Source organism: Lysinibacillus mangiferihumi, from assembly GCF_003049665.1.
Lineage (GTDB): Bacteria > Bacillota > Bacilli > Bacillales_A > Planococcaceae > Lysinibacillus > Lysinibacillus mangiferihumi.
Genome location: NZ_PYWM01000012.1, coordinates 1 through 115343, shown reverse-complemented (window position 1 = coordinate 115343; position 115343 = coordinate 1). Strand labels below are relative to the sequence as shown.

The 115343-nt window shown below is 37.6% G+C and carries 116 protein-coding genes, 3 pseudogenes and 1 other annotated feature (1 of these 120 running past the window's edge); of the genes and pseudogenes, 33 read left to right on the top strand and 86 right to left on the bottom strand.

Annotated features, from left to right (window positions below; all coding sequences use genetic code 11):
- Positions 1-387 carry the final stretch of an AraC family transcriptional regulator gene (locus C9J37_RS13120; protein WP_107895688.1) on the top strand. Its footprint begins 792 nt before the window's first position, so the window shows 387 of its 1179 coding nt (coding positions 793-1179); the start codon falls outside the window, past its left edge; it ends in the stop codon at positions 385-387.
- 182 nt (positions 388-569) lie between these two features.
- On the opposite strand, the gene ileS is transcribed toward C9J37_RS13120, so the two are convergent.
- The 31 genes from ileS to C9J37_RS12965 form a co-directional block, all read right to left on the bottom strand.
- Positions 570-3338 carry an isoleucine--tRNA ligase gene (ileS, locus tag C9J37_RS13115; protein ID WP_107895687.1) on the bottom strand — a complete coding sequence of 923 codons (2769 nt, stop codon included), beginning with the start codon at positions 3336-3338 and terminating at the stop codon, positions 570-572.
- Positions 3339-3517: 179 nt separating this feature from the next.
- Positions 3518-3739: a binding site (T-box leader), on the bottom strand.
- Between the two features lie 111 nt (positions 3740-3850).
- Positions 3851-4375, bottom strand: coding sequence for a DivIVA domain-containing protein (locus C9J37_RS13110; protein ID WP_024362126.1), 525 nt, complete (start codon positions 4373-4375; stop codon positions 3851-3853).
- Positions 4376-4470: 95 nt separating this feature from the next.
- Complete coding sequence (locus tag C9J37_RS13105; protein ID WP_107895686.1) at positions 4471-5259, bottom strand: YlmH family RNA-binding protein; 789 nt, start codon at positions 5257-5259, stop codon at positions 4471-4473.
- Between the two features lie 115 nt (positions 5260-5374).
- Entirely contained in the window at positions 5375-5653 is a 279-nt protein-coding gene (locus tag C9J37_RS13100; RefSeq protein ID WP_024362128.1) for a YggT family protein, read from the bottom strand.
- Between the two features lie 20 nt (positions 5654-5673).
- On the bottom strand, positions 5674-6168 hold the full coding sequence (locus C9J37_RS13095; protein ID WP_024362129.1) for a cell division protein SepF: 495 nt from the start codon (positions 6166-6168) through the stop codon (positions 5674-5676).
- On the bottom strand, positions 6152-6856 hold the full coding sequence (locus C9J37_RS13090) for a YggS family pyridoxal phosphate-dependent enzyme (protein WP_107895704.1): 705 nt from the start codon (positions 6854-6856) through the stop codon (positions 6152-6154). Before C9J37_RS13090 ends, C9J37_RS13095 begins: the two co-directional genes overlap by 17 nt.
- Positions 6857-7028: 172 nt before the next feature.
- Positions 7029-7265 (bottom strand): YlmC/YmxH family sporulation protein, encoded by a 237-nt coding sequence (locus C9J37_RS13085; RefSeq protein WP_024362131.1) that lies wholly within the window; start codon positions 7263-7265, stop codon positions 7029-7031.
- Positions 7266-7462: 197 nt separating this feature from the next.
- Positions 7463-8236, bottom strand: a complete 774-nt coding sequence (gene sigG / locus C9J37_RS13080) for an RNA polymerase sporulation sigma factor SigG (RefSeq protein ID WP_024362132.1) — start codon at positions 8234-8236, stop codon at positions 7463-7465.
- A gap of 114 nt (positions 8237-8350) precedes the next feature.
- Complete coding sequence (gene sigE / locus C9J37_RS13075) at positions 8351-9058, bottom strand: RNA polymerase sporulation sigma factor SigE (RefSeq protein ID WP_024362133.1); 708 nt, start codon at positions 9056-9058, stop codon at positions 8351-8353.
- Positions 9059-9071: 13 nt separating this feature from the next.
- Positions 9072-9905 carry a sigma-E processing peptidase SpoIIGA gene (locus tag C9J37_RS13070; RefSeq protein ID WP_107895685.1) on the bottom strand — a complete coding sequence of 278 codons (834 nt, stop codon included), beginning with the start codon at positions 9903-9905 and terminating at the stop codon, positions 9072-9074.
- 201 nt (positions 9906-10106) lie between these two features.
- A complete protein-coding gene (gene ftsZ / locus C9J37_RS13065) occupies positions 10107-11264 on the bottom strand; it encodes a cell division protein FtsZ (RefSeq protein ID WP_107895684.1) in 1158 nt (385 codons plus the stop codon).
- A gap of 53 nt (positions 11265-11317) precedes the next feature.
- Positions 11318-12601, bottom strand: coding sequence for a cell division protein FtsA (gene ftsA / locus C9J37_RS13060; RefSeq protein WP_024362136.1), 1284 nt, complete (start codon positions 12599-12601; stop codon positions 11318-11320).
- 94 nt (positions 12602-12695) lie between these two features.
- Positions 12696-13067 (bottom strand): small basic family protein, encoded by a 372-nt coding sequence (locus tag C9J37_RS13055; protein WP_069510250.1) that lies wholly within the window; start codon positions 13065-13067, stop codon positions 12696-12698.
- Between the two features lie 7 nt (positions 13068-13074).
- On the bottom strand, positions 13075-13794 hold the full coding sequence (locus C9J37_RS13050) for a DUF881 domain-containing protein (RefSeq protein WP_107895683.1): 720 nt from the start codon (positions 13792-13794) through the stop codon (positions 13075-13077).
- A gap of 150 nt (positions 13795-13944) precedes the next feature.
- Positions 13945-14673: a DUF881 domain-containing protein gene (locus C9J37_RS13045; protein WP_107895682.1), complete on the bottom strand. Its 729-nt coding sequence runs from the start codon at positions 14671-14673 to the stop codon at positions 13945-13947.
- Entirely contained in the window at positions 14651-15484 is an 834-nt protein-coding gene (locus tag C9J37_RS13040; RefSeq protein ID WP_107895681.1) for a cell division protein FtsQ/DivIB, read from the bottom strand. The genes C9J37_RS13045 and C9J37_RS13040 overlap by 23 nt, the downstream gene beginning before the upstream one ends.
- Before the next feature lie 21 nt (positions 15485-15505).
- The gene (gene ftsW, locus C9J37_RS13035; protein ID WP_107895680.1) at positions 15506-16585 is read right to left on the bottom strand and encodes a putative lipid II flippase FtsW; all 1080 of its coding nucleotides are present in this window, start codon (positions 16583-16585) and stop codon (positions 15506-15508) included.
- A gap of 40 nt (positions 16586-16625) precedes the next feature.
- On the bottom strand, positions 16626-17975 hold the full coding sequence (gene murD / locus C9J37_RS13030) for a UDP-N-acetylmuramoyl-L-alanine--D-glutamate ligase (RefSeq protein ID WP_107895679.1): 1350 nt from the start codon (positions 17973-17975) through the stop codon (positions 16626-16628).
- The gene (gene mraY, locus C9J37_RS13025; protein ID WP_024362143.1) at positions 17975-18946 is read right to left on the bottom strand and encodes a phospho-N-acetylmuramoyl-pentapeptide-transferase; all 972 of its coding nucleotides are present in this window, start codon (positions 18944-18946) and stop codon (positions 17975-17977) included. The genes murD and mraY overlap by 1 nt, the downstream gene beginning before the upstream one ends.
- Positions 18947-19071: 125 nt before the next feature.
- Entirely contained in the window at positions 19072-20988 is a 1917-nt protein-coding gene (locus tag C9J37_RS13020) for a stage V sporulation protein D (RefSeq protein WP_107895678.1), read from the bottom strand.
- A 58-nt stretch (positions 20989-21046) separates the two neighbouring features.
- A complete protein-coding gene (locus tag C9J37_RS13015) occupies positions 21047-23263 on the bottom strand; it encodes a penicillin-binding protein (protein ID WP_107895677.1) in 2217 nt (738 codons plus the stop codon).
- On the bottom strand, positions 23260-23628 hold the full coding sequence (gene ftsL, locus C9J37_RS13010) for a cell division protein FtsL (protein WP_069510267.1): 369 nt from the start codon (positions 23626-23628) through the stop codon (positions 23260-23262). The genes C9J37_RS13015 and ftsL overlap by 4 nt, the downstream gene beginning before the upstream one ends.
- Positions 23629-24579 carry a 16S rRNA (cytosine(1402)-N(4))-methyltransferase RsmH gene (gene rsmH, locus C9J37_RS13005; RefSeq protein ID WP_103977325.1) on the bottom strand — a complete coding sequence of 317 codons (951 nt, stop codon included), beginning with the start codon at positions 24577-24579 and terminating at the stop codon, positions 23629-23631.
- A 61-nt stretch (positions 24580-24640) separates the two neighbouring features.
- The gene (mraZ, locus tag C9J37_RS13000) at positions 24641-25072 is read right to left on the bottom strand and encodes a division/cell wall cluster transcriptional repressor MraZ (RefSeq protein WP_024362148.1); all 432 of its coding nucleotides are present in this window, start codon (positions 25070-25072) and stop codon (positions 24641-24643) included.
- Positions 25073-25327: 255 nt separating this feature from the next.
- Complete coding sequence (bshC, locus tag C9J37_RS12995) at positions 25328-26944, bottom strand: bacillithiol biosynthesis cysteine-adding enzyme BshC (protein ID WP_107895676.1); 1617 nt, start codon at positions 26942-26944, stop codon at positions 25328-25330.
- A gap of 101 nt (positions 26945-27045) precedes the next feature.
- Complete coding sequence (locus tag C9J37_RS12990) at positions 27046-27441, bottom strand: DUF3397 domain-containing protein (protein WP_107895675.1); 396 nt, start codon at positions 27439-27441, stop codon at positions 27046-27048.
- The gene (locus tag C9J37_RS12985) at positions 27438-28340 is read right to left on the bottom strand and encodes a ketopantoate reductase family protein (protein ID WP_107895674.1); all 903 of its coding nucleotides are present in this window, start codon (positions 28338-28340) and stop codon (positions 27438-27440) included. Before C9J37_RS12985 ends, C9J37_RS12990 begins: the two co-directional genes overlap by 4 nt.
- Positions 28341-28711: 371 nt before the next feature.
- Entirely contained in the window at positions 28712-29089 is a 378-nt protein-coding gene (locus tag C9J37_RS12980; protein WP_024362152.1) for a transcriptional regulator, read from the bottom strand.
- Positions 29090-29199: 110 nt separating this feature from the next.
- The gene (locus C9J37_RS12975; RefSeq protein WP_107895673.1) at positions 29200-29967 is read right to left on the bottom strand and encodes an enoyl-CoA hydratase/isomerase family protein; all 768 of its coding nucleotides are present in this window, start codon (positions 29965-29967) and stop codon (positions 29200-29202) included.
- A gap of 280 nt (positions 29968-30247) precedes the next feature.
- The gene (rpmF, locus tag C9J37_RS12970; protein WP_010858320.1) at positions 30248-30421 is read right to left on the bottom strand and encodes a 50S ribosomal protein L32; all 174 of its coding nucleotides are present in this window, start codon (positions 30419-30421) and stop codon (positions 30248-30250) included.
- Positions 30422-30445: 24 nt separating this feature from the next.
- Positions 30446-30979, bottom strand: coding sequence for a YceD family protein (locus C9J37_RS12965; protein WP_107895672.1), 534 nt, complete (start codon positions 30977-30979; stop codon positions 30446-30448).
- A 257-nt stretch (positions 30980-31236) separates the two neighbouring features.
- On the opposite strand from C9J37_RS12965, the gene C9J37_RS12960 reads away from it, so the two are divergent.
- Positions 31237-32448 (top strand): nucleotidyltransferase, encoded by a 1212-nt coding sequence (locus C9J37_RS12960; protein ID WP_107895671.1) that lies wholly within the window; start codon positions 31237-31239, stop codon positions 32446-32448.
- Positions 32449-32729: 281 nt separating this feature from the next.
- Here C9J37_RS12960 and C9J37_RS12955 read toward each other — a convergent pair whose 3' ends face one another.
- Positions 32730-33776 carry a SepM family pheromone-processing serine protease gene (locus C9J37_RS12955; RefSeq protein WP_107895670.1) on the bottom strand — a complete coding sequence of 349 codons (1047 nt, stop codon included), beginning with the start codon at positions 33774-33776 and terminating at the stop codon, positions 32730-32732.
- 119 nt (positions 33777-33895) lie between these two features.
- Here C9J37_RS12955 and C9J37_RS12950 point away from each other — a divergent pair, with 119 nt between their 5' ends.
- Positions 33896-34795: a hypothetical protein gene (locus tag C9J37_RS12950; RefSeq protein WP_227665412.1), complete on the top strand. Its 900-nt coding sequence runs from the start codon at positions 33896-33898 to the stop codon at positions 34793-34795.
- A 116-nt stretch (positions 34796-34911) separates the two neighbouring features.
- Here C9J37_RS12950 and coaD read toward each other — a convergent pair whose 3' ends face one another.
- From coaD to C9J37_RS12935, 3 genes are all read right to left on the bottom strand, one after another.
- Complete coding sequence (gene coaD, locus C9J37_RS12945) at positions 34912-35454, bottom strand: pantetheine-phosphate adenylyltransferase (RefSeq protein WP_069510287.1); 543 nt, start codon at positions 35452-35454, stop codon at positions 34912-34914.
- On the bottom strand, positions 35402-35968 hold the full coding sequence (rsmD, locus tag C9J37_RS12940) for a 16S rRNA (guanine(966)-N(2))-methyltransferase RsmD (RefSeq protein ID WP_103977329.1): 567 nt from the start codon (positions 35966-35968) through the stop codon (positions 35402-35404). The genes coaD and rsmD overlap by 53 nt, the downstream gene beginning before the upstream one ends.
- 75 nt (positions 35969-36043) lie before the next feature.
- On the bottom strand, positions 36044-37468 hold the full coding sequence (locus C9J37_RS12935; RefSeq protein ID WP_107895669.1) for an RNA polymerase II: 1425 nt from the start codon (positions 37466-37468) through the stop codon (positions 36044-36046).
- 56 nt (positions 37469-37524) lie between these two features.
- Between C9J37_RS12935 and C9J37_RS12930 the strand changes: the two genes are divergently transcribed.
- On the top strand, positions 37525-37914 hold the full coding sequence (locus tag C9J37_RS12930; RefSeq protein WP_024362161.1) for a DUF7147 family protein: 390 nt from the start codon (positions 37525-37527) through the stop codon (positions 37912-37914).
- 2 nt (positions 37915-37916) lie between these two features.
- Here the strand turns inward: C9J37_RS12930 and C9J37_RS12925 are convergent, their stop codons facing one another.
- Positions 37917-38189: a YlbG family protein gene (locus C9J37_RS12925; RefSeq protein WP_024362162.1), complete on the bottom strand. Its 273-nt coding sequence runs from the start codon at positions 38187-38189 to the stop codon at positions 37917-37919.
- Between the two features lie 225 nt (positions 38190-38414).
- Between C9J37_RS12925 and C9J37_RS12920 the strand changes: the two genes are divergently transcribed.
- Complete coding sequence (locus C9J37_RS12920; RefSeq protein WP_107895668.1) at positions 38415-39320, top strand: glycerophosphodiester phosphodiesterase family protein; 906 nt, start codon at positions 38415-38417, stop codon at positions 39318-39320.
- Positions 39321-39377: 57 nt separating this feature from the next.
- Here C9J37_RS12920 and C9J37_RS12915 read toward each other — a convergent pair whose 3' ends face one another.
- Positions 39378-40430, bottom strand: a complete 1053-nt coding sequence (locus tag C9J37_RS12915) for a tartrate dehydrogenase (protein ID WP_107895667.1) — start codon at positions 40428-40430, stop codon at positions 39378-39380.
- 285 nt (positions 40431-40715) lie between these two features.
- Positions 40716-41162: a YlbF/YmcA family competence regulator gene (locus tag C9J37_RS12910; RefSeq protein WP_107895666.1), complete on the bottom strand. Its 447-nt coding sequence runs from the start codon at positions 41160-41162 to the stop codon at positions 40716-40718.
- A gap of 86 nt (positions 41163-41248) precedes the next feature.
- Here C9J37_RS12910 and C9J37_RS12905 point away from each other — a divergent pair, with 86 nt between their 5' ends.
- Complete coding sequence (locus tag C9J37_RS12905) at positions 41249-41752, top strand: PaaI family thioesterase (protein WP_024362166.1); 504 nt, start codon at positions 41249-41251, stop codon at positions 41750-41752.
- Here C9J37_RS12905 and C9J37_RS12900 read toward each other — a convergent pair.
- Both C9J37_RS12900 and C9J37_RS12895 read right to left on the bottom strand, forming a co-directional pair.
- On the bottom strand, positions 41730-43202 hold the full coding sequence (locus tag C9J37_RS12900; RefSeq protein ID WP_024362167.1) for a UDP-N-acetylmuramoyl-L-alanyl-D-glutamate--2,6-diaminopimelate ligase: 1473 nt from the start codon (positions 43200-43202) through the stop codon (positions 41730-41732). The two genes, C9J37_RS12905 and C9J37_RS12900, sit on opposite strands and share 23 nt — an antisense overlap.
- Before the next feature lie 227 nt (positions 43203-43429).
- On the bottom strand, positions 43430-44542 hold the full coding sequence (locus C9J37_RS12895) for a CAP domain-containing protein (protein WP_107895665.1): 1113 nt from the start codon (positions 44540-44542) through the stop codon (positions 43430-43432).
- A gap of 148 nt (positions 44543-44690) precedes the next feature.
- Between C9J37_RS12895 and C9J37_RS12890 the strand changes: the two genes are divergently transcribed.
- Complete coding sequence (locus C9J37_RS12890; protein ID WP_107895664.1) at positions 44691-45092, top strand: YugN family protein; 402 nt, start codon at positions 44691-44693, stop codon at positions 45090-45092.
- A 223-nt stretch (positions 45093-45315) separates the two neighbouring features.
- Positions 45316-46380, top strand: coding sequence for a sporulation integral membrane protein YtvI (gene ytvI / locus C9J37_RS12885; protein WP_107895663.1), 1065 nt, complete (start codon positions 45316-45318; stop codon positions 46378-46380).
- 17 nt (positions 46381-46397) lie between these two features.
- Here the strand turns inward: ytvI and C9J37_RS12880 are convergent, their stop codons facing one another.
- The 7 genes from C9J37_RS12880 to cyoE form a co-directional block, all read right to left on the bottom strand.
- Complete coding sequence (locus tag C9J37_RS12880; RefSeq protein WP_024362171.1) at positions 46398-46859, bottom strand: DUF420 domain-containing protein; 462 nt, start codon at positions 46857-46859, stop codon at positions 46398-46400.
- A 35-nt stretch (positions 46860-46894) separates the two neighbouring features.
- Positions 46895-47821 (bottom strand): cytochrome c oxidase assembly factor CtaG, encoded by a 927-nt coding sequence (gene ctaG, locus C9J37_RS12875; protein ID WP_107895662.1) that lies wholly within the window; start codon positions 47819-47821, stop codon positions 46895-46897.
- Between the two features lie 327 nt (positions 47822-48148).
- Positions 48149-48493, bottom strand: a complete 345-nt coding sequence (locus C9J37_RS12870) for a cytochrome C oxidase subunit IV family protein (protein WP_107895661.1) — start codon at positions 48491-48493, stop codon at positions 48149-48151.
- 1 nt (position 48494) lies between these two features.
- The gene (locus C9J37_RS12865; RefSeq protein WP_107895660.1) at positions 48495-49121 is read right to left on the bottom strand and encodes a cytochrome c oxidase subunit 3; all 627 of its coding nucleotides are present in this window, start codon (positions 49119-49121) and stop codon (positions 48495-48497) included.
- On the bottom strand, positions 49121-51004 hold the full coding sequence (gene ctaD, locus C9J37_RS12860) for a cytochrome c oxidase subunit I (RefSeq protein WP_107895659.1): 1884 nt from the start codon (positions 51002-51004) through the stop codon (positions 49121-49123). Before ctaD ends, C9J37_RS12865 begins: the two co-directional genes overlap by 1 nt.
- 39 nt (positions 51005-51043) lie before the next feature.
- Positions 51044-52132 carry a cytochrome c oxidase subunit II gene (coxB, locus tag C9J37_RS12855; RefSeq protein WP_107895658.1) on the bottom strand — a complete coding sequence of 363 codons (1089 nt, stop codon included), beginning with the start codon at positions 52130-52132 and terminating at the stop codon, positions 51044-51046.
- A 98-nt stretch (positions 52133-52230) separates the two neighbouring features.
- Positions 52231-53148, bottom strand: coding sequence for a heme o synthase (gene cyoE, locus C9J37_RS12850; protein WP_024362177.1), 918 nt, complete (start codon positions 53146-53148; stop codon positions 52231-52233).
- A gap of 336 nt (positions 53149-53484) precedes the next feature.
- Here cyoE and C9J37_RS12845 point away from each other — a divergent pair, with 336 nt between their 5' ends.
- From C9J37_RS12845 to C9J37_RS12835, 3 genes are all read left to right on the top strand, one after another.
- A complete protein-coding gene (locus tag C9J37_RS12845; protein WP_107895657.1) occupies positions 53485-54408 on the top strand; it encodes a COX15/CtaA family protein in 924 nt (307 codons plus the stop codon).
- Between the two features lie 301 nt (positions 54409-54709).
- Positions 54710-55207 (top strand): hypothetical protein, encoded by a 498-nt coding sequence (locus tag C9J37_RS12840; protein WP_107895656.1) that lies wholly within the window; start codon positions 54710-54712, stop codon positions 55205-55207.
- Between the two features lie 17 nt (positions 55208-55224).
- On the top strand, positions 55225-55698 hold the full coding sequence (locus C9J37_RS12835; protein WP_107895655.1) for a hypothetical protein: 474 nt from the start codon (positions 55225-55227) through the stop codon (positions 55696-55698).
- A 114-nt stretch (positions 55699-55812) separates the two neighbouring features.
- Here the strand turns inward: C9J37_RS12835 and pyc are convergent, their stop codons facing one another.
- Genes pyc through C9J37_RS12820 form a run of 3 tightly spaced genes read right to left on the bottom strand, consistent with a single transcriptional unit; the run spans position 55813 to position 60782 of the window.
- Positions 55813-59247 carry a pyruvate carboxylase gene (gene pyc, locus C9J37_RS12830; RefSeq protein ID WP_107895654.1) on the bottom strand — a complete coding sequence of 1145 codons (3435 nt, stop codon included), beginning with the start codon at positions 59245-59247 and terminating at the stop codon, positions 55813-55815.
- Between the two features lie 11 nt (positions 59248-59258).
- Entirely contained in the window at positions 59259-60440 is a 1182-nt protein-coding gene (locus C9J37_RS12825; RefSeq protein ID WP_107895653.1) for an FtsW/RodA/SpoVE family cell cycle protein, read from the bottom strand.
- Positions 60441-60500: 60 nt separating this feature from the next.
- Positions 60501-60782: an Fpa/YlaN family protein gene (locus C9J37_RS12820; protein ID WP_024362181.1), complete on the bottom strand. Its 282-nt coding sequence runs from the start codon at positions 60780-60782 to the stop codon at positions 60501-60503.
- Between the two features lie 182 nt (positions 60783-60964).
- Between C9J37_RS12820 and C9J37_RS12815 the strand changes: the two genes are divergently transcribed.
- Complete coding sequence (locus tag C9J37_RS12815; RefSeq protein ID WP_107895652.1) at positions 60965-61465, top strand: hypothetical protein; 501 nt, start codon at positions 60965-60967, stop codon at positions 61463-61465.
- Positions 61466-61477: 12 nt separating this feature from the next.
- Entirely contained in the window at positions 61478-61681 is a 204-nt protein-coding gene (locus tag C9J37_RS12810; RefSeq protein WP_024362183.1) for a YlaI family protein, read from the top strand.
- Between the two features lie 109 nt (positions 61682-61790).
- Here C9J37_RS12810 and C9J37_RS12805 read toward each other — a convergent pair whose 3' ends face one another.
- From C9J37_RS12805 to typA, 5 genes are all read right to left on the bottom strand, one after another.
- A complete protein-coding gene (locus C9J37_RS12805) occupies positions 61791-62585 on the bottom strand; it encodes an ABC transporter permease (RefSeq protein ID WP_024362184.1) in 795 nt (264 codons plus the stop codon).
- On the bottom strand, positions 62578-63345 hold the full coding sequence (locus C9J37_RS12800) for an ABC transporter ATP-binding protein (RefSeq protein WP_107895651.1): 768 nt from the start codon (positions 63343-63345) through the stop codon (positions 62578-62580). Before C9J37_RS12800 ends, C9J37_RS12805 begins: the two co-directional genes overlap by 8 nt.
- A complete protein-coding gene (locus tag C9J37_RS12795) occupies positions 63346-64338 on the bottom strand; it encodes an ABC transporter substrate-binding protein (RefSeq protein ID WP_107895650.1) in 993 nt (330 codons plus the stop codon).
- Between the two features lie 255 nt (positions 64339-64593).
- Positions 64594-64992 carry a YlaH-like family protein gene (locus C9J37_RS12790; protein ID WP_024362187.1) on the bottom strand — a complete coding sequence of 133 codons (399 nt, stop codon included), beginning with the start codon at positions 64990-64992 and terminating at the stop codon, positions 64594-64596.
- A gap of 31 nt (positions 64993-65023) precedes the next feature.
- Positions 65024-66868: a translational GTPase TypA gene (gene typA, locus C9J37_RS12785; RefSeq protein WP_025218736.1), complete on the bottom strand. Its 1845-nt coding sequence runs from the start codon at positions 66866-66868 to the stop codon at positions 65024-65026.
- A 141-nt stretch (positions 66869-67009) separates the two neighbouring features.
- Between typA and C9J37_RS12780 the strand changes: the two genes are divergently transcribed.
- Positions 67010-67195 (top strand): DUF5325 family protein, encoded by a 186-nt coding sequence (locus C9J37_RS12780; protein WP_024362189.1) that lies wholly within the window; start codon positions 67010-67012, stop codon positions 67193-67195.
- A 323-nt stretch (positions 67196-67518) separates the two neighbouring features.
- On the opposite strand, the gene C9J37_RS12775 is transcribed toward C9J37_RS12780, so the two are convergent.
- Positions 67519-67953: a hypothetical protein gene (locus C9J37_RS12775; protein ID WP_107895649.1), complete on the bottom strand. Its 435-nt coding sequence runs from the start codon at positions 67951-67953 to the stop codon at positions 67519-67521.
- A gap of 130 nt (positions 67954-68083) precedes the next feature.
- Positions 68084-68302: a hypothetical protein gene (locus C9J37_RS12770; protein WP_137067734.1), complete on the bottom strand. Its 219-nt coding sequence runs from the start codon at positions 68300-68302 to the stop codon at positions 68084-68086.
- Positions 68303-68540: 238 nt separating this feature from the next.
- Here C9J37_RS12770 and C9J37_RS12765 point away from each other — a divergent pair.
- The 4 genes and pseudogenes from C9J37_RS12765 to C9J37_RS12755 all read left to right on the top strand — a co-directional run.
- Positions 68541-68861 (top strand): annotated as a pseudogene (locus C9J37_RS12765) (DUF1002 domain-containing protein); the annotation flags it as partial.
- A gap of 255 nt (positions 68862-69116) precedes the next feature.
- Positions 69117-69272 carry a hypothetical protein gene (locus tag C9J37_RS28275; RefSeq protein WP_167397310.1) on the top strand — a complete coding sequence of 52 codons (156 nt, stop codon included), beginning with the start codon at positions 69117-69119 and terminating at the stop codon, positions 69270-69272.
- A complete protein-coding gene (locus C9J37_RS12760; protein ID WP_107895646.1) occupies positions 69266-69814 on the top strand; it encodes a hypothetical protein in 549 nt (182 codons plus the stop codon). Before C9J37_RS28275 ends, C9J37_RS12760 begins: the two co-directional genes overlap by 7 nt.
- 27 nt (positions 69815-69841) lie before the next feature.
- Positions 69842-70036, top strand: a complete 195-nt coding sequence (locus tag C9J37_RS12755) for a hypothetical protein (protein ID WP_107895645.1) — start codon at positions 69842-69844, stop codon at positions 70034-70036.
- A gap of 65 nt (positions 70037-70101) precedes the next feature.
- On the opposite strand, the pseudogene C9J37_RS12750 reads toward C9J37_RS12755, so the two are convergent.
- From C9J37_RS12750 to C9J37_RS12735, 5 genes and pseudogenes are all read right to left on the bottom strand, one after another.
- A pseudogene (locus C9J37_RS12750) lies at positions 70102-70275 on the bottom strand (IS3 family transposase); the annotation flags it as partial.
- The gene (locus C9J37_RS29400; RefSeq protein WP_268808007.1) at positions 70242-70364 is read right to left on the bottom strand and encodes a hypothetical protein; all 123 of its coding nucleotides are present in this window, start codon (positions 70362-70364) and stop codon (positions 70242-70244) included. The gene C9J37_RS29400 and the pseudogene C9J37_RS12750, both read right to left, overlap by 34 nt.
- 74 nt (positions 70365-70438) lie before the next feature.
- Positions 70439-70894 (bottom strand): hypothetical protein, encoded by a 456-nt coding sequence (locus tag C9J37_RS12745; protein WP_235617104.1) that lies wholly within the window; start codon positions 70892-70894, stop codon positions 70439-70441.
- A 322-nt stretch (positions 70895-71216) separates the two neighbouring features.
- A complete protein-coding gene (locus C9J37_RS12740) occupies positions 71217-72410 on the bottom strand; it encodes a M20 metallopeptidase family protein (RefSeq protein WP_107895644.1) in 1194 nt (397 codons plus the stop codon).
- A gap of 12 nt (positions 72411-72422) precedes the next feature.
- A complete protein-coding gene (locus C9J37_RS12735; protein WP_107895643.1) occupies positions 72423-73949 on the bottom strand; it encodes an AbgT family transporter in 1527 nt (508 codons plus the stop codon).
- A gap of 146 nt (positions 73950-74095) precedes the next feature.
- Here C9J37_RS12735 and C9J37_RS12730 point away from each other — a divergent pair, with 146 nt between their 5' ends.
- Complete coding sequence (locus C9J37_RS12730; protein WP_107895642.1) at positions 74096-75394, top strand: hypothetical protein; 1299 nt, start codon at positions 74096-74098, stop codon at positions 75392-75394.
- Positions 75395-75446: 52 nt separating this feature from the next.
- Here C9J37_RS12730 and C9J37_RS12725 read toward each other — a convergent pair whose 3' ends face one another.
- Both C9J37_RS12725 and C9J37_RS12720 read right to left on the bottom strand, forming a co-directional pair.
- Complete coding sequence (locus C9J37_RS12725; protein WP_024362193.1) at positions 75447-76244, bottom strand: inositol monophosphatase family protein; 798 nt, start codon at positions 76242-76244, stop codon at positions 75447-75449.
- Positions 76245-76578: 334 nt separating this feature from the next.
- A complete protein-coding gene (locus C9J37_RS12720) occupies positions 76579-76776 on the bottom strand; it encodes a YkzI domain-containing protein (protein WP_024362194.1) in 198 nt (65 codons plus the stop codon).
- A 123-nt stretch (positions 76777-76899) separates the two neighbouring features.
- Between C9J37_RS12720 and C9J37_RS12715 the strand changes: the two genes are divergently transcribed.
- Positions 76900-77526, top strand: coding sequence for a YktB family protein (locus C9J37_RS12715; RefSeq protein WP_107895641.1), 627 nt, complete (start codon positions 76900-76902; stop codon positions 77524-77526).
- A 511-nt stretch (positions 77527-78037) separates the two neighbouring features.
- Here the strand turns inward: C9J37_RS12715 and C9J37_RS12710 are convergent.
- Together C9J37_RS12710 and C9J37_RS12705 are read right to left on the bottom strand one after the other, a co-directional pair.
- Positions 78038-78325: a UPF0223 family protein gene (locus C9J37_RS12710; protein WP_024362196.1), complete on the bottom strand. Its 288-nt coding sequence runs from the start codon at positions 78323-78325 to the stop codon at positions 78038-78040.
- A 21-nt stretch (positions 78326-78346) separates the two neighbouring features.
- The gene (locus tag C9J37_RS12705) at positions 78347-79306 is read right to left on the bottom strand and encodes an NAD(P)H-dependent flavin oxidoreductase (protein WP_107895640.1); all 960 of its coding nucleotides are present in this window, start codon (positions 79304-79306) and stop codon (positions 78347-78349) included.
- Positions 79307-79452: 146 nt separating this feature from the next.
- On the opposite strand from C9J37_RS12705, the gene C9J37_RS12700 reads away from it, so the two are divergent.
- Both C9J37_RS12700 and C9J37_RS12695 read left to right on the top strand, forming a co-directional pair.
- On the top strand, positions 79453-80922 hold the full coding sequence (locus tag C9J37_RS12700) for an aminotransferase class I/II-fold pyridoxal phosphate-dependent enzyme (protein ID WP_107895639.1): 1470 nt from the start codon (positions 79453-79455) through the stop codon (positions 80920-80922).
- A gap of 256 nt (positions 80923-81178) precedes the next feature.
- Positions 81179-81775, top strand: a complete 597-nt coding sequence (locus C9J37_RS12695) for a class I SAM-dependent methyltransferase (protein ID WP_107895638.1) — start codon at positions 81179-81181, stop codon at positions 81773-81775.
- Positions 81776-81844: 69 nt separating this feature from the next.
- Here the strand turns inward: C9J37_RS12695 and C9J37_RS12690 are convergent, their stop codons facing one another.
- The 7 genes from C9J37_RS12690 to pdhA all read right to left on the bottom strand — a co-directional run bounded on the left by C9J37_RS12690 (position 81845) and on the right by pdhA (position 88988).
- A complete protein-coding gene (locus tag C9J37_RS12690; protein ID WP_107895637.1) occupies positions 81845-82522 on the bottom strand; it encodes an LrgB family protein in 678 nt (225 codons plus the stop codon).
- The gene (locus C9J37_RS12685) at positions 82515-82958 is read right to left on the bottom strand and encodes a CidA/LrgA family protein (RefSeq protein WP_235617103.1); all 444 of its coding nucleotides are present in this window, start codon (positions 82956-82958) and stop codon (positions 82515-82517) included. The genes C9J37_RS12690 and C9J37_RS12685 overlap by 8 nt, the downstream gene beginning before the upstream one ends.
- 217 nt (positions 82959-83175) lie before the next feature.
- The gene (locus C9J37_RS12680) at positions 83176-83958 is read right to left on the bottom strand and encodes an SDR family NAD(P)-dependent oxidoreductase (protein ID WP_107895636.1); all 783 of its coding nucleotides are present in this window, start codon (positions 83956-83958) and stop codon (positions 83176-83178) included.
- Positions 83959-84079: 121 nt separating this feature from the next.
- The gene (lpdA, locus tag C9J37_RS12675) at positions 84080-85495 is read right to left on the bottom strand and encodes a dihydrolipoyl dehydrogenase (protein WP_069510349.1); all 1416 of its coding nucleotides are present in this window, start codon (positions 85493-85495) and stop codon (positions 84080-84082) included.
- 5 nt (positions 85496-85500) lie between these two features.
- Positions 85501-86844, bottom strand: coding sequence for a dihydrolipoamide acetyltransferase family protein (locus C9J37_RS12670; protein ID WP_107895635.1), 1344 nt, complete (start codon positions 86842-86844; stop codon positions 85501-85503).
- A 47-nt stretch (positions 86845-86891) separates the two neighbouring features.
- Positions 86892-87869 carry an alpha-ketoacid dehydrogenase subunit beta gene (locus C9J37_RS12665; RefSeq protein ID WP_024362205.1) on the bottom strand — a complete coding sequence of 326 codons (978 nt, stop codon included), beginning with the start codon at positions 87867-87869 and terminating at the stop codon, positions 86892-86894.
- A 3-nt stretch (positions 87870-87872) separates the two neighbouring features.
- On the bottom strand, positions 87873-88988 hold the full coding sequence (pdhA, locus tag C9J37_RS12660; protein ID WP_069510353.1) for a pyruvate dehydrogenase (acetyl-transferring) E1 component subunit alpha: 1116 nt from the start codon (positions 88986-88988) through the stop codon (positions 87873-87875).
- Positions 88989-89383: 395 nt separating this feature from the next.
- On the opposite strand from pdhA, the gene def reads away from it, so the two are divergent.
- The gene (gene def / locus C9J37_RS12655; RefSeq protein WP_107895634.1) at positions 89384-89941 is read left to right on the top strand and encodes a peptide deformylase; all 558 of its coding nucleotides are present in this window, start codon (positions 89384-89386) and stop codon (positions 89939-89941) included.
- A gap of 379 nt (positions 89942-90320) precedes the next feature.
- Here def and phnX read toward each other — a convergent pair whose 3' ends face one another.
- The 5 genes from phnX to C9J37_RS12630 are packed head-to-tail and all read right to left on the bottom strand — an operon-like array spanning position 90321 to position 95570.
- On the bottom strand, positions 90321-91109 hold the full coding sequence (gene phnX / locus C9J37_RS12650; RefSeq protein WP_107895633.1) for a phosphonoacetaldehyde hydrolase: 789 nt from the start codon (positions 91107-91109) through the stop codon (positions 90321-90323).
- Positions 91099-92199: a 2-aminoethylphosphonate--pyruvate transaminase gene (gene phnW / locus C9J37_RS12645; RefSeq protein WP_107895632.1), complete on the bottom strand. Its 1101-nt coding sequence runs from the start codon at positions 92197-92199 to the stop codon at positions 91099-91101. The genes phnX and phnW overlap by 11 nt, the downstream gene beginning before the upstream one ends.
- A gap of 14 nt (positions 92200-92213) precedes the next feature.
- On the bottom strand, positions 92214-93197 hold the full coding sequence (locus C9J37_RS12640; protein WP_107895631.1) for an extracellular solute-binding protein: 984 nt from the start codon (positions 93195-93197) through the stop codon (positions 92214-92216).
- Positions 93198-93199: 2 nt separating this feature from the next.
- Positions 93200-94825: an ABC transporter permease subunit gene (locus tag C9J37_RS12635; protein WP_107895630.1), complete on the bottom strand. Its 1626-nt coding sequence runs from the start codon at positions 94823-94825 to the stop codon at positions 93200-93202.
- On the bottom strand, positions 94818-95570 hold the full coding sequence (locus C9J37_RS12630) for an ABC transporter ATP-binding protein (protein ID WP_024362211.1): 753 nt from the start codon (positions 95568-95570) through the stop codon (positions 94818-94820). The genes C9J37_RS12635 and C9J37_RS12630 overlap by 8 nt, the downstream gene beginning before the upstream one ends.
- Positions 95571-95717: 147 nt before the next feature.
- Here C9J37_RS12630 and C9J37_RS12625 point away from each other — a divergent pair, with 147 nt between their 5' ends.
- Positions 95718-96476 (top strand): DeoR/GlpR family DNA-binding transcription regulator, encoded by a 759-nt coding sequence (locus C9J37_RS12625; RefSeq protein WP_107895629.1) that lies wholly within the window; start codon positions 95718-95720, stop codon positions 96474-96476.
- Between the two features lie 108 nt (positions 96477-96584).
- Here C9J37_RS12625 and C9J37_RS12620 read toward each other — a convergent pair whose 3' ends face one another.
- On the bottom strand, positions 96585-97355 hold the full coding sequence (locus tag C9J37_RS12620) for a Cof-type HAD-IIB family hydrolase (protein WP_107895628.1): 771 nt from the start codon (positions 97353-97355) through the stop codon (positions 96585-96587).
- A gap of 441 nt (positions 97356-97796) precedes the next feature.
- Here C9J37_RS12620 and C9J37_RS12615 point away from each other — a divergent pair, with 441 nt between their 5' ends.
- Positions 97797-98006 carry a DNA-directed RNA polymerase subunit epsilon gene (locus C9J37_RS12615; RefSeq protein WP_107895627.1) on the top strand — a complete coding sequence of 70 codons (210 nt, stop codon included), beginning with the start codon at positions 97797-97799 and terminating at the stop codon, positions 98004-98006.
- A 5-nt stretch (positions 98007-98011) separates the two neighbouring features.
- Positions 98012-99679 (top strand): ribonuclease J1, encoded by a 1668-nt coding sequence (rnjA, locus tag C9J37_RS12610; RefSeq protein WP_107895626.1) that lies wholly within the window; start codon positions 98012-98014, stop codon positions 99677-99679.
- A 636-nt stretch (positions 99680-100315) separates the two neighbouring features.
- Here the strand turns inward: rnjA and C9J37_RS12600 are convergent.
- The gene (locus tag C9J37_RS12600; RefSeq protein WP_107895624.1) at positions 100316-101149 is read right to left on the bottom strand and encodes a TetR/AcrR family transcriptional regulator; all 834 of its coding nucleotides are present in this window, start codon (positions 101147-101149) and stop codon (positions 100316-100318) included.
- 99 nt (positions 101150-101248) lie between these two features.
- Between C9J37_RS12600 and C9J37_RS12595 the strand changes: the two genes are divergently transcribed.
- Positions 101249-104338 carry an efflux RND transporter permease subunit gene (locus C9J37_RS12595; RefSeq protein WP_107895623.1) on the top strand — a complete coding sequence of 1030 codons (3090 nt, stop codon included), beginning with the start codon at positions 101249-101251 and terminating at the stop codon, positions 104336-104338.
- A 103-nt stretch (positions 104339-104441) separates the two neighbouring features.
- Entirely contained in the window at positions 104442-105128 is a 687-nt protein-coding gene (locus tag C9J37_RS12590) for a DUF4085 family protein (RefSeq protein ID WP_167397309.1), read from the top strand.
- A 124-nt stretch (positions 105129-105252) separates the two neighbouring features.
- On the opposite strand, the gene C9J37_RS12585 is transcribed toward C9J37_RS12590, so the two are convergent.
- The 6 genes from C9J37_RS12585 to C9J37_RS12560 all read right to left on the bottom strand — a co-directional run bounded on the left by C9J37_RS12585 (position 105253) and on the right by C9J37_RS12560 (position 111433).
- Positions 105253-105741, bottom strand: a complete 489-nt coding sequence (locus C9J37_RS12585; RefSeq protein WP_107895621.1) for a GNAT family N-acetyltransferase — start codon at positions 105739-105741, stop codon at positions 105253-105255.
- A 155-nt stretch (positions 105742-105896) separates the two neighbouring features.
- Entirely contained in the window at positions 105897-106451 is a 555-nt protein-coding gene (locus C9J37_RS12580; protein WP_107895620.1) for a GNAT family N-acetyltransferase, read from the bottom strand.
- Between the two features lie 274 nt (positions 106452-106725).
- Entirely contained in the window at positions 106726-109248 is a 2523-nt protein-coding gene (gene mprF / locus C9J37_RS12575) for a bifunctional lysylphosphatidylglycerol flippase/synthetase MprF (protein WP_107895619.1), read from the bottom strand.
- A gap of 107 nt (positions 109249-109355) precedes the next feature.
- Positions 109356-110018 (bottom strand): potassium channel family protein, encoded by a 663-nt coding sequence (locus C9J37_RS12570; RefSeq protein ID WP_024362220.1) that lies wholly within the window; start codon positions 110016-110018, stop codon positions 109356-109358.
- Positions 110019-110198: 180 nt separating this feature from the next.
- The gene (locus C9J37_RS12565; RefSeq protein WP_107895618.1) at positions 110199-110651 is read right to left on the bottom strand and encodes a TlpA family protein disulfide reductase; all 453 of its coding nucleotides are present in this window, start codon (positions 110649-110651) and stop codon (positions 110199-110201) included.
- A gap of 239 nt (positions 110652-110890) precedes the next feature.
- Complete coding sequence (locus C9J37_RS12560; RefSeq protein ID WP_025218725.1) at positions 110891-111433, bottom strand: peroxiredoxin; 543 nt, start codon at positions 111431-111433, stop codon at positions 110891-110893.
- A 404-nt stretch (positions 111434-111837) separates the two neighbouring features.
- Here C9J37_RS12560 and C9J37_RS12555 point away from each other — a divergent pair, with 404 nt between their 5' ends.
- The 5 genes and pseudogenes from C9J37_RS12555 to C9J37_RS12535 form a co-directional block, all read left to right on the top strand.
- A complete protein-coding gene (locus C9J37_RS12555; RefSeq protein WP_024362223.1) occupies positions 111838-112380 on the top strand; it encodes a type II toxin-antitoxin system RelB family anti-toxin in 543 nt (180 codons plus the stop codon).
- 17 nt (positions 112381-112397) lie between these two features.
- Positions 112398-113504 (top strand): ABC transporter ATP-binding protein, encoded by a 1107-nt coding sequence (locus C9J37_RS12550; protein WP_024362224.1) that lies wholly within the window; start codon positions 112398-112400, stop codon positions 113502-113504.
- On the top strand, positions 113494-114303 hold the full coding sequence (locus C9J37_RS12545) for an ABC transporter permease (RefSeq protein WP_024362225.1): 810 nt from the start codon (positions 113494-113496) through the stop codon (positions 114301-114303). Before C9J37_RS12550 ends, C9J37_RS12545 begins: the two co-directional genes overlap by 11 nt.
- Positions 114300-115097: an ABC transporter permease gene (locus tag C9J37_RS12540; protein ID WP_024362226.1), complete on the top strand. Its 798-nt coding sequence runs from the start codon at positions 114300-114302 to the stop codon at positions 115095-115097. The genes C9J37_RS12545 and C9J37_RS12540 overlap by 4 nt, the downstream gene beginning before the upstream one ends.
- Positions 115094-115343 (top strand): annotated as a pseudogene (locus C9J37_RS12535) (spermidine/putrescine ABC transporter substrate-binding protein); the annotation flags it as partial. The gene C9J37_RS12540 and the pseudogene C9J37_RS12535, both read left to right, overlap by 4 nt.

The window sequence follows — 115343 nt, the reverse complement described above, 5'->3', positions numbered from 1 at the left end:
CGTAGAAAGCCACCCGTCGATAATATTCATATACGATTTTATGAAGATTTAACGAAGCATGAACAGCTACAAAAGGCTATTCACTACATTGAGGAGCATTACGATGAACAGCTAGTTATTAGCGATGTAGCGAAATCTATTAATTTTAGTCCTACTCACTTTAGCCGATTATTTAAAAAAGAAACGGGTCGTAATTTTGTCGATTATGTAGCGTATACACGCATTATCAAAACACTCCCCTACTTGCGGAAATTTGACTACACCATTGAAAAAATCGCAGCAAGCTCTGGCTTTAATACACCCAATTATTACAGCCTTACATTTAAAAAATATGTAGGAATATCTCCAACGGATTACCGAAACACAATTGAAATATTGTTTAAATAAAGATTACTTTTGCATGTTTGTATCCTAAAAGCTATTCATCTAGACATCCTCGCTTGCCTCCCATTTATGGTCTACTTTCCACTATGTTCTTAATTTGGATCGGTATGTTCAACATGTTCCACGCATTCAAAAAAATGAGCAGCCGATCTAAAATCATCGAGCTGCTCATTGTTCATTAATTTTTATACATAATATTTTTCAACAACTTCGGCACAACGAGCACACACTGTTGGATGTGCTTCATTTGTTCCAACTGTTGCAGAAATTGACCAGCAACGCTCACATTTTTCGCCTGTTGCTTTTTCAACAACAATGGAAACATGTTCTAACGCTAACGCTTCAGCAGGGGCTGATTCAATTGCTGCTACCTCAAAAGCAGAAACGATAGAAAGTTGCGCAAAATCAATGTTTGCATCATGCAATAATGTTAACACTTCTTGGTTAGCATAAACTGTTATTTTCGCTTCAAGAGACTTACCGATTGTTTTAGCATTACGCGCTTCTTCTAATGCTTTTAGAATATCATCACGCACTTCGATTATCGCTGCCCATTTGCCACGAAGCTCATCAAAGTTTGCTTGCTCATCTACTGATGGGAAATCAGTTAATTGCACTGACACCTCTTCTACAACACCTTGTGCATGTAAGTAAGACCAAACCTCATCCGTTGTATGTGGAATAATTGGTGTCATGACTGTTACTAATGTCATTAATGTATCATACATGACTGTTTGCATTGCACGACGGTCTTTATTGTCATGCCCTTCAATATAAACAACGTCTTTTGCGATGTCTAAGTAGAAAGAAGATAATTCTACAGCAACAAAGTTATTCACCGCATGGTAGACAGCCGCAAAATCATAGCGGTCGTAAGCAGCACGCACCGTTTTTAAGACATCTTGTAAACGCATATAAATATATTGATCCATTTCGCGTAAATCTGCATAGGCTACACGATCTTTTTGTGGATTGAAATCAGCTACATTACCGTGTAAGAAACGGAATGTATTACGGATTTTACGGTACACTTCAGACACTTGTTTTAACATATCCATAGAAATACGCACATCAGCCGTATAATCTACAGATGCTACCCATAGACGTAGAATATCAGCACCATATTGGTCCATTACCTTTTGAGGGATAATAACGTTTCCTAGTGACTTACTCATTTTGCGACCATCGCCATCAAGAACGAAACCATGCGTTAATAAGCCTTTATAAGGCGCATAGCCATTAATCGCCACAGATGTAATTAACGAAGAGTTAAACCATCCACGGTGTTGGTCAGAACCTTCTAAGTAAAGATCTGCTGGATATTTCAGTCCACGTTCGACTAGCACACCTTGGTGAGATGAACCTGAGTCAAACCAAACGTCCATAATATCATTTTCTTTCGTAAACTCACCATTCGGGCTACCTGGATGTGTAAAGCCTTCTGGCAATAATTCTTTCGCTGTCATTTGGAACCAAATATTTGAACCATGTTCACGGAATAATGCAGAAATATGTGCAATTGTTTCTGGTGTAATGATTGGTTCACCATTTTCAGCATAGAAAATTGGAATTGGTACACCCCATGCACGTTGACGAGAAATAACCCAATCGCCACGATCACGGATCATATTATAAAGACGTGTTTCGCCCCATGCGGGTGTGAATGTTGTCGATTTAACCGCTGCTAATAATTCATCACGGAAGGCATCGATAGACGCAAACCATTGTGGTGTAGCACGATAAATAACTGGTTTTTTCGTACGCCAGTCATGTGGATACGAGTGCGTAAAGAAGCTTAATTTTTCTAATGCGCCAACTTCTTCTAATTTGGCAGTAACCATTTTGTTTGCATCATTGTAGAAGACACCTTCAAAACCTGGTGCTTCGTCTGTATAACAACCGCTGTTATCCACTGGACTAAGAATAGGTAAACCATAAGCTTTCCCAATTTGATAGTCATCTTCACCATGTCCTGGAGCTGTATGAACACAACCTGTACCTGCTTCAGCAGAAACATGTTCCCCGACCATAACAAGCGATTCTCGGTCGTAGAATGGATGTTGTGCTACAAGACGGTCTAATGCTTCCCCTTTTACTTCTTGGACAACTTCGTACGTTTCCCATTCAAGCTCTTTTGCAACTGTTTCTAACAATTCTTTCGCGATAATGAATTTTTTATCTGCTACCGCCACAACCACATAGATAAACTCTGGATTTAAAGAAATCCCTAAGTTTGCAGGTAGTGTCCAAGGTGTAGTCGTCCAAATAATAAGTTTCGCATCGGCTGGCACAACACCTTTAGCATCTTTAATGGCAAAGCTGACATAAATAGAAGCTGATTTAACATCTTTATATTCAATTTCCGCTTCCGCTAATGCAGACTCAGATGAAGGCGACCAATATACTGGTTTTAAGCCTTTATAAATATAGCCTTTTTCCGCCATTTTACCGAATACTTCAATTTGGCGCGCTTCAAATTCTGGTTTTAACGTAATATATGGGTTTTCCCAATCGCCACGAATGCCTAGACGGCGGAATTGTGCACGCTGATTGTCAATTTGCTCATAAGCATATTTTTCACAAAGCTCACGGAAATCTGCAATGGACATTTCTTTACGTTTAACACCTTTGTTTGTTAAAGCTTGTTCAATTGGTAAACCATGTGTATCCCAACCTGGAATATAGTTGACATGATAGCCAGTCATGGAGCGATGGCGTGTAATCATATCTTTTATCACTTTATTTAACGCATGGCCAATATGAATATCACCATTTGCATATGGAGGGCCATCATGTAACACATACTCTGGGCGACCAGCTGTACGCTCCATTTGTAATTTATTGATGTCCATCTCATTCCATTTTTCTTGCATTTTTGGTTCATTTGCTGGTAAGTTCCCACGCATAGGAAAATCCGTTTTCGGCATTAATAAGGTTTCTTTATATTCAACCATTTGTAATTCCTCCTTTATTTTTTGCAAACAGAGAACAACTGCTTAGCATCCATGGCATGCAGCTTCTTAAAAGCCTGCAACACAACTTGCGCTAAATATTTAAACGATGCTATTTCGAATGTCCTACGAATGATGCCCCAAAGTCAAAACAGTAACAACAAAAAAGCCTCTCAATCCCTGTAAGGGACGAGAAGCTTGAACTCGCGGTACCACCCTAGTTGTAGTACATAATATACTACCGCTTGAAAGCACGTTAACGTTGTGCGCTCCGAAATAACTTACTAGCCGTTCAGTTATTTAGCTCAGAAGTGATTTTCTTTGTTATTTGCTTGTATGGGCTCCCACTATCCCCAAATCGCTTGTCAACGCCTAACAAATACTGTCTTCGTCTCTGCCTTTATGCATATAAGTGCTTATTTTATTTACTATTACAATAGTATATGGAAATCCACGAATTGCGTCAAGTCATATTCATCACATGATACCTTCACTTTTTTAAGTAAAAGCCTTATTTACATTTCTTCTGACTCTTGCGCTTCCTCAACAGAAGACTGAATTTCTGTTAAATCAATATCATACTGTAATAAATGATCCCAATCATCTGCATTCAGTAAATCTAACTGTGCTTCTACAAGCATTTTAAAACGATTACGGAAAACTTTTGATTGTTTTTTCAACTCATCTATCTCGATTGTTACTTTACGTGCTTTCGTTAAGGCTTCATTGACAATGCGATCAGCATTTTTTTCAGCTTCTTTCACAATAAGCTTTGCTTCTTTTTGCGAATTTCTGCGTACTTCATCAGCCGCCTCTTGGGCAACAACTATAGATTTTTGTAATGTTTCTTCTAAAGAATTAAAATGTCTCGCTTGCTCTAAAGCCATTTCTAATTGCTTATCGACTTCTTTTTTTTCACGCAGTAGTTTTTCATAATCTTTAATGATTTGATCTAAAAATTCATTTACTTCATCTTCAGCATAACCTCTGAAAGATTTTGTAAACTCCTTATTATGTATATCAATAGGTGATAATGGCATACGATCCTTCTCTCCTTTACATGTACATTCGTAATTCTTATTATACAATTGTTCTAACAACTTAGCAGTAAAAATAAATGGAAATTACATGTTTTTTAGCCTTTTTGGGTCAATCGACCGATTTGTAAACGGATTTTATCTTTCTTTGTTCGGCCTTCAGTCATTATTATTTTCACTCGACCACTTCCACGTACTGACAAAATATCACCTTCTTGACATTCAAAAGCAACCGTATCTCGTTCAGTCCAGTTTACTCGCACTTTCTTTCCCGTAATAAGTGCTTGGGCTTTTTGACGAGAAATCTTTAATACCGTTGCAATAATGACATCTAAACGCATTGAAGAAACCGTATGTGACTCCTCCTGCCAATCCTCTTCATTTTCGATAAGCACTTGAAACTCTTTCATCGATTCGACATGTACTTTTACTTTCCCAATGCCCGTTAAATGAAGGCGTACATAATCTGCCACCTCTTCTGCCACCACAAACTGTACTTGCTGTTCATTGACACGAATATCCCCGAATTTGGCACGATCAAGGCCTAAAGATAAAAGGGCACCGAGGACATCAGGATGACGCAATTGCACAAACCTTGCAGGATAGTGAATAGTAAAGACTTTCAACTGGTAATCTTCCTTCTGGGGTTCAAAATACGTTGGGAAAATAAGCACGCGCTGACGCTCTGCCTCATGAAATAGACCATCGCTTGTTGTATGGAGCACATTATTTTGCCCAATAACAGATGCTACAATAAAACGCTGCCTTGGGTCTAAAAAATCTGTAAGTTTTGGGGCATAACGATCTTCCACCTCGCGCTGCCAGCTTACTACCTGCTCAATAAAGGGTTGCTCGTCCTTCCTAAAATGTTGTATTAAATGCTCCATCTATCGTTCACCTCATCTACCTCATCCATTTGTTCATTCATTAGAAACTACTACTTTTTTAAGCCTAGTATTTCCCCTTTACACAAAAAATCCCCACCAACTGTGAGGATTTTGACTAAAACATAAAGAATATTTTTTGAATTACAATAAAAAGCCCGTTTTTAATAAAATTCAACATAAATATTGCTACAATCGGAGAAATATCAATCATACCAATAGTCGGAATAAATTTTCTAAAAATCCCTAAATACGGCTCACATACTTTTTCTAAAAAACGGCCAATTGCTGAACTTTGAGCAGCTGGTACCCAAGACATTAAAACATATGCAACTAGCATAAATGAATACACAGTAAATGCTAAATCCACATAATGCAAAATGATATATAAAGTCATATAAACTACAATCCTCGCTATTAATTATCGTCTAAAATAAAATTTGAAATTTCGCCAGACACTTCTACATTATCTGGTGTGCATAAGAAAATATCTTTGCCTATACGTTGAATGTCTCCACCAAGTGCATAGACTGTACCACTTAAAAAGTCAATGATTCTTATACCTTGTTCTCGATCGATACGTTGTAGATTCACAATCGTTGCACGTTTGTTCTTTAAGTTTTCTGCGATATCTTGTGCCTCTGCATAAACTCTCGGTTCTACTAATACAACTTTCGCACCCTTTGTATTCATAGCTGCTTGTAAACTGACAATATTATTATTGGCAGCTGTACTTTGCGGTACAATTTCATGAATCTGTGCTTTACGTTCCTTAATGACCTTTTTAGGTTTAGCTGCATGAATCGGTTGTTGCTGCACGGGTTGTTGCTGTTGAATAGGAGCTTGCGTGATTTCTTCTTCTAATTCTTCTTCAAGATAAAAGAAGTTTTTAATTTTATTTTTCATGCTCATCCTGTTCCCCTCTTTCATTTCCAACAAGAGCCGTTCCGACTCGAACGAATGTAGCTCCTTCCTCTACCGCTATTTCAAAGTCATTAGACATGCCCATTGATAACTCGGTACAAGGCGCGTGTGCGAATCCTCGTTCGGCTATTTGCTGTTGACATTGTTTTAATTGCTTAAAAACAGAGCGAATGATAGTTTCGTCCTCTGTATTTGGTGCCATTGTCATTAGACCTACAACTTGAATTTTCGTAAAGTTTTGTAAAGATTCAATAAATGTAACTGCGTCATCAATCGTTAAACCATGCTTTGATTGTTCACCTGACACATTAACTTGTACAAAACATTTTACAGGTTTTGTTGCTCTTTTTTCAATCTCTTCAGCTAAACTTAAACGATCTAATGAATGTAAGTAATCAATTTCATTAATAACTTGTTTTACTTTTCGAGTTTGTAATGATCCAATATAATGCCAGTGTACATTTGCTTGAATGGCTTCAATTTTTTGCTTTAAGCCCTCAGGACGATTTTCACCTAAATGTATAAGCCCTGCATCAATTGCTTCTTGTGTTCTTTCAACGGAAACCTCTTTCGTTACAGCAATAATTTGAACGTTAGTTGCTTCACGATTTGAGCGTTGTTGTGCTGCTTTTATTTGACTATTAATTTTGTCTAAATTTGTTAAGATTTTCGTCACTGTTTTTCCCAACTTTACAACTTAGTTTCCTTTATTGTAACAAGCAACTCTTGATTTATCAATGAATAGCCTGACCTATTAAATGCTGATACATTGACGTTGCTTAAACGGCATGAGGGGCTACAGTCTTACTGTTCAAAAAATTGGAGCAAGCCGCACAGATGCTAAGATTCTACGATAATGCCTTTACTAGAATGACATCCTTTCCTACAACAAGAACATCCTTCATATGGACTTTTCTAATCGACTCTTCACCTCTAAAAAAACCTAGATACTTTCTCGGCTCTGCAATCATAAACGCAGTGACATAGCCAGTTTCTTTCGATACCTCTGCATCTACGACAAAGCCTAAAAAACGTCCATTGCCTGCTTCTATTACTTCTTTTTGCTGTAACATTGAGAAACGCATTTGTATCCCTCCTAGTAAATCAATACCACTCATTCCAGTGTCAATTTTAATTTAAGCTAACTTGCTGCTACACAGAGCAACATGCTCACATTATTGTTCTTTATTAGCTTTAATAAAATCTATGACATGTACCATCGTTTTATTTTTATCAATGAAGATAAAATGCGCACCGAAAGTTTCGGGTGCGCATTGTCTACTCACTTATAGTCTTTCTGCATTGTTTCAATGGCATTTTTTTCAAGACGTGAAATTTGCGCTTGGGAAATCCCTAATTCTTTGGCAATTTCAGTTTGTGTCTCACCATAATAAAAACGCTTTGCTACAATCATTTGCTGACGTACATCTAATTTTTGCAAGCTTTCCTTCACCGACACGTAGGCAACCCATTGATCTTCCGATACATCATCATCACGTAATTGGTCCATCATATAAACAGCGTCTCCACCGTCTGCATAAATAGGCTCTTGTAATGATACTGGGTCTTGAATGGCATCTAAAGCGAATAATACATCTTCCTTTTTCATGTCAATCATTTCAGCAATTTCTTCAATCGTTGGTTCTCGCAAATTATCGGTTATCCATTGTTCTTTTGCCTGCATCGCCTTATACGCAATATCTCTAAGAGAACGAGAAACACGTAGTGCATGATGATCACGCAGATGGCGACGAATTTCACCAATGATCATTGGTACAGCATATGTTGAAAATCGCACATTATGCTTTAAATCGAAATGATCAATGGCTTTCATGAGGCCAATACAGCCTACCTGAAATAAATCATCTGCCTGTTCACCCCTATAGGCAAATCGTCCGACAATACTTAGCACTAACCTTAAATTGCACATTACAAGCTCTTCCCGAATCTCGGTTTCTCCTGCTTGTAATCGAATGAAGAGTTCCTTCATTTCTTCGTGCTTTAAAATTGGCAAAGTCGATGTATCTAAGCCGCAAAGATCTACTTTTGTTCGCATATTCGATTCCTCCGGATGTTATTCTCTGACTAAACCGTTACATCAGTTTGTCCGACAGAATCGAGAATATGCAGAAAAAGCGCGACCAATTTTAGGTAGGATAAATTTCCCTATCTAAGATATTGGCTGATTTAAATTTTCTCGTAAATCTTGAATAATTTTCTTTTCTAGCCTAGAAATATATGATTGCGAAATACCTAAATGATCGGCTACTTCTTTTTGTGTCATTTCTATTTTCCCGTTTAAACCGAAACGACATTCCATAATATATCTTTCACGTGCACCTAATAAATTAATGGCATGGAACATATGCTGACGTTCAATTTTCTTTTCAACATTATCTAAAATAATATGTTCCTCTGTGCCTAAAATATCAGACAATAGTAATTCATTTCCGTCAGCATCAGAATTTAGTGGCTCATCTAGTGAAACTTCACCCTTCATGCGACTCGTTTTACGTAAATGCATCAAAATTTCATTTTCAATACAACGTGATGCGTACGTTGCAAGTTTAATATTTTTATCTGTATTGAACGTTTCAATCGCTTTTATTAAGCCAATTGAACCAATACTAATTAAATCTTCAATCGGCGTACCCGTATTATCAAAACGTCTAGCAATATAAACAACAAGACGTAAATTACGTTCAATAAGTGTATCTCTAGCTCGTAAATCTCCGTTCATAAAGGATGCAATGACTGTGACTTCTTCTTCTCGACTTAGTGGCACTGGCAATGAATCATTTCCCCCTATATAGTACGTTTCACGACTCCGAAACTTACCCCATAATTTTTTCAAGCTAGCAAGTAGCCTAAGAAGCAATAGTTCTCCCCCTCTATGAGTTATTTGAAAGCGCTGAAAAATGTAAAATTGCTGCTGTGCTATGTGGAAAATTTTTAGCTTTTTTCGTTAACACGATATATTCATTTGTTTTCACTTGTGATGACTCCCCTTTTATATGCCATTCATCAAAGCGAAAACCTAAAACTACTGTTTGTTGCTGTACAGTATTAACATGAATAAATCGAATAAGACGCTGATAATCTACTGAAAACATTGATACATCGTAAGGATCTGTTTCTTGCCATTGCATTAATGCTTCACGAATTGTCGCTGGTAAATAAGGCCGTAGCGCTGCATATGAAACAAAATGAACAGGTTTTCCCGACAGTGGCTCAATACATTGATTGCCTGTATCTACAAATGCCGAAAGTGGAATTTCTTTGTCAAAAACCTTCAAGGTTGTTTGAAATACAAACTGTCCACTTACTCGCTCTAGCTTAACAAAGCCCCATTGCTTATAAAAAATGATTAAATTACCAACTGCGAGCAATAAGCAAAGTACAATAAAATGCATGACAGAAAGATTCTTTAAATACGGTTGTAATGCTGTTAACAGTCCGCCGATAACAATGGTAGCTGTCAGGACAATCGGCCCTTGCTTTTGAAAGCTTCGAAGCTTAAAGCGAAAGGCTAGACCGATTAGTACAATGAAACTTAGCACAATCGTAAGCAGCGTTTGACCACCAATTACAGCTATTAAACTACTAATTATTGAACTCATTAATAATCTCGTATTCTTTACAAAAACGCCTGTAACTTTTGCTGTAAACGTCAGTATTGCTAGATTATAAAGCGTATTAATGAGCACCAGCCATTCTCCATACATAACAGCCGCCTCCTACTTACAAAGTTAGCATGCCAACGCTACAAATATTGTCAAACAATCGCATGATTTCCTAAAAATGTTTTGACAAAAAACATCGTTTCCTTACACAAAAAGTGCCAGGCACGCAAACAATTCAGAATTGTTTGCGTGCCTGGCACTTAAAAAACTCGTATTTTACATGATGTAAAATACGAGTGTTGATTATCCACGATTTTTACGGTTACGTAAAAATGCAGGTACTTCTAACATATCATCTTGTGCATAATTTTGATGATTTTGACGCGGTTGTTCTTGTTGTACATGTACTTCTTGACGTTGCTCACGAATAGGTGCTTGTTGTTGTGGAGCAGCTTGTCGATTATTATTAATACTCGGACGCGCATTTCCTCGGTGGTGTTGTAATGCCTCTTCTGAGAAGCCTGTTGCAATCACCGTAACAATGATTTCATCTTTTAAATTTTCATTAATAACCGAACCGAAAATCATATTCACTTCTTCATCTGAAGCCGATGCCACAATATCTGCAGCTTCTTGTACTTCAAATAAGCTAAGGTTAGAACCACCTGTAATGTTCATCAGTACACCTTTAGCGCCATCAATAGATGATTCCAGTAATGGACTTGAAATTGCTTTTTTAGCAGCTTCTGCGGCACGATTTTCACCTGTCGCAATACCAATACCCATTAACGCAGAGCCTTTGTTAGACATAATTGTTTTTACGTCCGCAAAGTCTAGGTTGATAAGACCTGGTGTTGCAATTAAATCCGAAATACCTTGTACACCTTGACGTAAAACGTTATCCGCTTCACGGAAAGCTTCCAGCATCGGAGTCGATTTATCGACAATTTGTAAGAGCTTGTCGTTCGGAATGACGATCAAAGTATCTACGGCTTCTTTCATGCCTCCGATACCACCGATTGCCTGTGTTTGTCGTTTGCGTCCTTCAAAAGTAAACGGTCGTGTTACGACACCTACTGTTAGAGCTCCTAAATCGCGGGCAATTTGTGCGATAACTGGTGCAGCACCAGTACCTGTGCCACCGCCCATTCCGGCTGTAACGAATACCATATCCGCTCCGCGTAATACTTCTTCTAATTGTTCACGGCTTTCTTCTGCCGCTTTCTTCCCTACTTCTGGATTAGCTCCTGCTCCTAAACCACGTGTAAGCTTTGTACCGATTTGTAGCTTAATTTCAGCTTTCGATAAATTTAAAGCCTGTGCATCAGTGTTCACAGCGATAAAATCAACGCCTTGTACACCATGCTCTATCATTCGGTTAACAGCGTTGTTACCGCCACCACCCACACCAATGACTTTTATAACTGCAAGTTGATCGACACTTGTATCAAATTCTAACATTCTTTTTTCCTCCCACGGTAACTCGACTCTGTATCATTCATTACGCATTCAAGTTAATCAAAAAATTTATCAAATAATTTTTTTGCTCTACCGATTACGCTTCCTTTTGATTCTGAAGGTGCAGCATATTCTTGCTTTTTAGATGCAGGCGCTTGTGCACCGACAACCGCATATTCAATAGGCTGCGTATTCGTACCTTTTCCGTAAAAATCATCTTCTAAATAGGCGTAACGAATCAGTCCAACTGCCGTCGTAAATGAAGGCTCTCTAACGCCAATATAATCTGGAGTATATATTCTAACACGCGTTTGCAGTATTTGGCGTGCTAATTGAGCAATACCATCTAGCTTTGCAACACCACCTGTTAAAACAACACCGCCTGGCAAATCGCGAACGCCTAAACGTGCTAACTCATCAATTACTAGTTCAAATAGTTCTTCTAATCTTGCACCAATAATTTCAGAAATATAGCGTTGGCTGTACTGGTCCCTAGAATCTGTACCTACAACTGGCACTTCAAACAGTTCATCGTCTGAAGCATCATCGTAAAAGGCATGTCCAAATTGGTGTTTTATTTGCTCCGCTTGATCTGTCGGTGTCTTTAAAACAATTGAAATGTCTTTTGTAATATGATCACCACCTACTGGAATAACCCCAGTATGTGTCAGTAGCCCTTCTTCAAATACTGCAATAGTCGTTGAGCCACCACCCAATTCAATAAATGCTGTTCCTTGGTTTTTCTCATCTTCCGTTAATGCAAAAAAACCAGCAGCAAGTGGTTGTAAATAGATTTCTCTAATGCTTAGTCCTGCTTTCTCTACGCAACGAAGTACATTGTGTAACAACGTTTTAGAGGTCGTAATCATTGTCGCATCCATTTCGAGACGAATACCTATCATACCTCGTGGATCTTTAATTTCATCTAAATTATCTACTATAAACTGTCTAGGAATGATGTTGACTAATTCACGTTCAGGAGGTATTGACATGACTTGTGCAGATTCTACCACTCTGTCTAAATCATCATCTGTAATTTCTCTATTTTCACTATTTACAGCGACAACACCTTTAACTAGTTGTAACATCGTCTGGTTCGCTGGAACGCCTAAAACGACTTCATCGATTTGATAACCAGTCATCCGCTCTGCTTGTTCTACTGCTTTTCGAATAGACTGAACTGTTGCATCAATATCAACAATCGCACCTTTTCGAACACCATTCGATTTTACATTACCGACCCCAATTACATGTAATTGTCCGTCGCTCATTTCACCTATTAATACTTTGATAGAGGAAGATCCTATATCAAGTGATATATACAATTCCTGTTGATTCAATTCGCTGCACCTCCTTGAAAATACTCTTAATTTCATTCTATTGTAAATCTTGCATAATGTCTAAGCAAATCGAGTATTTTGATCAATTTTTCTCTCATTCTATGGAAGTTTTCTTCTTGTTGTGACGTTTTTCATCTAATCGAGTTAGTAAAATACGCCTAATAATTGCTATATTTTGGAACAAACGTACTCCAAAAGCGAAAATGGCTGCTAAATATAAGTCTACACCTAAATTCACACCTAAAAATGCCAATCCCGCCGCAAGAACTATATTAAAAAAGAAACCTGATACAAATACTTTATCGTCATATACATGCTGTAATTGAGCTCGTATACCGCCAAATAACGTGTCTAAAGCAGCCAGCACTGCTATAGACAAATAATTTTCATAAATAGAGGGGATTTGGATATTTGTTAACAAGCCTAGTGCTAGTCCCAACACCAAACCTAGAAATGGTAGCCACATAGTTTATTTATTCTCCTTTTTTGACCTCTGTTAAATAATCATTCGTCAACGGCTGATCGTATGCCGGTATGGTTACCAATTCAGTCGGCTCCTCTATTACTAAATTAAAATTATCTAAATAAAATGAATCGATAAATGTGGAAGCTTGAATGGAATTATACATTTTTTGAGCTGCCTTAAATGTCGTTGTCCCAACATAAATTTCGAATGGTGGCGAAGAAAGTGCTACACTGTTCACCGTTGTTTTCCCATTGATGTCCCTAATGGCTGAGGTATGAACAATACGATTTCCATCAATTGCAACACTAGCAGCATTATATTTATATAATTCATTCAGTAATTGGGTAAGTAAGTCTGGAGAAATCTCTTTTATTTCATACCCCATTGCTACTAATTCTGGGGCTGGCTCCACTCGAAGTATCACCCCAGGACCTGTTATATCCGTAAGACCTGCCTGTTGTTTTAAACGATTTACTGTCTCATTTAAAACACCTTGTAAATTAGTTTTTTCAGATTGCTCATAGCGACCCACTACCTCATTGAGTGAGCGAATATCTGCTAATAATGTGGAATGCCTTTTCTTTTCTTCTGCTAATTCCTCTCGTATGGCCCAAATATCTCGTGTATCTCGCTCAGCTGGTTTTTGAATGGTATTGTATTGTACCGCTATCATCAAACCGATAATAAATAGCACGATCGTTATTCGGGTGTACATATTTTTTTTCAAAATAGCCCCTCCTAGACGCATCGCAAACAATTACTCCTTGATATCATCAAATTTAGACTTTGCATTCCATAAATACAAATAATGATCTAGGACATCCACAGGAGGCTTAACATAACTTTCAGCCTATGTTCATACATAGATTCGCAGTAGTTAACTTTCTATTTTTACATTAGGCATCATTAACTTTTGATTTTCTTCTAAGGACACCACAATGTTGTCATTTAACAACTGATCTACTACACCACCACTTAAGTTCAATGAAGCGCGGAGTGTCCCCGAATCCCCAATAGCCTCGATGACAAATGGAGCTGGGTGTTGCTTGCCGTCAATTGTAATAACAGGCCCATTACATCTAATATAAGAATTCGCCATGACCCGTTGTCCATTAATGGCAATCGCTTGTGCTCCAGAAATTTTTAATTCATTTAGCAACTTAAAAACATGACTTTCGTGGACGATATAATCATTAGGGTTTGCAGATTTAGGATCGTAATCACCATCTTGAAGCGTAATACGTATACCCTTTCCTTCTGAATTTAAATCACCTAATAGTAAGCGTAAATCTTCTGCTTCTTGAACTAATTTCTTAGAATCCTTTTCATTTGATGCAAATTTCTTTTCATAGTGCCGAATCTTTTCTTGTAACATGTTGGCTTCTTCTGTGAGTTCTTTATTGCGCTCTTGTTGTTCAATGAGCTCCTCACGATATGAATCTTCTTGTTCAAATAGCTCTGATTTAATGGCGCTAGTTTGGCGATTGTCCTTCGCTTGGTTGTAAGAATAGCCGATGATAAACCCAGTTGTTATGCAAACGATGAGCAGCTCAAATTGTTTCCTCGTAAAGAAATTCCCTTTGCTATTCTGTTTCTTGTTGTTCATCTTCATTCACTTCCTGATTGGCCACTTTTCCATCAGGGTTGTCCTCCATATCAATGTTCACTTTGTTGTACTCATCATTAAAGGGACGGTAATAAGAGCCGACTTCTATGTCGATAACTCCCTTTTCTAAATCTGCAATTTGCGCAACAATGGATGGATAATAATTTAGCTTTTCAGCTAATGTTGGTATCACTGCACGTACTTCATAGCCGTCATTCATATAAAGCTTGACCGCATTAGGATTGGCCTCATTACTGTTAGTATTGACTTGTGAGATTAAGGCTAAAACTTCAGGTTTTAAACGGGCTAATTGCTCTACAAGTTTGTTAATTGTTTTTTCCCCCGTTATGCCAATAAAAACGGGCGCATCAATCGGGATATTGTCGCCAGCTTGCTCAAATTTTTTACCATTCTCTAATAATGGATAATAGGTTCCATCACCCGCTAGATACGCAACTTTTTTCCATTCCTTAATATCAATCGTTACGCCTCTCAGCCATTTACGCTTCACTTGTACCTCTTGTACCCATTTGTCCTTTAGTATAGCCTGTTCTACATCTTTAACCGTAAAACCCCACATCGACTTTCCTGGTGCAAGTGTACTAGCATTTAAGTAATATTGTTCGTCAGCTAGTTTAGCACCGTTCACCGTAATGTTTTTAATATCACTGTAAGGAGATTGAAAATAAAGGAGTACAGCTAGCACCAAAAAGAAAAGTAATATTAGGACTATGAATTTACGATTTGTACGCTTTTTTCGTCGCAGTTTTAGCGTAGGTATGCGATCTTCTATATCAATTACTTTCTCCATAAAAGTACTCCTCCTTTATATTTATTTCGCTAATTGATAAATAATACCTATTATTAACCACATTGTTACTAAAGATGTTCCACCATAGCTAATAAAAGGTAATGTGACACCGGTTACAGGAACCAAACCGATAACTACTGCAATATTTAAAAATGCCTGCACCGTTAACATTGTCACAAGTCCAATAATGGCGTAATAGGATGTTCTTGATTTAGCCTGTACTGCAAATTTATAACCAGCGTATATTGTCAACACAAACAGCGCTAAAATAACAAGTCCACCTACTAAACCGATTTCTTCTAAAATAATCGCATAAATAAAATCATTTTGTGGTTCAGGTAAATACAAGAACTTTTGTCTACTTTGGCCAAAGCCATGTCCAAAAATCCCTGCTGGACCAATTGCCATTAACGATTGTACAGCTTGGAATCCACTGACTAAAGGGTCGGCCCATGGATCAAGAAACGCTTCAATTCGTTTAAGTCGATACGGTGCTGTTGCAATCAATCCTACTAATCCAGCAATTCCCGCTACCATAATCATTGCATAAAGTTTTAACGGATAACCTGCCACAAATAACAGTAAAAAAACAGAGACAACGAGTATAAAAACAGAGCCAAAATCGGGCTGAAGCATAATCAGTGCAACCGGTATTATTACTATTACGGCATGACGCCAATTTACTACTGGTGTTCCGGTTTTATGTTGCGCCAATATATGACTCATGTAAACAAGAACGGTAATTTTCGTTAGTTCAGCAGGTTGTATGGTTAATGGTCCAACACCAATCCAACTTTGTGAACCATTTCGCTCAAGACCAATCCCTGGTATAAGAACAAGGACAAGTAAAACCAACGAAAATAGATAAGCCATCTTCCAAAAGGATTGCTCTTTCAAGATTTCTAATCGAATCGTGATGAAAAACACGACAATGCCTACCCCAAAATACAAACTTTGTTTCATATAAAACGGCATTTTTCCACTATAATGAACGGCACTCCAATAGGTACCTGCAGAATAGACGAAAATAATGCCGATTACTGATAGCATCAAAGTTGTGACGAGCAATAAATAGCTTTCTTTCCCTCTCAGTAATGCCATCCTTCCACGTCAAGTATATTCTAAAATAGTTACAGGCTCGTTACAGCTTCATTACAGCATCAATAAAAACATCCCCACGGATTTCAAAGCTGTCATATTGATCCCAACTTGCACAGGCAGGTGATAATAAAATAACATCTCCTTCTGCAGACATTGGTGCGGCATAATGAACTGCATCCTCTACATTTTGAGCAATGACCGTTTGTGAAACACCACAAGACTTAGCAAATTCTACAAAGCGTAAGCCCGTTTCACCGAACGCTACTACACCTTTGACATGCCCCATGCAAGGTCGTAACTCTTCAAAAGAATGTCCACGGTCTAAACCACCCGCTAGCAAAATAACGGGTGCTTGGAATGCATCTAGCGCACTTTTCGTTGCTAGGCAATTAGTTGCTTTAGAATCATTATAAATTTTCCGACCATTCCACTCACGGACAAATTGGGTACGGTGACGGACACCTCCAAATTTAGCTAAAACCTCTTCCATTTTAGCTTTTTCGCAGCCGATCAATATACATGCTGCTACTGCCGCTAAAATATTTTCTAAATTATGTTTACCTGGCAATGCAATACTCGCTCTGTCCATAAACGGTTCACCTTGCCAATAGATTGTTGTATCATCGGCACTAATCCCTTGCTCGGTACGTCCTTTCGAAGAAAACGGCACTTTCTGTGCATTGGATTTTGCAGCATAGCCCACAACAATCGGCTGATCCGCATTGAAAATGAAATAATCTGTTTCATCTTGATTGCGTGTTACGCCAAATTTTGCTTCAGCATAGTTATCAAACGTACCGTGATAATCAAGGTGTGCATCATAAAGATTTGTTAATATAGAAATTTTTGGTTTAAATGTTTTAGTACCCATCAGTTGGAATGATGAAAGCTCTGTCACAATGACATTATCTTCTTGTGCTTCTTTTGCTACACCACAAGCTACGGTGCCAATATTACCTGCGATTAATGGCTTCTTCGCACCATTTTCCAGCATTTCGAATATTAATGTCGTCGTTGTCGTTTTACCATTAGAACCAGTAATACCAACAAATGGTGCATCACTAATTAAATAAGCAAGCTCTATTTCTGTCCATACAGGAATTTCACGTTTTATCGCATCTGCTACGATGTTATTGCTATACGGGATACCTGGATTTTTAACGACTATTTCAAAGCCTTCATCAAGTAAATCCTCGGGATGACGACCACAAATAACGGTAATGCCTTTTTGCAATAGACCTTGTGCATCAGGGCTTTCATCAAACGGCTTAGAATCATTGACTGTCACAAAGGCGCCAAGCTCATGTAAAATCTCCGCTGCTGCAACACCACTTTTAGCTAGGCCTAAAACAAGGACTTTTTTATGTTGTAAATCTGTATACTCTCTCATTAGAACGCCTCCGATAAGACTGCAATCAATGCTACTGCTAAAGCAGTTGACCAAAAGACAAGTACAACTTTCCATTCTGACCAACCTGATAATTCAAAATGATGGTGGATAGGGCTCATTTTAAAAATACGTTTTTTGCGAATTTTAAAGCTACCCACCTGCAAAATTACAGATAGTGTTTCAATAACAAACACTAATCCAACTAATACAAGTAAAAACTCTTCTTTAACTAAGACAGATACCATCGCTAATGCACCACCGAGTGCAAGTGAACCGGTATCTCCCATAAATACCTTTGCAGGGTTTGCATTGAATAGTAAAAACCCTAACAAAGCACCCGTTACCGCAAATGTAAATAAAGCGATATCAGCTTGATCTTGGAATAGCGCAATTACACCGAATGCCGCAAAAGCAATAGAAGCTGTACCTGCCACTAGCCCGTCTAGACCATCTGTTAGGTTAACAGCATTAGAGAAACCAACTAACCAGAAAATTAAAAACGCTACATAAAAAATACCAAGATCAATTGTCCAGTCTGTAAAAGGAATAGCTAATGTGGTATCAAAAGAACTTGCGTGTAATAAGAAGTATGCAAGTATTGCAATGACAATTTGCCCTATTAACTTTTGAATAGATGTCAACCCAAGATTGCGTTTAAAGATAACCTTCAAGCCGTCATCTAAAAAGCCAATCAAGCCAAAGCCTACGAGCACAAGTAAAAGGACCACAGTTTGTGAGGTGAATAAATCTAAAAAGCTGCCAATGCCAACTGTTGTAAGAATGATGGCGATTAAAAAGATAATGCCCCCCATTGTTGGTGTGCCTGCTTTTTTCATGTGTGATTTTGGTCCTTCTTCACGAATACTTTGCCCAAACTTCAATCGACGAAGAAGTGGAATACTAATTGGTGCCAAGATAACTGTTACTATAAAAGCAATAGCTAAAATGGTAAGCGTTGTTGCGAGTTTCATTGAAAAATCTCCTTTAAATCTTGTTTCACTTTCTTCTTCACGAAAAAAGCACAAACTCTCATATAATTATTACTACCCTTCATAATAATAGTGGTTCTTTCCCTTTTTTTAAAGGTAAAGTTACATTAGTTCACTAAATATAAATGAATGGTGCCGTCTTGTTTGATAACACTATCCACTTCAGGTAATTGACTACCAATTTTAGCTCCTTCTCCATGCCATTCAATACGGAATGGATAATGTTGCTTGGCAATGTCATCCTTCGTTTGACCAATAAAACTAGGTACTTTCACAGTAAGTGGGTCACCCCAACGATAATCCTTTTCAAGCTGTTCCTTTGATTTTTCAATGCCAATAAAAGGTGCTACATCTTCAATAATTTGACCAACAATCGGAGCCGCTACCACGCCACCAAATTGCGTTGTTTTCTTCGGATTATCCACCGCTACATATACGACAATTTGTGGATTATCGGCTGGTGCAAAGCCTATAAAAGATACGATATACTCGCCATCTTTATACCGGCCATTTTCAACTTTTTGTGCTGTACCTGTTTTACCCCCAATACGTAGACCATCTCGATACGCTTGTCGACCTGACCCCTTCGCTACTACCGACTCTAATGCTTCACGTACTTTTGCAGACGTTTCTTCACGAATTACTTGCCTTTTAATAACTGGTTTTGTTTCGTTAATCGTTTCACCCGTATCTGGATTAAATATTTTCTTTACAACATACGGCGTATACAGCTTGCCCCCATTGACTGCAGCAGCTACTGCTTGCACCTGCTGGATTGGTGTTACGGCTACCCCTTGACCGAATGAAGTGGTCGCTTGTTCTACAGGGCCAAATGCCTCTTTCGAAAATAGTATCCCTGAAGCTTCACCAGCAATATTGGAGCCTGTTTTTTCTCCAAAACCAAAGTCTTTAATATACTGTAATAATCTTTCACTGCCCAAACGTTGACCTAATTCGATAAAACCAGGGTTACAAGAATTTTGTACAACTTCTAAAAACGTTTCATGTCCATGACCTTCACGCTTCCAACAGCGCAATCTAGCACCGGCAACCATTGTAAAGCCTTGATCGTAAAAAGTATCCTTTTCCAAGTCCACCAAGTTCTCTTCTAAAGCAGCGCTAAGCGTAATAATTTTGAATGTAGAACCTGGCTCATAGGTCATCCATACTGGCAAATTCCGATTATAGATAGCAGGCTCGACCTGTTGATATTCAGCCGGATGAAAAGTTGGATAGGAGGCTAAAGCTAGTATTTCACCTGTATTAGGATTCATTGCTACCGCCATTGCCTGATCTGCTTCATAACGTTCCATTGCCTGTGATAATTCACGTTCAACGACCTGCTGTACATCGACATCAATCGTTAGCTCGATTGTTGCCCCATCTTCTCCTGCTTTCCATGCACTTGCAACATTGGGTAAGTTATTACCTTTGGCATCTGTAAAAAGTCGTATAGCTGAAGAATTTGCTCGCAATAGTTTGTCATATTCATATTCTATACCTGCTAGCCCTTGCGCATCATATCCTGTAAAACCTAAAAACCGCGATAGAAGCGTGCCATAAGGATAATCCCTTGAGTAATCCACACCGCTATATAATCCCTCAATTTGCATGCCTTGTAGTTGAACCGCTTTCTCGTAAGAAATATTTTTCCCTTCAGGTGCTAGCTTTACTAAGTACGCCTTTTCCTGCATTTTTTCCAACAGTTTTTGTTGGTCTACTTCGAGTACTTGTGCTATTTTTGCGGCTGCTCCTGCAATATCTTTACTTTGCGAAGGCATAAAATATAAGGTAGGCGCCAGCTTATTAGTCACAATACTATTACCATCCCTGTCCGTAATATGTCCTCGCTCATTGGCAAATGGAATTTCACGATCCCAGTTTTCTTCTGCTTTCTGTGTCAATTCTTTTTGGTCAAATACTTGTAACACAAATAACCGAATAACTATCGCTACAGCTACACACAAAAACAAAACATATAAAATACGTAAACGTTTTTTGGAATGGATAGAAATCCACTTCATTCGACATCACACCTTGTTTTTTACAACGTATGAAATAAAGTGGACTTCTATTCAATGGCTATTCATCATCTACCTGTTCAATTTCTCCTTCAGACGGCGCTTCAACATCTTGTACAAAGCTTTCAGCAGGTGTTTTCAACTTCACTACAATTGGCGCACTATCTGAAATCACGGTACCTGCAGATACACTTTGACTGACTGCAAAGCCCTCTCCAACAACTTCAATTTCTAGACCTGACATGGATTTGAAAACTAATAGATTACGTAATGACCAGTTTGTAAAGTTTGGCAATGCAATATCCCCTGCTGTTTTCAAAAAGACAAAACTACCTTTGACAAGTTTTTGTCCACCTTTCGGATATTGTTCTAAAATTTCTCCTCCAGCTCCAACAATTACTGGATTTAATCCATCATTTTCTAGTTCAACTTGAATAGCTTCCGCATGCTGACCAGTATAATCTTGTATAGCTGTATGATTTACATGCTGAACATCAGCAGGGCTGATATTTAAATGTTTTAAACTATTTTGCATAACTGGCTTAAAGATTTTGGAAACTGGTACAGAACCTAACTCACCTTTAAGCTTTGGCTTTTCCACCGACACATACATAATGAGTTGTGGATCATCGTATGGCGCCATTCCTAGGAATGAATACAAGAACTGATTGGCTCCCCATGAATAGGTACCGTTTGCCTTTGGAATCTGGGCTGTACCCGTTTTACCAGCTACTTGGTATTCATCGAGGATAAAGTCCTTCGCTGTCCCAAACTCTGATGTTAATGTCGAAGCAAGAATTTCACGTACTTGTTTTGCTGTATCTGCTGACACCGGTTGGCCTTTTTCTTCCGGCTCATGTTGTTGGATAATTTCACCAGTTGAGGAATCTACAATCTTATCGATAACGTACGGCTGCATCATCTTACCGTCATTCGCAATCGCTGTCATCGCTTGGATTAGCTGTATCGGTGTCACGGTTGAACCTTGCCCATACGTCGTTGTCACGCGTTGAATTGGATACTTCGATAAAATCGTACCCGTTGCTTCATTCGGTAAATCAATGCCTGTTTTCTTACCAAAACCGAATTTACCTAAATAATCAACAAATACATCATCACCAATACTTTTTAATAAATGGGCCATTGCTGTATTAGATGAACGTTGGAAACCTTCTAGATACGTAATTCTGCCCCAACCTACTTGGTTATGATCTCGAATTGTACGATCATGCACTGTATATTGCCCAGACCTAAATTTATCGTATGGCACCCATTTACCAGTATCGATGGCAGAAGCAAGCGTGAATGTCTTCATCGTCGAACCTGGTTCAATGGTTTCTTCAATCACAGCATTGAGCCATTTCATATTCGCACTTTCACGTGTATCTGGATTAAAAGTTGGACGCTGTGACATCGCTAATATTTTCCCTGTTTTCGGTTCAGCTACAACGACAATCATTGACTCGGGATTATATTCTTTCTCAACTTGCGTCATCGCATCCTCTACGAAACTTTGAATCGTTTTATCAATTGTTAAAAAGATATTATCGCCATCTTTTGCAGGTGTCACCATTTTTTCACTGTTTGGTAATAAGTAACTAAAGGCATCAGTTTGATATTTTACTTTGCCATTAACACCCGTTAACTCCTTGTCATAGGTAAGTTCTAACCCCATTTTCCCTTTCGTCGTTACGGTGCCGTCCTTATTGTCCTCTTTCAGAGCAAAACCAATTAAATGTGAAGCAAAAACACCATTCGGATAATAGCGTTTTAAATCGCTAACAAACAAAATCCCAGGTAATTTTTCTTCTTTAATTTTGCTCATGACTTCATGGTTAATGCCTCTACCTGCCACGCCAAACTCCACCTGATATGGCAAAGTTCCATCACTGCGGAGCTTCGTTAGCCTTTTATAAATATCCTCTTTATCCATTTTGATATATTCACTTAAGATTTCTGCCGTTTTTTCAGGGTCTACAACATGACGGGGTCTCTTTTCATCTGTAGTAGCCTTATCACTAACTACGGCAATTAGTCGATAACTAAGCGTATCTTCAGCTATAACTTGTCCATTTCTATCAAAAATTTTGCCTCGGTTTGCTGTGATTGCACTTTCTTTGTTATATTTAGCCGCTGCTTTTGCAGCGAGCGCTTGTCCTTCTGCTTCACCTGTCGCCTGCAATGTAATCATTCGCGTGAATAATAGAAAAAAGAGCCCTCCATAAAAAACTAGTAATAGAAAGGCTCCCCATTGGAATCGAAATCTCTTTTTTTTCATTCTCCCGGCACTACCTTTACATTTTTCTCATTTTGAGTTAAACCGAGTTCTTTTGCTTTTTTCCATATATTTTCGTATGTAGAAAGTTCACTTACACGAACTGTTAAGTCAACATTCTGTTTTGCAATCTCATCTGCTTCTGCTTCGATTTTTTGAATGTCCATGCTTGTCGTTTGAATCGCTGCTTGATTATTCAAAACTAACACTGACAATACAACTATGATACTAACTAAAGCAAGTAGCATCATTTTTTCAAACTTCTGGTTCGTTTTTTTACGACGTATGATAGTGGGTTGTGGACTAGGTGGTGTTATCGGTTGTTGCACATGTTGCTGTTGGTGCTGCCTTACACGTACTGCTGCCATTTACTCACGCCCTTTGTCGTTAATTTTCTCCACCACTCTAAGCTTCGCTGAACGAGCTCGATTGTTAACTGCTAATTCTTCCTCAGAAGGTAGAATCGGCTTTCTAGATATAAGCTTTAAAGTTGGCTTCATGTCATCAGGAATTACAGGTAAATTTGGTGGTAATTCCGGTAAAGATGACGCTTCTTTAAAAATAGTCTTGCATAGGCGGTCTTCCAATGAATGGAATGTAATAACACTAATACGGCCACCTACATTAATCATATCAATCGCATCGACTAACGAATCCTCCGCCGCGCCTAGCTCGTCATTCACAGCAATTCGAATTGCTTGAAATATGCGCTTCGCAGGATGTCCACCTTTACGGCGAGCCGCTGCTGGTATACCCTCTTTAATAAGTTCTACAAGCTGTCCTGTTGTTTCAATTGGAGCCGTTTTACGAGCCTCTTCAATTTTACGAGCAACTTGCTTCGAAAATTTTTCTTCCCCATAACGGAAGAAAATACGAACTAAATCTTCGTATGCCCAGTCATTCACGACATGATATGCTGTAAGCGCTGCCGTCTGATCCATGCGCATATCGAGTGGTGCATCATGATGATAGCTAAAACCACGCTCTGGCGTATCTAATTGCGGAGAAGAAACGCCTAAATCATATAAAATGCCATCTACTTCTTGAATACCAAGTGCTAGTAGCTCTTCTTTTAAATAGCGGAAATTCGAATGAACAAATGTAACACGCTCTAAATAAGGAGCTAATCGAATTTTCGCATTTTCAATAGCCGTCGTATCTTGGTCAAAACAAATGAGACGACCTTTATCAGATAATTGTTGTACTAAATATTCACTGTGTCCTGCTCCACCAAGCGTACAGTCCACATATACACCATCAGGATCGATGTTCAACCCATCAACAGTTTCTTTTAATAGCACGGTTGTATGATCGAACATACCAATCGCTCCCCTCAGGCCTTAACCTTTTCAGTTGACGTTTTCACGTCTAATACAAAAATTAAAAATCAAAGCCAATCATATTTTCTGCAATTTCATTAAAAGATTGTTCAGACTCCGCAAAATAAGTTTCCCAAGCATCTTTTGCCCATATTTCAATTCGATTCGAGACACCTAGCACAACACATTCTTTTATTAAATGAGCATGTTGCATAAGTGTTGAAGGAATATTAATACGACCTTGCTTGTCTATTTCTACTTCCGTCGCACCTGAAAAGAAGAACCTGGCAAAAGCACGAGTATCTTTCTTTGTCATCGGTAAACCTTTTAATTTTTCTTCGAGTTTTCGCCATTCATCCATAGGATAGCCAAACAAACAATTATCAAGTCCGCGTGTCACAACAAAGGTTTCACCTAAGGCTTCACGAAATTTTGCGGGCACGATTAATCGTCCTTTCGCGTCAACAGAGTGTTGATATTCTCCCATGAACATGCTAGTCACCCCACTTTATTAAATAATGTACCACATCGCCCCACTTTCCTCCACTTTTTTTAAAAAAAACTTGACAATTTCATCTTATATGTGTGTTTAGACCTTTAGACAAGTGTTCGTTTTGTGCTAAAGGGCATAAAAAAAGAACTACTCTTAGTAGAATAGCTCTTTTTTTTCCTGCAAAACCGACAGTTTTTTTCAAATTTACGTTCAAACCCTAGCTTTTAATGATTCTAAAGACTTATGCTCACAAGATTATAAATAAAGGAAATAGTGGTGATTTCCAATACGATATGTTTTTTTCAGCATTTCTTCCACTAACGTAGGTCCAAACTCATTTATATATTGATATGGATTATAAGAACGCTCTTGGAACCCATCATTTGGATACAGCTCATTTTGAAGTGTCATAAATTTTCGAATAGTAGTCTCATGCTTACTTAGCACCGTTTGTTCTACCTTTTGCTGTAAATACTCAAACTGTCTAACATGATTTTCTTTGTTTTTTTCAAGTATTTTATTTAATGACATTTGTTGTTCTGCAAAATAGCGCTCAAGTGTAGCGTATTTTTCTAAAAGCAGTTGTTGCATGTCTAAAATTTGACGCTTCGCTTCATCATCTTGCACTTCAGCAATAAATTGCTCCTTTAAAGCGAGCGCTCTACCATTCCATATATCTTCAACCGTTAAATGATATTCCCGTAATAGTTGATCTACATGGCGCGTAATAATCGTAATATTGAGACGTGGCGCAAAAATTGGCATTTGTAAACCTAATACAGCAAATGCATCCTTTAACGTCGCCCAGTAAGCAAGCTCACCAGGTCCACCAACAAATGCTAATACTGGTATCGTCATTTCCTGCATTAACGGACGTGTAACAACATTATTACTCAAATTCTCAGGATGTTGCTGTGCAATCGTTAAAAGCTCTTCATGCGAAAGTTTAATATTTGCTGCTAAATTAACAAATTGATGTTGTCGTCTTTCTAATAAAAAGCGCTCTCCATCTTTAACATAGAACAAATTAGCTGCATCTTCAGTTGCTAATATCGGCTTACCATAACCCGCTCTGTCCAACGCAGCTTCTTTTTCTGTTACTAGTCTTGCAATTTCTTTACTATGCTGAATAAGCTGAACAAAATGGTTACGTTCATATTGACGGAATTTCACATTAGCTGCATCAATCATTAGAAGACCTTCGTCTTTGAACAGCGTATTCATTAGTTGTGCAAAGAAATCAGTAAATGTTTCACTTTCGTTCAACGCATCCAAAAGTTGATTGAACAATCTTTCAGTGTGCGCTGTTTCACCAAAGTCCTTGATGATCGTATTAATTAATTGGGTCATCGCTTCTTTGTTTAAGTTTGTTGTCGAAGCCATTGTTTTTCTTCTTGAACGTTCACCATACGCACGTTTTTTTATATCCGTATCGCGCATTGTAAATGTATGGTTAATTTCCTCTAAGTCATGATCTTCCCCAGCAATCCAAAAAATCGGTACAACTGCTCGTTGAAGCTTTTCACTTTGCTCTTTTGCTAATGTTATGACCGAAATTGCTTTATGAACCGAGTAAAGAGGGCCAGTTAGTACACCCGCTTGTTGCCCACCGACAACCGCAACAGCTCCTTGCTCTAGTTGTTGCAAATGCTCATTCGTTTTATCTGATAAGCCAAGTGGCTCCATAAACTGACGAATTATTGCTGTTAACTCTTTTTGATCACCTGCTCGCTGTTCTAAATATTCCGCTCGCATTGCAAACGACTTATCATTGTATTCATATTCAAAAAACTCATGAATGGCAGTATTTGGCGACCAATAATCTGCTAGCACACGATTTTTTACGGGTACTTGGATTGACTCCAGTTTCATTTAACACAAACTCCTCTACTCACTAAATCATCGTATTCCTTGTAAACATTTTTTAATGCTATTATTTTACCCCTTCTGTCTTCAACATGAAAAGAAAATGCTTATACAGATTGTAAATATCCTACAACAGATTGAATCATACCGACTAGACAAATTAGAAGATACGCTGTACTAAGTACTAAAAATAAAAAACGCCAAATTTTTCGCAATAGCGGCCTCACTTCAATTTCCTTTTTAGTACGCCAATCAACATATGTAAAAACCATCGCTAGCACAATTGCTAGCATGACTAAAAGAGCCCCCACATTCACTTTCCACAACGCACCAATTGCCAATGGCACGGAAAAAAACAGACAAAACGTCGTGACATCTGATGCTGCACCAAATGCATGCGTGCCTCTAATATTAACCTTTCGACTAACAGCATAGACAATTACAAATAACAGAACTGGACAAAAAATAATAACACTTATGACTATATGTAAAATATCTTTCAATATTGCTCACCGCTCTCTTCCATCGCTAGAACTTGGTGATATAAAATTCGCAAAGTAGGTAAAGGATAACCGTTTGCTGAGGCTTTTTGTAAAACTGCCCCTACAATCGTATCCACTTCGCTTTTTCTCCCCTGCATGCGATCAGCTAGCATCGAGGATGTATTCTCCCCTGTTTTTTCACACAAAGTTATTACTGCTGAAAATGGAATCGTTTGTTGAACGTCTACAAAGGCCTCTGTTAACTCTTGATATATGGTATGCATTAAAAAGAACGCATGCTTATTTGTTAATAATTCACCGTTCTTTATTTGCAATATAGCCGTTAATGGATTGATAAGACAGTTCAATACAGCTTTTTCAAAAAGCATTTGTTCGGCATTTTCAACCATTTCTATTGGGCATAAAGGATTTTGTATCTTTAGCAACTGATGAAATATTCCATCGTTCCCACGCGCTACCCCTATTTTACATAGACCCATCCCTCTATGTTGGACTGTGGTTAAATTAATTATTTGGGCACCAAAAGAAACCGAGCAAAAGGCTATCGTTTGCTGCGGTAGACTTAAAGCTTCATCAAAATGCGCTAAACCATTTTGCACAAATAACAATGGCACTTCCTTTGGAACATCTACTAATTGTTTATAAATATTTTGTAGTTGCCGATATTTAACTGCTATTATAATCAAATCTGGTTTCGATACCGTCTTCAACTCTACTGTAGAAGCAATTTGATGCACTGTCTGCGTACCATCTAGATGAACCCTCGTTAAGCGCTTTAATTGAAGTTCATCTGCTTGTTCCTGTCTTCTCACCACTAACGTTACGTGCATATGAGCCTCAGCAAGGAAACTAGCCATTAGCTGGCCTACTGCACCAGCTCCAATAACAACTACATTCACAATGTTCGTCACCTCCACTTAATGAAAAGAAGCTATCTAACAGTAAAAACAAACTTTTAAACAGCCTAAATTGACCAAGCTAATAAACACTTTTCCAACATTTACTATGCCTGTCCTATCATAACACAATCACTACTTTGCCTTACGCTATAGAAGGAGGTGCCTCAGAAATAACTCTGAGACACCTCCTTTGCAGGTGTTTCTATTATACAAGATTGGTTGGCAATTACGATACAATAATGGGTATTTTCATACAATGAAGGTAAACATTTAGTCAACATTAGCGTTTACACCTTAATTTCTTTATAAGCACTTACCCTAATCTGAAAATGAACACAATCTCTACTCATGGGCATTTTTCCTTCAAAATGTTAATCTTTCATTAACGAATAACCTTGCTGTAACCATTTCACTAGCTTTTCATGTTCATTTTGTAATTCACGATGTTTAATTTCAAGATTTTGATAGGCTTCAGTTAATTCATCAAAACTCGTTAACGCTAATTTCAAATGGCTTCGCATAGATTGTTGAGGTTGATTGCGAACAGCTAAAAGCGATTGACTATATTGCCCACGCAATGTTTTATTCCAACGAAAACCACATGCTTGTTTCGTACGTCCAAGCTCATTAGCAGCCATTTCAAATGCCTCTAACTGCGTTTTACCGTTTTGCACATTATGCAAGACAATTTCTGCTAATCTTTCATCGTCTTCCTTTGTCCATTGATCTTTTCTTTTTTTCAGTTCCATAATCTATCACCCTCACATTTTTTACTACTATATGCGTTACCAGGCAAAATAGAATCACAGGACGAAAAAAGACAGTGATTATGTTTCGAGCTAATCACTGCCACTATACACTACTTACTGTTCTTTTTTGTTAGAAAATTATTAACTGCCTCGTGATGCGCTTGACTTTCCCATAATTTCGCACATGTGCGAACTTCCTCCATAACGCGCTCATACATATTACGCTCCCGCCATTTACGAAGTTCAATTTCCTTATAAGCTTTGTGCACAGCAGGATGTATTTTGCGCATATGTTCAATAAACTCATTCAAAGCAAGTTCCTTCGATCCTTCAAATACACGCATTGCCCAACCAATCTCATATAGTAAGTCAGCTGGATATGGCTTTGCATCCACTAGCATCTTCATTGCGCGGTCATGGCGTAAACCTCGTTCAAATAAGTAGGTTCCGCCACCCCATCCACTTGTAATTGCTAATGTCCCTTGAATAAAGCCACATTTAGCATGACTAGCCACTAAACGAAAATCACAAGCAGTGGCAATCTCACACCCACCGCCTACAGCAGTCCCATTAATCAGCGCTATCGTCGGTACTGGTAATGTAGCAAGATCATATAAAATTTCCCCCATCTTACTTAACATCCCAAAGGCTTCATCTTCTGTTTCAAGAGCATGAAACTCCGATAAATCCCCTCCTGAACAAAAAGATTTTTCCCCTGCTCCTGTCACGACTAAAAAACGCACATCGTCATGATTTTGTATATATGTAATTACTTGTCGAAGACCATCCATTACCTCATTGTTCACAGCGTTTCGCTTTTCTTCACGGTTTATGGTAAAAGTCATAATCCCATCTTGATTATCAATACTATAAGCCACTATAGTTCCCCCTTTGTCCCCATCAATTATGCGTCGGCTTAATCGGAGTCTACTTGAAAAGCCCCCTCCGAAAATGCACAACATCCGCTAAAACCTTAGCACTTATTCAGCAGTAGTTTGAAACCTCACTGAAGCAAGCTAAATAAATTGTATCACACTATTGTTATAGCACTATATAAATTTAAAATATTTATGAAAAATTCTGTTATTTCAAGCAAACAAAAAGGCTAGTAAAGAGCCATGGTCTCTTTACTAGCCTTTTAAGTGAGCAAACACTGTATTATTTGCTTACTACTTCTTTACCTTTGTATTGTCCGCAAGCTTTGCAAACACGGTGTGATAATTTTGCTTCACCACAGTTTGGGCAAGCTACCATACCAGGTACAGATAGTTTGAAATGCGTACGACGCTTTCTTTTTGCAGTTTTAGAAGTTCTTCTAAATGGTACAGCCATTGATGGCACCTCCTTACAGATCGTCTATTCGTCTGTTTGATCAAAATACTTAGCTAAAGCAGCTAGTCTTGGATCCACTTTTGGTTCGTCAGTTTTTTTGTGAAGCGCCACGTCTTCATCTGTTGCGTAAGACCAATTTTTACCACCTTGCACTTGTCCTTCGGTATTCTCTTTGAATACTTGCAATGGTACCTCAAGAAGCACTAGCTCCTCAATAACTGGCTTCATGTCGATTACTTCACCATCAAGATAGTGAATATCACCGTCATCTTCCTCTCTTTTTTCCTCGTCAATCCAGCTGAATATTTCAACTGTCTCAACTTCGATAGGAAACTCAACATCTTCCCAAGTGCGAGCACAAGGTAGTGTTAACGTTGCTGTCACAGTTAGCTGACAAGTCATTTGCGATGCACCGAATGTACATAGCCCTTTTACATGAACGGGCGAAATTGCTCGAATATCCTGGTTTCGCTCCATCACCTCATCCAATTGGACATAGGTATCGATCGGCATTCCGTCTTGACGGTATTTAGATAATTGATGAATTGACCATTTCATTCGTTTAATCACCTCGAGACAACACTGTTGATTATATAATGTGTAAAAATAGATGTCAAGATAATTTCTTGTCACCACTCGAAAACCCACCTATAATTAAGTACATCTAATTTGTATTTAGCCTCTTGTCGTAACCGGGCATTGAATCATCAGTAGTTATAAGCAAAATTTCATCTAGATGCACTGTAACACTATTTGTAGCATCTTGACTGGTCAAAATCAAGAAGCGAAAAATAGAAATAAAGGGGGTTTTACATGTGAAAGCAGTCGGCATTGTTGTTGAATACAATCCTTTTCATAATGGACATGCTTATCATTTGGAACAGGCAAAAAAAGTAGCGCAAGCGGATATAGCAATCGCTGTGATGAGCGGGACATTTTTGCAGCGCGGTGAACCTGCCATGGTAGATAAATGGACACGTACAAAAATGGCACTCGCTAGCGGTGTGGATATTGTTATTGAGCTACCGTATGTCTATAGTACCGCACCTGCAACTGATTTCGCAAAGGGGGCGATTTCATTATTGTCGGCAATCCGCTGTGATGCATTTGCCTTTGGTAGTGAAGATGGTTCCATTCAGCCCTTTTTGAACACCTATCAGTTAATTTCTCAACACCGTACTGAATACGACTCGCTTATTAAAGAAAGTGTGCAAACAGGTGTTAGCTATCCTAAAAGCTTACATTACGCCTATGAACAGCTTTCTCAAAAGTTTCCTGCAACATACATTGATTTAGCACAACCGAACAACATACTCGGATTCCATTATATTGAAGCAGCTATGATGCTAGGGAGCCAAATTAAGCCTTTAACCATACCTCGTATAGCAGCAGGATATCACGATGCACTACAGGAAGGGGCATCGATAGCAAGTGCAACCGGAATTCGCAAAGCGCTCGCTTCAACAGGATCTTTACAAAGCGTTCAAGAAGTACTGCCAGATGCATCCTTTCATTATTTACAAGATTGGATTTTACAATACAAGAAATTCGCTAGTTGGGAGGCTTTTTGGCCGCTCCTACAGTTTACCCTTATAAGACACAGTGCAAGCGAGTTAACACGTTATGCAGAAGTTACAGAAGGTATTGAACATGCGCTACTAAAAGCAGCTAAAACAAGCAACTCCTTTAGTAGTTTTATGGAGAAAATTAAATCTAAACGCTATACATGGACACGTCTACAACGCATGCTAACACATATTTATACCGGTTTTACAAAAGAGCAGCTAAAAAGCTTTCAAGCGCCTTCAACAATTCGCTTACTCGGTATGAGTACAAAAGGGCAAGCTTACTTAGGCGTACATAAAAAGGATTTCACATTGCCTTTAATAAGCCGAGTTGCCTCTACGAATGATGCGATGCTTGCAGTAGATATACATGCTGCTGAAGTTTATAGTTCTAGTATAGAACTAGGCGCACAGCAGGCTACATTACCAAAAGATTATCAAATGCCGCCGATTCGATTTTAACGACACGACCTAACTTAATAAAATAGATGGCTACTACCGTGTGAGAGGACGCTATAAATCCTTGTAAGGGGCTGGGGGCATAACTTTAATTTAAAAATAAGGGTATATCTCATTATTATGCTAATGCCCTTAAATCCGCGCTCTAGTTTCTGATAGCTTAAGACAATGATTTCTGCGAGCACAGCATATAATGTAAGACACAACGACAGCTAAAGTAAAAAGTGTTAGATTGATTGTCAGCAATCTAACACTTTTTCAGTTTGACAAGTTAAAATATCGCATTATTTTGGTGCTAGCTGTTTTAAATAGGCAATCGCATCATCGACTGTTTTCACAGGGACAATTTTCATTTTCGTCCCAATTTCTTTAGCCGTCTTGACAGCCGTCGCATAGTTCGATTCTAACTCAGGATATTTCGCTTTCATTTCAGGTGTAATTTCATCATCTGGTGCAAAAAATATTTCCATACCATCACGATCTGCTGCAATAATTTTGTAGTCAATACCACCAATACGTCCAACAGAACCATCGATTAACATTTCACCAGTTCCAGCAACAGCATAGCCTTTTGTTAAATCCTCATCGATTAATTGATTTAATATCTCTAGTGTAAACATAAGCCCCGCTGAAGGTCCGCCAATATCTTCGGTTTTCATCGTAACACTTGGATTAGTTTCAATCGATTTACTCTCCGCATAGGTAATCCCTAACCCAGCTCGTTTTTCCTCTGCTTGTGGAATTTCTTTCAATGCAATGGTTTCTTGTTGTTCCTTTTTATCGCGTAAAAACTGAATCGTCACTTGATCCCCGAGTTGTTTTTTGGACAAAAGCTCCACAAGCATTTGTTGATTCGTAATTTCTGTACCATCCACTTTCGTTATTTCATCTCCAGCTTTTAATAATCCATCTGAAGCGCCACCATCTAAAACATTTAATACAAATACGCCATTGAAATGTATTTTCGCCTCTAAGCCCGCTCTTTGAAAAGCTACATATTTTGCATTGAATTGAGAATCTGACATTAATTTCAGTTGACGAACATTATATTCCTCGTCATCCTCTAATGGATTTCTTACTTGTTTAATATCCATTATTTTTTCATATTTTTGTGTTTTCGCCCAGAGATACGAAAACGGTGTAGCTTGTTGCATAGCAACTGTCATTAAACTCATCGAACCCGCCTCATCAGCATGATTATTGGCGACAGTGACAAATTTACTAACATCGTATGCACTTCCAGGCTTCATAATATACGCGTCTAGTCGGTATAACATAAAAAAACAAAGCGCGACTAAAAACACTGCATAAAGACCAATTTTTTTCTTCATCGAATGGACACCTCCTAAGACGCACGCAAAACTATTAGTTCATGTTTTTGCCTTTTTTACATATATTGATTTTAGCATTTGCCTATGTGAATGACAAAAAGTTGAAACGAGATGATATCATGTTTGCGACAATTCAAATAGCGCTCTGCATACTTCTTATCCTATTACTCTTGTTGTTCCCACAAACTGCTCATAGTGGTACCGATTTAGGATTAAATCTTTTTATGGAGGCGTTATTCCCTTATTTATTGCCTTATCTTATTTTAACGCAATGGTTACTTCGTTTAACCGCTCCTATGCGTGCAAAAACAAAACGAATTTCTCTATACGTACAAGCCTATCTTATTAGCGCACTTGGTGGATACCCGACAGGAGCCACAACAATTGTATATTTAAAAAATAGTGGACAATTACACCTAAAAGAGGCGAACTTTTTACTTGCCGTTTGTCATGCCCCAAGCCCTCTTTTCGTACTAGGTTTTGTCAGCCTTGATTTATTAAACAGTAATACGTTTGGTTGGCTGTTTTTATGTTTACTACATAGTTTTAATATTTGTTGCTTAGTAGTTGGTTATTTTTTATTTCGTAAAACCGACCCTCCTACCATTTCTGTACACAATACCGTCTTATATACAGCCCCATTTTCAGAGAGCATAAAAGAAACGGCACCAACCATTCTATTAGTTGGCACAACCATCATTTTTTTCACAACCATTCAAACCATATTACAACAAGGATTAGATAAAATGTTACCTGCTATTCCACAAACAGTTGAGCTTGCTATCGCCGCGATTCTTGAAGTAACAAACGGATTAAAAATGACGGTTACTGAGTTTTCTGATTTCCCGTATTTATCATTACTCGTTGTCATAATGTTGACGATGCAAAGCATAAGTATTCATTTGCAAATTTTTGTTATTGCAAAATCAGCCAAGCTTTCTGTCAGACCTTACATCAAATTTCGCCTTCTTAGCATAATCATTGTGCCCACAATTTATGCTGCTTTTTTCTTACTATAGTGCCAGTCACCCAAACAATTCTGAATTTTCATTGCTTAAGCCGTGTAAAATGGTTGTATATAAAAAAGACTATAGAATGGACTCGAATTTTTTCAAGTCCGTCTATAGTCTACAGATTATTTGGCAAAACCATATTTTTCTTTTAAAGCTCGTTCAACACAAGCTGGAACCAATTCACGGACATCGCTTCCGTATTTCGCTACCTCTTTAACAATGCTAGAGCTTAAGAACGAATATTGATTTTTTGTCATAATAAAAAATGTTTCAATCGTTTCATCTAGAAAACGGTTCATTGAAGTAATTTGCATTTCGTATTCAAAATCCGAAACTGCTCGTAATCCACGAACAATGGCTTTCGCATTCTTTTCTTTTGCATAGTCAATCAGAAGACCGGAAGAACTCTCGATTCTGACATTCGGCAAGTCCTTTGTAACTTCCGCCATTAATGACATCCGTTCATCTACAGAAAATAATGGATGCTTGGATGAATTGTTTAACACTGCCACATAAACCACATCAAAAACATCTGCAGCACGCTTGATAATATCTAAATGACCAAATGTAACAGGATCAAAACTTCCAGGAACAACAGCAACTTTCTCCAACTTACTCTCCCTCTTCCCCAGCACAACGATAAACCGAAATAATCGTTCCGCCATATGTTTCTTGTCTTTGTAATAGAAAAGCACCAAAGCTAGAAGGCAATTCTACCTCTTTTGCATGTTCACATAAAATAATACCATTGCGTTGTACTTTATCATGCTCGACAAGCACCTGTACTAAATCATAGTATTCTTTATGATGGTAAGGCGGATCTAAAAATACAAGATTAAATGTAATATCACGCTTTAACAGCGCTTTCACAGCACGCTTTGCATCAATGCGAAACAGCTCTGAACAATCTTCATATCGACACTTCTTGATATTTTCCTGTAATACCTGATAGGCTTTTGCGTCTTTTTCAATGAAGACAGCATGTTCTACACCTCGACTAAGCGATTCAATTCCTAAACCGCCACTTCCAGCAAATAAATCGAGTGCTGTTCCTCCATCAAAAAAGGGACCGATTATATTAAAGATGGATTCTTTTACCTTGTCTGTTGTAGGTCTTGTTGTACTTCCCGCAACAGCCTTTAGGGGCATTCCTTTGCGTTCTCCTGCTACTACTCTCATAGATGTAATTCACCGTACTTTCTGCTACATATAGAAAGCATTTTTGCAGCGAAAGACATCCTCCGCTGCAAAAAATTATTCTTGTTCTTGTGTTAACACTTGAATACGACCATCACTTTTTTGTAGTTCTACTAAAAATAGACGTTGTAACCAAGCTTCTTCTACATAATAATGATCCACAATTTTTATAATTGGATCAGAGATTGTGGAATATCTACGTTGATTGAACACGTAAAATCCAGATTCTTTTGGGAAACGGAATGTTCGATTATCACTATTCACATAATAGCCGTTTTTCCCTTCACTAGCTGTATAACCTAGGTATGGTAGCAATGTATCAGCACTGTATAATACTTGACCCTCATATAAAATAACATGAACATCTTTTTTAATTGTGCCATCTACATAAATACTACGCTCATCTTCCAATAATAATGGATACGTACCATTTTCTTGGCTTGCATTCAATTGGAAATACGAAGTTTTTGCATTCAATACTGTTGATAATAGCTTGTCCATTGAAACCGGCGATATCGGCTCTTGTCCAAGATTGTGCATCGCATCTTTCCATGCCACCTGTTGATCTGATGTCATGTACTCTTTTAATGTCTTCACAATTGCCTTTGACTTATCTGAGCCAATTGAATCCTTCACTAAATAGGATGCCACAACTTCCGCCAACCATGCCGGTGAATTTTCAAATGTATATTGCGATTGAATTTGCGAAAGAATCACTTCCTGCTCCACCGCTTGAGGTGTTAGCGTCGGTAAAAATAATAAACGTTCATCATGTTGGGCAACAGGATTTTTCTCTTGAATAATCGCTATATGCTCATCATTTAAAAACTTGATATTTTCAAGTGATTTTAAGAAATCGTTTGAAATTGCCTGCTGTGCATAAATTGTTAAAACAGGTGTCTGTTCTTGTGCCTTTAAATTACCAGCCTGCCAGTAAATATCACTCACTGCACCGTTTCCACTAAACATCGTATAGTTAACAAGTGATAATTGTTGCTGACCTACTAAAGGTAAACCTGTAATCCATTGACCAACAGTTTTACTATCTGTTGAAATATGAATGACAGAATAAGATACTTCTCCATTCGTTAAAGTAGCAAATACATTTTGAAGAAGCATTTTGTCTTTCAGTCCGCCCTCAATAGGGATTATGTATGAAACAGATTGTGATTTTGTTTCGCCTTTAGCAAAATAGGATGCTTCCTCTGATAAACGTTTACAACTATTTTCATTCTCGATAAAACATGTTGGGTTTGTTGCATCGTCCGGCCATTTAATTTTCACCTTTTGATTTGGTAAATTTTTAAAATGATGACGAATATCAAGACTATTTTCACGATACACAATCTCAATTTCTTGAGAATAGTGGAATGGACCACCGTTTCCTGATTCTAAATCAGAAGAATATGCCTGATATTGGAAAAACAACACACCTGTAACGACTAATACTAAAATTGTAAAGAAACTCATTGCAAATTTCATGTGCTTGACCTCCCGCAGCATGATACTATGTGTATTGGAAAGGATGTGCAATATATATGCCACAACAATTTATAGAATTAGGAGAAGGCTATGGCGATGTTTATGAACTACTTGAAATTATTAAAACAAATCAAGGTCGCTTTCACCAAGCCTTTATACTAACGTCTACAAAAGAAGATAAAAAGGTTGCTTCTTTAGCTATTGCTTTAAAACCAGTCGGAGAAAGTAAATTCATGCCGATTTATATTTGTCGCGAAGGAATTCCATTTCAAGAGGACAAGCCTTCAAAGCGTCAAATCATGTTCGAAGAAAGTATTGAACAACTGGGTCGAAAAGCGGTTGTTGTAGAAATAAAGCACTCATCTATATTTTCGGAGCCAAAACTATTTTATCAATACTTAATTGGAATAATGAGACTACATCACTATATCCCAGCATTAAATTAATGTTATAGGCCCGTTTTATAGTCATATTCCTTCGCTTTATCCGGCTTTGCATTTTCGAACTCAGTTTTAACGAAGGGACGATAAGATTCCACAACGTCTTTCACAAATGGAAGGCGTTGTAATTTTATTGTCATCATTTCAATGTCCTCTCGATCGCAATACAGTACTACATATTTTTGCTTACGAGAAATGTAATGAACATGACCATATTTTCGAAGTGATTTCGCATGTTTTAATTGATGGACGTAAACGATTAGCCCTTGTCGTTCGTTCATATAGTTTTCCCTCATTTCTTACATAAAAGCATACCATAGACCGGAAAATGATAGCAACAGAGTTTAGCTGACAGAACGCTCATTTTTCCGTTATAATGGAAAAGCATAGCGCGTTTATCGACAGATTTACATTCTCTCATGCTAGATAAAAGTGCTTTAGCTAAAACATTGCAAGTGAATTCGCCAGCACCTTTTATATTAATTTGATTGTTAAGGAGGACGAATATGGGTAAGAAAACGAAGATAGCTATTGCAATAGCAGCAGCCAGCGCAGCTGCTTGGGCAGGTAGTAAAGCTATTTCTAAACCTCAACAGCGTGAAGGGAAACAAGCATTACAATTTGATCGCCCGATTATTTTGGCACATCGCGGCGGAGCACATTTAGAACCCGAGCATACAATGCTTGCTTTTGAAAAATCGGCACAACTAGGTGTAGACGGCTTTGAAATAGACATTCGCTTAACAAAAGACGAAGAAATTATCGTCTTCCATGATGCTACCGTAGACCGTACAACTGAAGGTTATGGTGCAGTATCAGAAATGACATTAGAAGAAATAAACGCATTAAATCATGGTTATCAATTCGAGGATTTAGCAGGCGAATATCCTTATCGGGATACAAAAGTTGACGTTGTTACACTACGTGAACTGCTAGAAAGCTATCCAAATATGTTAATCAATATTGATATTAAAGATGCACCAGATACGTATGAAGGTAGTTTAATGCCTTCAAAACTATGGCGATTAATAGAAGAATTAGGCGTAGAGGATCGAGTTGTTGTCACAAGCTTTTATGGTGAACAGATTGACCGTTTTAATTTATATGCACAAAATCAAGTCGCACTTGGCGCAGGTGAGTCAGATGTTCGTAAAGCATTCGCTTCATTCTCAAGTCAATTCGGACATTTATATCATCCAAAAGTAGATGTATTCCAAATTCCTCCAAAGTCAGGTGTCGTGTCGCTCGATTCACCAAAGTTTATTCAGTTTTTAAACAACTTAAACATTCCAGTTCATTATTGGACAATTAACGATTTAGTGACTATGAATAAATTAATCCATAACGGCGCAAAAGGTATTATTACCGATCGCCCTGATATCGCAGTTGAATTATTACCACAACATGACTAAAGACAAAAAGGTAAGAGCCATTTCATTGAATGCTCTTACCTTTCTTTTTTAATGCGCTTATGATAACTGATTTAAAATTGCATCAGTTACCTCTCTCATTGTAGCCGTTCCTCCTAAATCTCCCGTTTTTATGCCTTGAGCTAAAGTAGCTTCCATTGCATTTAGCACCTTACTGCCGAGTTCTTGATAGCCTAAAAAATCAAGCATCATTTTACCTGTCCATATTTGACCAAGTGGGTTGGCAATTCCTTTTCCAGCAATATCAGGTGCAGACCCATGAACCGGTTCAAACATTGAAGGATAGTCGCGTTCAATATTTAAGTTAGCCGCCGGGGCAATGCCAATACTTCCCATAATAGCGCCACCTAAATCTGTTAAAATATCACCAAATAAATTGGAAGCAACGATGACATCAAAGTTTTCTGGTTTCATGACTAAAAAGGCAGCTAATGCATCAATATGATTAGTCGTATGTCCTATCGTTGTATAATCTTTTGCAACTTCCGCAAAAACATCATCCCAAAAAGGCATGCTGTATGTTAATCCATTCGATTTTGTCGCACTCGTTACATGCTGGCGACGTGTTTTAGCCATTTCAAAGGCATATCGCATAGCCCGTTCCGTTCCTTTTCGCGTGAAAATTGCATTTTGAATGGCGATTTCATCCTGCCCACTATGCATACGACCACCACTCTCAGAATATTCCCCTTCCGAGTTTTCACGGACAACAACAAAGTCAAAGTTATTTGGATTACGCAACGGCGATGGTAAGCCTTGTAAAAGCTTTGCTGGACGGACATTAATGGACTGCTTCATTTCACGACGAATTTTAATCAGCAAGCCCCACAAAGATATATGATCTGGTACTAAATCAGGCATGCCCACTGCACCTAAAAAAATTTGGTCATAGCCTCGTAATATTTCAATACCATTATCAGGCATCATTTTACCTGTCTCTAAGTAATAGTCACACCCCCAAGGAAATGTTGTCCATTCAAATTTAAAGCTTCCATCTAATTGTGTAATTTTATCTAAAACTTCTATTGCGGCAGGCACTACTTCTTTCCCTATACCATCTCCTGGTATCACAGCAATTCGATATATTTTCATTTCATTGACCCCTTTTTCCAACTTTACTTACACACTTACTATATAATTTTTCTTGCAAAAAAAATAGCGCAATGTCGTTTTGACGTGCTTTTTGAACTTATAGAAATAAAACACGTTGCTTTACGTTCCATGCGCTCCAATCAACTAATATCATATACACATAAGATGATTTGCTCCTCCCTCCTAAAAAGAAGGATTCTTTTATAAATTTTCACAAAAAAAGACACAACACCTCGAGAGGAATTGTGTCTAGACATGAAGCAATGTTAATTCGCACTGCTTGAATTATGCTGAACAAGAGCATGAGCCACCTGATCCACAACCGCTTCCACATGAAGAATTCGATGCAAAGAACGGATTGCTAACTGGTACTTTCACTGCTTCCGATACGGTTTTACCAATAAGCAAGCTTATTTCATCAAGCAAATCTTGAAAATCATTTTCAGCTAACTTTAATGCTGAAATCTTTTCATTTAAATCGAGTGCTCGCTTTTGCTGACGAATCGATTTCATAATTGTATGATAATCCGGATGATATTTTCCGAAACGTTGTACATCTTCGTATTGCTCCTTCATGCGACCAAATGCATAAATAGCTTCGACTAATTGCGTATCACTATAGACAGCATTATACGCGAGCTTTAGCGTATGCGCAGGTTCAGAGGAAAGAATCATTTCACAAAGCGCATCGGCCTCATCCAAAATGATTGCCCATTCAGAGGTCATCATCATTTTAATTCCCCCAATCTATTTCCCATCATAACAGATTTTATGGTAATTTTACATTATTGATATTTCTAAATAAAGGAGTTTTATAATTGGGTACATCATCTAAAGGGCAAATTGAAGAATTACTCGCTACTATTTTACAACATAGTACAGCGGAGGATGAGGAAGTATTGCTACACTTGCTCAATGGCATTCGCGATAAACAACAAGGCATACATCGACGTTATATAAATGCCGCTTTACATATGGTAGGTAACTTTGAACCAGAAGTGAGTGAAGTACGAATACCTATTACACCCGTTATTCATAATACTATTAAAGTCCCACATGGAGGAATCATTGCAACAATCGCTGATGCAGCAATGGGAGGATTAGCTTCACGTTCTGTTGCAGAAGGCTTTAATGTTGTGACTACTAATCTTAACATTTCTTATATAGCAACCACGACCAACAAAGAGTTAATCGCACGAGGACGTTTTGTTCATAAAGGGCGACAAACGCTTGTTATGGAATGTGATATCGAGGATGAGACAGGGCGTAAACTGGCGATTGCTACCGCTACTTTCTTCGTTATTCAGCGCCGTCCGTCTTAACTTCTGAAAAATAATCTTTAATACATTGTTGGTCGGAAAAAGGGAATTTTTGATTTTTTATTTGCTGTGTTTGTTCATGCCCTTTTCCGGCAACAAGAACAATATCCCCTTTTTGTGCTTTTGCCAATGCCTGATGTATCGCTACTTTACGATCCAAAAAAATTTCATAGTATTGCTGTTCAGAGAAACCTGCAATAATACTTTCATTAATAACTATCGGGTCCTCATCACGCGGATTATCAGTCGTTAAAAAAATTACATCTGCATACTTACTTGCCACAGCCCCCATGGCAAATCGTTTTGCCTTATCTCTATTACCGCCACAGCTAAATACAAGATAAATGGTCTTCTTACTATCGAATGTTTGTAATACAGCCTGCAATGCTTCTGCTGTATGTGCGTAGTCTACATATACATCAATACCGAGCGGGTTATCAATTCGTTCAAGTCTGCCCTCCGGAAGCTTTAGCGCCCACATATGCTCAGCAAGTTCATCAATGGAGAAACCTAGACGCCACACCGCCATTAGTGCAGCTACTGCATTTTGCACATGATATTTACCAACAAAGGGGATAGCGATGATGTGCTCACTTGCTGTCGTTTGCAGACAGATAACTGTTTTTCCAACAGATTCACTCACAATTTGGATATGTAAATCATTGTGATTGTCAAAACCGAATGAGCATGATTTTTTCTTGTCGTAAATACCAACGGAACGACAGAAATTATCATCGCCATTTAACACTAATTTTTTCGATAAATCTGCTAGCCTCTTTTTGGCACGCTTATATGCTTCAAGTCCCCCATGATCTTCTAAATGATCCTCTGATAAATTTAAAAATACGCCACAGTCAATATCACAATGATCTAATCGATGCTGTTGCAAACCCATTGAGGATGCTTCTAACACAACGTGTGTCACACCTTGACGTACACATTGTTTTAATATAGGATGTAGCTCTTTTGCTTGCAGTGTTGTTAATTGCTCATATTCAGTTTGTTGTTTTTGTCCATTAATAAAGAAGCCTACTGTTCCAATAACTGCTACATTTTTATGTACAGCTTCTAGTAATTGGCTCACAAAATGGCTCACCGTCGTTTTCCCATTTGTTCCTGTAATGGCGATAACTGATAATGCCTCTGCTGGAAAAGCGGCCAGTTTTGCACTTGCATAAGATAAAAACAATGCAGTATTGGGCACCCACACAAACGGGATATTTTGATCGTTAAATGGTATGGCAATACTTTCCTCGGATACAACGGCCGCCGCACCCCTTGCCAGTGCTTCTTTGACAAAACGACTGCCCGATGTCCTTTTCCCTTTCCGTACAATAAAGATATCTCCAGGCTTCACCGCCTGTGCATAATCCTCAACACCAGTAATTATTGTACGAATGGATCCACCGGTTACACTACATGGCCAATCTTTCAATAGCTCAGCTAATTGCAAGGTCTCTCCTCCTTTCAGTTCTCTATCATATGACGGCCTTTATAACGGTGTGACGAAAAATACAGGTAGCTCAATGTGCCAAAAACGGTGCAATCTTGCACGCCATAACCTAGACGAAAAAGAAAAACCATTCAATTTGAAAGTGTTAAGCACAAAAAAAGATTGTCTTGATGTAATCAAGACAATCTCTAAAATTGTGTGAGTGACTGGCACCTTATTCAGGCACCTTATTCATCCGAATTCTCAAGCGATTCTTCGCTTGCATCTTTCTCACTGTCATCCTTTTGCTTCGTAGGTTCCATAAAAATTTGGGTATAGTAATTTAAAAAGACACCTGACCCTACTGCCGAAAATTTATCATTTAAAATGACTTTGCGATGTTCTGGTGAATTTTGCCAACCATGCATTGCTTCAATAGCATCGAAGTACGCAGTCGCAAGATTTTCATTCGCATTACTAAAAATAATACCCTGTGCATCTAAACGTTTCTTTAAATCGCCGTTCGTTGGTGATTCATGACCAGAAAAATTTTGTACCTTCATATCTTCACTGTGTAGTTTTGCCACTTCTTCTAATTTTTCATCACGTTCCAATGGCGCTAAATGGTGATGAGCTCGTGTGACGTTAATTAAATCATCAAGCTGTCTAGCACTTGCTTCATTAATTTCCTGTTGTAAAAAGGAGGATGGAGGTGTTGGACTCACAAGCTCACCTTGATAAATCATTTCATAAGGCTGATGTAGTACTAACGTCTCGCTATCTGTAAAGCGAACGCCTTGTAGCTCACCTGTTTCGCTATCAACATAAAGCTGTGCAAAAAGCCCGTCAAATTTAACGAGTAGTCTTGTCTGCATATCTTCTTCACTCATAGAAAAAATGTAAATATTTTCTCCTACATTCGCTGCTACTTCATAGTCAATAATTGTCATTCGGTAAATATCGTCGCGCTTCTGACCAATTTTAAAAGGTGAAGCATCCAACTTATCTCCGGCTATGTATACTTGTGTCACGATATTATTTTGCACACCTAGCATAAAAAATGTTGACACACTTGTGTTATAAACCCACCATTCGTAACCAAATGATGAAGGCTCTTTTCTTGCTGGTTCACCGTATTGTTCTACAATCATTTGAGTTCCTTGTCCAATAAATGTCGACATCCCACTTTGCGGACGGGACATCGCACCTACATCTGGCTGCTCCAGCTCAGTTTTTGGAATAATATTCGAATTGGCATTTGGTCCTTCGAGTGGCTCATTTTCTTTTGCAGTATTAAAGAACATAAAGCCGATAAACGCAATTGTTGCACAGACAATTAAAATGCGAAATAATGCTTTCATACACGACTCCTTTTCTTCACCATTATTGTAAGTTATTATATCAATTGTAAACGTGTTGACACAATGTTGTCATTGCAACAATGTCGAATATGCTCTATTATAAAAATGAGCGTATACTTTGTATAAAAAGCTAAAGGAGGATTATTAGATGTATTTTGAGAACACTAACCTTGAAAATTTAACAGCTGACCAAGAACTGATTGAAAACATTATGAAAAAAAATGGTTTAGAATGTGATGGTGCTTGGGATTACGAACGTATGACTTTTGACCGTCGTTTCGATACTCGCGAAGGCACTTACTATCTACGCGTATTTGCCTATGCGCAATCTGGTGATGTTGGCGCACACGATGCCGTTCTAACATTAATGAAACCTGTTCTTGGCAAACACTACTATCCACACGGCGTTGAGTATGGTGCAGATGAAGTTTACCCAGCTCACCTTGTCAAAAAATGTGACGAAATCTTAAACAAAGTAAGATTAGACTTAGAAGCATTCGCAATTGAATCTCCTTCTAATAAAAAAGCAATGGAGCCTGTTAACGCATAATTAGCGCTAACGACATTCTACGTGAAAGCCAATGCCTTCACCACTTGCATCTTATTAACGATAGAGTTGCCTCGAAGCGACAACAATCTTTAAAAATGCGAGCTTGTCATAACAAATAGATATGTATCAAGAAAAGACTGGTGGTCCAGTCTTTTTTATTTTGAGTAAAAAATTTTTTTCTTCTCATACTAACAATATCTTTCAAATGATGTAGGTGAGATTCTTGATACAATTTCTTAAACAACCTTTTTTTCGTCATCCAATAATTGTTATCGCTTTAGGATTGATTATACTTTGGTTTTTATCCTTATCTTTTCCCATACTTCTTGCCTATGTAACCGCACTATTATTAGAACCTCTCATTATCAGAATGAGCAAACGCTTTCGAAAAAAACGAAAAATCATCGTCTCCATTTTTTGGTTATTATTTTTTTGCATAACACTATTACTATGTATTTTGGTAGGCTTTATAAGCTGGAAACAATTTTCATCGATTATTATTCATATTCCAGATTACCTTAACCAATTATCAGCGCTCTGGATTCAAATTCAATCTAAACTAGCTAACTATACGTATCATTTACCTTTAGATCTCGTAACACAAATTCAATTCATGATTGCACGAGCAATTTCTTCCATTGAAAAATTTGCCCTTTCATTAACAAATATAAATGTTTGGTCATCAATACTGACACATATACCAAATCAAATGTTTGATATTTTCGTTTATTGGATTGTGTTATATATGTTGCTTTTAGATTTACCAGCAATTAATCGAAAACTCCTAACTCCTATTCCCTTTCATTACCAACAAAAAATACTCTTTATTGGAGAACGGGTGAAAGTGGCATTATTCGGCTTTCTTAAGGCACAATTACTTGTTGGTGTTTGCATTTTTGCAGTAGCCTTAATCGCATTTTACTTGTTAAAAACACCTTTTCCATTAATATTAGCACTTTTACTTGTCGTATTAGATATTATCCCCTTTTTAGACTCGTTTATTTTGCTAGTACCTTGGGCAATTTACAAAGCTTTTACAGGTGACTATGTCTTTGCTATTGCCCTAATTGCGCTGACAGTCATTCTTTTCTTAATACGACGCATGATTGAACCTAAAATCATCGGAGATAAGATTGGGCTTTCTTCACTTTCCACCTTTATCGCAATGTTTGTCGGCTTTAAAATATTTGGATTTCTCGGTATTTTAATTGGTCCTTTACTCGTTGTTGTAGCACTATCTTTATTCAATCAGCCTTCTATAAAAAATCTCCCACCTACGAAAGAGTAAGGAGGGAGATTTTTGCGTTAAAATCCTAAAATCGCTTTAATAACAGACGTTGTTTCACCTGGTTCAAATAATATATACAGTAACATGTACACCATAACACCTGTGACTGCTACAAAAAACCAAATAATACTAGTAATTGGTCCAATGCGTTTGTGAAGCTTAATGTTCATTTTTAACCCTGAAATAATACTAACAATCCCAAACACTGCCCCAGTAGTTGCTAAAGTAATGTGGAAAATTAGAAAGAATGTATAATAAGGTTTTAAATCCTCACCGCCACCAAACGCTGTATTACCAATAAAAATCGTACGTGAAGCATAGATGATAAAGAAGCAAAGTGCAGCAACACCAGCAGCTAACATAACTTTTTTATGCGCTTCTACTTTTCCCTTTATAATTAAGCCCCAACCAATTGCTACAAGTACTGCACTTATCACGATAAATGATGTACTTATAGTAGGCAAAATTTGCAATTCCATTCACAAAACCCCTTATACAATATAAATTTCACTTATTACAGCTGATGTTGTTCTCTTTCCCATTTCTGTTGGTGTGCTTTTAATGCATCGGCAGTAATTTTATCAGGATCTTTTTGCTCAGAGCGATACCATTTTATAAAAATAGACCCGAGTAATACACCAAAAATAATTTCTTGCAATATTTTCATAAGCACTCCACCAAGTTGCTGATCCGCCACAGGCTTCATATCTGTAAATAGCTCTGGTCCAGATAATGACAGGCTAGATAAAGTGGAGGCTGGTACACATAGCTCCATTGCCTTTAACCACGCTTCACCACTCGTATACGTTTCATACATCGCATTCGGTGCGAAAATAATTAATGCACACGCAGGTGTAATTAATACAGCATTGGCAATAATGTAAGCCAATTTATGCAAAGGTTTCATTTCAGAGCTATTTGGCATTTTTTGAATTAAAGGCCAGTACATTAACACAGCAGAAACAAATAATACAAAAGTATATGTACCATGTAGCGTCTCGTTTAATTTAATGTAGTCTAAAACTGACGGTAAATGATAGAAAGAAAATAGACCAATAAAAACAAATATCGCAACCACTGGTAATGTTAACACTTTAAATAATGGTTTGACAACTGGCGCTTCAATCGCAACTTTCCATACCCACCAAGGAATACCCTTAATCAGGAAAATTGGTACAAGTAATAAAAGAATAGCCATTTGCACCATATGCATCGTAAACATGATATGAGCCATAACATCTATTGGAGAGCCTTTTATAATATAAATCGTAATCATTGCCAATACGAAATAAATCGCTTCACCTTTTTTCAGCGGCTCACTGACTTTAAAATCTTTACGCCATTTCGTTGTCACTAAAAAATAGATTGCTGTTATAAAAACGAGAACCCCTATTAAATACGGGCTCCATAAAGCTTGGAAACCAAATATACTAAGTGGCATACTATTAGCGCTCCTTTACCTTATTTCAGCATACATTGCTAACACCTACAGTGTAATGCACGCTAAAACATTCTACTTATTTTGGAAACAAACTTCTACAAACAAAGTTAAGCCTCTGGCACATGTCCTAGACTTAAAAAGCAGACACTATAAATAAAGACCTATTTATACCGAGACATAATCAAAACTTCAGTACTCCCATTATAAAACGCTTACAGCTATACTGCAATGAACGAACGGTGAACAATTTATAAGCAATCAATTTCTCTTTATAAACGAAAAAAGCACGTCTCTGCAAATTGCAGAGAACATGCTCATTTTTGGTGATTACCACCAAATAATTGTTAAAAATGCTAAGAAGAATGTAAATGCGATTAATATTCCCATCCACATAAAGAATGCAATCACACCACCGAAGTGTGTTTTTTTGTCTTCTAAGTGCATGAAAGCATAAAGTTGTAGGACAACTTGAACGCAAGCAAGCAATAGAACTAATGGAGCTATAAAGTATTTAGAAAAACCAGCTGCAACGACAGCGAATGCGATAAATGTTAAGAAAATCATAATCGCAAAGTTGATTACTTGTTTACGCATATGAACGGCATTATGATGACGATCATATTCAAATTGAGCTTGAGACTTAGCAACTACAGGTGTATCATGTGATGACATATTATCCGATCACTCCCATCAAGTATACTGCTGTAAAGATAAATACCCAAACTACGTCGATAAAGTGCCAGTATAAGGCAGCCACGAAGAACTTAGGTGCATTATACAAGTTAAGACCACGTTTAGCGTTACGGATAAGTAACGTTGTAATCCAAACTAACCCTAAAGATACGTGGAAACCGTGTGTACCTACTAGCGTATAGAACGCAGTTGCGAATGCAGATTGGTCAAATGTGAAACCAAGATGCACATAGTGTTGGAACTCATAAATTTCTAGGGCAAGGAAGCCAAGACCTAAAAGTAAAGTGATTGCTAACCAAGTTTGCATACCTTTGTAATTAAAATTACGCATATGGTAAATTGCATAAACTGAAGTTAGTGAAGATGTTAATAATAACATCGTCATAGCAAATGCTAACGGTAAATCAAATAAACCTTGTGTTGTGAACTCCATGCCAGCTGGCCCTTTGTTCTTAAGTGCTAAATAAGTAGCAAATAAACTTGCGAAAAGTACAACTTCACAGGCAAGGAAAATCCAGAATCCAACGATTTTATTTTTACCTTCCATCGTTGCTTGTTCAGGATGGTCTGGCCAAGTATGAGGAGTAAATTTAGTATTGAAATCCATTATTTATTTCCTCCTTTACCGTAAAGTTGTTCTTCAATTTCAAGAATGTCTTCTTTGTGTAAGTGGAAACCGTGATCGTCTTTAACAGAACGGACAATCATTGCACCAAATGTAATAGCAAGACCGATAATTAACACATAAATTGACCATGGTTTATCAGCATCTGTATTATAAAGAGCACCGAATGCTGCGATAAATAAACCTAAAGAAATAACGAATGGAATTGCAGAGTTGTTTGGCATATGAATATCACCAATTGGCTCAGCAAATGTCGCTTCTTTATTACCTTCTTGCTTTTCAATCCACCATGGATCTAGACCACGAACAAGTGGTGTTTGACGGAAGTTGTAGAATGGAATTGGTTGTGGAATTGACCATTCTAAAGTACGACCGTCGCCCCATGGATCGCGACCTGCTGGTTTACCTTTGATAGACATTAAGCAGTTAATTACCATTAAGATAACCCCTACACCCATCATCAATGCACCGATTGTAGAAATATAGTTGAACTGATCCCAACCTTGACCTTCCATGTAAGTGAATACGCGACGTGGCATACCCATTAAACCTAAGAAGTGTTGCACGAAGAATGTTAAATGGAATCCGATAAAGAATACCCAGAAAGTCAATTTACCAAGCGCTTCGTTTAACATACGGTTGAAGAAAATTGGCCAGTAGAAGTGCGCTGAACCGAATAAAGCCGTAACGATACCACCAACGATTACGTAGTGGAAGTGAGCAACGATAAAGTAAGAATCGTGTAATTGGTAGTCAAGTGGAGCAGATGCTTGCATTACCCCAGTAACACCACCCGCAACGAATGACGGGATGAAACCAAGTGCATATAGCATTGGTGTCGTAACTTTAATAGATCCGCCCCAAATAGTTAAGATCCAGTTGAATACTTTCATACCTGTTGGAACGGCGATTGCCATTGTTGCAACAGCGAAGATTGCGTTCGCAGTTGGCCCAAGACCAGTTGTGAACATGTGGTGAGCCCAAACCATGAAGCCTAGGAAACCAATTAAAATTGTTGCGAATACCATTGAAGAGTATCCGAATAGACGCTTACGAGAGAATGCTGGAATAATTTCCGAGAATAAACCGAAAGCTGGTAATACTAAAATATATACTTCTGGGTGTCCGAAGATCCAGAATAAGTGTTCCCAAATTACTGTGTTACCACCCATTGTATGGTCAAAGAAGTTACCACCGAACATACGGTCAACTAACATCATTAATAAACCAATTGTTAATGGAGGGAATGCGAATAAGATTAATGCACTTGCTACTAATGTAGTCCAAGTGAATAATGGCATACGCATAAATGTCATACCTGGAGCACGCATTGTAATAATCGTAACGATAAAGTTAAGACCTGAAATTAACGTACCTGCCCCTGAAATTTGTAAACCAAGTACATAGAAGTCAATACCATGACCTGGAGAATATAAAGATAATGATGCATAAGATGTCCAGCCCGCATCAGGAGCGCCACCCATAAAGAATGACAGGTGAAGGAATACAGCACCTAGGAAGAACAACCAGAACCCTAACGAGTTAAGGAACGGGAATGCAACGTCACGTGCACCAATTTGTAATGGTACAAGCATATTCATAAATGCGAATAGTAATGGAGTCGCAGCAAGGAATAACATTGTTGTTCCGTGCATCGTTAATAATTCATTGAAAAAACCAGCTGACACGAAATCGTTATTTGGTTTCATTAACTGAATACGCATTAATAACGCTTCAAAACCAGCGATAGCGAAGAACAATGTACCGGCTAATAAATACATTACGGCTAACTTTTTATGGTCAACAGTTGTAATGTAATCCCAGACAGCTGCTCCAAAGCCCTTTTTCTGTGTATATGAGCTCACAACTTTTACCTCCCTCAAAGTTTGTTACATAAACAAAAATTATTTCTCTACTGATAAGCCCATGATGTAAGTTGCAAGAGCTTGAATTTCTTCATCAGTTAAATCACCATAGACTGGTGCAGTACCTTCAGGATTCATCATTAAGTTACCTGGTTTGAATTCTCCTGGATTTTCAATCCACGCTTTTAAGTTTTCTTCATTATGTTCTAAGAAACCAGCAACTCGGTTACGGTCACCGAATGTAGTTAAGTTAGGACCAACGCCACCAGTACCGCCTACACCAGATACAGCGTGACAAGCTAAACAGCTGTTAGCAAATGTTGCTTCACCTAAATCAGTTGAATCTTTAGAAGCAGTTTGTCCTTCAGTTGCTTTCATGTTCGCTACCCAAGCATCGAATGCTTCTGGGCTAACTGTTTTTACTTTAAAGTCCATTAGTGCGTGTGAAGGGCCACATAGCTCAGCACATTTACCATAGAATACGCCATCTTTAAGATCTGCTGATTCTTTATCAAATACTAAGTAGAATTTATTTAAGTTTTCTACGTTCGTATCCATTTTACCGCCAATCGCGGGAATCCAGAATGAGTGCTTAACATCAGCAGCTTTTAAGTTAAAGTAAACTTTTTGACCTGTTGGTACAACTAATTCTTGAGCTGTTACAATCCCTTGGTTAGGATATTCGAACTCCCACCAGTATAATTTTGCAGTTACGTTTACTGTTAGAGCCGTTTTGTTACCTGCTTCATCTACTTCGTCCATTGCAGCAACATCTGCAAATTTATAAGTAGCTGTAACAACCGGTACAGATAAGATTAATAATAAAATAATAGGAATAACTGTCCAAATTACTTCAAGTGTGTGACTACCTTCTACTTGCTTTGGAATAACATTTTCGCCTACTTTTGAACGGCGGAACTTTAAGAATGCAAGTAAATAGATAACAGATACTACAACTATAACTAACGTCATAATTCCAGTAGCCAACAATAATAGGTTGAATTGTTCTTTACCTACTTGACCAGATGGTTTCAGTGCAGAAATATAATCTTCACCACAACCTGAAAGGAAAACCATCATCACTGCTAGAAGTGAAAAAAGACGCCACTTTTTAAGCCCTTTCATCATAGCTTAATTAAACCCCTCTTTCTTTGTTGTATTTTCATGTGTACCTAGGACATTGGTTCTGTCTATATGAATTCTTGTGAAAGAAAGAATCCCTAAATTTAGCTGAACACCGCAAATATTATAATTGCCACAAATAAGATCGTCATATGATTCAATGAGTAAATAAACATTTTATTTGCCCATTTCATATCATCTTTTGTGGTAAAGCCCTTTAAAGCTAGTATTAACCAGCCTAAGTTCAAAGTAGTCGCAAGCACTAAAAATCCAATTCCAAGCTCAGGTAAAAGGAACGGTAACGGGAATAATAAAAGAATCCAGAAAAACATTGAGTACTTCGTTCGTTTAAAACCTTTCACTACTGGTAGCATTGGAATATTAGCTGCACGATATTCTTCAGTACGTTTCATAGCAAGCGCATAAAAATGCGGTGGTTGCCATGCAAACATAATAAGAAAGAGAGCAAGTGCTCCTGGGCCGAGTGCAGGTTCAACAGCTGCAAATCCAATTACAGGTGGAATCGCCCCCGAAATACTTCCGACTATCGTGTTACTAACATGCTTTCTTTTTGACCACATTGAATACAGAACAACATAAGCGAATATTCCTACTAGTCCCCACATGCCGGCTGCAAATGATGCCGTAAATAACAAAATTTCACCTACAATTAAAAATGAGAGGGCAATGGTCAATACAAAATTCGGCTTAAATCTACCTGTAACTGTCGGTCTTGACTTTGTTCGTTTCATAATGGGATCAATATCTCGGTCAATGAAATTATTCATTGCACCAGAACCGCCAATAATTAATGCCGCACCCAGCATGATACAAACGATGACATTAAGCTCTTGCAAGAAATGTCTACCAGTAAACTGAAATGCCAGCCACATCCCTGTAAACGTTGTGACAAGATTCGAGTTAACGATTCCAATTTTTATCAGAGCTAAGAAATCTTTTACAACAGATGTTGATTCTGGATCAGTGTTTCTAGTAGCCGATAATGTACGACCGTTTGACATGTTACCTCTCCTTTCATTTTTGTAAGCATATTCCGCTAACAATAACTATAGCGAAATTTGCGATTGATTTCTAGACGTTTAGTGAAATTTAGATGAAGTTGTAAAAATTAGCTTTGTCTAGAAATATAATTAAAAACAACATATCTATAGTAAAACATTTTCTAAAATGAATTGTGAAGGTTAAAGTACGAAATTATGAACAATTTGTGAAATGGAATCGACATCTAATACTCCCTTCTCTTTACAAGTTGTATTTTAATTGTATTTTAGATATCATCTAGTAGCAGAAACATTACTTTCATGTAATATTGATAGATAAAGTAGGTGACTCATTTTATGCAACATAACAGGTATATGAAGTGGTTTGCTGTTGCCGCTACACTGGGAATGCTCCTTATTTTACTTGGCGGGGCACTTGTTACAAAAACAGATAGTGGCTTGGGCTGTGGTCGAAACTGGCCAGATTGTAATGGTTCTCTTATCCCAAAAGAAATTACAACAGAAGTATTAATTGAATTCTCTCATCGTCTTGTTACAGGAGTCGTATCCATCTCAATTCTCGTTCTAACAATTTGGACATGGCGGAAACTTGGTCATATTCGTGAAGTAAAATTTTTAGGTTTTTTATCGATGTTCTTCTTAATTGCACAGGCACTTATTGGAGCAGCTCAAGTATTATGGGGACAAGGAGACTTCATTCTAGCTCTGCATTTTGGAATCTCGCTTATTTCTTTTGCAGCCGTTCTTCTTCTTTCTATGATTGTATTTGAAGTTGATCGAAAGTTTGATGCAGATAACGTATTTATTGGGAAAAAGCTACGTTGGCATACAATCTCTGTCACAATTTATTCTTATTTAGTCGTTTATACAGGGGCACTTGTTCGACATACAGATTCTAGTTTAGTATGTCCTGACTGGCCATTTTGCTACAATGAAACACCTTTTGCTCAACCAAACAATATGTACGAATGGGTTCAAATGGGACATCGACTGGCAGCTATCATTATTTTCATTTGGATTACATACATAACTTGGCACGCTATAAAAGAATACAAACAACAACGTGTTATTTATTATGGCTGGATTACTGCTTTCATCATCGTTATTCTACAAGTTCTAGCAGGTATGTTAGTAGTCCTTACTAGATTGAATTTAACAGTAGCTTTATTACACTCATTGTTCATTTCACTTTTATTCGGCCTTCTTTGTTACATGATTATGCTCGTAGCACGTAGCAACTATAATGAAAAAAATAAATAACATTCGAAAAGGATTCGACACGTTGCTGTCGAATCTTTTTTCATTTACTTCAAATCCTCCTCACTAAAAACATGCACGAACTTCATTATAAATCCACTGTTTTATATTACTTTTTTGATGCGCATAAAAAGTTATTTGCACCCCATTTATTTTTACAACGTCATCTCATAGACTGAATTCCAGCAAATCGCCAATCCACATGTTAGATATCCGACTTTTTCTTATCGTGTTGAAATAGTACTTTCTATTCTTTATTATCTAATAAAAAAATTTATATCATTAAGGAGTTGAGATTAATAATATGTCTAGTAAGGGTAAGTTTAAATGTGTTTTGTTGATGGGATTAATAATTTTAATTAGCCTTATCATTCCTACTAATTTAACTTTCGCCTTGGAAGGAAATGAATCAAGTAAATTAGGTCGCATAATATTATCTGATAAAGAAACAATGAATACTCTAGATGAATATTCATTATTAGTAAGCCCTTTATCTGATCCTATCCCAAGTTTAGCAAAAGTTGATTGGGGTATTTTGCTTAATCGCTCTAGTTTTTCTAACAAGTCGGGCGGTACTATGATATATCATAATAATGGAAATGCTTCTACTGCTAGGGCTGAATTTTCTAGAATTGGCGGTCCTGGAGAAATAACCTCCTATGTTAACGGGAATAAAATAACACATGTAAAACAAACTGATGGTGGTTACTTAACTCTATACACAAGTACTTCTTCAACTTTAGGAGCTCAAAGACCAACTTTAACTTTTGGTAATGATAAAGTTCGATTCATTGGAAATTAAATAAAAGGAGAAACTAAATGAAAAATGAAAGGTTAGTTATTTGGAATCCTTTGGTGAATAATCCGTTCAGTAGATTTGATAATGAAATGATTTTTGTAAAAATGGTGTATGAAACAAATTTTGTTTTAATTTTTAAAGACTACAGAAGCGCTAACGAATATACATTTACTTATGAAAAAAAGGAAAAGCCCTATCCCATTATAACTTTCCGTATTTTCGAAGAAATGGCAAGACCTGATATTGAAGATTTAATTTCTAAAATGGTAGTAGAAAATATAAATGAAGGCAGAGACAAATTAGAATATGAACCTACGTTCTACAAAGTAGAGAATTCTTGTTTTTTGAGATGGTATGACAGCATATTTGGAGCAAGAGAAGTTTTACAACCTAATGCAGAACATCATTTATTTATTACTTCTAACTTTTTTATTGAGGTTTTAAGTGAACAACAACCTAACATTACTTTAGAAATAAAAGAAAATAAGAAATGAAAAAAACTAGATTAGTCAAATTTGAAATTAAGCACGTTCTACTATTCTTTTAAATTAAGAAAAAAGGTTATTAGTGCGCTACAATAGCTACTAATAACCTTTTTTTATCGTTAATTATTCAATTTCAATTAATAAATCACCTGTTGAAATGGCATCTCCCGCAATTGCGTATACCTCTTTCACTATACCATCCTTTGGTGCCTGTACAGTTGTTTCCATTTTCATGGCTTCGGTAATTAACAAGTGGTCACCACGTTTGACAGGGCTACCTTTAGATACAACGACTTTTAATACAGTCCCTGGCATTGTTGCCCCAATTTGGTTCGGATTACTTGGGTCTGCCTTGAGAGCTATGCTGCCATCCACTTCTACCGTCATATCTTGAATGACAAGCTCGCGCGATTGACCATTTAATTCAAAGTAAATAACACGTGTACCATCATGCTGTGGTTCACCAATCGATACCAGTTTAATAATTAACGTTTTACCTTTTTCGATTTCTACTTCAATTTCTTCACCTAGCTTTAAGCCATATAAAAACGTTGGCGTATCTAGCACTGAAATATTACCGAAGGACTCTAGCGTTTTCGCATACTCTTCAAATACTTTCGGGTAAAGTGCATAAGCGAGTATATCTTTCTTCGTAACAGGACGATTTAATTTATCCGCTAATACTTCCTCTAGCTGTTCAAAGTTAACAGGCTCTAACAGTTCACCTGGTCGAACAGTAATTGGTTCGCGCTCTTTCAATACCACTTTTTGAAGTGCCGCTGGGAAGCCCCCGTGTGGTTGCCCTAAATAACCTTGGAAAAATTCAATAACAGAATCAGGGAAATCAATTGTTTTCCCTCTAGATATAACGGTCTCTTCATTTAATTCGTTTTGCACCATAAATAATGCCATATCACCGACTACTTTAGATGACGGTGTCACTTTCACAATGTCTCCAAATAATAGGTTGACACGTGAATACATGCGTTTTACTTCATCCCAGCGATCGCCTAATCCGACAGCCTTTGCTTGTTGTTGTAAGTTGCTGTATTGACCACCAGGCATCTCATGGACGTAAATTTCAGAATGAGGGCTAATCATGCCACTTTCGAAATCTTTATAGTATTTACGCACATCTTCCCAGTAATAAGAAAGCTTTTCAAGCGATTCAATTTCTGCACGAATTTCACGTTTACTACCCTTCATCGCATAATATAAAGAGTTAGCACTTGGCTGTGATGTTAAACCTGCCATTGCACCGAGTGCAGTATCTAAAATATCTACCCCAGCCTCGATTGCTTTTGCATATAAATAAATCCCATTGCCACTTGTATCATGCGTGTGCAAATGAATTGGTAGGTTTGTCGCCTCTTTAAGCTCCGATATTAAGCGGTAAGCAGCTTCCGGCTTTAACAACCCAGCCATATCCTTAATCGCTAAAATATGGGCTCCTGACGCCTCTAGCGACTTCGCCATATCTTTGTAATACTGCACGGAGTATTTTGCACGTCCGTCATCTAAAATATCACCTGTGTAGCAAATCGCAGCCTCTGCAATTTTCCCTGCATCTCTTGCCGCATCAATGGCAACTTCCATCCCTTTAATCCAGTTTAAGCTATCGAAAATACGGAAGACATCAATACCCGATGCAGCCGACTCAGCGATAAACGCACGAATTAAATTATCAGGATAGTTCGTGTAGCCTACAGCATTCGCCCCACGCAATAGCATTTGGAACAGCACATTCGGTATTTGCTCACGTAGCTTAGCTAAGCGCTCCCATGGATCTTCCTTTAAAAAACGATACGCTACATCAAACGTTGCGCCACCCCACATTTCTAACGAGAAGAAGTTATGCATCATACGTGCTGTTTCATCTGCAATTTGATACATATCTTGTGAACGCACACGCGTAGCTAATAAGGATTGATGTGCATCACGGAACGTTGTATCTGTTAATAACACATCATCTTGTTGTAAAATCCACTGCACTAAACCGTTTGCACCTTGCTCATCTAAAATTTGCTTTGTACCCGATAACGGCTGCCCATTCAAATCCACAAGTGGCTTAATAGGCTGTGAGAATATTGGCTTGGCCTTGTTTTCCACCCCTGGGAAACCATTTAGCGTCACATTACCGATATAACTTAACAGCTTTGTCCCGCGGTCTTGTCGCACAGGGAAATTGAATAATTCAGGCGTTGTATCAATAAAGCTCGTGTCAAACGAACCTTCTAAGAAATTTTTATGCGTTACTACATTATTTAAAAATGGAATATTCGTTTTTACCCCACGAATACGGAATTCTTTTAAGTTACGGTCCATTTTCGCAGCCGCTTCTTTAAAGGTCATACCTGATGTTGAAATTTTCACAAGCAATGAATCATAATACGGTGTAACAACGGCACCTTGGAATCCGTTCCCTGCATCTAAACGAACGCCAAAGCCACCACTTGAACGATATACCATTAACTTCCCTGTATCTGGCATAAAATCATTCGCTGGATCTTCAGTTGTCACACGTGCTTGAATCGCATAACCAATCATCGGAATATTCGCTTGTTGCGGTATGTGTATTTCTTCGCTATGCAAGCTGTAGCCTGCCGCTACCTTAATTTGCGCATGTACGATATCAACGCCTGTAATCATTTCCGTAATTGTATGCTCTACTTGAATTCGAGGGTTTACCTCGATGAAATAAAAGTCATCACCCGCAACTAAAAATTCAACTGTCCCTGCATTTATGTACGAGACATTTTTCATTATTTGAACTGCTGCATCACAAATTCTATTTCTTAAATTTTCTGAAATTGAATTCGATGGAGCAATCTCTACAACCTTTTGATGGCGACGTTGAATCGAGCAATCACGCTCATATAAATGCACAATATTGCCCATTTTATCGCCTATAATTTGGACTTCAATATGTTTTGGGTGAAGTATGCATTTTTCTACATACACTTCATCAGACCCAAAGGCTGCTTTTGCCTCTGATTTGGCACGTTCATAAGCAGATGCTACATCGTCCTTTGTTTGCACGACACGCATGCCGCGCCCACCGCCACCCAAAGAAGCTTTAATCATAAGCGGGTATCCGTATTGTTCACCAAAAGCTTGTACTTCCTCTACTGAAGCAACTGGACCATCCGTACCCGGAATAACAGGAATATCTGCGTTAATGGCTTGTTCACGCGCTTTTACCTTATCGCCAAACATATCTAAATGTTGTGAAGTTGGACCGATAAATAAAATGCCCTCTTCCTCACAACGACGTGCAAAATCCACGTTTTCTGATAAAAAACCATACCCTGGATGAATCGCATCAACGCCTGCATTCTTAGCGATTGCAATGATGCCTTCAATATCTAAATACGCATCGATTGGTTTCTTGCCTGCCCCTACTAAATAAGCTTCATCCGCTTTAAAGCGATGGAATGCTCCACTATCCTCACGTGAATAAATAGCGACTGTGTGAATGTTGAGCTCCGTACACGCACGGAAAATTCGAATTGCAATTTCTCCCCGATTGGCTACAAGGATTTTGTTGATTGATTCCATAGGTATCCCCCTTATGTTTGTGATTTCCTTCTTTCTACCTTTTCGAACATGGAAACATTAATCAATATCCCCATAGCTAAAGATAGCAAAATTATAGATGTCCCGCCGTAACTAATGAAAGGCAGCGTGACACCGGTTAACGGGATTAACCCGGTTACACCCCCAAGATTAATAAACGATTGCCAAGCAATCCAGCTCGCAATCCCAGCAGCAATCATACGTGCTAGTGGATCTTTTGTTCGCAATGCAATGGAAAAACCTTTATATACAATAAATCCTAAACCACCTAAGACGATTAGAACTCCCCAAACGCCAAGTTCCTCCATTACAATCGCCATAATAAAATCGGTTTGTGGCTCAGGCAAATAACCTAATTTTTGAATAGATTGACCGAGTCCCCTACCTTCTAGACCGCCACCGCCAATTGCATAATAACTATTGACAACTTGGTGACCCACTCCATTTTCAAAATCAAATGGATTAAAATAAGATTCGATACGTCCTTTACGGTTCCCTTTTAATAATTCACCTTTAAATAGCCAGAGCATGCCTAGAATAGCTGTACCAAATGCACCTAACACACCAAAAAACTTCCAAAACGTTTTAAAAGGAATACCACTTGCTGCGACCACAGATACAGCGATACCACATAAAATAATAACTGCCCCTAAATCTGTTTCAAAGGCTACACCAGCTACAACAAGTATCCAAAGGAAAATTGGATAAAAAATCTCTGTTGGCTGAAGCTTTTCAAATGTATACTTTTGAGATTTCCGATAAAATGCTGCTGCAAAATATAAAATTATAAATAGTTTCGAATATTCGGAAGGCTGGAAATTCCCCAATCCTGGTACACTAATCCAACTTTGAGAGCCTACTTCCTCTGCCCCATTACCAGCTACTTTTACCCAAGTAAAAAGCACAATTAACACAATCGTCAGTAACAACATAATATTCTTATTTGCATAATGCTTATAAGGGAAAAATGCTGCGGCCACAAATCCTAAAGACGCGACAGCTAAGTTAATGAGTTGTTTTCGATAAAAATAATCAGGTGCTTGTTCTTTGTGGACGATTGCCACCATCATACTTGAGCTATAAATCATTACTAAGCCAAATAAACTTAACAACAAAACCGTAAAAAATAATGGGTAATCAAAATTTTGAGCATATCGTTTTAAGTATTGTTTCATTGGAAAACCTCGTTCTAGAAAAAAAACTCAAATCGCAAGCAGCGTTTGAGTTTTTTCTTTTTATTTGTCTGTATACGCGTCATGTAGTACAGAAAGTTCCTTCTCGAGTGAATCGAGAATGGCCTTGCCTTTTTCGCGTTCAATAAGTCCAAGCTTCACAGCAAAGTCAATTTCACGTGAAAGGCCGAACATTTGTGTATCTAATACTTCTTCATATAAAGGGCATTGTGGCATCGTTAAATGATCCATTTGTACTCGAATGAGGCGAGCAATTTTATCTGCATCAGCAACTAAAAGCTCCAAAGCCTTCTCTTGAAAGGAAGTTTGTGATTTCGTATCCATGAGGACGCCCCCATTATCTGATATTTCTTCGATTCTATCTTAATAAAGTTTATCTTTTAGTCGGTAAAAATGCAAGTGTCTTCGTCGGAAAATAAACAATCCGAATTATATTTCTTTATTATCTCCTTGCATTAGCGTTATACTAATTCATGGATATACAAGATTTGAGGAGGATTTCTATTATGGAAACAATTATTCCTATTAAGGGTGCAGTTTCGTATCAACTAACATTAGATCCAACGGTTTGGATTTTTGACGATCGTAAATTAGACTTAAATACGTACTTCCAGGAAAGTGCAGTAGAGGAAGATGCGGATACAAAATATATGCGCGAAGTCGGTGCTCACTGGTCACGTGAAATCATGGAAGGTGCTACTTTCCCACCAACATTAAAATCAGAACGAAAATTCGACCGCAAAGGGATGGAAACGGGCACTTTCGGTATCGAATTAAGTCACTTCTTGAAAAATGCTGAAGTTAAACCCGAAGCGACAAAAATCGTCATTGAATGTAAAAACGGGGAAGAACATGCATTTACAATTGCAGAAGCACAGACATTAATTTTTAAATACAGTCAGGATGGCAAACCTTTAACCGAAGATGGACCCGTTCATGTATTATTTGGAGACGGCTCCAATGTAGACAGCCCTATCAAAAATGTGTTAGCCATTCGTGCGGAATAGGGAGGGAATGCGATGCGCGTAAAATGTGTCATTTGCGATACTATTAACCAGTTAGATGATGATTTACCGTTAGCAAAAAAACTGCGTAATCGTCCGATTCATACGTATATGTGCGACACATGCCATGATCGAATTAAGGAAAATACGGTGGCACGTATTGAAACGGGAAATTTCCGCTTTTACCGCACCTCACCACAAATGGACAAAGAATTTTAAGTGCCAATTTTAAGTGCCAGACACTCATACAATTTAAAAAGCGCTCGCTCTAGCAGATTTAACAGTACAAAACGCAAAACCCTATTAGTACAGGTTTTGCGTTTTTTACTTAGCCATTATTTTTGATAATCACTTTTTCCAGCAATTCGACAACTTGATACATAATTGTCGCGAAGAAAGCGATAATGAGCAGTGACATAAGGACAAGATTAAAGTTAAATACTTGGAAGCCATAAATAATTAAATAACCAAGCCCCTTTGAAGCAACTAAAAACTCACCAACAATCACACCAACCCATGACAAACCAACATTCACTTTCAGAGTCGAAATAATAGTTGGAAAAGAAGCAGGCAAAATCACCTCTTTGAAAGTTTGCCAACGAGTTGCACCAAAAGTTTGTAACACTTTACTGTAATTGGGATCCACACCTTTAAAAGCGGTGTACACAACAATGGTAGTAATGATAATAGATATTAGTGCACCCATTGCAATAATCGAAAAATATCCTGGCCCAAGTGCAACGATTAAAATCGGCCCTAACGCCACTTTTGGCATGGCGTTTAATATAACTAAATACGGATCTAAAATTTTGGATAACATCGGAGACCACCAGAGGACGGTTGCAATCAAAGTCCCTAATAATGTACCAGCAATAAAGCCGATAATCGTCTCCATTAATGTCACACCAACATGTAATGTGAGTGTGCCGTCGCTTACTTTTTCAATAAACGTTTGCCATACATAGGTTGGTGAGCTAAAGATTAAACGGTCAATCCATTCAAGCCTCGAGAGCAGCTCCCACCCCCCAAAAAAGACCAGTAAAATAATGATTTGATATAGACGAACGAAGCGCTTTTCCTTCTTTAGCAATTGTTGATATTGTTTAAACAATGTATTATCCAAGACTCTCCAGCTCCTTCCAAATCGTTTGGAATACATCTGAATAAGCTGGATGTTGCCTTACATCGAACGGAGATAATTGTTGTAACTCAGAAGGTATTTCAAACACTTTGTGTAACATACCTGGATTAGCCGAGAAAAGAAATACCCTTTCACTCATAGCGATTGCCTCACCAATATCATGTGTGACAAGAATCGCCGTTTTCTGATAGGCCTTTAATGTTTCGACAACTAAATCTTCAAGCTTTAACTTAGATTGATAATCAAGCGCTGAAAATGGTTCATCTAGCAATAATATTTTCGGATTAACCGCTAAAGTCCTTGCAAGTGCTACGCGTTGACGCATTCCTCCGGATAATTCTCTCGGATAATAACTTCCGACATGTGGCAAACCAATTTCATGTAAGAGCGCATTGGCCGTTACTTTATGCGTTTTATTATCCCGCTGCATGATTTTTAAACCAATGGTGACATTGTCCTCAATCGTTTTCCACGGGAATAGATAATCTTGTTGAAGCATGTAGCCGATAAGTGCCTGATTATGTGGCGCAATAATTTCGCCATCAATAAAAACCTTGCCTTCCGTTGCAGGAAATAACCCAGCAATAATGGACAAGAGTGTCGTTTTTCCACAGCCACTTGGCCCTATAAAAGAAACAAACTCCCCTTCACGAATATCTAGATTAATATCTCTTAAAACTTCCTTTGCCTGCGTACTAGAAAAATAACTATGGTGAATATGATCTAGTTTTAAAAATTCCATTTACTCTGCAGCCTTTTTTGCAAACTTTGTATTCACAAGCTCTTCATATTTTACTCGTTGAGGAAGTTCACCTGCTTCCTCCATAATTGTTTGTAAGTTATCCCACTCTTCTTCATCCAAAATTGGATCTGTTGCATAAGAGCCTTGTGATTTATAACGTTCGACCACCGTCTCAATTAACGCTACATCAACATTTTCAAAATACGGCTGAATTATTTTTGCCACTTCTGCCGCACTTTTCTCTTGTACAAAATCTTGTGCTCGCTTCAGCGCATTAGTAAATCCTTGCACTGTTTTAGCATCATCCTTTAAGTAGCTACTTTTTGCCATAAAGGACGTGTATGGTAAATGGCCTGATTCCGTGCCAAATGAAGCAACAATATAACCTTTCCCTTCTTTTTCAAACACACTCGCTGTCGGTTCAAACAACTGAACATAATCTCCTGTTCCAGAAGCAAAGGCTGTAGCGATATTTGCAAAATCAATATTTTGAATAAGTGTTAAATCTTTCGTAGGATCAATCCCATTCTTTTTCAAGACAAACTCGCCAGCCATTTGTGGCATTCCACCTTTACGTTGCCCTAAAAATGTTGATCCTTTTACATCTTCCCAAGAAAAATTATCCATCTTTTCACGGGCTACTAAAAATGTACCATCTGTTTGTGTTAATTGTGCAAAGTTTTGAATCGGATCGTTCGCACCTTGTGCTGTTACATAAATGGATGTTTCTGAGCCAACTAAGGCAATATCTATGCCATCTGAAAGTAACGCTGTCATCGTTTTATCGCCACCGGCAATCGTTTGAAGCTCAACAGAAAGTCCTTCCTCTTCAAAAAAACCTTTTTCAAGCGCTACATATTGCGGAGCATAGAAAATCGAGCGCGTCACTTCTCCGACCTTTACTTTTTCTAGCTCCGCTTTATTACACGCTGCCAATGAAAGGAGCAACAAAGCAATACTACTAAATAACAAACCTTTTTTAAGCCAACGCATTCCATTTCCTCCTTGATTGATAAATAGCCTATCGAGACTAACTTATTCACGTTAGAAGATTTAGGTGCCAACCATTTTGTCATATGACATTCAATTGATTGAACATAGATGCACAGCTATTCTTACATAGGTAGATTGCCTAAGACGTAAAAATTTTCTCTATCAAAGAAAAAAAGCCCTAGCAAATAAATGCTAAGACTTTTTTATGCCCTTAAAACTTAAGGTAAGTTTTATGGTAAAGGAGCCAAGCTACTATCATTGATTGGCAGCTTGTTGCTCTTCTCTTTTTTCTCGCCACATACGTGTTTTGTATACAATCAAAATTAACGCCGCTACGATGAGGCCTTCAATCATAGGTAGGAATAACGCGAAAAATGTCAACATAATACACCCCAAAAATAGGAACACATAAATGACAATATTTTGAGATAGCTTTAACTTTTTTGCAAAGCCTAATTTATAGACAATTGCAGAAAGTACAAAGACAAGAAGAAATACAACATAGCCTGCAACTTCATAGCTTGGTAAATTTTCATATAGAAATCTTGTAATACCAGCCATTCTCCCATAAACCTTTGTTGTTTCCTCTGCATTTGTTGATGCAGCAACTTGAATAACATTTAGTTCACCCAATAAAGCGGACTTTATATCCAAGACTCCCTCTCCCTTTCATATCAGCGGAAAATCATTGTTCTGCGTTTTTTAATTTTTTCGCTGCTTTCTCACGTTCGTTTTTATCTAGAATTTTTTTACGAAGGCGAATTGATTCAGGTGTGATTTCTAAGTACTCATCATCCCCTAAGTATTCAAGCGCTTCTTCTAGAGATAAAATACGTGGTTTTTTAATAACATTCGTTTGGTCTTTATTTGCTGAACGGATGTTTGTTTTTTGTTTCATTTTTGTAATATTTACAGTGATATCAGCGTCACGAGTATTTTCGCCAACAATCATACCTTCGTAAATGTCTGTACCTGGCTCCAAGAATAGTGTACCACGGTCTTCAATCTGCATCATACCATAAGTTGTTGATTTACCAGTTTCCATTGAAACGAGTACACCTTGGTGACGACCACCAATTTTCCCTGGTAATAATGGTTGGTAGCAATCAAACGTATGGTTGATAATACCGAAACCTTTTGTCATTGACATAAATTCAGTCGTATAACCGATTAATCCACGAGCTGGTACTAAGAACGTTAAACGCACTTGACCACTGCCGTTGTTCACCATATCAAGCATTTCACCTTTACGAGTACCGATAGATTCAATAATAGAACCAACATTTTCTTCAGGTACATCGATTTGAACACGTTCGAATGGCTCACATTTAACACCATCGATTTCACGCACGATTACTTGTGGTTTTGATACTTGTAATTCAAAACCTTCACGACGCATATTTTCAATCAGGATTGATAGGTGAAGCTCACCACGACCTGAAACTGTCCAAGCATCTGGAGAATCAGTATCTTCAACGCGTAAAGATACGTCTGTTTGTAATTGAGCACGTAAACGCTCTTCTACTTTACGAGAAGTAACCCATTTCCCTTCACGACCTGCAAATGGAGAATTGTTTACTAAGAAAGTCATTTGTAAAGTTGGCTCATCGATACGTAAAGGCGTAAGCGCTTCTTGATGTTCAACAGGGCAAACTGTTTCTCCTACGTTGATATCTTCCATACCAGAAACGGCGATTAAGTCACCAGCTTTTGCTGTCTCAACTTCTTCACGTTTTAAGCCGAAGAAACCAAAGATTTTTGTTACACGGAAGTTTTTCACTGTACCGTCTAATTTCATCAGAGCAACTTGTTGACCTACTGAAATTGTTCCGCGGAATACGCGACCAATTCCGATACGTCCAACGAAGTCATTATAGTCAAGTAAAGCTACTTGGAATTGTAATGGTTCTTCTGAGTTATCAACTGGTGCTGGGATAGCTTCAATAATTTTTTCAAATAGACATTTCATATTTTCTTCTTGTTTAGATGGATCAGCGTCTAAAGAAGCCGTACCATTTACACCTGAAGCATACACAACAGGGAAGTCTAATTGATCGTCATCTGCACCTAACTCGATGAATAACTCTAATACTTCATCTACTACTTCAAGTGGACGAGCTGAGTCTTTATCTACTTTGTTCACTACTACAATCGGTGTTAACTTTTGCTCTAACGCTTTTTTCAGTACGAAGCGTGTTTGTGGCATACAACCCTCATACGCATCGACAACTAGTAAAACGCCATCTACCATTTTTAAAATACGTTCTACCTCACCACCAAAGTCGGCGTGTCCAGGCGTATCAAGGATGTTGATACGAGTTCCGTTATAGTTGACAGCAGTATTTTTTGCTAATATTGTAATACCACGTTCACGTTCGATATCGTTAGAGTCCATTGCACGTTCTTCAACACGTTCGTTTGAACGGAATGTACCAGATTGTTTTAATAATTGGTCGACTAAGGTAGTTTTACCATGGTCAACGTGGGCGATAATTGCGATATTGCGAAGATCTTGACGTAAGTTTGTCATTATTCCACTCCATATTCTTTTTTCGAATGTTTAACTGTGATATTATAGCACAAGAAGGATGTAAATGTCCTTATTAGAATTTCTATCATTCTAAAAAAATATTTTTAATCACAAATTTACTATAAATTAGGGGGCTCGGTTATGAATCGTGGAAAAATCGTAATGGCCATTTATGCACTAGCAGCTGTGCTAGCAATGTGTTCTATCGGGTATTCAGTAGCAGCAAGTAATATTTGGGGAGTAATAGCAGGTATTGTAGCTACTTGTGTCATTTTCATGACAGCTTTTAAAATGAAGCGTAAACTTCGCGAACAAGGCTTACTTTAATGTTAGTATTTGCTTTCTAACTACCTAATATGTGTCCAAAAAGAGGCATTGTCCATAATATTTTATTAAAAGTCAGAATTAGTTGAAGAATTAATTCTGCTTTGATATAGCTTTTTAATAAAGCTCGATTAAAAGTAAGTTGTAAACGCTGATTTTATACAGAAAGAAACCAACTGTTTTGAAACAAAGTTTGATCAAAACAGTTGGTTCTTTATCTATCTAGTTTGATTTTTATAATAAAGATTGATTATTTCTGGATGAGAATCTTCAATTAAAGCACCCGTTAGTGAAACTAATTAATTTAGTTGAGGGTCACTCTCTTTTTATTCTACGTTAACATCAAAAACAAAGGTTTGTTTTCCTTTAGACCATACTGTTATAAGTTGATAAATATAATATCCACTTTCCGATGGCATCGTAATTTCATTATCTTTCATTTCAACAATATCAGTTGTACCATCTTCATTCAGTTTAGCTACCGTAATTGAAGTAGGATTTTTATCAATTTCAAATTTTAATGTACCGTCTTTTTCAACTTCTATTGTTTCGAAAAGTTCAGCTAATTCATTAATATCGGTAGAACTTTTTGTACTAATTTCTACATTGTCTTCTTTCCACTGGTAATTACTTTGAATCATTGAATATTGTTCCCCATTCATAATCACTTTGCCTTCTGGTTGACTAAGAGTATCGGTTGGGAATCCATTGCATCCAGTCAAGATAATAACTATCAATACGGAGAAAATTAATTTATTCATTTCATTACTCTCCTTTATTTTTTTATTTAAGTATATTATTTCACGATTTTCTTTTAAATCTAACATATATATCAAATAAAACCATTGGGTGTTATTAAAGTAAACTGCCCCATATCTTAGCTTAATACAATTAACTTAAGATATATTTCACCATAACATCATCCACAGAATTTGCCATAACCAACGTCTGAAATTGATAACCTTTTTTCACTAATTCATCATCTACTTGTTTAATGATTCCACTGTCTCCGTATATAAAATTTTTAATTTCATCAACTTTTCTTTCATTTTCTGCTTGTTGCTGAGTACTTATCGTAGGTGAAACCTCGGATATATCACCTTTTGACAAGACGTTATTGATTAATAGAAATATTATAATGAATAAAACTACAATGGTCCCAATTAAAGTGACTTTACTCTTTTTCAGTAAATACACTTCTTTTTTAATTTAAGTATATGCCTATAAGAAGTCTAAAACCATTTAATCTGTCAATTAACCTGCACCGTTAGTTTATAAAATGGTAACCGTGTCAAGGGCAAACTAAAAAAGAGATTAGTCAACCAAGAGTTGGTTTAAAGCGGTAGATTTCGTGCAAAAGGTGAAAGAGGAAATCTCAACTTCTGATGCAACTACCGATGAAGATATCCGAGCGATTTTAATGAGGGTTGCTGAAGACCTAAGGATTACCCTAACGGACGCTCAAATTGAACAATTTATCGAGTTTTTCCAATCCGTTAAGAACCTTAATATCAATTGGTCCAAAGTGAATGATACGATTTCAGCAGCTAAAGATAAATGGAATGAGTTCGCTAATGACGAATCAACGAAAGGGTTAGTCGATTCATTTACTAATTTTGTATTGGAACTATGGGATTGGGTTCTTTCAATTTTCACAACAAAAGAGTAAACAAAAAGGTACGCTAAAAAATTCCAGTCTTTATTTTAGACCGAATACAATTTAGAAGGTATTAGAAGTTGTTTTCGGTCTTTTTTGTATTCGAGGACCATAGGGAAAATTAGCGAATGTTAGTTTTTTCACATCTCTAAATCCCCATTTTGAAATATTTTACATTTAATAGGTTTACTTATTGTAAAATTAAATATAGAATGGTTAATTATTGAAGAAATATTTGTAATAAAAAACAACAAAGGAGCATTGGGAATGAAAAAATTAATTTACGCAGCAGGTTTGACCCTTGGTCTATCCCTCGCAGGCATTAGCTCTTCCGCTTTTGCCTCTGAAGGTGTAGACTCCTCGAGTAACAAAGTTTTGGTAGAGCAGAACGCTTTGTTTGAAAAGCGAATGAAAATTTGTTAGAGCCGAAAAACTCCGTTAAACGAATTTTAGAAACTGACCATCCAACTCCCTATTCTCAAATCACAACATATTCAGATGGCTCAGCAAGCGGAGTTGATTTTAGTGAAGCCACATTCTACGATGAAGCAGGAAATGTAATTGAACCACCAATGGATAGCGATACAGATTTAATAACGCCTCTTTCAGACGGTACTTCTGATGGAACCTGGAGCAGCGGATCAGGATATTCTTGTGTAAAAGGGGTAAAAGTGTTAGGCTGGTATTCTTACCCTAAAATCGAAATGAGTTTTAAGGCCGATTTTTGTACGTACGTGGGAGCTTACGATGAAATTAGTAGAGTTTATTCACCATATATGAATGTTTTTGATTGGGAACAACCTCTAAATCAGGGTGTATACCGTGATAAGGAAACTTCAGAGTATTCAGCATACGGTGGTATTAGTGCTAAGGTAAGACGTTACGAAGATAGCAATGCTACGTTGGAGCACGTATATTTAAGAGTACAAAATGATACTTATTGGGTTGATTCTACATTTGATTAAGTCAATTTATGAAAGAAGGTTGTTTTAATGACAATGGAAGGTTTTTTTATTTTAGTCATTGAACCGCTCTTATGGTCACTAGTTGTATTTTTTAGCTTGCTGACAATTATTGATACATTCAACAATACAGCTCTAAAAGCTAAAAAATACGCAATAATTACTAGTATATTGGTGTTTCTATTAGTTGCATCAGATGATATTATGAGATCAGTAAATTGGTAGAATTTAAAAAAGTTGTTCGTGTTAAACTAAAGTAGCACCCGTGTCAAGAACAAACTAAAAAGAGATTAGGCAACTAAGAGATGGTTTCTGTATTGTACAGGACCCATCTTTTTTAGATTCCATTGGTATCGATAATTGTTGTAATTGACGATGTAGTGATGAATCTTCGCTTTGAGTTCATCGAGTGTTTTTACTGAATCAAAGTCTACTTCATCTTTAAAATGACCGAAAAAAGATTCCACGTAATCGCACGTTCGCTTACTTTCTGTACATTTGGATTCTTTTGAAGTAGTTGTACCTCTTTTGGTGAAAATAAAATTTTACTCATAGTAGCCTCTCGACCGTCCCTTTAATCTTGAATATCCAGTATATAAAAAAATACCCACAGTTAAAACACTCTTTTTAATGTGTCCTAACCACAGGTACCATATTATCTATTAATGGATTACTATACGGATACTGTTTTAAACGAATCATAGCCTTATAAAAAGATTTTAATGCTGATAAAAAACGACTTATCGTATTAGGGATTTTACTAGTTAAATTTACAAAGCGAAACGTGTCTTTATCACGAATCTTACACTTCAATTCATGCATCAAATAATCTTCAACCACAACACGTATTTTTTCTTCTGAATCATTCCATTGCACTTTCTTTCCTCGATAGTTGCTTTCTTTCTCTAACCATTTAAAAAATGGAAGTAGACAATTCAAATAGGATATTGCAGAACTTTTGTCTATTCTTCCTAAACAGTCATGGTAGTAATCTGTTAAAGGTAGAAAGGGTTGATTATCTTTAAATACAAGTAGCTCATACTTACTTTCGATATGTTTAGGACAATATTCAAACCAATACAATTATTAACCCCCAAAAAAGAACTAACGTTCCTATTTTAATGTTTTTCTGCATCATTGTATAATGTTTAGTCTTTTAACAAATCTATATGAGAAAGATAGCAAAATAAAAAAGCACACCACTAAAATTTACATTTAGTAATGTGCATTTTATTAAATGTGTAACATTATAAGTTAAACACTCGTAAATAAGACAGCATGTACAATTACTTGTACTTAATCTTACAGAGTAGACAACGCCTCTTTTTGGCTATATTTCACAACATAATTGTTTCATGTTTAACTACTATCTCCTCAGCCTGCATGCAAACAAGTGATGCTTTCATTAATAGTCTTTTGCCAAATAATCTAACGTTGCTTGACCTAAAACATTGGCTGCAATCCGCAATGAACGTTCATCAATATCGAATTTTGGATGATGGTGTGGATACACTTCTTGCCATGCTGGATTTTTTGCCCCAGTAAAGAAAAATGCCCCTGGTATTTCCTCTAAATAGTACGCAAAATCCTCACCACCCATCGTAGGGTCAACAAATTCAACCGCTTCGACATCTGCTACTTTTCTTGCTGACGCCATCACATGCTCTGTTTCTGCAGCATGATTCACCACTGGTGGGTAACCACGACGAAACTCATATTCATAGTCCGCTTTTGTTAAATAACAAGTTGCCTTTAATAGCTCTTCAATTTCACGCTCCAGTAAATCGCGCTCCTCCTCATGGAAGGTACGGACAGTCCCTTTCATATAGACTTGGTCTGCAATGACATTAAAAGGGTTTAACGCCTCAATATGACCAACTGATACTACCGCAGGACGCAATGGATTAATACGACGTGCTACAAGTTGTTGTAAATTTGTAATAAATTGCGCTGCAAGCAAGATGGAATCCTTCGTATCGCTTGGATTTGAGCCATGACCACCCTTTCCTTTAATCTTAATGTAAATGCCATCAGCCGCAGCCATAAATGGTCCAATTGCTGTTTGCACCTTACCAAGTTCTGTTGGTGCCCATAAATGTGTACCAAATATTACATCCACACCTTCTAAACAGCCATCAGCAATCATTGATTTCGCTCCACCTGGTGCAAGCTCCTCTGCATGTTGATGAATAAAGACAATTGTCCCCGCTAAGTTATCCTTCATTTGATTTAATGCCTTCGCCAAAATTAATAATGAAGCTGTATGTCCATCATGACCACATGCATGCATGCGCCCTTTTATTTTTGATTGAAATGGCAGACCCGTTTCTTCTGTAATAGCTAAAGCATCAAAGTCTGCACGTAATGCCACCGTTTTTCCTGCCTTAGCACCAACTAACTTCGCTACAACACCGTTACCCCCAACACCTTCACGTACTTCATGTCCTAAAGCACGATGAAATGCAGCAATCGTTTTCGGTGTTTCAATTTCTTCAAAGGAAAGCTCGGGATTTTCATGAAAATGACGACGAAGTTGAATCATTTCCTCTTCGTATCGTTTTAATAAACCAACTAACTGCTCTTGCTGTAATACTGCCATTAGTAACACCCCTTATTTTAAGTATATATAATCTCCAGGTCCCAGTGGTAAACCAAGTAGGAACCAAATGGCGAACAGTATAATCCAACCGATTGCAAAGAACACAGAGAACGGTAGTAACGCGGAAATTAGTGTCCCCATACCGATATTTTTATCGTAGCGTTTGGCAAACGATAGCAAAATAGCAAAATACGGTAGCATTGGTGTAATTGGATTGGTAATAGAGTCTCCTACTCGATAGGCCATTTGCGTAACAGCAGGGGAATAGCCTAAGTAAAGGAACATTGGAACGAAAATTGGCGCAAGTAAAGCCCACTTCGCAGAAGCGCTGGCGATAAGTAAGTTAACGAAAGCACATATTAAAACAAATCCTATCATCATTGGTAAACCTGTAAAATTTAATGCTTGTAAAAGTTCCGCTCCTTTAATGGCTAAAATAGCACCGATATTACTCCAGTTAAAAAAGGCAATCATTTGTGAAGCAGCAAATGCTAAAACAATAAATGGAGCCATATCCGCAATCGATTTAAAAATTTTCTCAGCCACTTCCTTGTCATTTTTCACTTCTTTTGCCGCAATGCCATAGGCAAGACCTGGTAAAAGGAAGAAGAATAACATAATCGGCACAATACCTGACATAAATGGTGAATTTAAAAAGCCCCCTGTTTCCGGATCACGTAAAAGACCGTTAGACGGAATGACCGTAAATGCAATAACTGCACTATAAATGACTGTCACCAGTCCTGCCCATCGTAAACCGCGCTTTTCTAAAGCTGTTAGCGGTTCTAACATTTCAACCTTGCCTTCAAACTTGCCAAAGCGAGGCTCAGTAAACTTTTTGGCAACCCACGTACCAATCCCAATTAGTAAAAATGTCGAAGCAATTAAAAAATAATAGTTCATTGTTGCTCGACCAGTGTAGGCAGAATCTGCAATCTGTGCTGATGATTCCGTAATTCCCAATAACAATACATCAAGTGAACTAATTAAAATATTGGCACTAAAGCCTCCAGCTACTGCAGCATATGTAATAATTAAACCTGCTAGTGGGTTTCGACCAATGCTCATAAAAATCATCGCTGCAATTGGCGGTAAAATAATGAACGCTGCATCGGCAGCTAGATTCCCCACTAAACCTGTGAAAATAATAAATGGCACGATTAATTTTGTCGGAGCTGACAGCACTAGCTTTTTCATTACGGCAGATATAAGCCCTGTTTGCTCGGCTAAACCAATACCAATCATTGTCACAATCACTAATCCCAAAGGAGCGAAGCCTGTAAATGTTGATACCATTTGCGTTAATATTAAAATAAGACCTTCTTGACTTAGCAGATTTTTCACTTGAATAACATCTTCAGTGCCTGGTTGAACTGCTGAGACACCAAACATCGATAATATCCATGATAAAACAAGCACAATACCTGCTAAAATAATAAATAGCGTGATGGGGTCTGGTAGTTTATTACCGGCCTTTTCAATGCTATCTAGCATTCTATCAATCCAAGATTTTTTTACTGTGTCTAAATTTTTTTGCATAAGCCCCTCTCCTTCTCTGTGTTATTCGACTTGTGCTATTCATCTTAATCCTCATTTAAGACATTGATAGCATGTGTCCTTAATACAAAGAAACCATATTTTTAGAATATTTTCAATATTTAATTTATAGTTAAGGAGCTTACTCTATGTATAAAATTAATGTTTTCACCGCTAAACTATCTCTCTCATGGGTAACGCAACTAGAGAAAATTAAGCCATCTTTTTGCCATTTCCATTACCATCCCTACACAGATTTTGAGCATTTAAATGCGCTGCTAAAGCAACATTTACTAGCTGGAGATGGTGCACTTTTTAGCGGGCAAATCCCATACTTTTTTTCGCAAACATATTTTCCAAACACGGCTATCCCCATGCTCTATTTTGATATTTCAGAGCGAGATTTTTACCGTGTCTTAACGGAGTTATTTTATGACAATACAATTGCTATGAATCGGATTGCCATTGATTTTTGTTATGAAGAGAACGAATACCTCGGCATTCATGAATGGTCAATCGGTAGACAGCCCTATCTATTTAGTCAAACAATGAACGAGTTCGCAAGCAACGATATTGTTGAGAAGGCTGCTAATTGGCATATTCAGTTACATCGCGACAATAAAGTAGATTTAAGCTTTACGCGCATTGCAGAAATGCGAGAGCGATTGGCACAACTAAATATACCGTTTATCGCGTTTCACCCATCACGCCATGCTATGCAATTAACATTGGATCAGTTGGTCAATCAGCTTCAGCTTCGACAACTTGAGCAAAACAAAGTAGTCGTTGTCCATATTTTAATTCCGATTGATAAATCCAATATCGATGAATTGGAATATCGACAAATTGCTTTATATAAAGCCATTTTAGATTTTAAGCAACTGTATGCAAGCACCTTTATCGTACATCGCGAAGCTTCTTATATGGCCCTTATTACAACCTATCAGCAATTTTTAATCACAACCGAAGATTATAGCCATTGTCAACTTGTAGATTTTTTAGATGATACATTACAATTTCCTGTAAAAATAGGTTGGGGTATCGGTAACTCTTTAACTGAAAGTCAGAAATACGCAAAAAGGGCTGCTACGCTCTGCTCTTCCAAGGAAACGCAAGGCTATATTATTGAACATGAAAAAGAAATTGGTCCGTTGCTAAACGGGACTTTATTGCAGTTTGATAACGAAAAACAACAGCTCTTACAAAAATTAAGCGTTACCCATGATATTCCTTTATTACAATTGCAAAAAATCGAGGCTGTTATCGAAAGATTAGCAACAACTATCGTCAATGGCGAACTGCTAAGCAAGCATTTAGGCATTACTGTACGTTCTGCAAACCGCATTTTAAAACAACTGCATGAAAAAAATTTAGCTGTCGAATTACCTAGCACTACTTCCACCACTCGAGGACGTCCAAAAAAATACTATCAGCTCGATTTAAATTAGCGCATACAAAAAACTGTTTAGGAATCAACATTCCTAAACAGTTTTTTTAAAGTTATACATCATAAGGCACAATATATTTTTCTAATAATTCATGATGAATAGAAGGATTTGCAATAATAAAAGTATCTTGATGTAGTAAATCTACAGTTCGTCCATGTAAATTGGTTGCAATAGCCCCAACTTCATTTGCAATAATTGTTCCGCCGGCAATGTCCCATGGAGATAGCCGCATCGATACATAAGCGTCTAATTTTCCACTAACAACAAAGGCAATTTCCATTGCTGCAGAGCCATAAGAACGCGTACCTCGAACTTTACGAATTAGGTCAATTACTTTTTCATGATGTATATGGCGATTGGGTGCAACCCAATGTGCATTAATGCCAATAACGGACTCTTCAATGGTCACAGGTTGTAACTTACGTAACGGTGACGCATTATACCAAGCACCCTGTCCAGCAATTGCATAAAATAAATCTTCGCGCATTACATCATATATGTAACCAAGTTTCCCTATACCATCAATAAATATTCCAATTGAAATCATAAAGTGGCGATGTTGCTTTACAAAATTCATCGTTCCATCAATCGGGTCGATAATCCATACAACGCCATCTAATGACTCCACTTTTTCCCCCATACCCTCTTCGCCTATAATATGATGGGTAGGATCAAAAGATTTAATTTTTTCTATAAAAAACAATTCTGTTTCACGGTCTATATTTGTAACAAGGTCATTCGCATTCGATTTTGTCTCGATCACTAAATTATACGAAAATGCATTACGAATACGGTTTCCCGCTTCAACAATAATACTTTTTGCAAATTGATCGATCTGCTTTAAATCCATAAAAACCCACCCCTCGAATATAGAAAACATTTACGCCCGTCCACACACAACTTGCTTATCTGTGGTATTCAAGCAATAAAACTACCGTAGCTACACACTTTAAACGTACTCTGGTTCTAGACAGTAAAATGGCCTACACACTCTCCACAATAAGAGTGAGCATCATGCACAATGTGACCCTTTAAGAGCTTTGCATGTGTAGCGTCAAATGAAGAAAGATGAAAACTCCATTATCTAACAATGGTATATTGTCTATTTTACCCTTTATAACAACAAAAATCACCTGCTGTCGGAATATTCAGCAAGTGATTTTCATATGGGGGTTAATTTTTTTTTACGCATAGGCGTGCAAACTTTCCAGCTCCATCTGTATTTCAGCTAGACGCTTTTTACTTTTTGCGATTGCACCTTCGTCTTTCTCATTCATCGCTAAGAAGAGTGAGGCTAGCTCATAATCTAATTCTAATTGTAAAATGCGTTCATATTGCTTTTCAATGTCAACTTTACGTATAATTTTTACGACTTGTTTCATAAAAGTCACGTCCCTTTTTTATTTTTTTCCAAAACCTTATACGATTCGCTAAAGTTCTTGTTATAAGATTTTTTCCCATTTTTTCAATAAAATAAACCTTATAATCGAAAGGAGTTATTAAAAATGCCTACACTAAAATGGACTAATAAAGATTTTAATGTGTTTCAAATAAATGGTTTAGAACAAAGAATGGATGCCTTAAATTCCTGTGTACGACCAAAGTTCAATAAACTAGGAGAGAACTTCTCTGCTTTCTTTTCCAGTCATCTTGGAGAAGAATTTTACCCCCATGTTGCTAAACACGCCCGCAGAACGGTAAATCCACCAAATGATAGTTGGGTTGCCTTTGCTCCTTATAAAAGAGGCTATAAAGCATTGCCTCACTTTCAGATTGGTCTTTGGAGCACACATTTATTCATCGTCTTTGCTATTATTTATGAAGCACCGCAAAAAAATTTAATGGCACAACGTTTACTAGCCAACAAATCCTTGCTACAACAGCTTCCGAATGATTTTATTGTTTCTGGGGATCATATGTCACCAGAGGCAATTTCCATCGAAGACGCGAAGGAAGATAAACTAGATGAATTGCTTATCCGTCTACGTGATGTTAAAAAAGGGGAATTTTTAGTTGGCCGTCATATTCCACGAGAAGAAGCGATAAAATTGTCTGTTAGTCAATTCCAACAATTAGTAGAGGAAACATTCACTGCATTACTTCCAATTTATAAAATTATTCAAGAAAAATAAAATGGCCTATTCATTTTTGAAAATGTGGCATAAAAATCTTACAAGAAATTTATAAGGTTTAACAATTTTGGACGAGGTATTTATCCATTAACCGTTTCTGTAAATTGTAAGCTAAAGGACTGAAGCACTTTCTTTTGAGGTTGTTGAGGATTTTGCACAGCAAGAATTATCAATCACTTGTTGTGGCTAAAGTTTTTTCTATAGCCTTGAGCTATGTCGTTGTATATTATTGAAAAATCCAAAATCTGTGAACATTTTTGAAAAAATTGATATTGCTGTAGTTTATGCAGACAACTATAAATTAACACCATAATGCTAGTGAATTCTTAAGAAGAATTATTATTTTACCATAGTATTATAAATAGTAAGCTAGCAAAATCCGCTTTGCTTTCAACGGGCACAAATATTCACAATCCATTGTGTACATCTGTCCAGAAGGCAGGGCGGGTTTGTTTTTTTATAAAAAAAGCATGCTAGAGTATTCCCTAGCATACCATTTCCAAGCCAACATTTAACGTCTTTGCTTTGGTACAACTTTGATTATCGTACCATCAACCGCTTCTTTTGCTTGCTTCACTACTGGATAGCTAACATATCCACTAGCATCTTCGAATTCACGGAAAATGGTTTTTTCCTCTGCTTGAGAAGGCACAATTTCTTTAAATCGACGATATTTTGCCAGCATCACTTCACGTTTAATGCCCTTTTCATACGCAAGTTCAATGCCTTCAAAAAATTTTACAACATCAACAATTTCTTCTGTTGACCAATCGATTGAAAACGGATAAGAATATTCCATTTGAACGTAACCACCTTTACATTAGTGTCCCCATTTTACCCGGATACTTTCCGCTTCTGCAACCATTCTTGTAATTAGCTCGTCCACTGTTGGGATATCATGGATCATGCCAGTCACTTGTCCTGCCCAACCAATGCCAGCATCCTTTTCTCCATCGTAAATAAAACGTTTATTGGCACTGCCACTAATATAGTCTTTTAAAGCCTCATAAGTAGGTGTTTCACGCTCTATTTCTAAAATTTTTGCTGTGAAGTCACTCCGTAAGGCGCGTGCAGGCGCCCCAATAGATCGTTTAATCACCGTTGTATCCGCCTCAGAGCTCGCGAGTAATGCGTCTTTATAGGCTTGTGAGGCATCCACACATTCCTTCGTCGCAATAAAGCGCGTGCCCATTTCAATGCCCTCTGCACCAAGCGCATGTGCGGCCATCCAACCGCGACCATCGCCAATGCCACCAGACGCAATCACAGGAATTTTTACACTATCGACCACTTGAGGTACGAGCACCATTGTCCCAACGTCATCACGCCCAAGATGGCCACCACCTTCTTGTCCAACAACCATCACTGCATCTGCCCCTAGTTCTTCAGCTTTCTGAGCCTGTCTACGCGCTGCAACAAGCACTAGCTTTTTAATGCCTGTTCCTGCAAGTAAATCAAAAATCGGTGCGGGATTACCGCCTGTCATTGTGACAACAGGTACACTTTCTTCAACAGCAACTCGCACCATATCTTCATAGCCTGTGCCATGCATCCCAATGGCAAAGTTTACACCAAACGGCTTATCTGTTAATGTTCTTAGTTTTTGAATTTCCGCACGCAATAAGTCTGGGTCGCGTAAACTCATCGCCGTTATTTGCCCTAAACCGCCAGCATTTGACACAGCTGCTGCTAAATCAGCATATGCTAAATAGGCTAATCCCCCCTGGATTATTGGATATTTAATCTTTAATAGTTCGGTAATACGTGTCTCCCATTTCATCGAATCTCTCCTTTCGTTCCATACTATCTTCTCGTAATCACGAAAAAATCCTTTTATTTTTTTAATTAAAGTCTATTTTTTCATGTCGTTAGGTGCTATAATTCATTTGTTTTCTTAGATATTATAAAAGTGAGGTGGTACCTGCGTTGTCACAATTAGAGACTCCATTGTTCGACGTATTACTAAAACATCGGAACAGACATCCAATTCAGTTCCATATTCCAGGCCATAAGAAAGGGCACGGTATGGATCCTGCTTTCCGAGAATTCGTCGGCGACAACGTTTTATCAATTGATTTAATCAACATTGCTCCACTAGACGATTTACATTCACCAAAAGGTGCTATCAAGGATGCGCAAGCACTGGCAGCAGAAGCCTTTGGTGCTGATCATACATTCTTTTCCGTTCAAGGTACTAGTGGCGCCATTATGACGATGATACTGACCGTCGTCGGTCCAGGTGATAAAATTCTAGTACCACGGAATGTTCATAAATCCATTATGTCAGCGATTGTTTTCGCTGGTGCAATTCCTATTTTTATTCATCCTGAAGTAGATAGTGAATATGGCATTTCTCATGGTATTTCGGCGGAAGCTGTAGAAAAGGCTTTAAATGCTTATCCGGACGCCAAGGCTGTCCTTGTTATTAATCCAACTTATTACGGCTTCTCTGCGGATTTAAAACGCATTGTCGAAATTGTCCATCGCCGTAATATTCCAGTCGTTGTCGATGAAGCACATGGCGTGCACATTAAATTCCATGACGAGCTACCATACTCAGCAATGGAAGCAGGCGCGGATATGGCTGCAACAAGCGTACATAAGCTTGGAGGCTCCATGACGCAAACTTCAATTTTAAACGTACGTGAAGGACTAGTTTCAGCTAAGCGCGTACAAGCAGTCTTTTCTATGCTGACAACAACATCAACATCCTATCCATTACTTGCATCGCTCGACACAGCTCGTCGTCAGCTTGCAATTCATGGCTATGATTTAATTGGGGATGCACTACGTTTAGCAAAAGATGCGCGTAAACGCATTAACCAAATTCCACATTTAAAATGTGCAGGTAAGGAAAAGCTTCACTCGTCCGCAACATACGATATGGATCCGCTAAAACTGTTAATTAGTGTAAAAGATTTAGGCATATCAGGGCACCAAGCAGAGGAATGGCTTCGTCACAATGCAAATATTGAAGTAGAGTTATCGGACTTATACAATATTTTATGTTTAGTGACATTAGCAGATACGAAAAAAGAAATTAATCTTCTCATCAATGCTTTAAGCCGTATGTCAAAAGCTTTTGATTCAGAAGCTGCTATTACTGAAACAGTTGTCAATGTACCTGAAATTCCAGCACTTGCAATGTCACCTCGTGATGCTTTTTATGCAGATACAGAAGTAGTACCTCTTGCAGAAGCAGACAATTGTATTTGCGCTGAATTTATCATGGTCTACCCACCTGGAATACCTATTTTTATTCCCGGGGAAATAATTACACAAGAAAATATTCGTTATATTCAAATGAATATTGAAGCTGGTTTACCAGTTCAAGGACCCGAAGATACAACATTACAAACAATCCGTGTTATTAAAGAACGCAGAGCAATTATTTAAAAAACAAAGCTACCTCTTCATATTAGAAGGGGTAGCTTTTTATAGTTGAATCATACAGATGTAACATACTTACATAAAATTCCATTATTTCACAAACCTATAAAATAACCATTTTTTTACATTTATATTTACCCTCTTTCATTCTATTGCATTGCTTTCATTAAATTGAAAAAGATTGTATTAATAATTGTATAAAGCAGAAAAATAGCTTATGTGCTGTCCTTTACTTACAATATTTATAAAGGGAGTGAATTGTATGAATACATGGGATGAACGATTTAACACAATTGAATACGTCTATGGCGAACAGCCAAATGCGTTTATAGAAAACTATGTAGAATTTTTAGAGGGGTATGTTAATGTTGCCGCATATGCTGAAGGAGAAGGTAGAAATGCCGTTTATTTAGCTTCTAAAGGGCATGTGGTAACGGCTTTTGATTATGCAAAAAGCGGTCTTGAAAAAACAGCACAGTTAGCAAAAAAGCATGGCGTTACTGTCAACACACAACTGCAAGATTTACTGCAAGATGAACTACCAGTAGAAACATTTGACGCTGCCGTGATGGTATTTGGTCATTTTCCCGCAGAACAGCAACATGCCGTTTTTCAACGCATCGTCAATTCGGTTAAACCCGGAGGTCGCATTATGATGGAATTATATTCCACATATCAATTGTCCTATGCAACAGGCGGTCCACAAAATATGAATTTCCTATATAATCCAGCATCGGTGCTTACGTGGTGTCAGCCCTATAAAATTATTCATTTCTTTACCGGTGAACAAATACGCCATGAAGGTACTTTACACACAGGACTTGCACATACCATTCAATTAATCATTGAAAAAAGTTAACTATGCTTGTGTCAAGCGAAAATGCTATTACCCTTTACAAGCCCATTATGCCTTGTAAAGGGCTTTCTTTTATAAAAATAGATAGACAAAGAGCGGACAGAGAAAAGCTCCTATAATCGCTGTTAACCCCATAGAAAGCGAACCAACCGATAATTCTTGCTCACCATACTCTCTTAGTTTTACAAGCCCAACACCGTGCGAGGCACTTCCTACTGCTACACCTCTACTGACAGCAGAATCAATCTTTCCATATTTCAATACGAATGGCCCAATAATAGCGCCAACAAAACCTGCAATCATAACAAAAACCGCCGTTAAAGGAGGAATTCCGCCAATTGTTTCACTTACCTGCATGCCAACAGGCGTTGTTAAAGATTTAGGTAACGCCGTCAGCATCCAACTTTCTTTAACTCCGATCCATTTTAGCATAACAAAAATGGTTACTAATCCAATTACCATTGCTAATATAATACCGGATAAAATAGAGACTTTATATTTCATAATGATGGCTCTCTGATTATAAAGCGGGTAGGCAAGTGCAACAACAGCCGGCCCCAACATTTTTTGTAGCCATTCTCCCCCTACCATATAGGTTGAATATGGAATATTAAAAACAAGTAAGCTAACTGCACTGACAATAGTTGTCGTCACTAATGGAATCATTAAAGGATGGGGAAACCGTTGATACAGCTTTGTAAATAATATAAACAGCCCAATCGTACCAAGTACAACAATAAGTTCAATCAACAGATAATTCTCCCTTCCCCTCTTCAATAGTTACTGCTTGTTCTTTCTTCGCTACTTCTCTTTTTTCAATCAGTTGGGTGAGTATTCCCGTTACATAAATAGCTATTAATGTACTAGCAATAACCGCCAAAATAATCAGCAGACCCGTTGTTGACATCAGTTCTGGATAATCAATAATACCAACAGTTGCTGGAATAAAGAACAATGTTAAAACGCCAATTAAAAAGCCAGCACCATCTTGAATGTATTCTACTTTCATTAGTTTAAAATTGAGTAAAAGTGCCAATAACAGTAAGCCAATTACACTTCCTGGAAGCGGAATGTGTAAGTAAGACACAATGCCCACACCGATGTAATAAAAAATATTAAGTATGCCAATTTGGACAATAATACGAACAACTCGCATCAATATCATAGTAAAATTTTCGTTCATCATTTCGCCACCGTTCCCCCCTGTTACGCTTATTCTACAACTGAAGGAATTTTCTGTCTATTACAATTTTAGAAAAATAATAGAAAAAAGAGTCAACCCAAACACGAATGAGTTGCTCCTTTGTGTACAAAATCCGCTTAACTGCGCACTTTTTCTATATTTACGCTATTGCAATAATTTAAATAAAAAGTACTAAACATAACGACATACTTGTCGCTCCCTATAAGGCGTGCCCTGAACCACCGTCAATATTTACAGCTGTCCCTGTTACATAGCTTGCTGCATCTGACACTAAGAAAGTAATGACATTAGCTGCTTCTTGCGTTTCTCCTACACGACCTAGTGGGATAGATTGACCAACTTTACGAGAGTAGTCATCCCACGAAAGATCTTGTGCTTCTTTTTTCCATAACTTCTCAATTTGATCACTTCGAATTAAACCAATACACACTGAATTCACACGAATATTATCTTTTCCTAAATCTTTGCTCATGGCCTTCGTTAAAGCGAGTCCAGCTGCTCGACTAACAGTAGTAGGAAGTGAACTTGCAGGAGGTGTTTTAGCCATTACTGCCGTCACATTAACAATCGCACCGCCGCCTACCTTTCTCATATAAGGCACAGCATATTTAGAGCAATTGATAGCACCAAACACTTTTAAATCGATGTCAGCTTGCCACACTTCACTGCTTACCGTTTCAAACGGATTAGCTGACGCTGTGCCTGCGTTATTAATCACAATATCTATGCGTCCATAATGCTCCACAGTACGTTCTATAAGCCTCTTACAGTCTTTTTCCTTCGTAATATCCGTCGGTACAATTAAGACTTCCTCGCCCGTTTCATTTTTAATGCATCCAGCGGCCACCTGTAGCTGTTTTTCACCACGTGCACTAATTACTACCTTTGCACCTTCTTTTACTAGCTGCATCGCCGTATAATAACCAATCCCTTTACTTGAACCAGTAATAATTGCTACTTTTCCCTTTAAGCCTAATTCCATTTCGCCCCACCTCTATGTTTTCAAATAGTTATTTACTAGTTTTACTGTATCAAAGTTAGTAAAATTATACAAAAAAACGACTATAAAGCGAACATGCTTTATAGTCGTTTTATATGTTCAATTATTTTTTCGCTACAATATGGATTGGGTTGCCTAGTAATACTTCAGCAGCTTCCATTGTAATTTCACCTAATGTTGGGTGAGCATGAATTGTTAACGCGATATCTTCAGCAGTCATACCGCCTTCGATTGCTAAGCCCATTTCAGCGATCATATCAGATGCACCAGCACCTACGATTTGAGCACCAATTAATAAGCCATCTTCTTTACGCGCAACTAGTTTCACGAAACCTTCTGTTTGGTTTAAGGCAAGCGCACGGCCATTTGCTGCGAATGGGAATTTCGCTGCAGTATATTCAATACCTTCAGCTTTGGCTTGATCTTCGTTATAACCAACTGTTGCCATTTCTGGATCAGTGAAGCATACAGCAGGAACAGCTAGATAATCTACGATTGATTTCTCGCCAGCGATTGCTTCAGCAGCCACTTTACCTTCATAAGAAGCTTTGTGTGCAAGCTGAGGACCTGCTACGATATCACCAATTGCATAGATGTTTGGAATGTTTGTACGGCATTGTTTGTCAACTTTAATAAGGCCACGTTCACCGAATTCAATGCCAACACCTTCAAGACCCATTTCATCTGTATTTGGACGACGACCTACAGTTACTAATACATAATCAGCTTCGACTTTTTTCTCTTCTCCGCCAACTTCATACGTAACAACTACGCCGTTTTCTGTTTCTTCAACGCCTTTAGCAGATGCGTTTACTTCAATTTCAACGCCTTTCTTTTTAAGGCCTTTTTTCACGATTTGTGTCATTTGTTTTTCGAAACCAGCAAGAATATCTTTGCCACCTTCGATAATTGTAACTTGTGCACCTAGGTTTGCATAAGCTGAGCCTAGCTCTGTTCCGATGTAACCTCCACCGATTACAACTAATTTACTAGGTACTTCCTGTAAAGAAAGTGCGCCAGTAGAGTTTAGTACACGCTCAGAGAATTTAAACGTTGGAATTTCAACTGGACGAGAACCTGTTGCAATAATAACATTGTTAAATGTATATGTTTGAGCAGATTCACCATTGATGATACGCACTGAATGAGCGTCAACGAAATACGCTTCACCTTGTACAATTTCAACTTTATTACCTTTAAGTAAGCCTTCAACACCGCCAGTTAATTTCTTAACAACACTGTCTTTAAAAGCTTGCGCTTTTGAAAAGTCTAATTTCACATCAGAAGCGATGATACCCATGTCATCTGAATGTTTAGCATGCTCAAAGCGGTGACCCACTGAAATTAATGCTTTTGATGGAATACAACCTACGTTTAAACACACACCACCAAGTACATTTTTTTCAACGATTGTTACTTTTTGGCCAGTTTGAGCTGCACGAATTGCTGCTACATATCCTCCAGGACCTGAACCAATGACAAGAGTATCTGTTTCGATTGGGAAATCTCCTACTACCATTTTTGTTACGCCTCCATTAATAATAATTCTGGCTCACTTAACAAACGCTTTAAGTGATTTAAAGCATTTTGCGCAGTGGCTCCATCGATCATGCGATGATCAAAGCTCAATGATAATGCTAACACAGGTGCAGCTACAATTTCACCATTTTTTATTACAGGTTTTTCAGAAATTCGACCAATACCTAAAATCGCTACTTCAGGGTGGTTAATTACTGGCGTAAACCATTGGCCACCTGCAGAACCGATATTCGTGATAGACATGGAAGCGCCCTTCATTTCATGCGGAGCAAGTTTACCATCTCGCGCTTTTGTCGCTAAGTCATTAATTTCATTTGAAACTGCAAATACTGATTTGCGATCTGCATGTTTAATAACTGGAACTAATAAACCTTTTTCTGTATCTGCTGCAATACCGATATTGTAGTAGTGCTTTTGAATAATTTCTTGTGTTGCATCATCTAAAGAACGGTTAAATTCTGGGAATTCACGCAATGTTGAAATAAGCGCTTTTACTACGTATGGTAAATACGTTAATTTCACACCTTTTTCAGCAGCAATATCTTTGAATTTTTTGCGATGTGCTACAAGAGCTGTTACATCAACTTCATCCATCAGTGTAACATGAGGTGCAGTTTGTTTCGAGTGAACCATTGCCTTGGCAATCGCCTTGCGAATACCAGACATTTTTTCACGTGTTTCTGGGAAGTCCCCTTCAAGAACAACCGGCGCAGCTTGGGCAGTTTCTTGTTGAGCAACTGCTTCTTCATTTGCCACTGGAGCTTCTGCAGCTTGCACTGCTCCACCACCATTTAGGAAATTCTCAATATCTTCCTTTAGAATACGACCGTTTTTACCAGTACCTGACACTTCATGAATATTTACTTCATTGTCTCTTGCAAATTTACGAACAGAAGGCATTGCAATAATACGTTTTGTACTATCTGCTGTCTCTTGTTTTACAGCTACTTCCGCTGTTGCTGGAGCTTTTGGTGCTTCTTCTTTAGCAGGCGCTTTTGCTACATCCTGACCAGCTTCAGCCGTTGACTGAACTTGTGCCTCCGTTTTCGCCTCTGCATGATCGTCACCTTTAAGTTTTAAATCTTCGTAGCCTGGAGCATCTAAACGGATTAATACATCGCCAACAACAGCAACTGTACCTTCTCCTACTAAGATTTCCTCTACTTTCCCTTCAACTGGTGAAGGAATTTCTACAACTGCTTTATCGTTTTGTACTTCACAAAGAATATCGTCTTCTTTGACAGTATCCCCAGCTTTAACGAACCATTTTACAATTTCGCCTTCGTGAATACCCTCGCCAATATCCGGTAATCTGAATTCAAATGCCATGTGTACCCATCCTTTCTCTTTGCTTTTCTTCAAATATGCAAACTACATTAGAATGTTAAGACTTTTTTCGCTGTTTCCATTACATCTTTATAGTTCGGTAACCAAACACCTTCAGCTTGTGGGAATGGGTACACTGTATCCGGTGCTGCTACTCGAAGTACAGGTGCTTCTAAACTCAAGATAGCTCGTTCTGTAATTTCAGCGACAACATTCGCAGCAATACCTGCTTGTTTTTGAGCCTCTTGAACAACGATTGCTCGGCCTGTTTTCTCAACTGACGCAATGATTGTTTCAATATCGATTGGTTGAATTGTACGTAAATCAATAACTTCTACAGAATGCCCTTCTTTTTCAAGTTCCTCTGCTGCTTTTAAGCTTTCATGTACCATTAAGCCATATGCAATAATTGTTAAATCTTTACCTTCACGTTTTACATCTGCCTTACCTAATGGAATTTCATATGCTTCCTCAGGTACTTCTTCGCGGAATGAGCGATATAATTTTAAATGCTCTAAGAAAATGACTGGATTGTCATTGCGAATAGAAGAAATAAGTAATCCTTTAGCATCGTAAGGTGTGGATGGGACAACGACTGTTAAGCCCGGCTGTGCCGTCATTAAACTTTCTAAGCTATCTGAGTGCATTTCTGGTGTATGCACACCGCCACCGAATGGAGAACGGATAGTAACAGGTGCATTATATACACCACCGCTACGGTAGCTTAAACGTGCTAATTGTCCACTGATTGAATCCATCACTTCATAGACGAAGCCGAAAAACTGAATTTCTGGAACTGGTCGGAAACCTTGAAGCGAAAGACCGATTGCTAAGCCACCAATACCTGACTCTGCTAATGGTGTATCGAATACACGATCTACACCAAATTCTTTTTGTAGGCCTTCAGTTGCACGGAAAACCCCACCGTTGACGCCTATATCTTCCCCGAATAACAGAACGTTTTCATCATTCTTTAATTCTGTGCGAAGCGCATCTGTAATTGCTTGAATCATCGTCATTTGTGCCATAGGTTATTTCGACTCCTTCTCTTTGTAGATTTCATACTGTTCTTTTAAATTCGAAGGCATTTCGCCTTTGTACATATTTTCCATTAACTGTGTTACTTTTTGCTTTGGTGCAGCATCGGCTTTTTTAATTGCGTCTTTAATTTCTTCTTTCGCACGCTCAATAACAGCCTCTTCTTTTTGCTCATCCCATAGTCCTTTACCCTCTAGGTATTTACGGAAACGAACTAACGGGTCTTTTTGAGCCCACTCGTTATCCGTGTCAGACGTACGGTAACGTGTTGGATCATCCCCCGCCATTGTATGTGGACCATAACGGTAACACATTGTTTCGATAAACGTTGGACCCTCACCATTGATTGCGCGCTCACGTGCATCACGAGTAGCAACGTACACTGCAAGTGCATCCATACCATCTACTAAAATACTTGGGATACCTGCTGCAACACCTTTTTGTGCAATTGTTTTTGCAGCTGTTTGTAATTCACGCGGTGTAGAAATTGCGAATTGGTTATTTTGTACGATGAAAATGGCAGGTGATTTAAATGCACCAGCAAAGTTCATTCCTTCGTAGAAATCACCTTGTGATGACCCACCATCACCTGTATAAGTAACTGCTACAGCTTTTTTACCTCGTTTTTGAATACCAAGTGCCACCCCAGCAGCTTGGATAAATTGTGCACCAATAATGATTTGTGGAGGTAAAACATTCACACCTTCTGGGATTTGATTGCCCTCGAAGTGACCACGTGAGAATAAAAATGCTTTATCTAACGGTAAACCATGCCATACAATTTGTGGTACATCACGGTAACCTGGTAAAATCCAATCTTCTTTTTCTAATGCAAAGTGAGAAGCAAGTTGTGAAGCTTCCTGACCAGCTGTTGGTGCGTAGAAGCCTAATCGACCTTGACGGTTAAGAGAAATGGAACGTTGATCTAAAATACGTGTATAAACCATACGCGTCATTAACTCAACTAACTCTTCATCTGCTAATTTCGGATCTGCCTCTTCATTTATAATTTCGCCTTCTTCGTTCAAAATTTGAAACATTTCAAACTTTTCTTCGATTTCAGTTAGCGTTTGTTGTGGATCAAAAATATTATTGTTTTTTTTGCTCATTTGTCACATCTCCCTTTCAACTGTATTAAAATAAATCACTTTCAAACTAGTACAACTTATTCTTAGGACTCAGTATACTGAATAAAATACAGTCGGTCAATCATATATTACGCCTTATAACAAAGAATTTTTCTACAAAAACGTTAAGAGTCGACTGTCCTATACTGTACCACTAATAATAAAAATCTGTATTACAACAACTTCCTTTAAGCGCTCAAACATTACGTTTCTCTAAATAATGACCAATAGTAGAATACCCCAGTTTTCTGTAATCTAATAGCTACACAAAAATTTTTTAAGTTTATTCAAATAAAGTCTTTTTTCATGTGCATGTTTTAATGCGTGATGTATACTTATAAATAAGGTAATACAAAGATTGAAAGGAAGATTCTCACATGATTTTAATGGATGATATAATTCGCGAAGGCCATCCGACACTCCGCACTAAAACAGAGGAAGTTCAATTTCCTTTAACTGATGAAATAAAACAGCTTGCTACAGATATGCTACAATTTTTAATTAACAGCCAAGATCCTGAAATTGCCGATAAATATGATTTACGCAGCGGGATTGGATTAGCTGCTAACCAAGTAAATAGTCTACATCGCATGTTTGCCCTTCACTTAAAAGATGACAAAGGAGAACAATTGAGCTTTATCGCAATCAATCCGAAAATTGTTAGCCACTCTGTTGAAAATACCTATTTGCCAACTGGCGAAGGCTGCTTATCTGTTGATCGCAATGTCCCTGGTTATGTACCACGTCACGCACGTATAACCGTGAAATTTAAAACAATCGACGGGGAAGAGAAAAAAATGCGTCTAACTGGCTTGCCAGCTATCGCCTTCCAGCATGAATTAGATCATTTAAACGGCATTATGTTTTATGATCGCATTAATGAAAAAAATCCATTTGCTGAAATTCCAGACGCTGTTCCATACGAACGCGACTAAGACTCACTAGTAGCTACGACAGATGCTTTCCGCTGGCGCACACGTAAGCCACTACCATCCACTAATGTAATTGTTTTAGTTGCCTGGCACTTAGCATAGATACCTAGCATAATATCAGCTCCTAAATCGTAAAAATCCACTACGCTTTCCGCGGGCACGACGTAAGCCGCAACCCTCGCTGTCGCGCGGTCTGTTGCGTCTTACATTGCGTGCGTTCCCCCAGGAGTCTACGTGGATTTTTACTTGGCAAGTCATAAATACATGGCTAGCACGGAAATTGAATTAGTGCCTGACACTTACTCTTATATGCATAGCAAAAAGTGTTAGATTGATTGCAGTCAATCTAACACTTTTTCGCTTTTATTCTATCTGCTATCTTTTAAACTAATCGCGCATTAATCGTCTCAATTAATGCCGGCAGTTCACGCATTGTTTGAATCGTATAGTGTGCACCCGTTTGTTCAAAAATAGCTTTTGTTTTTTCAATAACGGCTTGTTGCTCTTCATCAGATAGACTCTTAAATTCTTGTTCCGTTAAGCCCATTTCAGAACTTCCGACTATAACGCCAACAGCCCAAACTCCGGCATTTAATGCCTCTTGTATATCTGACGTAGTATCCCCGACTTTAACGACTTGCTTCGTCGCTTTCACGCCAAGTTCTTCTATATTTCTGAAAATCATATATGGATAGGGACGTCCCTTATCTCCTATATCAGTCGGTGTAACTAAAAAATCAGGCTTGTATCCTTTCTCAGCAGCGTGATGTGTCACGACTTCCATCATAGCGGCAGTATAGCCTGTTGTGGAGCCAATGCGTATTCCGGCTTGTCTTAATTGTTGAACCGTTTCTTTCACATGTGGAATCGGGTCCGTATACTTAGCAAGCGATGCCATTAATTTCGTTTCAAACTGCGAATATAGTGCCTGTACATCTTGTTCGGTAAATGAACGGCCATACACACGTGCCCATTCCTCACTCACTCTTGGCATCTCAAGCATCGTCCGAATATGGTCAATTTTCAACATGCCCATCGGTTTGCGTGCTTCTTCTAGTGTCACCGCAACACCTGCATCTTCAAAAATAGTAAGAAATACATTGACAGGTGCAAAACAACCAAAGTCAACCGCTGTACCTGCCCAATCAAAAATTACCGCTTCAATTTTCATTATTTTTCACCGCCATATAGTTTTCAATAACATTACATAATGTAGTCATATCTTCCTCATGAACATCCCCTATATTACCGATTCGGAATGTATCAAATTCAGTTAGCTTTCCAGGATAAATAACAAAGCCTGCTTGCTTCATTTCATGATAGAAATGCTCGAAAGAAAATCCTTCATATGGATATAAAAACGTCGTGATAATCGGCGATTGCATTTCCGCTGAAATATAAGCTTCAAAACCACAGCGTGATAATCTTTCACGCAATAGTTGATTATTTTTAGCATATCGTGTGTAGCGTGCCGCAACGCCACCTTCTACAGCAAGTTCATCCAACGCCTTTGCAAAGGCCGCTACAACATGTGTTGGTGATGTAAAACGCCATTTCCCGTCTACACTCATCACTTCCCATTGTTTGTATAAATCTAATGCTACACTTTTGGCCTGTCCTTTACATTTTTCTAACGCTTCTATTTTCGCAACGACAAATCCAAAACCTGGCACGCCTTGAATACATTTGTTAGCACTACTGATTAAAAAATCAATTTGCATATTCGATAAATCCATTGGCACGCCACCAAAGCTACTCATGGCATCTACAATAAATGTTTTATTAAACGATTTTACAACTTTGCCTATTTCATCAATAGGATTTAATATCCCCGTTGTCGTCTCACAATGAACAATCGCGACATGCGTAATAGCAGCATCTTTTTCAAGTATAGCTTGTACTTCTAAAGGTGATGGTTGCTCATGATACGGTACACTGTAAACGACATGCTGTAATTGAAGGACAGTTGCCATTTCTACGATTCGTTCACCGTACGCTCCATTTGTTATAATGAGTACCTTATCTGCATTTCCAATAGCAGTTGTCAGAACCGATTCAACGACAAAGCTCCCACTTCCTTGCATTAAGATAGCTGTATAGTCTGTTTCATCAACCTGCGCTAACGCCACTAACTGTTTGCGTATTTCTTGTGTAACTTGCTTGTAGTCGTCATCCCATGTACAGCGATCCACTAGCATCTCTTTTTTTACTGCTTCTGTAGTTGTTAGTGGACCGGGAGTTAATAATTTGTAGGTATTCATATTGTTAGGCTCCTTTATTGTTGTGCTTCTTTAAAGAATGTTTGATGTTTTTCTAATAAATCGACAGTTAAAGTCGTATCCCATTTTTTTAAGTATTTTGGAACATATTTTTCCTCTACTTGCTCGCCTTCATAAAGTGCTACAGGATATTGTTTTAACAAATCTGCTCGCGCCTCAGTCGCAATGACCTTTGCTATTTCACTCGCCAATGCCTCGTCCCCTTCTTTATCTACAACGGCAACAGATTCTGTTAACGTGAAGTTGCCTTCTGTTGGGTCAATATAGTCGATTGGTAAGCCCTCATTTTTGGCATCAATTGCTTGAATACGTAAGCCAAACCCTGCTGCGACTTCTCCTGTTTTCACCTTTTTAATAGGGCCAGAACCAGAACTTTCAATATGCGGTCCAGCATTTTTAATTAAATCTGCTAATACTTGCTTTCCTTCTTTTTCGCCATATTCACTCATAATCGCCTGTACTAATAGCCAGCCAGTAGAGGAGTCTAAAATATTTGGAAAAGAAACTAAATCTTTATATTCTGGCTTCGTTAAATCTTTAATTGTTTGTGGCACAGGTAGCCCTTTTTGCGCCAATAAATCTGTATTGATAAAAATAGACCCGACATTCCCTAAAATCGGTAATGCGTAAGTTGAACCACCGTCTAACGGCTTTAAATCCGAAGATAGTTCAACAAACATTGATTTAGATGTTTGAGCACTTTCGATAAAGTAAGAAGCCATTGTTACTACATCCGCTTCAATATCCTTCCCCTCTGCCATCATTTTCCCACCTAATTCAGATGTACCGAATGATTGGATAATATACTTTCCTTCATACCCCTTTTTATCGAGTGTGGTTTGCATTACTTCAATTGCTTCATCATCAGCATTAGAATAGATAATAACTTGATCCTTCGTATCAGCCTCCGCACCTCCACACGCTGCTAATACAATTGCAGAACTAACCGTTCCAAACATCATGACTGTCGACTTTTTCATCATTACATCTCCTTAAACTTTTCTTTATTTGTTGTTATATAGTCACAACCTAATTTCACAATGAGGTTTGTACATAAAATAAAAATTGAGAGAACAAAAATATCCGTATATTTCGCAAAATGCTGCAATTCTTTAATGCGCGTGGAGACAAGCATCGTTTTCGTACTGACAAGGAAAATTACACCACTAACTGTTACCATGGCATTTAAAAAATAATAGCTAAACATTTGAAAAATAGTAGGTCTTATATTCGGCAAAATAACGCGAATGACCGTTTGAAGCCAAGAGTCCTTTAATAACTCTCCGGTCACTTCCCATGTTGGGTCCATTTTTTGCAAAGAGTTTTTCGCCATTAAATACGGTGTTGTAAAGAAATGGACAACCGTATAGGCAATAATGATGAAGAAGGTCCCTTTAAGCGAACTCCCATTGAAGAAAAATAAATAAGAAAGACCGAGTACCATACCTGGCACTGTATTGGTAATCATTGACGCAAAATCTAATGTACTTCTCCCTTTTAGCGGTGTTCTGACATTTAGAAGTGCTGAAACAAATGCTATGCAAACGCCTAAAATTGCTGTAAAAAAGGCAACGATAAGTGAATTCATATAAACCCTTGTTAAATTCTTTTCTGCTAAAACATTTTGTACATGTTCCAATGTGAAACTAAAGTCATATGGATAGCCCTTAGTAAACGGCACGATAAACATTGTCGAGAAGATGATAAAAATCACACTTACACATACTAGCGATAGCACTGTAAATGTATTGTCTCGAAGACGATGAACGGCTAGAGCACTTTGACTGACATGCTTATATTGAAAATTAAATCGATCTAGCACGCTTAGCATTACGATGCCAAGTACAGCAGGTACAAGCATAAGTACGGAAATGACCGCCCCTTGCTCAAATCGCACAATAGAGCCAAGCATCGCTTGATATAGCTCTGTTGCAATCACTTTATAACCCCCACCTACCGAAGCAGGAATGCCAAAATCGGTAAAACTTAAAATAAACGTTAAAATAAATGCTCCACCAATTGTTCCTATCATAGGTCGAAATACGGTATGGTAAAATCGACGTGATGGTCTATCATGCATTAGCATCGAGACAAGCAAAAAGCGTTTATCAATGTACTGCATGGAATTTTGCATTAAAATAAATGCAACAGGCAATGTGTAAAGTACATACCCAATCAACAAGCCATTAAATCCATAAATCGTCACTAAGGGCTGCCCCAGAAGTTTTGTTAGTATTCCTTGATTGCCAAATGTGTAAAGCAATACAAAACCATAGGTAATTGTCGGCAAGAGCATCGGCAATGTCACCCCGATATGTACAAGCTTTTTTAAATGTTGATTCATCGTCGTAAAATGCATGGCATAGGCAAGAGCAAACGCTAAACAAGTAGTAATAACAGCGGCGACAAATGACACTTGGAAACTATTAAGAAACGCTTCTCGAATTTCAACGCTCTGTAATGCTTCTACATAGTTTTGAATCGTTATGCTATTGCCTTTTTTCAAAGACTGCCAAAACATATAAAGTAATGGCACAATTAAAAAGAACAGAAAAAAGAAGACAATTGGCAGAAAGAGAATTTTCACCATTTTATTCGTTTTAAGCATAGGATTCTCCAAACAGTTGATAGATGTTATGACGTTTAATATGAAGTTGCTTTAATATAAAGTCTTCCACAAATTGATTTTTTGGTGTTTTCAATATTTCGTGAGGTGTGCCATATTGTGAGACAGTTCCCTCATTAATGATGAGTACTTTATCTGATAATGTGAGCGCCTCCTCAGGATCATGTGTCACAATAATAGTTGTTAATTTAAATTGGCGAGCAATTGATTTAATGCGCTCCTTAATCGATTCTTTTATCACACCATCTAGCGCACTTAACGGTTCATCTAGCAATAAAATTTTGGGCTGCATAACAAGTGTTCTAGCAATAGAGACACGCTGTTTCTGTCCACCAGATAATTCGTGAATCTTTTTATGTAGATGTGGAGCGAGTTCTAAGAAATCCACATACTCCTGAATTTCAGCTTTTGACATTTGCTGTTTTTTATTTTTCAGGCCATAGACGATATTGTCGTAAGCATTCAAATGTGGGAACAACGCGAAATCTTGGAAAACGATATTAAATCCTCTATCCTGCATCGATTGTTTCGATATATCTTGTCCATTGTAAAAAAGTTGTCCATCTGTTTGTTCTGTGAGACCTAAAACAATGTTGAGTAATGTCGTTTTCCCACAACCACTCGGCCCCAATAACGAAACAATTTCACCAGAATCTATCGTTAAATTTATATCTCTTAAAACATTTTTATTTTTATAACTTTTTGAAATATTTTTTAGTTCTAACAAATTGCTCACTCCTTTTGAGTTGTTAACCACAGTATAGAGACAATTTGTAAAGAGAAATCACATGTTTGTGTAAATGTTGAGTAAATTCTGACTAACTGTTGACAAACTTATTACTACTTTGAGTAAATAACAATAAGAGGTGATGTAATGTATACAGTAGAAAGGCAACAACATATTTTGCAATTCATTCGGAATAACAAGGTAGTAAAATTAGTAACCCTGACAAAAGAATTCAATGTATCGATGGAAACTATTCGAAGAGATATTCAACAACTTGTGCAAGAGAAGAAAATCGAGAAATTTTATGGGGGTGTAAAATATATTGAACCCGTTGAAGGATTAATGGACAATCGATTAACACAGCAGTTGACAGAAAAAATCGCCATTGCCAAAGCTTGCGCTTCTTTAGTTGATCATGGTGACTGCATTTTTATCGATAGTGGCTCAACAACTTATCAAATGACACCATTTCTACTAGGCAAGGAGAAACTAACAGTCGTGACGAACTCTCTTCCTGTAGCATTTGATTTAATTGGTTCTACTATTGAAGTGATGATTATTGGCGGAAGAGTGAGACATTCGGAAAAATCGGTTACTTCAAATGACTTCCTTTTCCGCTTCGACCATCTCAATATTAATAAGGCATTTATATGCGCTAGTGGCGTGACATTAGAAAAAGGAATATCCGATTTTAGTTTAGAAGAAGCGATGACGAGGAAACAGCTTATTAATATTTCGCAGACAGTTTATGTTGCAACTGATTCTACCAAATTCAATAAAGATGTGGCTATTCAAGTATGCCCGCTAGAAGAGGTCGATATGATACTTACTGATAACGGACTGCCCAAAGAAACATTACATCAATTTACGGAGGCTGGCATTCAGCTGGAGGTTGTTGATATCTAAAACATTATTTGAGTGAATTGTTTGAGTGACTGGCACCGATAATACGTAAAAAACCCACTTCTCGTGGGTTTTCCTTTTAATATTCAAAATTGTTTGAGTGACTGGCACTTAAATAATTTTTAAATAGCGCATCGCTTTTGCGAGTCCGTCTGCATCTACGTGATCGGTAATATGTGTCGCGACCGCCTTTACTTTTTCATGTCCATTTCCCATTGCCACACTCGTACCAACAGCCTCTAACATTTCAATATCATTCATACCATCACCAAAAGCAATGGCATCCTCTAACGTTAAACCCATTTTCGCGAGCACTTTTTCGATTCCAGCAGCCTTGGAACCTCCTTTAGGTAAAATATCACAAGAATATTCATGCCAACGCACGAACTGGACATTTGGAAATGCCTCATAATACAAATGTTCATCTTTTTCTTCCATAAAGATTAGTGTTTGATAAACATCGTGCTGCATATAATAAGATGAGTCTAATTCTGGGTACGGGTATTTTAATGTATTTAAACTTTCGGATACCATGTTATGCCCTCCAACTGACGCAATCATTCGCTTGTCATCTAAAAAAACAACGGGTTCATTGCGCGCTTCTCCAAAGGCAATAATTTTCGCTAATTCTTCCTTTTCCACACCATTTGCGTAGACAACCTCGCCTTGATAAACAACATACTGTCCATTAAAGGTCACATACGTATTAATATCAAGCTCTTCTAGCAATGGTTCAATCATAAATGGTGCACGTCCAGTAGCTATTGCAAGCTCATACCCTTTACGACGTGCTTCCAATAGCGCTTCTTTGGCAGAAGCAGGCATTACTTTTTCACTGTTATAAAGCGTCCCATCTACATCAAAAAATAAAATTTTTTTCATCCTATAATCCCTCTCTTTTTATGTATGATATTGCAAAGGCTAAATCCTTTACACAGGCATTGTTTTTAATTATAATGATCCTAAGGAGTGATGTGCCATGCTGAAGAAACTAAAGCGAAAATTGTTGAAGCGACTTCGTGGCGTACTCGGAAAAAAATCAATTGCCTAACATTTGCCCTTCATTATTTGAAGGGCTTTTCTTTATTTTAGAGTAGCTGCGTGATAATATAAAGGAAATGCATTCATTTGACTATGCGCAACCACTGTCTCATTGCTTTTCATGAAAAGTGCAAGATTAAAGTATTGAGATACAAGAAATTCAAACGCTCATTTCTTTATTCGTCTAAAGTATACTAGAAATTCGCGATTTTTTCTTGTAGTACGTGTGTGGTAATAGCCAAATGTGCAATAATAATGTACGCAATCAAAGGAGAGCAAACTATGATTTACAAAGTTTATTATCAAGAAAAAGCACATGAGATTCCAGTTCGCGAAAACACTAAAAGTCTATACCTTGAAGCTGCTTCAGAACGTGAAGTACGTCAAAAGTTACAAGACCGTCATTACAACATTGAGTTCATTCAACTGCTTGAAGGTAACTATTTAGAGTACGAACAAGCAAGTCCGAACTTCGTCTTGGAGGAAATTTAACAAACATGAAGTTTGTTAAAAATGACCAAGCAGCTGTTTTCGCGCTCGGCGGACTGGGCGAAATCGGCAAAAATACTTACGGTGTTCAATTTCAAGATGAAATCATCTTGATTGATGCCGGTATAAAATTTCCAGAAGACGATTTACTTGGAATTGACTATGTTATTCCAGATTACACGTATTTAGTACGAAACGTAGATAAAATTAAAGGGCTATTTATTACGCACGGACACGAAGACCATATTGGTGGTATCCCTTATTTACTACGTCAAGTAAATGTTCCTGTTTATGGAGGTAAGCTTGCACTTGGCTTATTGCGCAATAAACTAGAAGAGCATGGTTTACTACGTACAACAAAACTAATCGAAATTAAAGAAGAAGATATTATTAAATTTAGAAAGACATCTGTCAGCTTCTTTAGAACAACGCATAGTATTCCAGATGCTTACGGTATCGTCGTAAAAACGCCTCCTGGCAATATCGTGCACACAGGTGACTTTAAATTCGACTTTACACCTGTAGGAGAGCCTGCAAACTTAACAAAAATGGCTGAAATTGGACGTGATGGCGTTCTTTGCCTATTATCTGATAGTACGAATGCTGAAAAACCAAATTTCACAATGTCTGAACGTACAGTTGGGAAAAGTATCGATGAAATCTTCCGCAAGGTTGATAGTCGTATTATTTTCGCAACATTTGCATCCAATATTCACCGCTTACAACAAGCAACAGATGCTGCCATTAAATACGGACGAAAAATCGCTGTATTCGGTCGATCTATGGATAATGCCATTACAATCGGCCGTGAACTAGGCTACATCAACGCACCAAAAGATACTTTTATTGATGCGCAAAGCATTAACCGTTTACCTGCCAATGAAGTAATGATTTTATGTACAGGCTCGCAAGGTGAACCAATGGCAGCATTATCTCGTATTGCCAATGGTACACACCGTCAAATTCAAATCCAGCCTGGCGATACAGTTATCTTCTCTTCTTCACCAGTACCAGGTAATACGGTTAGCGTAAATAAAATTATCAATTTACTGTTCCGTGCTGGCGCAGAAGTTATTCACGGTGCATTAAATAATATCCATACTTCTGGTCACGGTTCACAAGAAGAACAAAAGCTTATGCTACGACTGATGAAACCAAAATTCTTTATGCCTATTCACGGTGAATTCCGTATGCTAAAAATGCATACACATTTAGCAGAAGATTGTGATGTTCCACTGGAAAATACTTTTGTGATGGAAAACGGTGATGTTCTGGCATTAAGTGCAAATGAAGCACATGTTGCAGGACGCATCCCTTCTGGTGATGTCTATATTGATGGTAATGGTATTGGAGACATCGGTAATATTGTGTTACGTGATCGTCGTATCCTTTCTGAAGAAGGTTTAGTAATTGTTGTTGTCAGCGTTGATATGGAAAACCAAAAAATCGTTTCAGGGCCTGATATTATTTCACGAGGATTTGTCTATATGCGTGAGTCTGGCACAATGATTAACGAAGCACAAAAAATGCTAAATCGTCATTTAAATGAAACCATCCAAGGTAAAACACCTCAATGGACTGAACTTAAAAATGAAATCACTGATGTTTTAGGACCTTATTTATTTGAGAAAACAAAACGTCGTCCAATGATTTTACCAATTATTATGGAAGTATAATCTTCAATATTAAGAGGCTGGGACATAAGAGAAAAAGTGTTAGATTGACTGCCATCAATCTAACACTTTTTTGCTATGCCGTTGTTGTCCGCTACGGCGGTGCTTTCCGCGGGCACACCGTAAGCCGCAACCCTCGCTACGCGCGGTCTGTTGCGTCTAACATTATGTGCTGTTCCCGCTGGAGTCACCGCCTTCGCTACCAACAAACTAGTGAACACTTCTAATTTTTTAAATTGCAAAAGCAAGAATAGCTAATGTCTCCATATAGCAAAAAATTATGAACACCTTTCGTCTGTTTCTTAAATTTTTTTAGTTATGTCCCAGCCCCTTTTTTTGCATAGAAACTCTATTTTTCTTCGATAAAGTAGTATCCTTGTTCAAGCCTTCTCTATGGATGGAGTTGAATAATTAAATCAGGACATCTCCCATTACTCTTTTTTGTCCCACGTTTAAAAATTTTGAATGTGATTTCATAAATTCCTAAAATTTTGAAACCTCCTACAATGTTTTACGTATATAGTAATATCAACACGATAACTTTCCCTCTTTAAAAAGAGTAACATCTCTTTTCAAGAACAAATACAAAAAAATAGAATTATTCACAATAACCAAACTGTGAGCAATTCTATTTCAAATTTAAAACTGAAAGTATTTATCCAATACATATACGACCCATTGACACCCCGGCTGCAGGCGAATATTTTCAATTAAACCTTTTATAATCGCTTGACTATATGTCGTCTGCTCAACCTGATTTTTTAAAAGCTCCAAAGATTCTCGTTCAATTGACGGCTCTAAGTTTTGAATACTTTGATCAATTAACTGTAATAGCGATTCCTGCGTTATTTCTTGATCACATGGTCTTGCTACTAATTGAGCAAGTTCTTCGGTAATAAAAGGGATGGTCGTATGTCGAGCAATTATATCGGTCTTTTCCGCTAAAGATTGCGCCAACTGATCTAGGTCGAGCGGTAAATCAGAAAATATAAATAGCTCGGCATAACTTTTCATAAACCCTTTTACACAATACATAACATCGTACTTTGTCTCTTGTAGCTCTTCACGATACAACTGTTCAAGCATCTGGACTATAGACTTCGACATATCTGCTTCATAGGCACTCACTTTGTGAAACAGCTCTTTATTTGTAAGAAATACCTTTTCATTAAAAAAAACACGTGAAGATGCTGCATGTTTTTTGAATGCTTGAAAAATATTTTTGTAGAAATCAACCAGCATGATATCTTTATTATTTGAATTTCTGACTACGTGGTCAATGTCTGCAATAAATTGCTGTAAGTAGTAGTCAACCATCGAGAAAAGAAGCTCATCTTTTGTTTTAAAAGACAAATAAAATGCCCCTTTGGAAATCCCACAGCGTTCCGTAATTTGCTGTACAGATGTTGCTTCAAAGCCTTGTTCAGAGAACAGTTCTAATGCTTTCTCCATAATTAATTGCTTTTTTAACATATTTTTAAATCTCTCCTAATGCATTTCGTTGACAAATGACTGATTAGTCATTAGTATAAATAATTGAATCTAGTAAGTCAATAAAGGGTAGGTGTGAAGGTGAAAGGTTTAGTTAATTTTGTATTGAAAAACAAATTGGCAGTGTGGTTATTAACAATTATCATCACTGTCTCAGGGATTTATTCAGGTACAAGAATGAAAATGGAATCAATCCCTGATATATCGATTCCATACTTAATTGTAATGGGCGTGTATCCAGGTGCCACGCCTGAACAAGTCATGAATGAACTTTCTATTCCATTTGAAAAATCCGTTGAAAGTTTAGAGGATGTGAAAGCAGTTTATTCCACTTCCTCTTCAAATGTTGCCCAAGTGCAAGTCGAATATGACTATGGCATTGATATGGATGAAAAGAAACGTCAGTTAGAATCCGCTCTCGATAATGTAAAACTGCCTGAAGGCGCGCAAGAACCAACAATCATGGCCATTAGTATGAACATGATGCCGGTTGTCGCATTATCTGTGAGTAGTTCAAAGGAAGACATTGTTGACCTAACATCAACAGTAGAAGATTTATTACTTCCTAAAATCGAAAAAATCGACGGTGTTGCTTCAGCAACGATTACAGGTCAACACATTGAAGAAGTTTCGTTTAAATATGACGAAGAAAAAATGGCTGCTCTTGGCTTAACTGAAGACGCAGTCAAGCAAATGATTCAAGCAAGTGATATGTCATTATCACTTGGTTTATATCAATTTACGGTTGGTGAACAAGCGGTTTCCGTAGATGGTAAAGTTAAATCTATCGATGAATTAAAAGATTTATTAATACCTGTCACACCTTCAGCTACACAACCTTCTCCTTTCGTTCGCTTAGGCGACATTGCTACGATTGAAGTTGAAGGTAAAGTACAATCTGTATCTCGTACAAATGGTAAAGATGCCATTGCAATTCAAATCGTAAAAAGTCAAGATGCAAATACAGTAACGGTTGTCAATGCAGTAAAAGAGCTGATTAAAGATGAAGAAAAAAGAATTGACGGCTTAAAAATAGATATTTCACTTGACCAAGGTGCTCCAATTGAAGATTCAGTCTTCACAATGATTGAAAAAGCGGTATTCGGTGGCGCAATCGCGGTTTTAATTATCTTATTATTCTTACGCGATTTCAAATCAACCATTATTTCGATTATTTCAATTCCAGTTTCCGTCTTCATGGCATTACTATTATTAAACTGGATGGATATTACGTTAAATATTATGACACTTGGTGCAATCACCGTCGCCATTGGACGTGTAATTGATGACTCCATTGTCGTAGTAGAAAATATTTATCGACGTATCCATTTAAAACAAGAAAAATTAACGGGTCGCGCACTGATTCGTGAAGCAACTATTGAAATGTTTAAACCAATCTTGTCTTCTACATTAGTGACGGTAGCGGTATTCGCCCCTCTTATTTTTGTAGGCGGTATGGTTGGCGAATTATTTATGCCTTTCGCATTAACGATGACATTTGCTTTAGGTGCGTCATTAATAGTAGCAATTACCATTGTACCAGCTTTATCCCACTTCTTATTCCGTAAAAAAATCTACGGAGAGAAAAAGGAAAGCCAGCATCAAGAAGTTGGTAAACTAGCTATTTGGTACAGAGGTATATTAGAAAAAGCATTAAATCATAAAATCATTACGTCTACGATTGCGATTTTAATGCTTGTTGGTTCACTTGCTTTAACACCATTAATCGGCTTTAGTTTCATGGGTTCTCAAGAGGAAAAGGTCATGTATTTAACATATACACCTGGTACTGGCGAGCTAGCTGATGAAACAGAAGCAAATGTAGCACAAGTTGAAAAAGAATTAATGAAACGTAAAGATATCGATATTTTACAAGTTTCAATTACTGATGCTACAAACGCTGACCCAGCAGCAATGATGATGGGTGGCACAGCTGGTGGGGCATTAATGTACCTCATCTTTGACCCAGAAATGGAAGACTTCCCTGCTGCTCGTGAAGAAGTAGAAGACTATGTATTTAATCTTGAGCAATCAGGTGAATGGAAAAGCCAAAACTTCTCATCAACGTCTATGGCTTCAAACGAAGTAAGTTACACATTATACAGTGAAGACTTAAATAAGTTACGTAGCGCAGTTAAAGATGTTGAAGGATCACTCAAAGATGTCAAAGGTCTAGAAGATGTGAAGTCTGATTATGAAGATTCATATGTAGAACATGTCTTAAAAGTAGAGCAAAAAAATGTCTTACAATATGGCTTAACGACTGCTCAAATTGTCATGGCTTTAAATTCTACTACTTCACAAGAAGTGTTAACAACAGTTGAACGTGATGGCAAAGACATTAACGTCATTGTCAAACGCGATGCCAAGGCAGCAGCCTTATCAATCGATGATGTTTTAAAAACTGAAATTAAAACGGCTTTAGGTACAACGATGACAATTGGTGAATTAGTAAACGTTGAAGAAGGTACTACACTTAATTCACTATCGCGCTCAAAAGGTGAATATTTCGCCACTGTATCTGCCACAATTATTGGCGATGATATTTCAAAAGCAACGACCGCTGCAGATAAAAAGATCGCTAAATTAGACTTACCTAAAGGTGTGACAACAGGCGTATCCGGTGTAGCGGCAGATATGCAAGAAACATTTACGCAACTAGGTATTGCGATGTTAGCAGCCATCGCTATCGTTTACTTTATTCTTGTCGTAACGTTCGGTGAAGGTTTAGCACCATTTGCTATCCTCTTCTCATTACCATTTGCAGTCATTGGCGCATTTGTTGGCTTATATGTAACAAATCAAACGATTTCTGTATCCGTTATGATGGGTCTCTTAATGTTAATCGGTATCGTTGTGACCAATGCCATCGTACTTGTAGACCGTATTATCCATATGGAACGCGACGGACTTGGAATGCGTGAGGCCATTTTAGAAGCAGGCGCAACACGTTTACGTCCAATTTTAATGACTGCCATTGCAACAATTGGTGCAATGATTCCAATGGCAATTGGTAATGGTGGTAGCGGTCTAATTTCGAAAGACCTCGCGATTACAGTAATCGGCGGTTTATTATCTTCAACATTATTAACATTAGTAGTCGTACCAATTGTCTATGAAATGCTATCCAAAATGTTAAAGAAAAACCGTAAAGATGTTGAAGAAAACTAATGAATAAAAGCAACAACATGAAAGAGAGTGCTCCTGCAATGGAGCACCCTCTTTTTTAAAAAGAATTGATTGGGTGCCTGGCACTTCAGTTATGGGGGAAATAATGAAATATTATACGAAAGAATTATATGATGAAATGCAAATATACGGATTTGTAGTATTTCCTGATTCAAAGGAGGAATGGGTGGAACTTGTACAATCATATGATGATATGGACATTGACTATATAGAGAGATTAAAATCAGAGTTAGCGTATAGAAAAAATGACTTATTAACGTTCCTTCCTGTATCACTCCACCATGCAATTAATAAAGGAACATTTATGATCAATTATCCATCACAAGAAGAAAAAGAAGTAATAGAGCAATGTCGCAGTCGTTTTGAACATAAATTAAAAACGATACGAAATGAATGTAAAGCGAATTATGCATTAATTAAACATTTACTTCCAGAAAATGCTGTGCGATTATACGAAAGTTCTATGCACGATGCAACCGTTATTTCTGTTAGCTATTTATCGGACAGCAAGGAATGTATATTACTACTAAATCATCATGATGGAAATGGACAAACCGTTGATATTAAATTAACATTTACGGGAGTCCACAAAATATCGAATATTGAGCATATTATCGATGCATGGTGGATATACGATGAGGTGTATGTAACCAATCATGGTTTTGAACTACATGTATTATTCGATGGTCCATGCGAAATGTGGGAAACAACTATTGAAGCAACAGATGTCTTCATTGAATACCTACCTTCATCAATTGCTAAAGACCTCTAATTGATGTGCTACCCGGAAAAAGTTAGTCACGAAGCTAACTTTTTCCGGATTTTTTGGATTCTCTTTCTAGTAGCCCACCTTTTCCCATCTGCTATCCCTATCCTTTGTTTACTTTCAACTACCATTATTTTGTGTTCAGTAACTGATAAACAGCTTGTTCCTGCCCAAACCTTTCTAATACTTGTATTTTTTCCATACCTATTTTTTCTAGTACCCGACAGGAGGCAATATTGACAGTTTGTGTTTCTGCTACTAGCTTTGATAATTGTAAACTAGTAAATCCATAATGGATGACCGCAGTTAAAACTTCTTGAGCGTAACCTTTGCCCCAATATTGTGGCAAAAATTGATAGCTAAGCTCGTATGTTGTTTGTTCATGATATTCATCAATGGATACTAGACCAATGAATTCATTCGTGTTCTTTAGTGATATGTAAAAGTATGAATTAGGAAATGATGATTGCAACATGCTGTTACAGGAAGAAAGAATATAGTTTTTATCTGGAATCCCTCCAAGAAATGCTCTGACATCCTGATTACAATATAAAGAATAAATATCATCTTGATGGTGTGGCTTTACAGACTCAATTACACAATTTTCAGTTATTAGCATACTATTCCTCATTATTAGAATTTTCTTTATTATGACAAAGACATTGTGTAAAATCAAATATATTTACCCAAATTTACCATAAAAAAGACTACATCCAATATAATCTTGAATGCAGTCCCATATTCACTTAGATTAGTCGCGCTATACATAACATATCATTTAGTTATAAGACATTCTTTTTTAGCTTCCCATTCTTCTCTTAACATCCCCATCCGAATGGAATCATAATAAACTCCCTCGTAATAACGCACTTTGCGAATAGTCGCTTCCAATTGCATTCCTAATTTCTCTCCGACACGAATCATGCGCTTGTTTTGTGACCATGTGGTAAAGCCGACACGCACAAGTGGCATTGTTGAAAATAAGTGCTCAATCCAAAGTGTCATTGCTCTAGTGCCAAGCCCTTTCCCCCAGTTATGAGACTCATGAAAAACAATGCCCATTTCTAGCCATTTAGAAGGTTTGTGCTCCCAATAATAGGAGATGACACCACAAATAACACCTTCAACTTCAATGGCCCAAAAATTTTTTTGATTGATAAATTGATGTGCCGTTAACATAAAATCATGAAACGGTTTCGCTTTATGTGGAAAATAGGGAGCGTCCCATTTTTTCCATTCTGGTTGCTCATCTTTATAAACAAGCTCCCAAATGCGCTCTAAATCAGACTCGATAATAGGACGAATAATTAATTCTTGATCTGTGTACATAAGTAGCCTCTTTTCAATTATCATATCAATTCAAACTCAGCGTAATGGCGTTCATATTTCATGCTTGTAAAGCTCCCTCAAAAACGTCCCATCCGCCTGGCTTTAATGTGCTGTGAATGATTGAAAAAGCGACATATTGTATGAGTATGCTACTTCTCAATCACTTTCCATACCTGTTTCATATTCATCATTCCTTTCACTGTTAATAGGAAAATTATAACACGTTCAATTTTCCATATTAATTTAATATTTACCAAATTTTAAAAATATCCAATTATTTTCTCTTTCGTCCAATCAATAATGTGATTTGTGCCATTGTAAAGGGCAACGATGATTTTTTGCGATACGCTATATATTTTGGTTCCCAAAAATCTGCATATTTTAATTTAAAGTTTTTTAAGCCTTTAAAATGATAGAAATACTGGCCATGTAAAAATATTTGTGCTGCAATTTTTTCGCTTAAAAAAGAGTATCTAGATTGACCGACATTCGATAACGGAGACATGCCCATATTAAATACACGGTATCCTTGTTCTTTCGCCCATTGAAACAGCGATAAGAAAATGAAATCCATTGTACCAGACGGTGCCCCAGGTTTAAAGCGCATCAGATCGACTGAAATTCTTTCGCCCTTATCATACATGGGCATGATGCTTGCAAAGCCAATGACGCCTTCAGCTCCTTTTAACACAGCAATTTTTGAGGTGTTCAAATAATTTTCATCGAAAAAGCCAAGAGAAAATCCCTTCTCGGCCCTTCCTTGTAGCCATTTTCTTGATACTTCCGCTAGTTCAGTCATAACCTCCTGTGAGTAGGGCGGACTTAATATTGCGACCGTATAGTTCTCGCGTTCAAATCTATTTTTTACCGCCCTGCTGCCCTTCATTTCTTTACCAGCAAATGTGAACATCTCTAAATCAACAAACGCTTCCTCGCCCAGCTTAAAAAAGCTATAACCATGCTCATGTAACACAGGGAAAATCTTGTTGTTAATTTCATAAAAAACAGGTGTATAGCCATGCCTATCTGCTACTTCCAAAAACTCCTGAATAGCCGATAATAAATCACTTTCTGGACCTACCGGATCGCCTAGTACCACGATTTTATCTGCATAGATTTGATAGGCGAATAACACCGTATTTTCTTTATTCCAATAGACAAATTTGTCATGCAAAAAAATGAGATGTGAAAACTCCGTTCCCGTATACTCCATAAGATGACTTTTGATTTTATCTTCATGTTCTTTTGATAGTAGCTTGTGCATTTTTTTAGGTCCGCGTGTAAGATAACCTAAGTAAAAAATAGCGCAAGCGATGAGAATACCGATCATTGCACTGAAAAATAAATCCCGATAATCTGTAAGCATATAATATTGCAATGGTGTCGGAATATGAATTTTTGCGGTAGGTAAATTGATATAACCTATTAATAAGTACATTGCCGTAATGAAAATAACCGCAGCAAGGTCAAATAAAATAGTACCCCATGTTAAGACATAACTTTCCCGATAAAATTGTTTTTTGGATGCCATTAACAATACAGCGACTATCAGTAAAAAAATGGCTTCTTCATAATCAAACCCTTTACTAATTGAAAATAAAGCCGAACTGCTAAGCACGATAATGGCAAGTTGATAAGCCGTTTTCACTTTATATTTAATTCCCCTACACAACCCTAATAGAATAAAGCCTGCCGCAACAGTCAATTGATGGGAAATATTCATAATTGGCGATGATAAAAACTCCTGAGCGATTTTTAATCTGCTTAAAATACCTGGTACAGATGCTGATAACAGTAAGACAATGCCCGAGATAAATACTAAACTGGTTAACAACATATGACTAATCTTTTGAAAAATAACATTTGGTACATCATCCCACGACCGATTCCAACGCTCCCAATAATCTTTCATAAATAATAGTACAGACACTAAAAATGGTAGTACAAAGTAGCCCACACGATACAAGATTAATAAAAAGAGTACTTTTTCTTCTGCAATTCCAACACTTTGCGTCCCCCATAAAAAAACAAGGTCAAATGAGCCAACCCCTCCCGGAATCATGCTTACTATACCTGCACATGAGGCAATTAAAAATATCGGTATGAGCGTAGAGAGCTCCATCGGTATTTGGATGATGATTGTTAACATCCAAATGACAAAAAAGACCGCAAGCCATTCAGCAACAGAAGTAATCATTAACTGTAGGAATACTTTATACGTTAAGGCACTTCTTTTGTTATAGCGAATAAGATGCATCACTAAAAATACAGGAACATATAAGCTGACCACTATGACAGCAATTGATAACCAGCGAATTTCTTTTAACATTGGGAAATCCCAAAAGAACAGATACATCAACCAAGTTAACAATGAAATCCCTGTTAAATAAAAAAGAGTAACGGTGGCAATGCTCTTTAACAAGCCTTCACGATCCACTTTATATTTTGAATAAAAATAATTTCGTAGAAATACACCCACTAAACCGCCAAAGCCAATAAGGTTCGAAAATGTGTTGACAATAAACGAATTGTTCACTAAAGTACGCTTGTTTATTTTCATTCCTAATAGTTTTACCAAAATAACATCGTAAAAAATCATCGGAGTAATCGCACAAAACGTAATGAAAAAAATCAACAACAGTTCCCATACTTGCAATTGACTAACTTCATTTCGCAGTAAATTTACATTTACCCCCCTTAGCGATTGTTGTATTTCGTAAATCGCTATCGCTAAAAGTATGATTGGAAATATAATTTTTAGAAACCGTAGTAATGGTTCTTTCCTAAATTTAAACATGTGCTAAACCTACTCCCCATCAGCTTTCTTAACAAACTTCATAAAAAGTTGGATTGTATATGAAAAAATGGAGTATTGCAAACCAACTACAATATTCCACTTCTTTCTTATTCTTTCATTGCCTTCTTCACAAAACGGTTAATATCCACATCAGCACCGATAAGAAGCATAATATCTCCAAGTAAAATTTTGTCGCTTGCTTGTGGAGAAACGATAATATCGGATCCTCGTTTTATGCCGACAATGTTAATGCCGTATTTTGCACGGATATCTAAATCCATAATCGAATAACCGGCAATGGCATCATTCGCTTTTAATTCCATAATCGAATGCTCATCTGACAGCTCTAAATAATCGAGCACCGTATTAGATAACATATTATTCGCTATACGGATACCCATATCACGCTCAGGATGAACTACAAAATCTGCTCCAATTTTTCTTAGCACTTTTTCGTGGTAGTCGTTTTGAGCTTTTACTGTAATTTGCTGAACACCTATTTCTTTTAAAATAATGGTCGTTAAAATACTTGCCTGAATATCTTCGCCGATAGCGACAATGACATGTTCAAAATTCCGAATACCTAATGAATTTAATACCGATTCATCTGTTGAATCGGCAATAACAGCTTGCGTTGCGATGGCAGCAAACTCATCTACCCGTTCAGATGAATGGTCAATCGCCATTACTTGCGCACCTTGACTCATAAGCTCACGAACAATACTCCCTCCGAAACGTCCAAGTCCAATGACGGCAAACTCTTTTTTCATCATTCAAAATCCCTCCGAAAACTACAATTACTTTATTTTAACTTATTCTCGCTTATATGTATTGTCAAAACAGGAGACCAATCGTCATTTTACCTTTTCTATCTAGTATTTTCGACATTCTATAATATTACTATTAAAAAAAGCGAGGATTTAAACATCCCCGCCTAGCAAATATTAAAATTATGCGTTACGCATTTCATCGAGAACTCGATTCACACGTTTTTCTAACATCTTCATACCGCTACCACCAGCTTGCATATGGCGAAGCTGTCCGTCTTTATCGAATACGAAGTAAGCGGGTACGTATTGGTTTTCAAAAGCATCCGTTAACTTCATTTCATTATCTACAAAAATCGGTTGTGTAATATCATGCTCTGCTGCAACAGCTTTGATCGTATCCAAATCAGTATCTGCTTCAGAACGTGGCATATGCACAGCAATAACGTTTAATTCATCTTTATATTTGTCACGGAAATTATTCACTTCCGGCATTGCTTCTTTACATAAATGACAGCTTACAGACCAAAAATGGATTAGTGTTGGTTTTTCGCCAACTAATTGTGCTTTCGTTACTTCACCATTTAACCATGTTGTTGCACCTGTAAGTTCAGGCATTTGTTCACGAAGTTTCATAAAAAATCCTCCCTTGAAAAAAATATCCCCACAAGCGTGTCGTGGGGACCCATTATTCATTTTATGCATGAATTGAGCCTTGGCGTAATTGCGTCTAGATTTTTTTCAAAAAGCTCGAAAAAAATCTAGACAGTGCCAGAGTACTCCGACTTGCTCAATAGCTGTACCACTACTGATTTCATTGCATAATTCGCATTCATCCCGCTCTTTTTAAAAGTGAAGGACTTTGCTCAATTCAATTAAAGAGTTGCTTGACCTGGGCGCCAGTTTGCTGGGCAAAGACCGCCAGTTTGTAAAGCTTGTAATACACGTAAAGTTTCATCAACGTCACGGCCAATATTATTATCGAATACTGTTTGATATTTTAATTCGCCTTCTGGATTAATGATGAATAAGCCGCGTAGTGCGATACCTTCTTCTTCAATTAAAACGCCATATTCTTTCGAAATCGCATGGTTCGTATCTGCTGCTAATGGGTATTTTAATTCTCCAAGGCCATTTTGCGTGCGATCTGTGTTAATCCAAGCTAAGTGCGTGTGGATTGTATCAGTTGAAACGCCGATTACTTCTGCATCTAAGTCTTCGAACTCATCATAACGATCGCTCATCGCAGTAATTTCTGTTGGACATACAAAAGTGAAGTCCATTGGGTAGAAGAACAGTACAGTCCATTTGTCTTGTGCTTTAATTTCTTCTAAAGATACTTTACCAAAAGATTTGTCTGGAAGTACTGCTTCCATTGTGAAGTCTGGGGCTTGTTTACCTACCATGCGTTCTGCCATTATAAATCCCTCCGAATAATATGTAGTTTTATATTCCATTCGCACATGCGAACCGTCTTCTACGATAGCAAAGAAAGCACAGATTTTCAACGAAGTGCACTTCGCCACGCTAATCGTTTCAAGTGTACTGACAAATTTTTGTCAAATACCCAATAAATAATCATCACTACACTATAGTTATTAGCTTCTTTTCGTAAATTTATTCTAGAATAACACAAAAAACTGCTCGAAAATAGAGAAGCTTCTTTTCTTTCAAATACATCTGCATTTTTTCCTCCAAAACGATTGCAAATTTTTCATTATTATGTATAATAGTAATGTTTTTAGTAAACTAAAAGTTTCGTTAAAGTAAACTTCATTTTCTGAAAGTTTATGATTGCTAAACTTCTTCTAGGAGGGAAACGATGCAAATTGGAGGAAAAATTAAAGCACTTCGTTTGAAAAAAGGTCTTACCCAAGAAGAGCTTGGAGAACGTACAGATTTAAGTAAAGGCTATATTTCACAACTAGAGCGTGATTTGAATTCGCCTTCTATTGAAACGCTTTTTTCATTATTAGAAGTTTTAGGATCGACGCCCAAGGAATTCTTCGATGATGATGCACCTGAGCAAAAGGTTGTCTACACCGAGGAAGATCAATCGACTTATACAGACGAAGAAAAAAAATATGAAATTCAATGGCTTATTCCTACATCTAATGAGAAAGAAATGGAGCCCATCTTTTTGACACTTGCTGCTGACGGCGAATTCAAACAGTTTGAACCATCGCTATCAGAAACATTTATTTATATTGTCAAAGGGCGTATTCGTCTCGTTTTAGGGAATGAACAATATATAGCTAGTGAAGGTAATGCGCTCTATTTTGACGCGGCAGATCATCATCAAATTTTTAATGCCCATGACGATGAAACAAAAATTTTACTCGTCGCAACGGATTCTTATTTATAGCTTAAGGAGGCGCTTCAATGACAACAAATTCTATTATCCGCTTTGAAAATGTATCAAAATCATATAGCGACGGCACAGTCGTCCTAAAAAATATTAACTTAGAGCTTGAAAAGGGAAAGTTCTATACGTTGCTTGGTCCGTCAGGTTGCGGTAAAACAACGATATTACGCATTATCGCTGGTTTCACAGAACCAACTACAGGCGATGTGTTTTTCCACGATAAAAAAATCAACACGGTTCCAGCCAATGAACGTCAAGTTAACACAGTATTTCAAGATTATGCGTTATTTCCACATCTAAATGTTTTTGAAAATGTAGCATTTGGATTACGTATTAAAAAACTTCCTGAAAATAACATTAAAGAACGTGTGGGAGAAGCGCTAAAATTTGTCAACTTAGCCGGCTATGGCAATCGAGAAATTTCTGAAATGTCGGGTGGTCAGCGTCAACGTGTTGCGATTGCACGAGCTATTGTTAATGATCCAGAAGTTATTTTACTCGACGAGCCTCTTTCTGCGCTTGATTTAAAACTTCGTACAGAAATGCAGTATGAACTACGTGAATTACAACAACGACTTGGTAAAACATTTGTATTTGTCACACACGACCAAGAAGAGGCACTTGCCATGAGTGATGAAATATTTGTCTTAAGCGAAGGGCAAATTCAACAATCAGGTACACCAGTAGATATTTATGATGAACCCATTAACCGTTTTGTGGCCGACTTTATCGGAGAATCAAATATTGTTAACGGCGTTATGATAGAAGATTTTAAAGTGGAGTTTGCTGGGAAAGTGTTTGAATGTGTTGACCAAGGAATGAAACCAAATGAAAAAATTGATATTGTTATTCGTCCAGAAGATTTGGAAATCACAACAGTCGACAAAGGAAAACTAATTGTTAAAGTTGATACACAATTATTCCGTGGAGTCCATTATGAGCTCTCCACTTACGATAAAGCTGGTAATGAGTGGCTTGTCCATTCATTGAAGAAAGCTGAAGTAGGGACAGAAATAGGTTTAGACTTTGATCCAGAAGCCATTCATGTAATGCGCCTAAATGAAACTGAGGAAGAGTTCGATAAACGTCTAGAATCCTATGGAGATGACGAAGATGCAAACTAAAACTTCGAAATCAGCGTTATTTCCATACGTTTTATGGATTGCACTATTTGTTATTGCGCCGATTGCCCTCGTTGTTTACTACTCCCTACTAGATTTACATGGCAATTTTACGCTCAATAACTACAAAGCATTTTTTACATCTGTCTATTTAAAAATGACACTTAGTTCGTTTTGGTATGCGTTTTTAATCACATTCTTTACATTGCTGATTTCATACCCAACAGCTTATTTTTTAACGAAGACCAAACACAAACAGCTATGGCTATTGCTCATTATTATTCCTTCGTGGATTAATCTTTTGTTAAAAACATATGCGTTTATAGGGATATTCGGTTTATATGGTCCAATCAATGCAGCCATTGAAGTATTCGGCTTTGATCCGAAGCAAATGCTATTTACTGATATGAGCTTTGTCTTCGTATCCGTTTATATTTTTATTCCCTTTATGATTTTACCAATTTTCAACTCGTTGGATCGTCTTAACCCAACCCTTGTCTACGCAGCTCGTGACTTAGGTGCTTCAGCCTTTACAACATTCCGTCGCGTTGTACTGCCACTAACAATGGATGGTGTTAAATCAGGAATTCAAGTTGTTTTCATCCCTGCTTTATCACTTTTCATGATTACGCGCTTAATTGCAGGAAACCGCGTTATTACGCTCGGTACAGCAATTGAGCAACAATTCCTTGTAACGCAAAATTGGGGCATGGGTTCAACGATTGCCGTATTTTTAATTTTATTTATGGTAATCATCATGTTCATTACAGGTCAAAAGGATAAAGGAGGTCGCGTACGATGAGCAAACTGTCCACATCTGCAAAAGTGTATTTAGCGATTGTTTTTATCGTCCTGTATGCTCCTATTTTTTACTTAGTCTTTTACTCATTCAATAGTGGGGATTCCATGACAAACTTCCAATCCTTCACATTGGATCATTATAAAGCTGTATTCGAGGATTCTAGATTACTCGTTATTTTAATTAATACGGTGATTGTGGCTTTGCTTTCTGCACTAATTTCCACAATTATTGGCACACTAGGCGCAATCGGGATCGTTACAGTAAAAGATTCGAAAATGCGCAATACCCTGCTTTCCTTAAATAATGTATTAATCGTTAGTCCAGATGTTATTATCGGTGCAAGCTTTTTAATTTTATTTACAATGGTAGGCATTAAACTGGGCTTCGCTTCAGTATTATTAGCCCATGTCGCGTTTAGTGTTCCTATTGTCGTACTGATGGTTTTACCAAAATTATTAGAGATGAATAAGTCGTTAATTGATGCGGCTTTAGATCTTGGCGCAACGAAAAAAGATGTTATGATGCGCGTAATTTTACCGTATATCCAACCAGGGATTTTTGCTGGTTTCTTTCTCGCTTTAACGTATTCACTAGATGACTTTGCTGTAACATTTTTCGTGACAGGAAATGGCTTTAGTACTTTATCTGTTGAAATTTACTCGATGGCACGTGCTGGTATTTCTCTGACAGTGAACGCCATTTCTGGTTTAGTATTCTTCGTTACAATTATAGTAGTAGTCGGCTATTATTTCTTCACAAGTCGTACGAGTAAAAGAACGGAGGGACAACAATGAAGTCTTTAATTCAAGCTACCATCGCCATACTTGTCGTCTCCGCTCTGTTAGTGTACGCGGCTGATGCAATGAGCGCTACCGGTGGTAAAAGTGGAAAAGATACATTAACTATTTTTAACTGGGGCGAATATATAGACCCCGATTTACTAAAGCAATTTGAAAAAGAAACAGGCATCCATGTCATTTACGAAACATTTGATTCCAATGAGGCCATGATGACGAAAATTAAACAAGGTGGGACGGCAT

Bases quoted from the DNA above. Each gene is read 5' to 3' on its own strand.
- ileS (WP_107895687.1), bottom strand. From the start codon at position 3,338: ATGGTTGAATATAAAGAAACCTTATTAATGCCGAAAACGGATTTTCCT.
- C9J37_RS13110 (WP_024362126.1), bottom strand. From the start codon at position 4,375: ATGCCATTATCACCTATTGATATACATAATAAGGAGTTTACAAAATCT.
- C9J37_RS13105 (WP_107895686.1), bottom strand. From the start codon at position 5,259: ATGGAGCATTTAATACAACATTTTAGGAAGGACGAGCAACCCTTTATT.
- C9J37_RS13100 (WP_024362128.1), bottom strand. From the start codon at position 5,653: ATGACTTTATATATCATTTTGCATTATGTGGATTTAGCATTTACTGTG.
- C9J37_RS13095 (WP_024362129.1), bottom strand. From the start codon at position 6,168: ATGAGCATGAAAAATAAAATTAAAAACTTCTTTTATCTTGAAGAAGAA.
- C9J37_RS13085 (WP_024362131.1), bottom strand. From the start codon at position 7,265: ATGCGTTTCTCAATGTTACAGCAAAAAGAAGTAATAGAAGCAGGCAAT.
- sigG (WP_024362132.1), bottom strand. From the start codon at position 8,236: ATGCGAACAAAAGTAGATCTTTGCGGCTTAGATACATCGACTTTGCCA.
- C9J37_RS13070 (WP_107895685.1), bottom strand. From the start codon at position 9,905: ATGTATGGAGAATGGCTGGTGCTCATTAATACGCTTTATAATCTAGCA.
- ftsZ (WP_107895684.1), bottom strand. From the start codon at position 11,264: ATGTTAGAATTTGATACAAGTGTCGATCAACTTGCAGTTATAAAAGTC.
- C9J37_RS13055 (WP_069510250.1), bottom strand. From the start codon at position 13,067: ATGTGGCTACCATTTCTAGGTTTGGTGTTGGGACTAGCACTAGGCTTG.
- C9J37_RS13045 (WP_107895682.1), bottom strand. From the start codon at position 14,673: ATGAACAACAAGAAACAGAATAGCAAAGGGAATTTCTTTACGAGGAAA.
- C9J37_RS13040 (WP_107895681.1), bottom strand. From the start codon at position 15,484: ATGGAGAAAGTAATTGATATAGAAGATCGCATACCTACGCTAAAACTG.
- ftsW (WP_107895680.1), bottom strand. From the start codon at position 16,585: ATGGCATTACTGAGAGGGAAAGAAAGCTATTTATTGCTCGTCACAACT.
- murD (WP_107895679.1), bottom strand. From the start codon at position 17,975: ATGAGAGAGTATACAGATTTACAACATAAAAAAGTCCTTGTTTTAGGC.
- mraY (WP_024362143.1), bottom strand. From the start codon at position 18,946: ATGAAACTCGCAACAACGCTTACCATTTTAGCTATTGCTTTTATAGTA.
- C9J37_RS13020 (WP_107895678.1), bottom strand. From the start codon at position 20,988: ATGAAGTGGATTTCTATCCATTCCAAAAAACGTTTACGTATTTTATAT.
- C9J37_RS13015 (WP_107895677.1), bottom strand. From the start codon at position 23,263: ATGAAAAAAAAGAGATTTCGATTCCAATGGGGAGCCTTTCTATTACTA.
- ftsL (WP_069510267.1), bottom strand. From the start codon at position 23,628: ATGGCAGCAGTACGTGTAAGGCAGCACCAACAGCAACATGTGCAACAA.
- rsmH (WP_103977325.1), bottom strand. From the start codon at position 24,579: ATGTTCGATCATACAACCGTGCTATTAAAAGAAACTGTTGATGGGTTG.
- mraZ (WP_024362148.1), bottom strand. From the start codon at position 25,072: ATGTTCATGGGAGAATATCAACACTCTGTTGACGCGAAAGGACGATTA.
- bshC (WP_107895676.1), bottom strand. From the start codon at position 26,944: ATGAAACTGGAGTCAATCCAAGTACCCGTAAAAAATCGTGTGCTAGCA.
- C9J37_RS12980 (WP_024362152.1), bottom strand. From the start codon at position 29,089: ATGGAACTGAAAAAAAGAAAAGATCAATGGACAAAGGAAGACGATGAA.
- rpmF (WP_010858320.1), bottom strand. From the start codon at position 30,421: ATGGCTGTACCATTTAGAAGAACTTCTAAAACTGCAAAAAGAAAGCGT.
- C9J37_RS12965 (WP_107895672.1), bottom strand. From the start codon at position 30,979: ATGAAATGGTCAATTCATCAATTATCTAAATACCGTCAAGACGGAATG.
- C9J37_RS12955 (WP_107895670.1), bottom strand. From the start codon at position 33,776: ATGAAGAAAAAAATTGGTCTTTATGCAGTGTTTTTAGTCGCGCTTTGT.
- C9J37_RS12950 (WP_227665412.1), top strand. From the start codon at position 33,896: ATGTTTGCGACAATTCAAATAGCGCTCTGCATACTTCTTATCCTATTA.
- coaD (WP_069510287.1), bottom strand. From the start codon at position 35,454: ATGGCGGAACGATTATTTCGGTTTATCGTTGTGCTGGGGAAGAGGGAG.
- rsmD (WP_103977329.1), bottom strand. From the start codon at position 35,968: ATGAGAGTAGTAGCAGGAGAACGCAAAGGAATGCCCCTAAAGGCTGTT.
- C9J37_RS12935 (WP_107895669.1), bottom strand. From the start codon at position 37,468: ATGAAATTTGCAATGAGTTTCTTTACAATTTTAGTATTAGTCGTTACA.
- C9J37_RS12930 (WP_024362161.1), top strand. From the start codon at position 37,525: ATGCCACAACAATTTATAGAATTAGGAGAAGGCTATGGCGATGTTTAT.
- C9J37_RS12925 (WP_024362162.1), bottom strand. From the start codon at position 38,189: ATGAACGAACGACAAGGGCTAATCGTTTACGTCCATCAATTAAAACAT.
- C9J37_RS12920 (WP_107895668.1), top strand. From the start codon at position 38,415: ATGGGTAAGAAAACGAAGATAGCTATTGCAATAGCAGCAGCCAGCGCA.
- C9J37_RS12915 (WP_107895667.1), bottom strand. From the start codon at position 40,430: ATGAAAATATATCGAATTGCTGTGATACCAGGAGATGGTATAGGGAAA.
- C9J37_RS12910 (WP_107895666.1), bottom strand. From the start codon at position 41,162: ATGATGATGACCTCTGAATGGGCAATCATTTTGGATGAGGCCGATGCG.
- C9J37_RS12895 (WP_107895665.1), bottom strand. From the start codon at position 44,542: ATGAAAGCATTATTTCGCATTTTAATTGTCTGTGCAACAATTGCGTTT.
- C9J37_RS12890 (WP_107895664.1), top strand. From the start codon at position 44,691: ATGTATTTTGAGAACACTAACCTTGAAAATTTAACAGCTGACCAAGAA.
- C9J37_RS12880 (WP_024362171.1), bottom strand. From the start codon at position 46,859: ATGGAATTGCAAATTTTGCCTACTATAAGTACATCATTTATCGTGATA.
- ctaG (WP_107895662.1), bottom strand. From the start codon at position 47,821: ATGCCACTTAGTATATTTGGTTTCCAAGCTTTATGGAGCCCGTATTTA.
- C9J37_RS12870 (WP_107895661.1), bottom strand. From the start codon at position 48,493: ATGTCATCACATGATACACCTGTAGTTGCTAAGTCTCAAGCTCAATTT.
- C9J37_RS12865 (WP_107895660.1), bottom strand. From the start codon at position 49,121: ATGGATTTCAATACTAAATTTACTCCTCATACTTGGCCAGACCATCCT.
- coxB (WP_107895658.1), bottom strand. From the start codon at position 52,132: ATGATGAAAGGGCTTAAAAAGTGGCGTCTTTTTTCACTTCTAGCAGTG.
- cyoE (WP_024362177.1), bottom strand. From the start codon at position 53,148: ATGTCAAACGGTCGTACATTATCGGCTACTAGAAACACTGATCCAGAA.
- C9J37_RS12845 (WP_107895657.1), top strand. From the start codon at position 53,485: ATGCAACATAACAGGTATATGAAGTGGTTTGCTGTTGCCGCTACACTG.
- C9J37_RS12840 (WP_107895656.1), top strand. From the start codon at position 54,710: ATGTCTAGTAAGGGTAAGTTTAAATGTGTTTTGTTGATGGGATTAATA.
- C9J37_RS12835 (WP_107895655.1), top strand. From the start codon at position 55,225: ATGAAAAATGAAAGGTTAGTTATTTGGAATCCTTTGGTGAATAATCCG.
- pyc (WP_107895654.1), bottom strand. From the start codon at position 59,247: ATGGAATCAATCAACAAAATCCTTGTAGCCAATCGGGGAGAAATTGCA.
- C9J37_RS12825 (WP_107895653.1), bottom strand. From the start codon at position 60,440: ATGAAACAATACTTAAAACGATATGCTCAAAATTTTGATTACCCATTA.
- C9J37_RS12820 (WP_024362181.1), bottom strand. From the start codon at position 60,782: ATGGATACGAAATCACAAACTTCCTTTCAAGAGAAGGCTTTGGAGCTT.
- C9J37_RS12815 (WP_107895652.1), top strand. From the start codon at position 60,965: ATGGAAACAATTATTCCTATTAAGGGTGCAGTTTCGTATCAACTAACA.
- C9J37_RS12810 (WP_024362183.1), top strand. From the start codon at position 61,478: ATGCGCGTAAAATGTGTCATTTGCGATACTATTAACCAGTTAGATGAT.
- C9J37_RS12800 (WP_107895651.1), bottom strand. From the start codon at position 63,345: ATGGAATTTTTAAAACTAGATCATATTCACCATAGTTATTTTTCTAGT.
- C9J37_RS12795 (WP_107895650.1), bottom strand. From the start codon at position 64,338: ATGCGTTGGCTTAAAAAAGGTTTGTTATTTAGTAGTATTGCTTTGTTG.
- typA (WP_025218736.1), bottom strand. From the start codon at position 66,868: ATGACAAACTTACGTCAAGATCTTCGCAATATCGCAATTATCGCCCAC.
- C9J37_RS12780 (WP_024362189.1), top strand. From the start codon at position 67,010: ATGAATCGTGGAAAAATCGTAATGGCCATTTATGCACTAGCAGCTGTG.
- C9J37_RS12775 (WP_107895649.1), bottom strand. From the start codon at position 67,953: ATGAATAAATTAATTTTCTCCGTATTGATAGTTATTATCTTGACTGGA.
- C9J37_RS28275 (WP_167397310.1), top strand. From the start codon at position 69,117: ATGAAAAAATTAATTTACGCAGCAGGTTTGACCCTTGGTCTATCCCTC.
- C9J37_RS12755 (WP_107895645.1), top strand. From the start codon at position 69,842: ATGACAATGGAAGGTTTTTTTATTTTAGTCATTGAACCGCTCTTATGG.
- C9J37_RS29400 (WP_268808007.1), bottom strand. From the start codon at position 70,364: ATGAGTAAAATTTTATTTTCACCAAAAGAGGTACAACTACTTCAAAAG.
- C9J37_RS12740 (WP_107895644.1), bottom strand. From the start codon at position 72,410: ATGGCAGTATTACAGCAAGAGCAGTTAGTTGGTTTATTAAAACGATAC.
- C9J37_RS12735 (WP_107895643.1), bottom strand. From the start codon at position 73,949: ATGCAAAAAAATTTAGACACAGTAAAAAAATCTTGGATTGATAGAATG.
- C9J37_RS12730 (WP_107895642.1), top strand. From the start codon at position 74,096: ATGTATAAAATTAATGTTTTCACCGCTAAACTATCTCTCTCATGGGTA.
- C9J37_RS12725 (WP_024362193.1), bottom strand. From the start codon at position 76,244: ATGGATTTAAAGCAGATCGATCAATTTGCAAAAAGTATTATTGTTGAA.
- C9J37_RS12720 (WP_024362194.1), bottom strand. From the start codon at position 76,776: ATGAAACAAGTCGTAAAAATTATACGTAAAGTTGACATTGAAAAGCAA.
- C9J37_RS12715 (WP_107895641.1), top strand. From the start codon at position 76,900: ATGCCTACACTAAAATGGACTAATAAAGATTTTAATGTGTTTCAAATA.
- C9J37_RS12710 (WP_024362196.1), bottom strand. From the start codon at position 78,325: ATGGAATATTCTTATCCGTTTTCAATCGATTGGTCAACAGAAGAAATT.
- C9J37_RS12705 (WP_107895640.1), bottom strand. From the start codon at position 79,306: ATGAAATGGGAGACACGTATTACCGAACTATTAAAGATTAAATATCCA.
- C9J37_RS12695 (WP_107895638.1), top strand. From the start codon at position 81,179: ATGAATACATGGGATGAACGATTTAACACAATTGAATACGTCTATGGC.
- C9J37_RS12685 (WP_235617103.1), bottom strand. From the start codon at position 82,958: ATGATGAACGAAAATTTTACTATGATATTGATGCGAGTTGTTCGTATT.
- C9J37_RS12680 (WP_107895636.1), bottom strand. From the start codon at position 83,958: ATGGAATTAGGCTTAAAGGGAAAAGTAGCAATTATTACTGGTTCAAGT.
- lpdA (WP_069510349.1), bottom strand. From the start codon at position 85,495: ATGGTAGTAGGAGATTTCCCAATCGAAACAGATACTCTTGTCATTGGT.
- C9J37_RS12670 (WP_107895635.1), bottom strand. From the start codon at position 86,844: ATGGCATTTGAATTCAGATTACCGGATATTGGCGAGGGTATTCACGAA.
- C9J37_RS12665 (WP_024362205.1), bottom strand. From the start codon at position 87,869: ATGGCACAAATGACGATGATTCAAGCAATTACAGATGCGCTTCGCACA.
- pdhA (WP_069510353.1), bottom strand. From the start codon at position 88,988: ATGAGCAAAAAAAACAATAATATTTTTGATCCACAACAAACGCTAACT.
- def (WP_107895634.1), top strand. From the start codon at position 89,384: ATGATTTTAATGGATGATATAATTCGCGAAGGCCATCCGACACTCCGC.
- phnX (WP_107895633.1), bottom strand. From the start codon at position 91,109: ATGAAAATTGAAGCGGTAATTTTTGATTGGGCAGGTACAGCGGTTGAC.
- phnW (WP_107895632.1), bottom strand. From the start codon at position 92,199: ATGAATACCTACAAATTATTAACTCCCGGTCCACTAACAACTACAGAA.
- C9J37_RS12640 (WP_107895631.1), bottom strand. From the start codon at position 93,197: ATGAAAAAGTCGACAGTCATGATGTTTGGAACGGTTAGTTCTGCAATT.
- C9J37_RS12635 (WP_107895630.1), bottom strand. From the start codon at position 94,825: ATGCTTAAAACGAATAAAATGGTGAAAATTCTCTTTCTGCCAATTGTC.
- C9J37_RS12625 (WP_107895629.1), top strand. From the start codon at position 95,718: ATGTATACAGTAGAAAGGCAACAACATATTTTGCAATTCATTCGGAAT.
- C9J37_RS12620 (WP_107895628.1), bottom strand. From the start codon at position 97,355: ATGAAAAAAATTTTATTTTTTGATGTAGATGGGACGCTTTATAACAGT.
- C9J37_RS12615 (WP_107895627.1), top strand. From the start codon at position 97,797: ATGATTTACAAAGTTTATTATCAAGAAAAAGCACATGAGATTCCAGTT.
- rnjA (WP_107895626.1), top strand. From the start codon at position 98,012: ATGAAGTTTGTTAAAAATGACCAAGCAGCTGTTTTCGCGCTCGGCGGA.
- C9J37_RS12600 (WP_107895624.1), bottom strand. From the start codon at position 101,149: ATGTTAAAAAAGCAATTAATTATGGAGAAAGCATTAGAACTGTTCTCT.
- C9J37_RS12590 (WP_167397309.1), top strand. From the start codon at position 104,442: ATGAAATATTATACGAAAGAATTATATGATGAAATGCAAATATACGGA.
- C9J37_RS12585 (WP_107895621.1), bottom strand. From the start codon at position 105,741: ATGCTAATAACTGAAAATTGTGTAATTGAGTCTGTAAAGCCACACCAT.
- C9J37_RS12580 (WP_107895620.1), bottom strand. From the start codon at position 106,451: ATGTACACAGATCAAGAATTAATTATTCGTCCTATTATCGAGTCTGAT.
- mprF (WP_107895619.1), bottom strand. From the start codon at position 109,248: ATGTTTAAATTTAGGAAAGAACCATTACTACGGTTTCTAAAAATTATA.
- C9J37_RS12570 (WP_024362220.1), bottom strand. From the start codon at position 110,018: ATGAAAAAAGAGTTTGCCGTCATTGGACTTGGACGTTTCGGAGGGAGT.
- C9J37_RS12565 (WP_107895618.1), bottom strand. From the start codon at position 110,651: ATGAAACTTCGTGAACAAATGCCTGAACTTACAGGTGCAACAACATGG.
- C9J37_RS12560 (WP_025218725.1), bottom strand. From the start codon at position 111,433: ATGGCAGAACGCATGGTAGGTAAACAAGCCCCAGACTTCACAATGGAA.
- C9J37_RS12555 (WP_024362223.1), top strand. From the start codon at position 111,838: ATGCAAATTGGAGGAAAAATTAAAGCACTTCGTTTGAAAAAAGGTCTT.
- C9J37_RS12550 (WP_024362224.1), top strand. From the start codon at position 112,398: ATGACAACAAATTCTATTATCCGCTTTGAAAATGTATCAAAATCATAT.
- C9J37_RS12545 (WP_024362225.1), top strand. From the start codon at position 113,494: ATGCAAACTAAAACTTCGAAATCAGCGTTATTTCCATACGTTTTATGG.
- C9J37_RS12540 (WP_024362226.1), top strand. From the start codon at position 114,300: ATGAGCAAACTGTCCACATCTGCAAAAGTGTATTTAGCGATTGTTTTT.